Consider the following 111,373-nt stretch of genomic DNA (forward strand, 5'->3'; position numbering starts at 1 on the left):
TCCGTGGCGCTGTGTGAGGAGGAGAAGCTGGTCGCCCAGTCCTTCCAGAACAACGGCCTGACCCACAGCCGCACGCTGATGCCCATGCTGGAGCATATGCTGGACAGCTGCGCTTCTACCCTGGATGAGATCGATCTCATCGCGGTGGCGGCTGGTCCGGGCTCCTTTACCGGGCTGCGGATCGGCGTGGCGGCGGCCAAGGGACTGGCCTGGCCGGCGGAAAAGCCCTGTGCAGGGGTCTCCACCCTGGAGGCCATGGCCTGGACCATGGCCCACACCGGCGGGGAGATCTGCGCCGTGATGGACGCCCGGCGCAGCCAGGTCTACAATGCCTGCTTCCGGGGAACGGGAGAGGGACTAGAGCGCCTCACGCCCGACCGGGCCATCGGCTTGCCGGAACTGGCGGCCGAGTTAAAAAACAGGGAAAATCCGCAAATTCTGGTTGGAGACGGCGCGCTTTTATGTTATACTACGTTTAAGGAACAGGGGCTGGATGTCCATTTGGCGCCGCCCCATCTGCGCTATCAGAGCGCCTGGGGAGTTGCCCGGGCGGCACTGGAGCAGGCCCGAACCGGGGCGCTGACCGACGCGCAGGGCCTGGTCCCTGTTTACCACCGCCTCTCTCAGGCGGAACGGGAGCGGCTGGAAAGGCTCCGGGCGGAGGAAGCCGCTGAGAAAACAAGATAAAAGGGGAAGATACCATGGACATGGAAAAGGTACACATTCTGGACCACCCGCTGCTGCAGCACAAGCTCTCCATCCTGCGGGATGAGCGCACCGGCTCCAAGGAGTTCCGGGAGGTCGTTTCCGAGATCGCCACCCTTATGTGCTATGAGGCCACCCGCGACCTGCCGCTGGAGGAGGTCGAGATCAAGACCCCCATCACCACCGCCAAGTTCAAGACCCTGGCGGGCAAGAAGCTGGCCATCGTTCCCGTGCTGCGGGCCGGCCTGGGCATGGTGGACGGCATTCTGGAGTTGCTCCCCGCCGCCAAGGTGGGCCACATCGGCCTGTACCGGGATCCCGAGACCCTGGAGCCCGTGGAGTACTACTGCAAGATGCCCAACGACATTGCCGAGCGTGACATCATCATCCTCGATCCCATGCTGGCTACCGGCGGCTCTGCCTCCGCGGCCATCCAGTTCATCAAGAACTATGATGTCAAGCACATCAAGCTGATGAACATCATTGCTGCCCCCGAGGGCATCGAGCGGGTCCACAAGGATCATCCCGACGTGGAGATCTATGTGGCTGCTGTGGACGAGAAGCTCAACGAGCACGGCTACATCGTGCCCGGCCTGGGCGATGCGGGCGACCGTATCTTCGGCACCAAGTAAGAATATCACACTGGATGAAGGGACGCCCCCGGTATATGCGCGGGGCGTCCCTCTTTTTATGGCGGGATGAGAGAATATGAATGGATTGATTGCGTTTCTGCTGGTTCTGGCGGCCCTGGGACTGCTGGATCAGCTGCTGGGCGGCCGGATGGGACTGGCGGAGCCCTTTGGACGGGGTGTGGACTCCATGGGCAGGCTGGCCATCTCCCTGGTGGGGCTGTACTGTCTGGGCATCACCGCGGTGCGGGGCAATACCCAGGCGGTGGCGGCTCTCGCCGGAGTGCTTCCCTTTGACCCCTGCGTACTGGTGGGCTGCATCCTGGCCCCTGACCTGGGCGGGTGGTCCATTGCCCGGGAAATGGCGGGGAATCCGGCGGTAGGACGGTTTGCCGGTGTGATCGTCTCCTCCACACTGGGCTGTGCTCTGAGCTTTGTGCTGCCCCTCTCTCTGGCCGGGATCGGGCGGGAAGAGGTGGGAGCCATGATGCGGGGGCTGGTGCTGGGGATCGTCACCCTCCCTGCCGCCCTTCTGAGCGGAGGCATTTTGCTGGGCGTGGGATGGGGGGAGCTGGCAAGGACCTGTGCCCCTATTCTGCTGGTCTGTGCGGGGCTCTGCCTGGCCCTCTGGAAGGCCACCGGCCCCACCACCCGGGTGCTTCTGCTGCTGGGCAACGGGGTGCGGGCGCTGAGCTTTGTGCTCTTCGCGCTGGTGGTGCTGGGACTCTTTCTCCCGGCGTGGAATCTCTCGGAGCCGGGGTTGGCGGAGGAGGCCCTTGTGGTGGTGCTGAAGATCACCGCGGTGGTCTGCGGGGCCATGGTGCTCTCCCGGCTGATCCTGGCCTGGTGCCAGGGGCCCATCCGGCGCCTTGCGGGCTGGATGGGTGTGAATGAGTCCGCGGCGGTGGGCCTGATTTTGAGCCTGGCCACCAGTCTCTCCATGCTCCCTCTGTTCAGCCAGATGGACCCCAGAGGAAAGGCCATGAACGCCGCCTTTTCCGTGTCGGGCGCCTTTGCCCTGGGGGGACAGATGGCCTTTATCGCCAGCGTGGAGCCGGGAGCGGTGGTGGCGGCCTTTGTGGCCTCCAAGCTGCTGGGCGGCGTGTGCGCGCTGGGCGCAGCGGCCCTCTTCTATCCGCGGGTCAAGCCGGAGGGACAATAAGGGGTCAGATGCCTTGATAAGAAAATTTCAAAAACTAAACTGCCAAGTCTTGACAATGCCTCCGTTTCCGTGCTAGTATGGAAACAGAGTTTCCCGGAGTCGGGACATTCCATTGATTACATACAACAAACGGAAAGCGAACATGGATAAAGGAGGCTGTATTCCGATGAAAACGGATATCGAAATCGCGCAGGAAGCGAAAATGCTGCCCATCGCAGAAGTGGCCGCCAAGCTTGGAGTTGCCGAGGACATGCTGGAGCCCTATGGCCGCACCAAGGCCAAGCTGGATCTCAACCCCCTGCGAGAGATGCCTCGAAAGGCCAAGCTGGTGCTGGTGACCGCCATCAACCCCACGCCGGCGGGCGAGGGTAAGACCACCACCAGTGTGGGACTGGCCGATGCCCTCAATCAGCTGGGCAAAAAGGTCGTTCTCTGCCTGCGCGAGCCCAGCCTGGGCCCCGTGTTCGGTGTGAAGGGCGGCGCGGCCGGCGGCGGATATGCCCAGGTGGTCCCCATGGAGGAGATCAACCTCCACTTCACCGGTGACTTCCACGCCATCGGCGCGGCCAACAACCTGCTGGCCGCCATGCTGGATAACCACATTCAGCAGGGCAATGCGCTGGATATCGACGTGCGCAAGATCACCTGGAAGCGCGCGGTGGATATGAATGACCGCCAGCTGCGCAACATCATCTGCGGCCTGGGCGGCAAGCCCAACGGCGTGCCCCGTGAGGACGGATTCGACATCACGGTGGCCTCCGAGATCATGGCGGTTCTGTGCCTGGCCACCAGCCTGACCGATCTGAAGGCCCGCCTGGCCCGCATGGTCGTGGCCTATACCCGGGATGACAAGCCGGTCACCGCCCATGACCTGAAGGCCGAGGGCGCCATGGCCGCCCTCCTGAAGGACGCCATCAAGCCCAACCTGGTCCAGACCCTGGAGCACACCCCTGCGCTCATCCACGGCGGACCCTTTGCCAACATCGCCCACGGCTGTAACTCCATCATGGCCACCGACACCGGCATGAAGCTGGGCGACTATGTGGTCACCGAGGCGGGCTTCGGCGCCGACCTGGGTGCTGAGAAGTTCCTGGATATCAAGTGCCGCGCCGCGGGCTTCGCGCCCAGCGCCGTGGTGATCGTGGCCACCGTCCGCGCCCTGAAGCACCACGGCGGCGTGGCCAAGGCCGATCTGAATCAGGAGAACCTGACTGCGCTGGAGGCCGGCCTTCCCAACCTGCTCCAGCACGTGGAGAATGTGACCAAGGTCTTTGGTCTGCCCTGCGTGGTGGCCATCAATGCCTTCCCCACGGATACCGCCGCCGAGCTCAAGCTGGTGGAGGACAAGTGCAAGGAGCTGGGCGTCAACGTGGCCCTGTCCGAGGTGTGGGCCAAGGGCGGCGAGGGCGGCAAGGCCCTGGCCGAGGAAGTGGTCCGTCTGTGCGAGCAGCCCAACCAGTTCCGCTACTGCTATGAGTCGGACGCCTCCATTGAGGAGAAGCTCAACGCCATCGCCACCAAGATCTACCGGGCCGAGGGCGTGGATCTGACCCCCAACGCCAAGAAGCAGCTCAAGCAGCTGACTGAACTGGGCTACGGCAATCTGCCCATCTGCATGGCCAAGACGCAGTACTCCTTCTCGGACGATCAGACTCTCCTGGGCGCTCCCAAGGGCTTCCGCATCACGGTGCGCAACCTGAAGGTCTCGGCGGGTGCCGGCTTTATCGTCGCCCTGACCGGCGATATCATGACCATGCCCGGCCTGCCCAAGGTGCCGTCGGCGGAGAAGATCGATATCGACGAGAACGGCGTGATCTCTGGTTTGTTCTAAGGCCGGGAATGGTCATGTCCGCCGCAGGTGCGGCGCAACAAGTCCTTTGGCAAAGCCAAATGCTTGATGCCGGGCGGATTGATTCCGCCCGAGCAGATCAAAGAAAAGGGCCCCAAAGCGGCCCGCCGCTTTGGGAAGCATGCCCGGCCTGCCCAAGGTGCCGTCGGCGGAGAAGATCGATATCGACGAGAACGGCGTGATCTCCGGGCTGTTCTAAGCGTTCCATTCCGTGTTCATAAAAAATCCCTGTCCGGTGCGCAGTGCCCGGACAGGGATTTTTTGTTTTGCAATTATGAGGAAGAAGAGTTCAGGTACCGGATGATACCATCCGCCATGCCCTGAGCCAGAAGCTGCTGGTAGGCCGGGTCGGACAGGCGCATGAGCTCCTCATGGGAGGACATAAAGCCGGTCTCCACCAGAATGGCGGGCATTTTGGTCTGCCGCAGGACGGTATAGTCAGAGTTGTTCCGGATGCCGCGGTTGATAGCCCCGGTGGCCTCCGCCGTGGCGTCCTGGACGGCCTGGGCCAGTTTTTGGCCCTTGGTACTGCCTGTGGAATAGAAGGTGATGAGCCCCTGGTAATTCGTGTTGTTGGCCAAGGCGTTGCAGTGGATACTAATGAAGAGGTCGGCGTCCACCTCATTGGCCACCGCACAGCGGTCGGAGAGGGTCATGTAGACGTCACTCTCCCGGGTCATGATTACGTTGTAGCCCTCGTCCTCCAGAATGTCCCGCAGATAGAGACTGATGGGGAAGGTGAGATCCTTTTCCATGATCCCCTCGTAGTAGGCGCCGGAGGCGGAGCCGCCATGGCCGGGGTCGATCACAATGGTGGCCGTGGAGGGGTCGATGGGATCGGTGGGAATGTCCGGAGGAGGCGCCACATCCTCATAGTGAGAGGTCACCAGAACGCCGCCCACCTGCTTCTCTACGGTTATATTTTCCGAGTAGGTAAAGCCCTCCGCCAGGTCAAAGACCACGCGCACTGTGTGGGGATAGCTGTATCCCAGGTCGTCCCCGTGCTGGGCGTAGCGGACGGCGGTGATCACCTCGTTTTCCACGGTGATGCTGCCGCTGCCCGGGTCGATGACCGTGCCCAGAATATCCACGGCGACCCGGGTTCCCAGATCCACCACCCGGTATTCCGGAACATGGTTGGTGGCGATAAAGATGGACTGGGCGTTGTCATCCTGCTCGATGCGCACGATAGTGCCCCGATCCTCATGCTCCGGCGACGGTGTGGGCGTAGGGGTCGGCGTGGGAGTGGGAGTCGGTGTGGGCGTAGGCGTAGGAGTAGGAGTCGGGGTCGGCGTGGGGGTGGGGGTGGGAGTCGGAGTCGGAGTAACTGCACCGGTACGGATATCGGCAGTAAAGGTGTCGTTATCCCAGAGGACCTCCGCACCCAGGGTCTCGGAGACAAAACGGAGGGGGACCATGGTGCTCTCTTTTCCGTTGTATTTAACGGCACCGGCCGGAACGCCGCCGGGCAGATCGGTAATCGTGCCGTTGACCGTTGCCTTGGAGGAGCCCAGGGTGAGCACGATGGTCTGACTCTCATTCTGGATGATGACCTGACGGGTGTCGTTGACCCAGAGCACGTCGGCACCCAGGGCTTCCGAGACCAGACGCACCGGGACCAGAGTCCGCCCTGCGCCGCCGATGTACTGGATGAGGGCCGGGACGTCAGGCGGGGTAAGGGCCGTGCCGTCCAGCTGGAGCTGAACCAGATCGGTCTGGACAGGGGCGTCATAGCGCTTGGCGCTCTCACTGTAAAAAGAGACGCTCAACGTTCCCGCCGGTCCGGCCGCCTGGGCGGTGAGAAAGCCGGCCAGCAGACAGAGCATGGCGAGGAGACATAGGAAAGTTTTTTTCATGACGGACTCCTTTTCTGAGAATTGCAGACATAATTTTACCGGAAAGGAGCAAATCCGTCAACCGAATCCAGGAAAAATAGTTGACATAAATTTCGAAAGAACTTGTGCAAAATCGGGAAAGAAGGGGCTTGGAAGGGTTGCGCTCTCTGCCGCTTCTTGATACAATAAACTAAATCGCTAAATGAGAGCGACACCGTTTGGAGGGAAACCACATGATTCGAATCACACGTTCCGGCGTCTATTACCGTTCCGGCGCCTTCCTCTCGGAGGAGGAGGGCCGGACCGCCGGTCTGCCTGCCCCCGCCCAGGCCAGAGAGGGCACCATGGCCTACGGCATCCTCAAGGCCCACAACACCCTGGACACCATGGACCGTCTGGCCATCCGGTTCGATGCCATGGCCTCCCATGACATCACCTATGTGGGCATCATCCAGACTGCCCGGGCCTCCGGGCTGACGGAATTCCCGCTGCCCTATGTGCTCACCAACTGCCACAACTCCCTGTGCGCGGTGGGCGGCACCATCAACGAGGATGACCATGTCTTCGGCCTCTCGGCCGCCAAGAAGTACGGCGGTGAGTTTGTACCTGCCCATCAGGCAGTCATCCACTCCTATATGCGGGAGCGGTATGCCGCGCCGGGCAAGATGATCCTGGGTTCCGACTCCCACACCCGGTATGGCGCCTACGGTACCATGGCCATCGGCGAGGGCGGACCGGAGCTGGCCCGTCAGCTCCTGCGCAAGACCTATGACATCGCCTATCCCAAGGTCATCGGCATCCATCTCACCGGTGCGCCCCGGCCCGGCGTGGGTCCCCAGGATGTGGCCCTTGCTATCATCGGGGCTACCTTCCGGGAGGGCGTGGTAAAGAACGCCGTCATGGAGTTCTTTGGACCCGGCGTGGGGAGCCTGTCCATGGACTACCGCTCCGGCATCGACGTTATGACCACCGAGACTGCCTGCCTGTCCTCGGTGTGGAGCACCGACGAGACGACCCGCGCGCATCTGACTGCCCTGGGCCGGGGCGAGGAGTTCAAGGCCCAGGCCCCTGCGGACGGAGCCTGGTATGACGGCCTTCTGGAGGTGGACCTGTCCACGGTGGAGCCCATGATCGCCCTGCCCTTCCATCCCTCCAACGCCTATACCATCCGGGAGTTCAAGGCCAACGCCCGGGAGCTGCTCCGCCAGGTGGAGGCCGACGCGGCCGAACAGCTGGGGATCAAGGGCGCCGCGCCCCTCACCGACAAGCTGGTGAATGGACAGTTCCGGGTGGATCAGGGCGTCATCGCCGGCTGCTCGGGCGGTACTTATCAGAACCTGGTACGCGCCGCCCAGATCCTGAAGGGGAGCGCCATCGGACCGGATGAGTTCTGGCTCTCCTGCTACCCCGGCTCCATGCCCATCAATCTGGAGCTGACCCGGCAGGGCTATATCGCCGACCTGATGGCGGCGGGTGCCTCCATCCGCTCCTGCTTCTGCGGTCCCTGCTTCGGCGCGGGAGACGTGCCCGCCAACGGCGCCTTCTCCATCCGCCACTCCACCCGCAACTTCCCCAACCGGGAGGGCTCCAAGCCCGGCGAGGGCCAGATCTCCTATGTGGCCCTGATGGACGCCCGCTCCATTGCGGCCACCGCCCGCAACGGCGGCGTGCTCACCGGGGCGGACGAACTGCCCGACTGCCCGGCCGATCAGAAGGACGAGAGCTGGAGCTATGACGATTCGGCCTACCGTTCCCGGGTCTATTTCGGCGTGGGGAAGGCAAAGCCTGAGACCGAGCTGGTCTACGGCCCCAACATCGCCGACTGGCCCGAGCAGATCCCCCTGCCGGAGAACCTGCTCCTCACGGCGGCGGCGGCCATCTACGATCCGGTGACCACCACCGACGAGCTGATCCCCTCCGGTGAGACCTCCTCCTATCGCTCCAACCCCCTGCGGCTGAGCGAGTTTGCCCTGTCCCGGAAGGATCCCCAGTATGTGCCCCGTGCCAAGGCCATCCTGGCGGAGGAGCGCAAGCGCCGCGCCGGAGAGGCCACCGATGCCCTCATGGGACGAGACCCCAAGACCACCGGCCTGGGCTCCTTCGTCATGGCCCTCAAGCCCGGCGACGGCTCCGCCCGGGAGCAGGCGGCCTCCTGTCAGCGGGTGCTGGGTGGCTGCGCCAACCTGTGCGCGGAGTTTGCCACCAAGCGCTACCGCTCCAATGTGGTGAACTGGGGTATGCTCCCCTTCATCGCCGAGGACGTGAAGGATTGGAACATCCAGCCCGGCGATCAGCTCTATCTGCCCGGGATTCGTGCCGCGCTGGAGCGGGGCGAGGAGAGCATCCAGGCCGTCCTGATCCAGAACGGAGCGGAGCGTCCGGTGACCCTCAAACTGCCCGGCATCACCCAGGAAGAGCGGGAGATCATCCTGGCCGGATGCCTCATCAACTACTACGCCAAATAAGGTAAGCCATCGAAAAGACGGGGACCCGCGCCGCGGGTCCCCGCTTTTGACAAAAGACTTGTTTTCCAAAGGTTGAAAAGGAGAAATACGTACTATGATGACAGAGCGCGTGTATGATCTGGACAGTTATATCCGCTCGGTAGAGGCCACGGTTCTAGCCTGTGAGGAGCGGAAGGACGGATGGCGGATCGCCCTGGACCGGACCTGTTTCTTTCCGGAGGGAGGCGGACAGTTCGGCGATGTGGGAAGCCTGTACCCGGCGGAGGGAGAGCCCCTGTCCGTCACCGACACCCAGGAGGCGGAGGGCACGATCTGGCACCACACGGACCGTCCTCTGCCGGTGGGTACCCGCGTGCGGGGGGAGATCGACTGGGAGGTGCGTTTTTCCCGGATGCAGTGCCACACCGGAGAGCACATCGTCTCCGGGCTCTTCCACACCCTCTACGGACTGGAGAATGTGGGCTTTCATCTGGGAGACGAGGAGGTCACCATTGACCTGAGCGGGCCGGTGACCTGGGCGGACGTCCAGGAGGTAGAGCGCCGGGCCAACCGGGCAGTGGCGGAGAATGTCTCCGTGGTGTGCGCCTACCCCGCGCCGGAGGAGCTGGAGCACCTGGAATACCGCAGCAAGCTGGATCTAAAGGAGCACGTGCGCATCGTCACCATTTCCGGGTATGACCGGTGTGCCTGCTGCGCGCCCCATGTGGGGCGGACGGGAGAGGTGGGGCTCATCCACCTGCTCTCCATGCAGAACTGGAAGGGGGGCGTGCGCCTGCGCATGCTCTGCGGCAGCCGGGCGGTGGAGGATGTGATGCGCAAGCAGGAGAGCATCACGGCCATTTCCAATCTGCTCTCGGCCAAGCAGGAGGACGTGGCGGAGGCCGCCCGCCGGATGAGCGGGGAGCTGGAACAGACCAAACTCCGCGCTGCCCGGCTGGGGCGGGCACTGGCCTGTGCCAAGGCGGAGCTTCTGCCCCGGGAGACCGAGCGGGTACTGGTTTTTGAAGAGTTGGGCACCGACGGGCTCCGGGCGCTGGTCAACGCCGCCTTGGAGCGGGGGATCGGACTGTGTGCCGCCTTTGCCCCGGAGGAGGGACGTTTCCGCTATATTCTGGGCTCCGCGGGGCGGGATCTCCGGCCGCTGGTCCGGGAGATGAATGCCGCCCTGGAGGGACGGGGCGGCGGCTCGGCCGGGATGGTCCAGGGCAGTGTCACCGCCGGCCGGGCGGCCATCGAAGCCTGGTGGGACAAGTGTGAATAAACCGTAAAAACTGGATGTAGCGGGCGGAGAAGCCGCCTTGGGACTTGAAAGAAAACGGCTTTTCCTGTATAATGTCAAGTTGTTTATGCGAAGACTACCCTTCGCGGGAATTACTACGAGAGGACTGAACAAAATGAGCGCATCCAGAGAAAAGAAGCAGCGCCAGGATGACCCCAACCAGGGGCTCACCCAGAAGCAGATCAAGGAGCGCAAGGAAGCTGCCATCAAGAAGCGGAATACGGTGATCTATACGGTCATCGGCGTGGTGGTGGCCGTCCTGGTGGTGGCCCTGCTGGTTTGGAATTCCGGCTTCTTCCAGAGCCGTACCGTCGCTATGACCATCAACGGACGGGATTACAGCCCCGCTGAGGTCTCCTACTACTATGGGCAGACCAAGCAGAGCTACGGCTATTATCTGTCCATGATGGGCTATGACTCCACCAAGTCCGACCGGGACCAGGTGGTGGATGAGGAGAGCGGCAAGACCTTCTATGATCTCTTTATGGAGCAGGCGAAGGCTACCATGATCAAGGAGGCCGCCCTGGCCGATGCGGCCCGGGAAGAGGGCGTGACTCTGACCGAGGAGAGCCAGGAGCAGCTGGAGACCGCCCTGGAGAGCTACCGCAGCGGCGCCAGCCAGAACGGCTACCCCAGCCTGAACAGCTTCCTCAAGGCCTACTTTGGCTCTTATATGAATGAAAAGGTCCTGCGCAGCTGCCTGGAGGAGAGCCTTCTGGCCTCGCAGTACCAGACCGCTTATTCCGACAGCCTGACCTATGATGACGCCGCGCTGGAGGAGTATTACACCGAGAACGCCGCGGACCTGGACACCTTCCGCTATCACACCATCTTCTTCAGCGGCACCGCGGAGAGCACCACCGATGAAGAGGGCAACACCGTGGAGCCCACGGAAGAGGAGCAGACTGCTGCGATGGAGGCGGCCAAGGCTAAGGCCGACGCCTTCCGGAGCGAGGTGGAGAAGTCTGACTTTGCCACGGCGGCCGAGGCGGCCAAGGCGGAGGACGAGGACCTCACCTATGAGGGAGAGATGAGCCATGTGGGCAGCGCCCTGGCTGGCCCCTATCAGGAGTGGCTCAGCGACAGCAGCCGCAAGGCCGGCGACATCACGGTGGTCGAGTCCGAGGGCTCCGGCTACTATGTGGTGCAGTTTGTGGAGCGCTTCCGCAACGAGGACGACTTCGGCACCGCCAATATCCGCCACATCCTGGTGAAGGCCGAGGTGGCCGAGGGAGCGGAGGAGCCCACCGAGGAGGCCATGCAGGCCGCCGAGGATAAGGCCCAGGAGATCCTGGATCAGTTCAAGGCGGGCGATCAGAGCGCCGACTCCTTTGCCGAGCTGGCCAAGGCCAACTCCGAGGACCCTGGCTCCAAGGACAACGGCGGCCTCTATGAGGATGTGACCCGGGACACCAGCTTCTTTGCCGATTTCCTGAACTGGATCTTTGCCGATGGCCGCAAGGTGGGCGACACCGGTCTGGTGGAGAATACCCAGTCCGGACAGCAGGGCTGGCATGTGATGTATCTGGACAGCGTGGGCGATCCCCTGTGGAAGTACACCGCGGAGAACGATCTGCGGGATGCCGACGTCCAGACCTGGCTGGAGGGCCTGCAGGAGGGCTATGAGGCTGTGGACGGCTCCGGTATCCAGTATATCGGCTGATCTGCACGAGACCATTTGAATTTGACAGCCTGAGGGGGCGGGGCATTGCCCCGCCCTCGTTTTATCGGGCGGAAGGAGTGAACACAGTGGGACAGGAAGCCTTTTTGCGTACGGAGATGATGCTGGGGGAGGCCGCCATGGAGCGGCTGTGGAACAGCCATGTGGCCGTGTTCGGTCTGGGCGGCGTGGGAAGCTGGGCTGTGGAGGCCCTGGCCCGGGCCGGGATCGGCGCGCTGACCCTGGTGGACCATGACGAGGTGGGAATGACCAACCTGAACCGGCAGCTGGGGGCCCTCCACTCCACCCTGGGGATGCCCAAGGCGGAGGCACTGGCCGCCCGGGTGAGAGACATCAGCCCGGATTGTCGGGTGACACCGGTGGTGAAACGGTATGAGGGAGCCTGCCGGGAGGAGTTTTTCGGCGAGCGCTATAATTTTGTGGTGGACGCCATCGACCTGGTCTCCTGCAAGCTGGATCTGATCCAGACTGCGCTGGAACGGGGGATCCCCATGATCTCGGCACTGGGCACGGGCAACAAGCTGGACCCCAGCCAGTTCCGCATCAGCGACATCTCCAAAACAGAGGGCTGTCCCCTGGCCCGGGTGGTGCGCAAGGAACTGCGCAATCGGGGGATCCATCACCACCGGGTGGTCTGGTCTCCCGAGCTGCCCGCCGTCACGGACCAGAGCGGGGAGGCCCCGCCGCCGGGACGCCGCAGCGTGCCCGCCAGCGTATCCTGGGTGCCCTCCTGCGCGGGGCTGATGATGGCCGGCGACGTGATCATGACACTTGCGGGACGGAACCAGGCATAGAACGGAATCTGGAATAAAAGCATCCCTCCATTGGCAGACTGAGAGCAATGGAGGGATGCTTTTTGATAAATCGGAATGGAAAAAAACAGCGGCTGCCCCTGGCGGCCCTGGTTGCAGGTGGATTGGCGGGGCTGGCAAACGGCTTTTTCGGCGGGGGAGGGGGGATGATCCTGGTGCCCATGCTCCTGGGCCGCTGTCAGCTGGAGCCCCGCCGGGCCTTCGCCACATCGGTGGCGGTAATCCTGCCCCTGTGCATGCTCTCGGCCGGGATCTACTGGCTCCGGGGCGGACTGGATCTGTCCCTGGCGCTGCCCTATCTGGTGGGGGGACTGGCAGGAGGATTCTTGGGCGGAAAGCTCTTCCGGGGGGTCAATATCCTGTGGCTGCGCCGGATTTTTGGCGCGTTCCTTCTCTACGGCGGGGGGAAGGCGCTGCTGGGATGGTAGCCTGGTGGGGGGCGGTGCTGGTGGGCGGGCTGACCGGCATCCTCTCCGGGTTCGGCGTGGGCGGGGGGACTCTTCTGCTCCTCTATCTCACCGCGGTCGCCGGAATCCCCCAGCACCTGGCCCAGGGGATCAACCTGCTCTATTTTCTGCCCACGGCGTCCACCGCCCTCGTTTCCCATGTGCGCAACGGGTATGTAGACAAAAAAACAGCGGTGCCCGCCATCCTGGCCGGACTGGCGGGCACCGCACTGGCGGCCTGGGTGGCCACAGGGCTGGAGGTGGAGCTGCTCCACCGGTGCTTTGGGGGCTTCCTGCTGGTGGTAGGGGTGCGGGAGCTCTTCGCCCGGCCCCGTTAACCCTTCTCTCCGGCGCTCACGTCAAAGCGGCGGACATCCACCTGGGCCACGTGGGCCTGTTCCACCTGGTGGATGGCCTGGAAGGGAGCGCCCGCCATATGGGCGTCCAGATGGGCCTGGCTGTCCCAGTGCTCCAGCAGCACCAGCCGGTCGGGAGACTCCACGGCGGCAAAGAGCTCATACTGGAGACAGCCCGCCTCTCCGCGGACCTGTTCCAGAAGCTGATTCTGCTGAAGGGCGGCCAGGAAGGCCTCCCGGGCGCCGGGGTGGAGGGTGTAGGTCACATTGAGCACGATATGCATGAGAAAAGACTCCTTTCCAAAACATGATGTGCGGGGATGCACGCCGGAGGAGATGGGATCAGGGGCGGTTCCGGCGGAGGGTGAGATAGCCCTCCAGGATCAGCGTGGCGGCCACGGCGTCCACCGTCTTTTTGTGCTGCTTCATCTTCTTGCCGCTGGCGTGGAGGATGCTGTGGGCCTCCACGGTGGTGCGCCGCTCGTCCCAGAGCACCGGGGTGAGGCCGGTACGCTCCTCCAGCTGTCCGGCGAATGCCCGGTAGAGCTCGGCCCGGGGGCCCTCTGTGCCGTCCATATTGCGGGGGAAGCCCATGACAAGCTCCTCCACCCCGTGGGCGGCGATCAGCTTTTCGATCTCCTCCGCGACCACCTCGCTCTTTCGGCTGTGGATGACGGTGGTAAAGCCGGCCAGAAGACCGGTGGCGTCCGATATGGCGATCCCGGTGCGGGCATCGCCGTAGTCGATGGCCATAATGCGCATGGTTTCATTCCTCCTTCGTGTCTGGTTCTATTATCCGGGCAGAGAAGGAAAAAGTCAATTTTTATTTCAAAAGAAGCTTGACTTTCAGTGGAGGGTGTGCTATTCTGAAAACACCTATGAAAGAGGGCTTTTCTTTTGTGCACGTTTTTACGGTGTGACGGGCATGAAACCCTCCCCTCCAGGCGAGGACATAGGGAGGCAGACATGCCGAGTCCGCACCGTGACGATAGGCGCAGTGCGCCCACGTCGCTGGATTCGGCCAAGGGCTGTATCCGGCGTTTTTTTATGCCGGTGTACCGCTCAACTATTGAAGGAGGTGCCGAACACATGGCAAAGGCAGGTTCCCGGGTGAAGATCACCCTCCGCTGCTCCGAGTGCAAGCAGAGAAACTACAACACCAACAAGAATAAGAAGAACACTCCCGACCGTCTGGAGCTGAACAAGTACTGCCCCTTCTGCAGAAAGCATACGGTTCACAACGAGACCAAGTAATGAGAATGTATCTCTCATTAAGAAAGAAGGGTGTACGGAATGCCTGATTACGAGAAGAACGAGCAGGCCGCTGCCGCCAAGGCGGACAAGTCCAAGAAGGATGTCAAGAAGTCCAAGCCTGGCTTTTTCGCCCGCATCGGCAAGTGGTTCCGCGAGATGAAGGTCGAACTCAAGAAGGTCCAGTGGCCCACGAAAAAGCAGACGATCAACAACACCGTCGTCGTCATCGTGTGCTGTATCGTCATTGGCATCTGCATCTGGGCGTTTGACTGGCTGGCGCAGTCCGTCTTCGCCGCGCTCATGAATCTGTTCAAGGGTTAAGGAGCGGCGAGTATGGCAGATAACGCGAAGTGGTATGTCGCGCACACCTATTCTGGTTACGAGAACACCGTAGCTGCTTCCATTGAGAAGGCGGTGGAAAACCGCGGGATGCGCGATCTCATCCATGAGGTAAACATCCCCATGGAGACGGTTACCGAGATCACCGAAAACGGGCCTAAGACCGTGGACCGCAAGGTCTTCCCTGGCTATGTGCTGGTGAAGATGGTCATGACCGACGAGACCTGGCACCTGGTGCGCAACGTGCGCGGCGTGACTGGTTTTGTGGGTTCGGGCAGCAAGCCCATTCCCCTCACCGAGGAGGAGGTTGCCTCCATGGGTGTGGAGAAGAAGGAAGTCGTGGTCGGCTATGAAGTGGGCGACCGCGTCAAGATCACTGAAGGCGCGCTGGAGTCCTTCCTGGGCGCCGTGGAAGAGATCGACCTGGAGCGCAGCAAAGTGCGCGTCGTGGTCGAGATGTTCGGCCGTGAGACCCCTGTCGAGCTGGAGCTCGATCAGGTGGAGCGGGTCGACGACTAAACGGGTGAAAGACCCCGTATCCCCCGCACGTGGGAGGAATTGTATCAATTCCGTCTCAACCACATTTAAGTAGGAGGTGCTGTTTCAAATGGCACAGAAAGTTACTGGTTACGTCAAACTGCAGATTCCTGCCGGCAAGGCGACTCCCGCCCCCCCTGTGGGCCCCGCCCTCGGCCAGCATGGCGTGAATATCGCCGCTTTCACCAAGGAGTTCAACGAGCGCACCAAGAATGACGTGGGCATGATCATCCCCGTCGTCATCACCGTGTATGCCGACCGCTCCTTCACCTTCATCACCAAGACTCCTCCCGCCGCCGTGCTCATCAAGAAGGCCTGCAACATCGAGTCTGGTTCCGGTGTGCCCAACAAGACCAAGGTTGCCACCATCAGCAAGGAGGACGTCCGCAAGATCGCGGAGACCAAGATGCCCGACCTGAATGCGGCCAGCATCGAGTCCGCCATGAGCATGATCGCCGGCACCGCCCGCTCCATGGGCGTTGTCGTGGGCGACTAAGGCGAAGGAGGGAGAAGCAATGTTTAGAGGTAAGAAGTACGTCGAGAGCGCCAAGAAGATCGAGAAGGGCACTCTCTATGATGCCGCTGAGGCTATGGACCTGGTCGTGAAGACCGCCACCGCCAAGTTCGACGAGACCGTCGAGCTGCACGTCAAGCTGGGCGTTGACTCCCGCCATGCGGACCAGCAGGTCCGCGGCGCCATCGTCCTGCCCCACGGCACCGGCAAGACCCAGCGTGTGCTGGTCTTCGCCAAGGGCGACAAGGCTGAGGCCGCCAAGGAGGCCGGCGCTGATTTCGTCGGCGAGATGGACCTGGTGCAGAAGATCCAGTCCGAGAACTGGTTCGACTATGATGTGGTCGTCGCCTCTCCCGACATGATGGGCGTGGTTGGCCGCCTCGGTAAGGTCCTGGGCCCCAAGGGCCTGATGCCCTCCCCCAAGGCCGGCACCGTCACCCCCGACGTGGCCAAGGCTGTTAAGGAGATCAAGGCCGGTAAGGTCGAGTACCGTCTGGACAAGACCAACATCATCCACTGCCCCATCGGCAAGGTGTCCTTCGGCGCTGAGAAGCTGACCGAGAACTTCACCGCTCTCATGGGCGCCATCATCAAGGCTAAGCCTGCTGCCGCCAAGGGTCAGTATATCAAGAGCTGTGTCACCGCCACCACCATGGGCCCCGGTGTGAAGATCAACGGCGCCAAGCTGGTGTAAGAAGCGCGAAGGCCGCGAACAGGGGAGCCAAGGAACGGCGCAGGCGAAAAAACAGGTCGGCCGCAGGCCGGCGGCATTTTTCGCGGAGCGTGACTTGGCGACCCGATCGTGCGCGAGCCGTAGCGTGACAAGCCGGGGAGATGTGCCATCCGGCGCAGCCCCACAAAAAAGATCATTTCCGGACAGGTTATGCTTGACATAGCCTGTCCGGGGTGATATAATAATTCGCGTGTTCAAAGACAGCGGGCAGCCATAAGCCCCGCCGAGAATGCAGCAAGTGAAGAAGCTTTCTTTGTGCTGTTTTCGTGCTTTGAGCATGAGAATAGCATTTTTTATTTCATGGAGGTGAATCCCACATGCCTAACGCAAAGGTTCTGAGTGAGAAGCAGGCCATTGTCGCCGACCTGACTGAGAAGCTGAAGACCGCTGCCAGCGGTGTTCTGGTGGACTATAAGGGTATCACCGTTGCCGAGGATACCGCCCTGCGTGCCGAGTGCCGCAAGAACGAGCTGGACTACGCTGTTGTGAAGAACACCCTGGTTCGTTTCGCCATCAACAACGTGGGTCTGGAGGAGATGGATTCCGTTCTGAATGGTACCACTTCTCTGGCCCTGAGCCATGGTGACCCCATCGCTCCCATGCGTGTGATCGCGAAGTTCGCCAAGCAGTTCAACGGCGAGAAGTTCACCATCAAGGCCGGTTTCATGGACGGCAAGGTGCTGTCTCTGGACGAGATCAAGGCTCTGTCCGACCTGCCTTCCAAGGAAGTCCTGCAGGCTCAGGTTCTGGGCACCATGCTGGCTCCCATCACCAGCCTGGCCATCGTCCTCAAGGCGATCGCCGAGGAGAAGGGCGGCTTCGTCGAGGCTGCTCCCGCCGAGGAGGCTCCCGCTGCCGAGTAAGGTTGGTACGTCAGTACCCGCCTGACAGCGGTTCTGTTCCCCGCATCCCCGCACTGGGGAGACTCAAACTTATTTTTTAAATGATTGAATTTAGGAGGTATCTTATCATGGCTAGCGAGAAGATCACTGCTTTGATTGAAGAGGTTAAGGGCCTGACTGTTCTGGAGCTGTCCGAGCTGGTGCACGCTCTGGAGGAGGAGTTCGGCGTTTCCGCTGCTGCTATGGCTGCTCCCGCTGCTGGCGGCGCTGCCGGCGGCGAGGCTGCTGCTGAGAAGACCGAGTTCGACGTGGTTCTGGCCGGCTTCGACGCTGCTGCTAAGATCAAGGTCATCAAGGTTGTCCGCGAGATCACCGGCCTGGGCCTGGCTGACGCCAAGGGCCTGGTCGAGGGCGCTCCCAAGGCTCTGAAGGAGGGTGTCTCCAAGGACGAGGCCGAGGAGATGAAGAAGAAGCTCGAGGAGGCCGGCGCCAAGGTCGAGCTGAAGTAAGAGTTTCTCTTGCTGTACTGCAACGTGCGTGTCCCAATCGGGGCACGCACGTTTTTTTATGCCCTTTGACGGCAGACGGATCAAATGCTATGATGGGATAACGTTAAGAAATTGCTAAGAAATGCCCCTGGAAAACTATAAGAAGCGCCTGCTATCCTATCCTTGCCGGAAGGAGATCGGGACCGATCGGGGAAGTTCAAACGGTGGAGGAGATGTCTAGATGGAAGCGTGTGTACTGGTAGTGGATGACGACCGGGAGATTGTCCAGGCTATTGCCCTGCTGCTGGAGAAGGAGGGATACCGGGTGCTGCGGGCCTACAACGGCCTGGAGGCGCTGGAGCTGGCCTGTGAGCGCTCGGTACAGCTCATCCTGCTGGACGTGATGATGCCCAGGCTGGACGGGCTTTCCGCCCTGATGAAGATCCGGGAGAAACGGAACCTGCCCATCATCGTGCTCTCCGCCAAGAGTGAGGACAGCGACAAGATCCTGGGACTCTCCATGGGGGCCGACGACTATGTGTCCAAGCCTTACAATCCCCAAGAGCTGCTGGCCCGGGTCCGCAGTCAGCTGCGGCGGTATACCCGGCTGGGGGATGTCCATGCGGAAGAGCGGAGCGGAGAGATTGTCAACGGCCGTCTCACCTATTTGCCGGAGGCGCTGGAGCTTCGGGTGGATGGAGAACCGGTCCGACTCACCGCTACTGAGACCCGCATCGTGGATCTGTTGATGCGCAATCTGGGACGGATCTTTCCGGCTGAGGAGATCTACCGCCGGGTGTGGGACGGGGAGGAGGCCTATGCCTCGGAAAACACGGTCATGGTCCATATCCGGCACATCCGGGAGAAGATCGAACTCAATCCAAAGGAACCGGAGTATTTAAAGGTGGTGTGGGGCATTGGATACAAAATGGAAAAAAAGTAAAGGTATTTTGAGTGTGCTGTTCCTCCTGATCGGACTAACGCTCATGGCCATTTTTGGAGGTATCGGACTGTTGAGCGCCGGTAGCCTGGAACTGGGTGATGTGGCGGACAGCTTCCGCAGCGACTATCAGGATACCCGGCGCTTCCGCAGGGAGATCAGCTATGACCTGCGTGCCATGCTGGAGTTTGTGCTGACCGGGGAAGAGACATCCTGCTTCCAGGATGAGAACCTCCGCTGGGGGATTTGGCAGGATGAGAAACTGTTGGCCGGCAACCTCAACGGCATCACGGGAAATCTGACGGGACATCAGGAACCGGGCTATAATTTCTACCTGGAGTACCGGGACGGCAAGGTGCAGATCTGGAAGGACGGCGCTGAGGTGGATGTCTATGGAGACGAAGTCTACCGGGAGCAGTGGGAGCAGTGGGAGCTGCCCGGCTACCGCAATCTGGACACCGAGCTCTTTGCGGGCGGAGGTTGGACCGATAGCGGTCGGGGCTTTGACCTCTCCAGCATCACTGGGGCGGCCACACCCATGGCGACAGCGGTCCCTGGGGAGACTGGCGGGGAGGAGCCTGCCGCTGACACCGGGGAGCCGTGGGACGGCGTGACCATCCGTCTGGCTGCCGCCCAGACACCGGTGTATTTTTACCACTCTATGGGGCTCTATGATGTAGCCGATACCTTGTACACCATGCGCCTTGCGGTATGTATCGTGGGAGGCTGCTTCCTGCTGGGTGTGGCGCTGGTGGTGTGGAGCCTCCTGTGGCGGCGCTGGATGGCGCTGACCTTCCGGGCGGCTGGACGCCTTACAGGGAAGATCTGGCTGGAGGTCAAGCTGCTCCTCCTGGCGTTTCTGGTGGGACCGTTGATGGTGTCCCTCTCCTACGCCTACGAGCCCATTTTCCTGGCCTTTGCCATCGGCCTGTGCTGGATTCTGGTGTTTTACCTCAACGACTTCCTCTGCAATCGGGGCCGTCTGTGCCGGGTGAGCTTCTGCGGCTGGCTGGCGGGAAAGCTGCGGGGAGATGGGTTAGACCTGCCCCTCCAGCGTCGGGCCATGCGGAGCGGAGTGGTCCACCTGATGGCCGTGGTGATTCTGGCCCTGGGGGCCGCGGCCTTTGACTTGGGGTTATTTCTGTCGGCCTGGCGCAGCGGCTCTATCCGGATCTGGGTCCCATTCCTGATCGGGCTGGTGGGGCTGGTGCTGCTGGGGATCGTCTTTCTCCACTGGAAGGAGGAGCGGGCAATGATCGAAGACCTGGGGGCCCTCTCCGATCAGATCGAGGCGGTGCGCAGGAAACAGCAGGGGACCATGCTGGCGGCGGAGCGCCCCCTTGCCGGGCTCTCCCAGGCGGTAGCCGACATCGACAGCGGCCTTCAGCAGGCGGTGGAGGAGCGGCTGCGCAGCGAGCGGATGAAGGTAGAGCTCATCACCAACGTCTCCCACGACCTCAAGACCCCGCTGACCTCTATCCTGAGCTATGCGGCCCTTCTGGAAGAGGAGGAACTGCCTGACCATGTGCGGGACTATGTGACCATCCTCAACGACAAGGCCCAGCGCCTGAAGAACATGGTACAGGAGGTCTTTGACGTGAGCAAGGCGGCCTCCGGAAATCTGAATCTCCACTGGGAGGAGCTGGACCTGGCCAAGCTGCTGCGGCAGACCCTGGCCGACCAGGCCGAGCCCATCGCCGCAAGCGGTCTGGATCTGCGCACCCGGCTTCCGGCGGAGCCGGTCCTCATCCGGGCGGACGGCGACCGGCTCTACCGGGTCTTTCAAAACCTGATCCAGAATGTACTCCAGTACAGTCTGGAGGGCTCCCGGGCCTACCTCACCCTGGAGACCAACGGGGAGAGCGGACGGGTGTGCGTCCAGAACATCTCCCGGGAGGAGCTGTCTCGGGAGAAGGACTTCACAGAGCGCTTTGTCCGGGGGGATGAGAGTCGCAGTGACGGTGGGAGCGGGCTTGGTCTGGCCATCGCCAAGAGCTTTACCGAGGCCTGCGGCGGAACCTTCCGGCTGCGGACCGACGCCGACCTCTTCACCGTAGAGGTAGAATTCCCGTGTATTCACCCCTCCCTTCCGGAAGGGACGGAGTCAGTATAAGCCAAATGCCCTGCGGATGGGAGGATGTCCCCGTCCGCAGGGCATTTCTCTGGGAAAAGATGTGTACAAAATAGACAATCCACTTTACTTTCTGCGGGGATATGGTTATACTGATGTCTAGTAACTGCCAAACGGTGCGGCGAGGGCTCGCCGCTGAAAAGGGAAGCCGGTGAAAATCCGGCGCAGTCTTACCTCTACTGTAAGCGCGGACAAAGGCGTCAGACCCATTGGCTCTGCCGAGAAGGGACGCCGGCGGAAGAAGCGCAAGCCAGGAGACCTGCCTTTTGGCCGACGTCGCTCTTAGGTGGAGAGCGCCGCTGTTTGCCTGTGCAGATCTGCGGCCCGTCTCCTCTGGAGGCGGGCTTTTTCTGTGGGGAGGTGGAGCATGCCGAAGCTGGAATACTATATCCCGGTAGGGCGGCAGCGGCTGCGCTGCGGCTATACCACCGGCACCTGTGCCGCGGCGGCGGCACGGGGCGCGGCGCAGGCCCTGCTGACTGGTATTCGCCCGGCCGGAGTGGAGATCGACACCCCCGCCGGTGTGCGGGTACAGGTAGAGCTGCTGGACTGGTCCGCTGGAGCGGACTGGGCCATGTGTGCCGTGGAAAAGGACGGCGGGGATGACCCGGATGTGACCGATGGCATGCGGATCTATGCCAGAGTCTCCCGGCGGAGCGACGGCACGCTGCGGGTGGACGGGGGAGAAGGTGTGGGCCGGGTGACCCGACCTGGGCTGGACCAGCCCCCCGGCGCGGCGGCCATCAATTCCACCCCCCGCCGGATGATCGCCGAGCAGCTCGCGGCCGCCCTGCGGGAGGCAGGGGACCACGGCGGACTGGAGGCGGTCATCTCGGTCCCCGGGGGAGAGGCGCTGGCCCGCAAGACTTTCAACCCACGGCTGGGGATCCAGGGTGGGATCTCCATCCTAGGGACCAGCGGGATCGTCCGCCCCATGAGCGAGGCGGCTCTGGTGGACTCCATCACGCTGGAGCTGGACATGGCCCATGCCGCCGGAGTACAGCACCTGCTGGTCACGCCGGGCAACTATGGGGAGGACTACGCCCGGGACCATCTGGGGCTGGAGACGGAGGGCTGCATCTCCTGCAGCAATTACCTGGGGGCTGCCATCGACCACGCGGCAGGGCTGGGCTTTTCCAGTTTCCTGCTGGTGGGGCATCTGGGCAAGCTGGTGAAGGTGGCCGGCGGCGCCATGAACACCCACTCTCGGACGGCAGACGGCCGCCGGGAGACCATGGCCGCCCACGCCGCCCTGTGCGGCGCGCCCCGTGGGCTGGTGGAACGAGTCTTTGAAGCGGCCACCACCGACGCGGCCCTGGAGCTTCTGGAGGAGGCGGGGCTGCGGGAGGACGTGATGGCCTCTCTGACCAGGGCACTCTATGAGAACCTCCGCCATCGGGCGGGGGAGGAGATGGAAATTCAGGCGGTGGTCTTTTCCAACCGCTTTGGCCTGCTGGGGCAGACCCCGGGGGCCAGTGAACTGCTGGCGCGCCACAGGCGCGGGGAAGGAGAATCCTTATGATCCATTTTATTGGCGCCGGACCGGGCGCGGCCGACCTGATCACGGTGCGGGGGGCCCGCCTTCTGGGGGAGGCCGACGTGATCATCTACGCGGGGAGCCTGGTCAATCCGGCCCTGCTGGAGTACCGCAAAGAGGGCTGTCAGGTCTATGACAGCGCCTCCATGACCCTGGAGGAGGTTCTGGACGTCATGCGGGAGACCGAGGCGGCCGGCAAGACCACCGTCCGGCTCCACACAGGTGACCCCTCCCTCTACGGGGCCATCCGGGAGCAGATGGACGCCCTGGATGTGGATGGGATCTCCTACGATGTGACGCCGGGCGTCTCCTCCTTCTCCGGCGCGGCGGCCGCCCTTCAGGCGGAGTACACCCTGCCTGATGTCTCCCAGAGCGTCATCATCACCCGTATGGCGGGACGGACGCCGGTGCCCGAGGGAGAGGCCCTGCGCAAGATGGCCAGCCACGGCTGCACCATGGTGCTCTTCCTCTCCACGGGCCTGCTGGAGGAGGTGGAGCGGGAGCTGATGGCGGGGGGATATGCCCCCGACACCCCGGCGGCCATCGTCTACAAGGCCACCTGGCCGGAGGAGCGGGTGTTCCGCTGCACGGTCTCCACCCTGGCGGAGACCGCCCGTACCAACGGCGTCACCAAGACCGCCCTCATCACCGTGGGACGCTTCCTGGGAGAGGACTACGAGCGCTCCAAGCTCTATGACCCGACCTTTACCCACGGCTGCCGGAAGGGGACCGAGGTATGAGACTGGCCCTCACCGCCTTCACCCGCCGGGGATATGGTCTGGCCTGCTCCCTGGCCCGGGCACTGGAGGAACAGGGGGAGGAAGTGAAGCTGGCCCTCCCGGCACGGCTGGCCCAGGAACTGGGGACAGCCTCCTATGAGCGGCTGGCCGACTGGACGGGAGCGCGCTTTGCCGACTGCGAGGGGCTCCTCTTTGTGGGGGCCTGCGGCATCGCGGTCCGGGCCATCGCCCCCTGGGTGAGGGACAAGTATACCGACCCCGCCGTGGTCAGTGTGGACGAGGGAGGGGCCTGGGTGGTCCCACTCCTCTCCGGCCATGTAGGCGGAGCCAACGACCTGGCCCGCCGGGTGGCCCGGCTCACGGGCGGCACGGCAGCCATCTCCACTGCCACCGATGTGAACGGGCGTTTCGCGGTGGACAGCTGGGCAAAGTGTAAAGGTTTATACATTGACAGTAAAATGGCGGCCAAACGGGTGTCCGCTGCCCTTCTGGCGGGGGATTCCGTAGGGCTGCAAAGTGATTTTCCTATACAGGGAGAGCGGCCGGAGGGCCTCTCGTCGGGGCCGTCTGAGGTGGGGATCGTCCTGACTGCGGACGTGGAAAAGGCACCCTACCCGGTGACCCTGCGTCTTGTCCCACCGGTGCTTACTCTTGGCATCGGCTGCCGGAAGGGAACCAGCTCCGAGACCATCGCCCGGGCGGTGGAGGAGACCCTGAAGGCCTTCCGGCTCCATCCGCGCGCGGTGTTCCAGGTAAGCACCATTGATCTGAAACAGGGGGAGCCAGGGCTGCTGGAGTTCTGCCGGACCCAAGGGCTGCCCCTGTGGGTCTGGACGGCGGAGGAGCTGGCCGGGACACCGGGAGCCTTTACCCCCTCCGCCTTTGTCCGCTCGGTGACCGGGGTGGACAATGTCTGCGAGCGTGCCGCCGTGCGGGCGGGGGGAGCGCTGTTGGTTCCCAAGCAGGGGGCAGACGGGGTCACCGTTGCGGTGGCCCGGCGGCCATGGGCCGTCTCATTTGAAGAAGGAAGCGAGGAAACACCATGCGAGTGACCGTGATAGGACTGGGCCCCGGCGCCGGGGCCGATTTGACCGGGCGGGCCGTGGAGGCTCTGGAGCGCTGCGACCTGATCGTGGGCTACACCGCCTATATCGCCCTGCTGGAGGGGCAGTTCCCCGACAAGGAGCGCCGCTCCACCGGTATGCGCCGGGAGGTGGACCGCTGCCGCATGGCGGTGGAGGAGGCGGCGGCCGGCCGGGATGTGGCCCTGGTCTGCTCCGGCGACTCGGGGGTGTACGGCATGGCGGCCCTGGTGTACGAGGTATCCCGGGACTATCCGCCCATCGAGATCGAGGTGGTCCCCGGCATCACCGCCGCCTGTGGGGGAGCCGCCGTGCTGGGCGCGCCCCTGACCCACGACTTTGCGGTGGTCTCCCTCTCCGACCTGATGACTCCCTGGGAGACCATCGAAAATCGCCTGCGCCTGGCGGCCCGGGCTGACTTTGTGCTCTGCCTCTACAATCCCTCCAGCCGGAGCCGGGCTGACTATCTCCAGCGGGCCTGTGATATCCTGCTGGAGGAGAAGAGCCCGGATACCGTGTGCGGCTATGTCCGCAACATCGGCCGCGCCGGGGAGGAGGCCCATACATGCACCCTCGCCCAGCTGCGGGAGACCCAGGTGGACATGTTTACCACGGTCTTTGTGGGCAACCGGCAGACCTGCCTCATCGGCGGAAAGATGGTCACCCCCCGGGGCTACCTCCAGCGGGGGATGTGAGATGGAGGTCCTGCTCTTTGGCGGCACCACGGAGGGTCGGGAGCTGGCCCTTTGGCTGGCTCGGCGGGACTGCCGGGTGACCGTCTGCGTGGCCACCGACTACGGGGCCACTCTCCTGCCCGAGGGGGAGGGAATCGCGGTCCACACCGGACGGCTGGACGCGGCAGGGATGGAGGAGCTGATGAAAAGCCGCCCCTTCTGCTGCGTGGCCGACGCCACCCACCCCTATGCTGTACAGGTCACCGCCCAGATCCGCGCCTGCTGTGAGAAGCTTGACCTGCCCTACTGGCGGATCGTTCGGGCGGAAGAGGGGGCGGGGGACTTCCTGCACTGCGCCAGCCTGACCGACGCCGCCAAGCTGTGCCGGGAACTGCCGGGGAACATCCTGCTCACCACGGGCAGCAAGGAGCTCGCTCCCTTCGCCCAGCCGGGGCTGCGGGAGCGGTGCTATCCCCGGGTGCTGCCCAGCATGTCCTCTCTGGAGGCCTGTCAGGCAGCAGGATTTCCCCCGAAACAGATCATCGCCATGCAGGGGCCCTTTTCGGCGGAGCTCAACCGGGCCCTGATCCGGCAGTTGGACATCTCCGTGCTGGTGACCAAGGAGAGCGGTGCGGCCGGAGGATTTGAGGAGAAGTGCGCGGCGGCCCGGGAGACGGGCTGCCGGCTGATCGTGGTGGAGCGTCCCACCCGGGAGCGGGGGGAGACGCTGGCGGAATTTCAAAGGAACTGGGAGGCGCAGCGGCCATGAAAGTCTATCTGATCGGCGTGGGCATGGGAAATCCGGACACCCTCACCGGGGAGGCCCGGAGGGCCATCGAGGAGAGCCGGGTGCTCCTGGGCGCCCCCCGACTGCTGGAGCCCTGGAGCGGGGAGAAACCCGCTCATCCCCTCATCCGCCCGCGGGAGATCCTCGCCGCCCTGGAAGGGGAGAGCGACGGCCCGGCGGCCGTCCTCCTCTCCGGAGACACGGGCTTTTACAGCGGGGCAAAGGCGCTCTGGCCCCTGCTGGAGGGGTACGAGGTACATACCATCCCGGGCATCTCCTCTCTCTCTTACTTCTGCGCCCGGCTCAACACCACCTGGCAGGATGTCCACTGGGTGAGCGCCCACGGCCGTACCCACAACGCGGTGGGGGAGATCCAGAGCCACCGGCGCACCTTTGTCCTCACGGGAGGTGAGACCCGGGCCCAGGACCTGTGTGCGCAGCTGTGCAGCAGGGGCCTGGGTGATGTGCGGATCTGGGTTGGGGAGCGGCTCTCCTACCCGGAGGAGCGCATCTGTGCGGGGACGGCCCAGTCCCTGGCGGGGGAGGAGTTTGCCGATCTCGCCGTGCTGCTGGCCGAGCATCCCCACCCGGTGGAGCGGAGCGCCGCCGCGCCCGGTCTGCCCGACAGTGCCTTTCAGCGGGGAAAGGTGCCCATGACCAAGGAGGAGGTCCGCGCCCTCGTGGTCTCCAAGCTCCGTCCGGAGCGGGAGAGCGTGATCTGGGACGTGGGGGCGGGCACCGGCTCGGTGTCGGTGGAGTGCGCTCTGGCCGCCCCGGCCGGGGTGGTCTACGCGGTGGAGCGGCGGAGTGAGGGCCTGGAGCTCATCGCTCAGAACGCCGCGGCCCTGGGCGCCTCCAACGTGATCCCGGTGCCTGGGACCGCCCCCGAGGCCCTGGCGGAGCTGCCGCCCCCCGACCGGGTCTTTGTGGGGGGAAGCGGGGGTGCCCTGCGGGCCATCCTGGCCGCCGCCCTGGACAAGCGCCCCGGCCTCCGGGCGGTGGTGTCGGCCGTGACTTTGGAGACCCTCCAGGAGGCGGTGTCGGCCTTTGAGGAATTGCATTTTCAGGATGTGGACCTGGTCCAGGTGGCGGTCACCCGGACCAGGAAGGCGGGAAGCTACCACATGATGGAGGCCCAGAATCCGGTGTGGCTCATCAGCGGAACGGGGGGAGCGGAATGAATCCTCCCCGTCTGCTCTTTGCCGCCCCCGCCAGCGGGTGCGGTAAAACCACGGTGACCTGCGCCGTACTCCAGGCCCTGGTAAACCGGGGGCTGGATCCGGTGGCCTTCAAATCGGGGCCGGACTACATCGACCCCATGTTCCACGCGGAGGTGCTGGGGGTGCCCTCCCGCAACCTGGACCTCTTCCTGATGGGGGAGCAGGCGGTGCGCCGCTCTCTGCGTCAGAACTGCGCCGGCCATGGACCCGCCATCCTGGAGGGGGCCATGGGCTACTATGACGGCGCGGCCCTCTCCAGTGAACTCAGCGCCTGGGACCTGGCCCGCCGGACCGCCACACCGGCGGTGCTGGTGGTGGATGGACGGGGCGCGGCCCGCTCTCTGGCGGCGGTGGTGAAGGGCTTCTGTGCCCTGGAGGAGGAACACGGCATCCGCGGGGTACTCTTCAACCGGGTTTCCCCCATGTTCTACCCCGCTCTGAAGGACTGCGTGGAGGAGGAGACCGGCATCCCGGTCTACGGCTACCTTCCGGTCCTCCCCGACGCCTCCCTGGAGAGCCGTCATCTGGGCCTCATCACGGCCGCAGAGGTGTCCGACCTGCGGGGAAAGCTCTCCGCCCTGGCTGCCCAGGCCGAGAAGAGCATAGACCTGGACGGCCTTCTGGCCCTGGCCCGGTCTGCCCCCGACCTGCCGCCGGAAGAGGAGAATATCCCCGCCTCCCATCCGGCCCGGCCCCGCATCGCCGTGGCCCGGGACGAGGCATTTTGCTTCTACTACGCTGACGCCCTGGAGCTGTTGGAGAAACTGGGGGCCGAGCTGGTCAGCTTCTCCCCGCTGCGGGACGAGGGGCTTCCGGAGGGATGCGCCGGGCTCTATCTGGGGGGCGGCTATCCCGAGCTCTACGGAGCGGCGCTGGCCAACAATACCGCCATGCGCCGGGCAGTGCGCCTTGCAGTGAATCGCGGGATGCCCACCGTGGCCGAGTGCGGAGGCTTTCTCTACCTCCACCGGACCCTCTCCGACGCGGACGGGGTGGACCGCCCCCTGGTGGGTGTCCTGCCCGCCGCGGCCTGGAACCAGGGAAAGCTGGGGCGCTTTGGCTATATCACACTGACGGCCCGGACGGAGGGCCTGCTCTGCGGGGCGGGGGAGAGCCTGCCGGCCCACGAGTTCCACTACTGGGAGAGCGACCGGCCGGGAGCAGATTTCCACGCCCAGAAGCCCAGAAGCAAGCGGGGGTGGGACTGTGCCTGGCATACGCCCACCCTCTATGCGGGATTTCCGCACGTACATTTTTGCGGCTGTCAACAGGCGGCGGAGCGATTTGTGGCCGCCTGTGCCAGATATCATGGGGAAAATGAGGGATGAACATGGGACTGTTGGAGAAGACCGTACGAGAGATCACGCCTGCCGATGAGCGGGCCGCGCAGGCCGCCCGCCGCCGGTGGGATTCCATCGCCAAGCCGCTGCACAGCCTGGGCCTTCTGGAGGATGCGGTGGTACGCATCGCGGCCATGGGCGGAAGCCCCGACGTGGACCTGAGCCGCCGGGCCATCGTGGCCATGTGCGCCGACCACGGCGTGGTGGCCGAGGGGGTGACCCAGACAGGACAGGAGGTCACCGCCATCGTCACAGAGAATATGTCCAAGGGGGATACCAGCGTCTGCTGCATGGCCCGGGTGGCCGGCGCCGAGCTGGTTCCGGTGGACATCGGCGTGGCCCGTCCGGTGGAGGGGGCGCGCATCCTTCAGCGCAACCTCATGCGGGGGACCCGCAATATGACCCGGGAGCCGGCCATGGACCGGGAGACCTGTGTCCGGGCCATCGAGACCGGCATCCAGATCGCGCAGGAGCTCTGTGCTTCCGGCGTAAAGCTCCTGGGTACTGGAGAGATGGGGATCGGCAACACCACGGCCTCTTCCGCCGTGGTCTCGGTGCTCCTGGGCGTGGAGCCGGAGACGGTCACCGGCCGGGGCGCGGGCCTCTCCTCAGAGGGGCTGGTGCGCAAGGTGGACGCCATCCGTCGGGCCGTGGCGGTGAACCAGCCCGATCCAACCGACCCGGTGGACGTGCTCTCCAAGGTGGGAGGACTGGATCTGGCCGGTCTGGCCGGTGTTTTCCTGGGCGGCGCGGCCTGCCGGGTACCCGTGCTGGTGGACGGGTTCATCTCGGCGGCGGCTGCCCTGTGCGCCGTGCGGCTTTGCCCGGCGGCGGGGGATTACCTGCTGGCCAGCCACGTCTCAGCGGAGCCCGCCGGGGAACTGCTGCTGGAGGCCCTGGGCCTGACCCCCTTCCTGCGGGCCAGAATGTGTCTGGGGGAGGGCACCGGGACGGCGGCGGTCATGCCTCTGCTGGATATGGCCCTGGCGGTCTACCGGGAGATGGCCACATTTGATGAGATCGAGGTGGAGGCTTACCAGCCGCTGACATGATACAATCCTTTTTTCAGACCAACCTGACCGCCCTGCTTCTGGGGTTTTGCCTGGATCTGCTGCTGGGGGACCCCCACTGGGCCCCCCACCCGGTCCGGGCCGTGGGACAGCTGATCGCGGGGCTGGAGGAGCCCCTGCGCCGCGTCTTTCCCAAAACCCCGGGAGGAGAGCGGGCCGGCGGTACGGCGCTGGTGGTCCTGGTGCTCTTTTTCTCCGTGGGGGTGACCGGACTGGTGCTCGCCCTGTGCGCCAGACTCCACCCGGCCCTGGACTTCGGGGTGCGGACCCTCTTGTGCTATCAGCTGCTGGCAGCCCGGTCCCTGCGGGATGAGAGCGGGAAGGTCTACCGCGCCCTCCGGGATGGAGACCTTCCGGGAGCCCGCCGGGCGGTGAGCATGATCGTGGGCCGGGACACTGAGAACCTGGACGAGACCGGTGTGGCCAAGGCGGCGGTGGAGACGGTGGCCGAGAACGCCTCGGACGGCGTGGTGGCTCCCCTCTTCTACCTGGCCCTGGGCGGCCCGCTGGCCGGAATGGCCTACAAGGCGGTCAACACCATGGACTCCATGGTGGGCTACAAGAATGAGCGCTATCTCTACTTCGGGCGGACTGCGGCCCGGCTGGACGACGTCCTCAACTTCCTGCCCGCCCGGCTGGCGGGGGGGCTCATGTGCCTGAGCGCCTTTCTCACCGGATTTGACGGACCGGGGGCGATACGCATTTTCCGGCGGGACCGGAAGAACCACGCCTCTCCCAATTCGGCTCACACCGAGGCCGCCTGTGCCGGGGCCCTGCGGGTGCAGCTGGCCGGTCCGGCCGTGTACTTTGGCCGGAGGGTGGAGAAGCCCACCCTGGGCGACCCCATCCACCCGGTGGAGGCCCTGGACATCCTGCGGGCCAACCGGCTGATGTACGGCACGGCCTTTTTGTCCCTGCTCCTGCTGTGCGGGGTACCGCTGATGGTCCTGCGCTTTCCCTTTTAAATCCCAAAAGGAGGGAGTCATCCCATGCCCATCTATACCCATGGCGGAGACATTTACGCCCAGTCCGGACCGGTGCTGGACTTTTCCGCCAATCAGAACCCGCTGGGGATGCCCCCTGCCGTGGCGGAGGCGGCCCGGGCGGCCGTCGTGGATGCCCAGCGCTACCCGGACAGTCTGTGCCGGGAGCTGCGCCGGGCCATTTCCCGGCGGGACGGCGTCCCGGCCGAGTGGATCTGCTGCGGAAACGGCGCGGCCGATGTGATCTTCCGGCTGTGCCTGGCTCTGCGGCCCCGCCGGGCGCTGGTGACCGCCCCCACCTTCTCCGAGTACGCCCAGGCCGTGGAGGCGGCCGGGGGAGAGGTGGTCCGCTATCCTCTGGCCCGGGAGAATGGCTTTGCAGTGGATGAGGGCTTTGCCGCCGCCCTTTCGGGTGGGGTGGAGCTGGCCTTCCTGTGCAGCCCCAACAACCCTACCGGACGGAGGGTGGCCCAGCCTGTACTGGAGGCCATCCTCCGGCGGGCAGAGGAGGAGAAGGTCTGGCTGGTGGTGGATGAGTGCTTCCTCCACCTCTGCGACGGAGGGGGAGAGGGGCTGGCCGCCCGGCTCTCGGAGTTTCCGCGGCTGGTGCTCCTGCGGGCCTTCACCAAGTGCTATGCCATGCCCGGGCTGCGCCTGGGCTACTGTCTGACCGCCCATCCGGAGCTGCCCGAGCGGCTCTACCGGGTGGGGCAGCCATGGAGCGTCTCAGCCCCCGCCCAGGCCGCCGGTATCGCCGCCTGCGCCTGTCCCGGCTGGCCGGAGACGGCCATGGAGCAGGTCATCCGCCCCCAGCGCGCCCGGTTGACGGCGGCGCTGCGGGCCCTGGGCCTGACCGTGTGGGAGAGCGAGACCAACTACCTGCTCTTCTCCGCACCCGGGCGGAGCGACCTCAAGGAGCGCCTGCTGGAGCGAGGGGTGCTCATCCGCTCCTGCGCCAACTACCCCGGACTGGGGGCGTGCGACTACCGCATCGCCGTGCGGCTTCCGGAGGAAAACGACATTCTGCTCAACGCCTTGAAGGAGGTACTGGACTGATGGCAAAGTGCATCATGGTACAGGGGACCACGTCCAACGCGGGGAAGAGCTTCCTGTGCGCCGCCCTCTGCCGGATCTTCCGGCAGGACGGGCTCCGGGCAGCACCCTTCAAATCCCAGAACATGGCCCTCAACTCCTTCATCACCCGGGAGGGACTGGAGATGGGCCGGGCCCAGGTCATGCAGGCCGAGGCGGCGGGAATCGAGCCCTCCGTGCGGATGAACCCCATCCTGCTTAAGCCGGTGAGCGACGTGGGTTCCCAGCTCATCGTCAACGGCGTGCCCCGGGGCAACTGGAAGGCCCGGGACTATTTCGCCTACAAGCGGGAGCTCATCCCGGAGATCCTGGAGGCCTATGAGAGTCTGGCCCGGGAATACGACGTGATCGTCATTGAGGGGGCGGGAAGCCCTGCTGAGATCAACCTGAAGGACGGGGACATCGTGAACATGGGCCTGGCTGGCATGGTGGATGCCCCGGTCCTCCTGTGCGGCGACATCGACCGGGGCGGGGTGTTTGCCTCCCTCTACGGCACGGCGGCTCTGCTGGAACCGGAGGAGCGGGCACGGCTCAAGGGCTTTGTCATCAATAAATTCCGGGGAGACGTGGAGATCCTCCGCCCCGGCCTCTCCATGCTGGAGGAGCGCACCGGTATCCCCGTGACCGGCGTGGTGCCCATGGTGAACGTGGACCTGGACGACGAGGACTCCCTCTCCCAGCGGCTGGGGAACGGCGGCGGGGTGGGTCTCATCGACCTGGCGGTGATCCGACTGCCCAAGCTCTCCAATTTCACCGACTTCAACCCCCTGGAGCGCATTCCCGAGGTCTCCCTCCGGTATGTGTCCAGCCCCGCCCAGCTGCGGGAGCCCGACCTCATCCTGCTCCCCGGCACCAAGAACACCCTGGACGACCTGCGCTGGCTGCGCGCCAGCGGCCTGGAGAGCGCCATCCGCAAACACGCCGCCCGGGGCGGCGCGGTGATCGGCATCTGCGGCGGATACCAGATGCTGGGGGAGGAGGTCTCCGACCCCGACGGTGTGGAGGGAGGCGGAAGCCTGCCCGGCCTGGGCCTGCTGCCCGGGCGCACCGTGTTCCGGGGAGAAAAGACCCGCACCCGGGTCCAGGGCGTCTTTCACGGCCTGGAGGGGATCTTTGCGGGCATGAACGGCGTGGCGTTCGAGGGCTATGAGATCCACATGGGCGAGACTACCCGGGGCGATGCTGCCGGGAACTGCGCCCGCCTCCACACCCTGGACGGCGTGGAGAAGGCCGACGGTCTGGCCCGGGGCAATGTGTGGGGCAGCTATGTCCACGGCCTTTTCGATCAGGGCGGCTGCGCCGGAGCGCTGGTCAACTGCCTGCGCCAGGCCAGAGGGCTGGGCGAGCAGGAGGCTGTCTTGGACTGGACGGACTACAAGGAGCGCCAGTATGACATTCTGGCCGACGCCGTGCGTGCGGGGCTGGATATGGAGCGGGTCTACCGCATTCTCAACCGGGAGGAATAGGACATGAGAGAGATCCACTTGCAGCGGGTGGCCCCCGCTGAGATCGAGGCCAGGAGCATGGAGATCATCGCCTCCGAGCTGGGGGAGCGGGACATCCCGGCCCCGCAGCTGGCCGTGGTGAAGCGGTGTATCCACACCAGCGCCGACTTTGACTATGCCGACAATCTGGTCTTTTCTCCCCATGCGGTGGAGCGGGGGGTGGAGGCCCTGCGGCAGGGCTGCACCATCGTCACCGATACCCAGATGGCCCGGGCGGGCATCAACAAGCGGGTGCTGGAGAGCTTTGGAGGCCGCGTGGTGTGCTTTATGTCCGACCCGGATGTGGCCGCTGAGGCCAGGGAGCGGGGGGAGACCCGCGCCACTGTCTCCATGGAGCGGGCCGCCGGGCTGGAAGGACCCGTGGTCTTGGCCCTGGGCAACGCCCCCACCGCTCTGGTGCGGGCCTGCCAGCTGATGGAAGAGGGACGGCTCCGGCCTGAGCTGGTCATCGGTGTGCCGGTGGGCTTTGTCAACGTGGTGGAGTCCAAGGAACTGCTCCTCTCCATGGGAGGGGAGCACATCGTGGCCCGGGGCCGCAAGGGGGGGAGCAACATCGCCGCTGCCATCTGCAACGCCCTGCTCTACCTGGCCTCCGGAGACCGGAGAGAGTAATACGTGAGGTGAGATACCATGGGGAAAGCACTTCTGATGGTCTCCTTCGGGACCAGCTATCCCGAGACGCTGGAGAAGAACATCAGCCGCATCGAGGCGGCTGTGGCCGCCGCCCTGCCGGACCGGACGCTGTTCCGGGCCTTTACCAGCGGCATGATCCTGCGCAAGCTGGCGCGGCGGGACGGCGTACAGATTGACAATGTGGACCAGGCCCTGGAGCGCCTGGCCCGGGAGGGCTATGAGGACGTGCTCCTCCAGCCCACCCACATCCTCAATGGAGAGGAATATGACAAGCTCTGTGCCCAGGCACAGCCCTGGCGGGGGCGCTTTGCCCGCTTTGTGGTGGGCAAACCCCTGCTCACCACGGCGGAGGACTATCTGGCTGCAGCCGATGCGGTGATGGAATCCATCCCCGCTCCGGAGGCAGATGAGGCCCTGGTCTTTATGGGCCACGGCAGCGAGCATTTTGCCAATTCCGCCTATGCCCTGCTGGAGTATGCCCTCCACGACCGGGGCTGGGACCGGGCTTTTCTGGGTACGGTGGAGGGATACCCCACTCTGGACCAGGTCCTGCGCCGCCTGCGGGAGTGCAGCGGCGTGCGCCGGGTGCGACTCCAGCCCTTCATGGTGGTGGCGGGGGACCACGCCGCCAACGACATGGCGGGCGAGGAAGAGGACTCCTGGAAGAGCCGCCTGGAGCGGGAGGGCTATACGGTGGAGTGTGTGCTGCGGGGCCTGGGGGAATACCCGGCCTTCCGGGCCCTCTTTGCCGGCCACGCCCTGGCGGCCCAGGGGGAAGAAGAGGGAGACAAGCGCCCGGACTGAGCGCCGGGACGCTTTCTCACCGGAGCGTGCTCCGGGGATAGAAGAGACGGTCTGCGGTAACCGCCCTGCGGGGCGGTTTCAAAAGGGAAGACGGGTGAGAATCCCGCACAGTCCCGCTGCCGTGATGGAAGAGCAAACCCGCACATAAGTCACTGGCCCCTTCGGGCTGGGAAGACACGGGCGCGCCATGAGGCCAGAGTCGGAAGACCTGCCGCAGACCGCGCCGGCCCATGCCGGCAAACCATACCGCTACGGATGATAGGAGGTGTGTTTCCCGTGAAGAAGCAGTGGAACTCAAAAGCCGGTACCGGGTGAGCCCGGGCGCAGGACCGGTCCCGCTGGGGCGGGACCTTTGACCAAAGTGCAAATTGGGAAAGGATGAATGTACCATGAAACGATTGGATTCCTGTGTCCGCCTGGCCGCCGCCCTGTGTATGGCGCTGGGCGTGCTCACCGTGAGCGCCTCGGCCATGCACATCGCCGAGGGCTATCTCCCCCGGCCCTGGGCCTTTGGCTGGATGGCCGTGTGCGTGCCCTTTGTGGCCGCCGGTATGCGCTCCATTCAGAAGAGGGTGCGGGACTATCCCCGGGCCAAGGTGCTGCTGGCCATGTGCGGCGCCTTCGCCTTTGTGCTCTCGGCCCTCAAGCTCCCATCGGCCACCGGCTCCTGCTCGCACCCCACCGGTGTGGGACTGGGCGCCATCCTCTTCGGGCCCACCGCCACCACGGTGCTGGGGCTCATCGTGCTGCTGTTCCAGGCTCTTCTGCTGGCCCACGGCGGCATTACCACCCTGGGGGCCAATGTCTTTTCCATGGCCATCGTGGGGCCCTTTGTCTCGTGGGGGGTGTACCTGCTGCTCAAGAAGCTGAAGGCCCGTCCCGCCGTGGCGGTCTTCTGCGCCGCCGCTCTGGGGGACCTGGTGACCTATGTGACCACCTCGGTGCAGCTGGGCGTGGTCTACGGAAACATCGGGGAGTATCTGACCATCTTTGCCGTCACCCAGCTCCCCCTGGCCGTAGCCGAGGGTCTGCTGACAGTGGTGGTCTTCAACGTGCTGGAGAAATATGCCCGGGATGAGCTGCTGGAGCTCTCGGTGCTGTAAGGAGGGACGGAACATGAAAGTCTGGCAGAAAAATACCATCCTCATTTTGCTGGTGATCCTGTTGGCGGCGGCCCCTCTGTGGCTGTGCCGGGAGGCCGAGTTCGGCGGAGCCGACGGCATGGCCGCCGAGCTGGTGGAGGAGAGCGTGCCCGGGTTTGAACCCTGGTTTGAGCCCATCCTGGAGCCGGCCAGCGGCGAGATCGAATCCCTGCTCTTCGCCCTCCAGGCGGCGGTGGGGTCCGGCGTGGTGTGCTTTATCCTGGGCCGCATCACCGCCCGGAAACCGGACAACAAGGACGCGTGACCACATGGGGACCGATCGCTATGCCTATGCTTCCCGCCTGCGGCGGGTGGACGCCATCCCCAAGCTGTGGCTGTCGCTGATGCCCCTGCTCCTGTGCGTGTGCTGTGACAGCGCCGCCGTGGGAGTGGCCACCCTGCTTCTGATGGGGGGACTCAATGTGTGGCTGGGCGGGCAGAGGCTGAGGACGGTCCTCCGTTTTCTCAAGGTCCCGCTGGCCTTTCTGGCCGTGGGCTGTCTCACCATCCTGGTGCGTCCCCTCTCGCCGGAGGAGGGCGCACTGTGGGCGGTGGAGCTTCTGGGCCGCTTCCGCTGGGGAATCACGGCGGAATACCGGGATCTGAGTCTCATGGTGCTCTGTAAGGCCATGGGAGCGGTGTCGGCCATGTATTTTCTCTCCCTGAATACCCCCGTCACCGACGTGACCCTGGCCCTGGAGCGGCTGCGGGTGCCCAAGCTCCTGGTGGAGCTGATGGAGCTGATCTACCGCTTCATCTTTGTCCTCACGGACACCGCCGGACGCATCCGGGTGGCCCAGGAATCCCGGCTGGGCTACCAGGGCTGGCGCAGAAGCCTGGAGAGCATGGGGACGCTGGTCTCCATGCTCTTCCTCCGGGCCTGGCGGCAGGGGGAGCGCTCTTTTACCGCCCTGGAATCCCGGGGCTATAAGGGGCGTCTGGACACGCTGCCCGCCGCCGCCGTGCCGGGGAAATGGCTCTATGCCGTGCTGGCCGGAGTGAGCGCGGCGCAGCTGGGCGCGCTGGCGCTGGAAAGGAGCTTGCTGGGATGAACTACGCCATCGAGACAAGGGAACTGTGCTATACCTATGAGGACGGCACCCGGGCCCTGGACGCCATCTCCATCCGGGCTGCCCGGGGGGCGGTCACGGGGATTCTGGGTGCCAACGGCGCAGGCAAGTCCACCCTCTTTCTCAACCTGAACGGGGTGCTCACTCCCTCCGGGGGGCAGGTGCTGCTGGACGGGAAGGAGGTATCCTATGCCCGCCGGGATCTGCCCGAGCTGCGCCGGAAGGTGGGCATCGTCTTTCAGGACCCGGACGACCAGCTCTTCTCCGCCGATGTGTACCGGGACATCTCCTTCGGAGCGGTGAACCTGGGCCTGCCTCCGGAGGAGGTGCGCCGGCGGGTAGAGCTGGCCATGGAGCGCACGGGGGTGACCGCCCTGCGGGACAAGCCCACCCATGCCCTCTCCTATGGACAGAAGAAGCGGGTGGCCATCGCCGGTGTTTTAGTAATGGAACCCAGTGTGATGATTTTGGATGAGCCCACCGCGGGACTGGACCCTCAGGGAGTGAGCGAGCTGATGCGCCTGCTCACCGCCCTGCGGGACCAGCTGGAGATGACCATTCTGCTGGCCACCCACGATATGGATATCGTGCCCCTCTACTGTGACTACGCCTATGTACTCAGCGGAGGGCGCGTGGCGGGGGAGGGAACGGCGGAGGAGCTGGTCTGCCAGCCCGGACTCCTGCGGGAAAACCACCTGCGCCTGCCCCGGATGGCCCATCTGATGGAGGTCCTGGCCCGGGAGGACGGGATGGATCTGCCCCGCTCGGCCGCCACCATTGGGGCGGTCCGCCGGGCCATATTAGAGCTGCTCAACAAGGAGGAAATGAGATGAAGCGAGGAATACTGTACGGCGTGGGGGTGGGTCCCGGGGACCCGGAGCTGCTCACCCTGAAGGCGGTGCGCATTCTGCGGGAGGCCAACGTGGTGGCCATGCCCGACAAGGGCAGCGGTGAGCAGACCGCCCGCAAGATCGTGCAGGCCTATATCGAGGGGAAGGAGCTCCTCTCCTGCCCCACCCCCATGGTGCGGGACAAGGAGGTGCTGGCGCAGAGCTATGAGGCAAACGCCGACACCTTGTGCGCCCTGCTGGATCAGGGGAAGAACGTGGCCTTCATCACCCTGGGAGACCCGTCGGTCTACTCCACCTATCTCTACATCCATGAGCGGGTGGCCGAGCGGGGCTACGAGGCCCGCCTGATCCCCGGCGTGCCCTCCTTCTGCGCCGTGGCCGCCCGGCTGGGCATCAGCCTGTGCCAGGGAGAGGAGCGGCTCCTCATCGTTCCGGCTAGCCACAGCGTGGAGGACTGCGTGGATTTCCCCGCCAATCAGATCTACATGAAGGCCGGACGGCGTCTGGGCGAGCTCCTGGAGACGCTGGAGCAGCATGGACGGCTGGAGGGGGCCATGGCGGTCTCCAACTGCGGCATGGAGGAGGAGCAGGTCTGGCCCCGGGCGGCCGACATGGACCCGGAGAGCCGCTATTTCTCCGTCCTCTTCGCGCCGGGAAAGGACCGGGACTGAGATGGGCATTTACTACTGCGGCCTGAGCGACCGGCGGGCCCCCATCGCCCTGCGGGAGCGGCTCTCCTTTACCAAGGGGCGGGTGGAGGAGGTCTGCGCCCAGCTGGCCCGCCGGCCCGGCATCCGGGGCTGTGTCCTCCTCTCCACCTGCAACCGCACCGAGCTCTACTGCTCCTGGGAGGGGGAGCTGCCCCCCGGACCCCAGCTCCTCTGCGAGGCTGCGGGGGTGGAACTCTCCCTCTTTGACGGAGCCTTCCGGACGCTGTCGGGGGAGGAGGCGGGACGCCACCTCTTTGAGGTGGCTGCCGGCCTGCGCTCCCGGATCTGGGGAGAGGATCAGATCCTCTCCCAGGTGCGGGAGGCTCTGACCATCGCCCGGCGGGCGGGGAGTACGGACAGCGTGCTGGAGACCCTCTTCCGCATTGCGGTGTCGGCCGGGAAGGAGCTGCGGAGCAAGGTCCGTGTGAGCGGCGTGTCCCCCTCCTCGGCGGCCCGGGCGGTGGAGGTCCTCCAGGCGGAGACCGGGGGCTTGGCAGGCAAGCGGGCGCTCGTCATCGGCAACGGGGAGATGGGACGGCTCTCGGCCCGGCTCCTGCGGGAGGCGGGGTGCGCCGTGACCGTGACCCTGCGCACCTACCGCCATGGGGAGACGGTGGTCCCCGCTGGGTGTGCCGTGGCCCCCTATGAGGAGCGCTACCAGGCCATGGAGGGAATGGATCTCCTCCTCTCGGCCACTACCAGTCCCCACTATACGGTGGGGGCAGAGGAGTACGACGCCCTCTCCCGTCCCCCGCGTCTGCTGGTGGATCTGGCCATCCCTCGGGACATCGCCCCCCAGGTGGGGGAGCGGGCAGACGTGACCCTCTACAACATCGACACCCTGGGCTGCGGCGTGGAGCGGGTGATCCCGCCGGAGGGGGAGGCCATCCTCACCGCCGCCATGGAGCGCTTCCGCCAGTGGGAGGGCTATCGCTCCAGCCTGGGGGCCATCGAAGAGGTCAAGGCGGCGGTGCTGGAGCGGGTGCTGGCCGCCGGATGCGCGGAGCTGGAGCCGGAAGAGGCCGCCGAACTGGCCGTGAGCCGGGCGGTGGAGCTGCTGGCCGGGAATCTGAAGGGCTGTTTGAGCGCGGAGGACCTGACCCACTGCGCCCGCAAGATCCGCGCCCACACCCGGGCATAGAGAGGAGGAAGGGCCATGGAACCAAACAGAATGCTGTTTCCCCTCTTTGTGGACCTGCGGGACAAGCGGGCCGTGGTGGTGGGCGGCGGAACGGTAGCCGCCCGGCGCACCGGTGTGCTGCTGCGCTTTGGGGCCCGGGTGCGGGTGGTGGCCCCTCAGGTAAAAGAGCGGCTGGAGGGCGCGGAGTATGTGCTGCGCCCCTATGCCCCGGGGGATCTGACCGGGGCGGACCTGGCGGTGGCCGCCACCGATGACCGCCAGGTGAACGCCGCGGTGGGGGAGGAGGCCCGGAGCCTGGGCATCCCTGTCAGCGTGGCAGACGCGCCCGGAGAGTGTACCTTTTTCTTTCCCGCCATCTGTGAGTGCGGAGAACTGATCGCCGGCATGGTCTCCCGCAACGGGGACCACCGGGCCGTGGCCGGAGCGGCCCGGGCGGTGCGCCGGACATTGGAGGAGTGGAAATGAGCGTGATCCGTATCGGAAGCCGGGAGAGCCTGCTGGCCGTCCGGCAGTCCGAGCTGGTAATGGAGGCCATGCGCGCCCTCTGTCCCGGTGTGGAGCTGGAGCTGGTGACCATGAAGACCACCGGGGACAAGATCCTGGACCGGACGCTGGACCAGGTGGGCGGAAAGGGGCTATTCGTCCGGGAGCTGGACGCGGCCCTGCTGGAGGGACGGGTGGATATCACCGTCCACAGCCTCAAGGACCTGCCCATGGAGACCCATCCGGAGCTGCCGGTGGTGGCCTTTCCCCGGCGGGCCGATCCCCGGGATGTGCTGGTACTGCCCGAGGGCGCGGCGGAGCTGGATCGGACGAAGCCCATCGGCTGTGCCAGCCGGCGGCGCGCGCTCCAGCTGGAACGCCTCTTTCCCGGGTTAGAAGTCCGGCCGGTCCGGGGGAATGTACAGACCCGGCTGCGCAAACTGGACAGCGGGGAGTACGGCGCCCTGGTTCTGGCATCCGCGGGACTGTGCCGCCTGGGACTGGAGGGGCGCATCGCCCGGTATTTTTCCACGGAAGAGATGCTCCCCGCCGCCGGGCAGGGCATCCTGGCCGTCCAGACCCGGCGGGACGCCCCGGCGTGGCTGGAGGGCCTGAACGACCCGGACGCCCGGGACTGTGCCCTGGCGGAGCGGGCCTTTGTGCGGGTACTGGACGGGGGATGTTCCTCCCCGGTGGCCGCCTACGCCGTGATCGAGGGGGAGGAGCTCCTCCTTACCGGTATGGACGAGACCGGCCGGCGGCAGACCATCCGGGGGAGCCGGCAGGAGGCCGAGGCCCTGGGCAGCCGCCTGGGCGCACGGATCAAGGAGGAGAAATGCCATGGGTAAGGTGATTCTGGTCGGAGCCGGTCCCGGAGATCCGGGCCTGCTCACCGTCAAGGGGCGGGAGGCTTTGGCCCAGGCCGACGTGGTGGTCTATGACCGCTTGGTGAGCCCCGCCATTCTGGACCTCATCCCGGCGAAGGCCCGGCGGATCGACGTGGGCAAGAACGCCGGATGCCACCCCGTGCCCCAGGAGGAGATCAACCGCATCCTCCTGGAGGAGGGGAGCGGGAACCAGGTGGTGGTCCGCCTCAAGGGGGGCGATCCCTTCCTCTTCGGGCGGGGCGGGGAGGAGCTGGAGCTCCTGGCCCGGCACGGCGTCCCCTTTGAGGAGGTGCCCGGCATCACCTCGGCCATTGCCGCCCCGGCCTACGCGGGCATCCCGGTGACCCACCGGGATTTCTGCTCCTCCCTCCACATCATCACCGGCCACCGCCGGGCGGGGGAGAAGCTGGATATCGACTTCGAGGCCCTGTGCCGCACGAAGGGTACCCTGGTCTTTCTGATGGGGGTATCGGCCCTTCCGGACATCTGCGCCGGGCTTCTGGCGGCCGGAATGGACGGCGCCACCCCGGCTGCCGTGGTGGAGCGGGGAACCACCCCTGACCAGCGGCGGATCTCTGCCACCCTGGAAGAGCTGCCCGCACGGGCGGCCGCAGCAGAGGTGCGCAGCCCCGCCGTCATCGTGGTAGGGGGCGTGTGTGCCCTGGCAGAGGAATTTGACTGGTTTGACCGGCTCCCCCTGCGGGGCAAGCAGGTGGTGGTCACCCGGCCCCGGGAGCGCGCCGGGACGCTGACCGGACGGCTGCGTGCCCTGGGGGCCCAGGTGTGGGAGTACCCCTGCATCGAGACCATCCCCCTTTCGCCCTGTCCCGAGATGGAGGAGGCGCTGGGACACCTGGAGCGGTATGAGTGGCTGGCTCTCACCAGTCCAGCCGGGGCCGAGTTCCTCTGGGCGGCTCTGGAGCGGATGGGTCTGGACGCCAGAGTTCTGGCCGGGGTGCGCCTGGCTGCCATCGGGCCGGGGACGGCCCGTGCGCTGGCCGGGCATGGATTAAAGGCCGACCTGATCCCGGAGGTCTACGACGCATCCCACCTGGGCGAGGCGCTGGCCGCCCAGGCTGCGGGCAGGGTCCTCCTCCTGCGTGCCAGGGAGGGGTCCCCCGCCTTGACGCAGGCGCTGGAACGCGCTAAACTGGAATATAACGACGTGGCTATCTATGAGACCTGTTACCGCAATCCCCGGAGCCAGGCTCTGCGGGAGGCGGTGGAGGAGGGCCGGGTGGATCTGGTGACCTTTACCTCGGCCTCCACGGTGAAGGGATTTCTCGCCACGGTGGGGGAGGGGGCCGACCTCTCCCGCATCACCGGCATATGCATCGGGGAGCAGACCGCCGCCGAGGCCCGGCGCAGCGGCATCCCCGTCCGGGTGGCCCGTTCGGCCACTCTGGAGGCCCTGACCGAGTGCGCGGTGGAGTGCGCCCGGGGGTGAGCCCGTCTGACAAGCAAGAAAAACAAGGAGGCCATTTCCATGGACCTGAGCATTCGGCCCCGCCGCCTGCGGGGCAATGAGAGCATCCGGAGGCTGTGCCGGGAGACCCGTCTCTCCCCCGACAGCCTGATCTATCCCATCTTTGTGGACGAGACCCTGACGGGCACCCGCCCCATCCCTTCGCTGGAGGGACAGCTCCACTACGGGCTGGACAGCGTGGGACAGGCGGTGGAGGACTGTCTGGCTCACGGGGTGGGCCGGTGCATCCTCTTTGGCCTGCCGGAGCACAAGGACGCCACGGGCTCCTCCGCCTGGGATGAGCATGGCGTGGTGCAGGAGGCGGTGCGCCTCATCAAGCGGTCCTATCCCGATTTCTATGTCATCACCGACGTGTGCATGTGCGAGTACACCGACCACGGCCACTGCGGGGCTCTGTGCGGCCACAGCGTGGACAACGACGCCACGCTGGAGCTGCTGGCTAAGACCGCGCTCTCCCACGCCCGGGCGGGCGCCGATATGGTGGCTCCCTCCGACATGATGGACGGCCGTGTGGCGGCCATCTGGGCCAGACTGGACGAGCACGGATTCCAGAATGTGCCCATTCTGTCCTACTCGGCCAAGTACGCCTCGGCCTTTTACGGTCCCTTCCGGGCGGCGGCCGGCTCCGCCCCCTCCTTCGGGGACCGGAAGGGATACCAGATGGACCCCCATAACCGGAAAGAGGCCCTCAAGGAGTGCGCGCTGGATGTGGAGGAGGGGGCCGACCTGCTGATGGTCAAGCCCGCGCTCCCCTATCTGGATGTGATCCGGGAGTGTGCCAATGCCTTCCGCCTGCCCCTGTGTGCCTACCAGGTGTCGGGAGAGTACGCCATGATCAAGGCGGCGGCCCGGGAGGGGCTCATCGACGAGTACCGGGTCATGTGTGAGAGCGCCGTGTCCATCTTCCGGGCAGGGGCCAATATGCTCATTACCTACTATGCCAAGGAGCTGGCCGACGCCATGCGGAAGGGGGAGATCGGATGATGAACCGGCACAAAACCTCTCAGGAGCTCTTTGCGGAGGCCCTCAAGGTACTCCCCGGCGGCGTCAACTCTCCCGTGCGGGCCTTCCGTGCGGTGGACATGGCCCCCCGCTTCATTGCCCGCGCCAACGGCCCGTACATCTACGACGTGGAGGGGCGCGGCTACATCGACTATGTCTGCTCCTGGGGTCCCATGATCCTGGGGCACAACCACCCGGTCATCCGGGAGGCGGTGGAGCGGGCCGTCAAGGACGGACTCAGCTTCGGCGCTCCCACTGAGCGGGAGGTGGAGATCGCCCAGCTCATGGTGGAGCTGGTCCCCAACATCGACATGGTGCGCATGGTCAACTCAGGAACGGAGGCCGTCATGTCGGCCATCCGTCTGGCCCGCGGGGCCACCGGACGGGATAAGATCATCAAGTTTGAGGGCTGCTACCACGGGCACAGCGACTGCCTGCTGGTGGGAGCGGGTTCCTCCGCCCTGGCGGGAGGACATCCCACCTCGGCGGGCGTGCCCCAGGACGTGGTGCGCCACACCCTGACCGCCCAATTCAACGACCTGGACAGCGTGGAGCGTCTGTTGGAGGCCAATCAGGGCGAGGTGGCCTGCGTCATTGTGGAGCCCGTGGCGGCCAACATGGGCGTAGTGAACCCCGCACCCGGCTTCCTGAGCGGTCTGCGGACCCTGTGTGACAAGTATGGTGCGCTGCTGGTCTTTGACGAGGTCATCACCGGCTTCCGGCTGGCGCTGGGCGGAGCCCAGGCCTATTTCGGCGTGCGGGCCGACATCGTGACCTTTGGAAAGATCATCGGCGGCGGCATGCCGGTGGGGGCCTACTGCGCACGGCGGGAGCTGATGGAAGAGGTGGCGCCCTGCGGTCCGGTCTATCAGGCGGGCACCCTCAGCGGCAACCCGGTGGCCATGGCCGCGGGACTAGCCCAGCTGAGCTGGCTGAAGAGCCATCCGGAGATCTATTCCATGATCGAGGAGAAAGCCCTCTGGCTGGCCCGGGAGTTCCGGGTGCTGGCGGAAAAGCACGGGGTAGCCGTCTCCATCAACCAGATCGGCAGCCTGCTCTCCCCCTTCTTCACACCCAGCAGTGTGAGCACCTTTGTGGATGCCAAGGGGAGCGATGTGGGGATGTACGCCCGGTATTTCGCCGGAATGCTGGAGCGGGGCGTCTACTTGGCTCCCGCCCAGTTTGAGGCCATGTTCCTCTCGGCAGCCCACACCGAGGAGCTGTTGGAGCACACCCGCGTTGCGGCGGACGAGGTCTTTGCCGCGCTGTAACTAGGAAAACAAGAGCCCCCACAGAATAAAAATTCTGCGGGGGCTCTTTCTATCTGTTATCGGGAGGGATTGGAGGCCTCCGGCTGAATGCCGGCAGCCAGCCGCTGGGTCAGGCCGTGCTCCAGCAGATACCGGGATACCGCCGGCGGGACCAGGTGGGACCAGGGCTTCCCCTCCGCGATCAGCCGGCGGACCTCCGTTCCGCTGGTGAGGCGCTGGCTGTCGTCCCGCACCCAGAGGACCCGGGTGGGAAAGCCCAGATCGGTCAGGACCTGGCGCTTGTGGTATCCCCACTGGTCGTAGATGGTCACATAGCACACAGCCTCCCGGGGGATAAACTCGGGGATGCGCTCCGGGTGCTCAATGGGGAAGGGAACAATATCAAAGCGCTCCCGGGGAAGTCCGGCCTCGGTGAGTGCATCCCGGAGCATGGCCAGGCGCTCATAGTAGGTGAAGGGATTGGCCGAGGCGTTCATGCGGCCCAGATCCCGGAGCTCCTCCGGGGCGTGCTCCCAGGGGTCGAAGTGGGTCACGCCCACCAGAAGATGTTCGCAGCGCTGCGCCCCTGCCAGCAAGTATTCCATATGCCCCAGGTGCAGCCCCTGAAAACGGCCCATGACCACGCCCAATGTATCTCTCTGTTCCATATCCATCCGCCTGTCCAGCTCCTGTCTCTGATTTGCCGCCCGTGCAGCAGACACTATCTTAGTCGAAACCGGGCAAAAAGGGAAGAAGGGAGGAGACTTTATCGAAAAATACAATAGCAATGGAAGAAATAGGGGGAAAAACGGGTTGACATCGAGCTTCAAAAGACATATAATGACTTTATCTCCCGAGGGGAGACGCGCCGCCGTGGGCGGGCGTGAGGAAAAGGCGAGGAAAATGCCGCGGGTCATCCCGCGGCATTTGACGTTTTTCGGGAAATAGGATAGAATACATTCCAACAGATGGACCGGGCCTGGACGGATGCCCGGAGGACCACAAGGAGGACATCGGTGTGTGGCGCAGTATCTTTGATCCCCAAAACGGTTTTTTTCAGACCATTGACCTGATTTTCAATCTGGCGGCCCTGAGCCTGCTCTGGGTGGCGCTGTGTATTCCGGTGGTCACGGCGGGCCCGGCCACCACAGCCCTTTACTACACGCTGGTTAAGTGCATCCGGAAGGGGGAGCCCTATCCCTTCCGGAATTTTCTGGAGTGCCTGAAGAGCAATTTCAAGGTGAGCTTTCTGACCGGGCTGGTGTGCCTGGTGGCGGGACAGCTGGTGCTGGGGGGACTGTATGTGGTCTACCAGATGGCCCTGGCGGGCAACCGTGCGGCCATGTCCCTGCTGCTGGTCTATGCACTGGTGACGCTGGTACTGCTGGGGGTGCTGGGCTATGTATTCCCGGTGATCTCCCGATTCAGCCAGGGGGTTTGGGGGGCTCTGGGCCTGGCTCTCCGGCTGGCGCTGGGGCATCTTCCCTCGACCCTGGGACTGGGGGTAGTGCTGCTGGCGGCGGGACTGGTGTCGGTGCGGTATCTGGTGCCGCTGATGATCCTGCCCGCCCTGGCTGGACTGGCGGCCTCCCTGCTGCTGGAGCGGATCTTCCGCCCCTATACCATTCCGGAGGAGGGGCTGCCGGAAGATCCGGCGGAGCGGCCCTGGTATCTGCGCTGACTCGTTGTGCACATAGGAAAACGTCCGGCTCTCCACAGGGAGAGCCGGACGTTTTTTGTTTTGCTATGCTGTGACCGGATTAAAACTCGGGCAGGGAAGCGGCAGCCACAGACTGACCCACGCGGCGGGCCTTCTCGTCGGGCAGGGTGGGATTGATCTTGGAGGCGATGTCGGCATACTCCTCAGCCAGCACACGCTTGGCCTCGGCCAGCACGATGTCGCCGCCCTTGCCGGACATCACGCGGCCCAGCAGCAGGATGTGCTTGAAGCCGTAGAAGTGATAGTACAGGCGCAGGGCATGGCCCAGATACACGCCGATGGAGCGGTAGATGGCGGCGGCACGGTCGTCGTCCTTCTCCATGAGGCCCTGCACCACCTTGAGCTTCTCGGCGGGGGAGAGGGACTCGTCCAGCTCAATGCCGGCAGCGGGGGCCAGCTTGATGACGGAATCCTGGGAGAAGTACTTCACGCCGCAGCCGATGTCGCCGGACCACTCGTCCACCATGGCGGTGGGGGCGGCGTCCACGGGGACGAAAGCCAGCTCGTTGAGCCAGCCGGTGATGTTGCCCTTGTCATCCACGAAGCCAACAGCCTCGCTGGTGCCCATGGCGATACCCAGGACGTTGTTCTCCTCCAGGCTCATGGCGCCGGCCAGAGCGGACACGTCGCCGTCGTTGGCCACCACGATGGGCACATCGCCAAACTCCTTGGCGGCGCGGATGTAGATGTCCTTGACCTTGGCGTCAAAGTCTTCCTTGCCCACCTTCAGGAACAGGGAGGCCACCATGGTGCGGTTGTCGATGTAGATGCCGGCGGAGGACACGCCGATGGCGTCCACGCGGGGCATATGGGCAGCGGCGGACTTCATGGCGTCCACGATGCCCTGGTAGTGATAGTCGGGGTCGGAGTTGGTCTTGGGGAACCACACCACCTCTTCGGAGAAGACGGGCTCACCGTCGATGACAGCGGAGACCTTGCGGTCGCTTCCGCCGGCGTCAAAGCCGATGCGGCAGCCGTTCATGTGGCGGCCGATGGCCTCGGACTTGCTCACCTCAGCGGGAACGGCGTCGCAGTAGACCACCTCGAAGGGATGCTCATAGACGCCGGCCATGAAGTCCTCGTCAAAGGCGCGGGTGCCTTCCTTGGAGTAGGCCTTGTGAATGGCCTCATAGATGGCCTTGTCGCCCGCGATATAGACCTTGAAGCCGCCCTTGAGCCACAGCAGGGTCTTGATGATGCGGTCCACATAGTAGAGGTCGGCCTCAGCCATCTCGGGAGTACCGTGAATGAAGGTCTTGTAGACAGCGACCTGACCGGCAGAGCGCTCCACCGCGATGTCCAGGGGCTTGGAAGCGCCCTTCAGAAAGGACTCATAGAAGGGGAAGAGCGGAATGTAGTTGGGGTCCAGCTCAGGGAGATTACGAACGGAAACGTCAATGCCGAGGTGTTTCATCGGTATCCTCCTCCTTGAATGTATCATTTGGGGGTATTTTTTGTACCGCCCATCAAATTTATCCACTTATAGGCTATCAGTTTTTTTCAATCTGTCAAGGGATTTCCGAGAAAAATCGAAAAAACTTTCAAAGAAGCTATTGACTGAAAGTTACTTTCAACGGTATGATATAGGCGATAAGGAAAGGGAAGCCTGTTTCAAGCCCCCGTCCATTATGCAATTTGTATCAAAAGGAAGGCGGAACGAAGTTATGGATACTGCTATGAGAGAGCGCCTTGAGGCCCATCAGAAGTGGATCAAGGAGGAGCTGGACATCTGCGTCAACTTCTGGCTGAAAAACGGTATGGACCACGTCAACGGCGGCGTATACACCTGCCTGGACCGCAAGGGCGAGATCTATTCCACTGATAAGAGCGTCTGGATGCAGGGCCGCTGCGCCTGGATGTTCGCCTACCTGTGCCACCAGTACGGGGTGAAGGAGGAGTGGCTCCAGGCCAGCAAGAGCTGCCTGGACTTTATGGAGGCCCACTGCATCAACCGAGAGGCCGGCAACCGGATGTACTTCACCGTTACCGCGGAGGGCAAGCCCCTGCGCCAGCGCCGCTACTGCTTCTCCGAGGGCTTCTACGCCATTGCCAACGCCGAGTACTACGGCGTCACCGGCGACGCCGCCTGCCTGGAGCGCGCCCGGGCTGCCTATGAGCTGATCTACCAGCTCAACAACGGCCTCATCCAGGATCCCACCGGCATGGGTCCCAAGACTATCCCCACCACCCGTACCGGCCGCGCTCTGGCCGATCCCATGATCTACCTGAACATCACCTCCGTGCTTCGCCGGGTGGACACGGATCCGGAGCGGCAGAAGCTCTACGCCGCCCGGGCCCAGGAGTGTGTGGAGACCATCTTCCAGTACCACTACAAGCCTGAGCTCAAGTGCACCCTGGAGTCTGTGGCGCCCGACGGAACCCCCCGTCTGGATGTCACCGAGGGCCGCGTGGTCAACCCCGGCCACGACATCGAGTGCTCCTGGTTCCTGATGGAGGCGGCCAACTACGCCCACGACGCTGAGACCCACGCCACCGCCGTCAAGATCTTTGACCAGGCCTTTGAGGCTGGCTGGGACAAGGAGTACGGCGGACTGCTCTACTTCATCGACTGCCTGGGCAAGCCCACCGAGGCCTACGAGCACGATATGAAGCTCTGGTGGCCCCACGACGAGATCCTGATCGCGTCCATGATGATCTTCCGGGATACCGGGGACGTGTCCTACCTGGAGAAGTTCGAGCAGACCCTGGACTACTGCAAGAAGCACTTCTCCGACCGGGAGTATGGCGAGTGGTACGGCTATCTACGCCGTGACGGCCTTCCCACCATGCCCTCCACCAAGGGTTCCACCTTCAAGGGCCCCTTCCATCTGCCCCGTATGCTCTCCATGGTGGACAACATGCTGGGACAGATTCTGGCCCGGGACTGATTCTGCCCGCGGCAAGCGCAGGGAGGTGAGGACCCATGCCGCAGGTCAATGTGTTCGCCCGGCTGGATAATGAGTATTATCAGCTGACCGGTGCGGAAAAAAAGGTGGCCGACTATGTGGTCAGCCACGAAAAACAGACCCAGTATATGTCCATCTCAGAGCTGGCCGAGGAGTGCGGCGTGGCCGAGGCCACCATTTCCCGCTTCTGCCGCCGGATGGGGTATAAGGGGTACAGCGCCTTCAAACTGGCTGTGGCCAACTCTACGGTGATTCCGGAGCGGGTCTCTCCCATCCAGGAGATGGATCTGGAGGAGGGGGAGATCAGTCCCTGCCAGCGGCTTTACAACGCGGATGTGGCCGCCATCGCCCAGACACGCAAGCTCATTCGCCCGGAGGAGATCGCCCGGGCGGTGGACCTGATGATGGGGGCGGGGAAGGTCCTGTGCATGGGACAGGGCGGCTCCATGATCATGGCCCAGGAGGCGGCCCATCTCTTCTCCACGGTGCGGCCCAATTTCTACCCCATCTGCGACGCCCACATGCAGGCCATCTGGACGGCCCAGCTGGCGCCGGGAGATGTGGTGCTCTACTTCTCCTACTCCGGCGCCACCCGGGATCTGGTGGAGGTGCTGGCCCAGGCAAAGGGGAGAGGGGCCAGGTGCATCCTAATCAGCCGCTTTCCCAAGTCGCCCGGCTCGCAGTATGCTGATCTGGTGCTCCAGTGCGGTTCCAAGGAGGGCCCCCTCCAGCTGGGAACGGTGGCGGCGCGGATGGCTCAGCTCTATCTGCTGGACGTGCTCTTCCATGAGATGTACCAGCGGGACCCCAAGGGCGCGGAGGAGAGTCGGGAGCGCATCGCCGACGCTCTTTCGGAGAAACACCTCTGATCGAAACGGGAAGAAGTTTTGAAAAAAATTTCAGTTTGAATTGAAAAGAAAAATATTTTCAGTTAACTATTGACAAAAAGGGTTTGTGATTGTACAATCTACACAACGGGTATCTCTGGCACTCGAGAGAAATTATTCAAATCATGAGGAGGAGATCAGCAATGAATCTGAAAAAAGCAGTTGCTCTTGCACTGGCAACCGGCATGACCCTGAGCCTGGCCGCCTGTGGCGGCGGGGACGCCAAGACCAGCGGGACGCCCGCTCCCGCGGCCAGCGGCTCCGGTGCCGCTACCGGCACCGAGATCACCATGTGGACCTACCCCATCGGTAAGTGGGGCGGCACCGAGGCCAAGGTGGACGAGATCATCGCCGCCTTCAACGCCGAGTATCCTGACATCAAGGTGAACGTGGAGTTCCTGGACTACACCAACGGCGACACCCAGGTCACCTCCGCGATCACCGCCGGCAATACCCCCGACATCATCATGGAGGGTCCTGAGCGCCTGGTCTCCAACTGGGGCGCTGCCGGTAAGATGGTGGATCTGAGCGATCTGTGGACCGAGGAGGCTACCGCCGACATCGCCGCTGTGAGCGAGTCCGTGGTCAACGCCTGTAAGAGCAACGACGGTACTTACTATGAGTACCCCCTGTGCATGACCACCCACTGCATGGCCATCAACAAGGAGGTCTTTGAGGCCGCCGACGCTATGCAGTACATCAACGACGAGACCCGCACTTGGAACAGCACCGAGGACTTCCTCAAGGCCATCGCTGCTGTGAAGGCCTCCGGTCAGGTGGCCACCCCCGGTATCATCTACTGCGGCGGCCAGGGCGGCGACCAGGGTACCCGCGCGCTGGTGAACAACCTGTACGGCGGCACCTACACCAATGCCGACCACACCGAGTACACCGCCAACTCCGCTGAGAACGTCAAGGCCCTCCAGACTCTGTCTGAGCAGGTCAAGGCCGGCAACCTGACTGCCGACGCCAGCTTCCAGGCTGCCGACGAGCTGCAGGCCTTTGCCAACGGCACCGCTGCTATGACCTTCTGCTGGAACGCCTCCAACCAGGCTCAGTATGCCTCTCAGGTCTCCTTCACTCCCTACGCGGTGGCCTTCCCCACCGATCAGGAGACTCCCGCTCTGTGCGGCGGCATCTGGGGCTTCGGTATCTTCGACAACGGCGATGAGGCCAAGATCGAGGCTGCCAAGACCTTCATCAAGTTCGTCTGTGACGACGCCGAGCAGGGTCCCGAGAGCGTCCGCCTCTCCGGCTTCTTCCCCGTGCGTGCCTCTCAGGGCGACGTCTATGCCGGCACTGAGGACGAGGCCCGTATGGCTGAGTTCCAGGTCATGATGCCTTACCTGGGCGACTACTACAACGTCATCGGCGGTTGGACCGAGCAGCGCACCAACTGGTTCAACATGCTGCAGCAGATCTTCGTCAGCGGCGAGGACGTGCAGACTGCGGCCGACAACTTCGTGGAGGCCAGCAACGCCGCCATCAAGTAAGACCTCTTTACACGCAATCATGCGCCCGCTCCCTATTTGAGAGGGGGCGGGCGCATTCGCTTTGACCCGCGGAGAGCGGGGGAGAGGAAGCGTATTTTACGACAAAGGGGAACGATACGTTATGGAGCAAAAATCCGTGCCGGCTGCGGCAAAAAAGCCCAAAAAGGAACGGCGCTCTGAGTTCTCCGGCATGAGCAAGGCTCTGGTACGCCGGGAAACGATTTCCGCCTACCTCTTTCTGCTGCCCAGCCTGATTTTCTTTGTGGGGTTCGTTGTGATCCCCATGATCATCTGTGTGGTATACAGCTTTCTGGACTACGGCCTGGCGGGCTTTGAAGGGTTCGCCGGTCTGAACAACTACATCGAGATGTTCCAGGATAAGGTCTTTATCCGGGCCTTCTGGAATACGGTACTCATCGTGGTCGTAGCCGTGCCTACGGTCACCGCGTTTTCGCTGTGGGTGAGCTCCGCCATCTGCCCCATGAAGGCGGTCACCCGTTCTTTCTTCCGCTGCGTGTTCTATCTGCCCGTGGTCACTGGTACCGTGGCGGTCACCGTGGTGTGGAAGTGGATGTTCAACCCCTACACCGGTCTGCTCAATCAGATCCTGGGGACCACCGGTTTCAACTGGCTGGGCAATCCCAAGACCGCGATCTGGTGTATCATCATGATCCTGTTTACCACCTCCATCGGCCAGCCCATCGTGCTCTACGTGGCGGCCCTGGGCAACGTGGACCAGTCCCTCATCGAGGCGGCCCAGGTGGACGGCGCCACCAAGCTCCAGGTGTTCTGGAAGATCAAGTGGCCCCAGATCATGCCCACCACCCTGTACATCCTGGTCATCACCACCATCAACAGCTTCCAGTGCTTCGCGCTCATCCAGCTGCTGACTTCGGGCGGACCCAACCACGCCACCGATACCATCATGTACTATATCTTTGATATGGCGTATAAGTATCAGCGCTTCGGCTATGCCAACGCCATGGGTGTCGTTCTGGCCCTGATCATCGCGGTGTTCTCCGCCGTGCAGTTCAAGGTCACGAAGACCGACAACGGTTAAGGGGGTGAAGAGATGAACAACAGTCTTGCCATGAAACAGTCCAAGGGATATCGGGCATTCGCCTTTGTCATCCTCTTCCTCCTGGCTGTCTTCTTCATTTTCCCGCTGTACTGGATCATCACCGGTTCCTTCAAGACCGCTGCGGCCATCAATGCCCAGCAGCCCCAGTGGTTCCCGCTGGAGCCCACCCTGATGAACTACACCAAGCTCTTCAGCCAGCCGGCCTTCCGGTGGCTGGCCAACACGGTGATCATGGCCGTGGGCGCCATGGTGCTGACCTGCCTGACTGCCGCTCTGGCCGGCTATGCCCTGGCTAAGAAGCGCTTCTATGGGCGCAAGATCCTCTTCAGCCTGCTGGTGTGCGCCATGGCTCTGCCTAAGCAGGTCATCGTCATCCCCCTGCTGCAGGAGATGAACTTCCTGCACCTGCATGACACCCTCTGGGCCGTCATCCTGCCCACCGTAGGCTGGCCCTTCGGTGTGTTCCTGATGAAGCAGTTCTCCGAGACCATCCCCACCGAGATGCTGGAGGCTGCCCGGGTGGACGGCGCCGGCGAGCTGCGTACCTTCTTCAGCGTGGTATTCCCCATGATCAAGCCCGGCGTGGGTGCGCTGGCCATCTTTACCTTCGTCAACTCCTGGAACGACTACTTCCTGCAGTTGATCATGCTCAACAGCCGCACCCAGTGGACCATCTCCCTCGGTATCGCCAGACTCCAGGGCGAGATGGCCAGCGACTTCGGCCTCATCATGGCCGGTGCTGCTCTGGCGGCTATCCCCATCGTGGCAATCTTCATCGCGTTCCAGAAATACTTCACACAGGGTATTGCCATGGGCGCGGTAAAGGGTTAAGATTACTGTGTTTGGAGTCCCTTTCAGACGATGTCTGATCCGGTTATCCGCAACGTGCTGGAACTGACAGGAGGGCCCGCCCTGCAAAGCGGGGCGGGCCCTGTTTCCTGCCGGCTCACATAATTTATTGGAGTGAATCAAAATGAGCGATCTGAACAAGTACCAGGGTGTTATCCCCGCTTTCTACGCCTGCTATGACGACGAGGGCAATATCTCTCCCGAGCGTGTGCGCGGCCTGACCCGCCACCTGATCAGCAAGGGCGTCAACGGCCTGTATGTGGGCGGCTCCTCCGGTGAGTGCATCTACCAGAGCGTGGCCGAGCGCAAGGTGGTGCTGGAGAACGTCATGGCTGAGGCCAAGGGCAAGGTCGTGGTCATCGCCCACGTGGCCTGCAACAACACCGCCGACAGCCAGGAGCTGGCTGCCCATGCCGAGAGTCTGGGCGTGGACGCCATCGCCTCCATCCCGCCCATCTACTTCCACCTGCCCGAGTACGGCATCGCCCAGTACTGGAACGATATCTCCGCCGCCGCCCCCAACACTGACTTCATCATCTATAACATCCCCCAGCTGGCTGGTGTGGCTCTGACTCCCTCCCTCCTGAAGGAGATGAAGAAGAATCCCCGCGTGATCGGCGTGAAGAACTCCTCCATGCCCACCCAGGACATCCAGATGTGGCGTGACGAGGGCGTTATCGTCTTCAACGGTCCCGACGAGCAGTTCATCTCCGGCCTGGCCATGGGCGCCTGCGCCGGCATCGGCGGCACCTATGCGGTCATGCCCGAGCTCTTCCTGAAGGTGCGTGAGCACTTCCAGAAGGGCGAGATGGAGCCCGCCCGTGAGATCCAGAACGAGATCTGCCGCATCATCTATCAGATGTGCTCCGCCCACGGCAACCTCTATGCCACCATGAAGGCCATCCTGGCCAAGAAGGGCGTGGAGTGCGGCTCCGTCCGCAAGCCTCTGCCCGCTCTGGTGGAGAGCGATCTGGCCATTGTGGACGCCTGCGCGGCCCGGATCGACGCGGCGATTGCCAAATACTGCTGATGGGATGCCTGAGGGCACAACAGGAAGGAAGAGATTATCATGAGAATTTATCTGGCAGAAGATTATAAGTCCATGAGCCGTCGGGCCGCCAACATCATCTCGGCCCAGGTCATCACCAAGCCCGACAGCGTGCTGGGCCTGGCCACCGGCGGGACCCCCGTGGGTGCCTACCAGCAGCTGGTGGAGTGGTACAAGAAGGGCGACCTGAGCTTTGCGGAAGTCAAGTCGGTCAACCTGGACGAGTACTACGGCCTCTCTCCCCGTCATGAGCAGAGCTACCGTTACTTCATGCAGAGCAACCTCTTTGACCATATCGACATCAAGTACGAGAACACTCATGTGCTCAACGGCCTGGCCAAGAGCCCCACGGTGGAGTGCGCCGAGTACAATAAGCTCATCCGGGATCTGGGCGGCATCGACCTGCAGCTGCTGGGCATGGGCCACAACGGCCACATCGCCTTCAACGAGCCCGGCGACGACTTCGGTCTGGAGACCCATCTGGTCAATCTGACCGAGAGCACCATCGAGGCCAACAAGCGCTTCTTTGAGAGCAAGGACGATGTGCCCCGTCAGGCGCTGAGCATGGGCATCAAGAACATTATGCAGGCCCGCCGGATCCTGATCGTGGTCAGCGGTGCGGCCAAGGCCGACATCGTGTACAAGGCCTTCTGCGGCCCGGTCACCAAGGAAGTGCCCGCCTCCATCCTCCAGCTCCACCCCGATGTGACCCTGGTGGGCGATAAGGAAGCGCTGAGCAAACTGGTAGAGGCAGGTGTTCCCGTATGCGGCTGACCGGAGCAAAGGTATTTGACGTCCAGAACGGCTTTGTTTCCCGGGATGTGTGCATTGAGGGAGAACTGCTGGCCGACCACAGCTCCGACGGGAAGAGCGCCGACCTGTCCGGGTACTATCTGATCCCCGGTCTCACCGACGTGCATTTCCACGGCGCCAAGGGCCATGATTTCAGCGATGCGGATCCCGAGGGCCTCCAGGTCATGGCCGACTATGAGCTCTCCCGGGGTGTCACTCAGATCTGCCCCGCCGGCATGACCCTGCTGGAGGAGCAGCTCATCAAGGTCTGCAAGAACGCGGCCCAGCATCGGAAGAACAGCAAGAGCGGCGCTCTGCTGTGCGGCGTCAACCTGGAGGGGCCCTTCCTCTCCCGGGCCAAGAAGGGCGCCCAGAACGGCGATTGGCTCCATGAGCCCGATGTGGCCATGCTCCGCCGCCTGGAGGAGGCCTCCGAGGGTCTGGTGAAGCTGGTCTCGGTCGCCCCGGAGGAGCCCGGCGCGCTGGAGTTCATCAAGGAAGTCGCCGACGAGGTGACGGTCTCCATCGCCCACACCACCGCCGACTATGATACCGCCATGGCGGCCTATGCCGCCGGCGCCCGGCAGGCCACCCATCTCTTCAACGCTATGCCGCCCTTTACCCACCGGGCACCCGGCGTGGTGGGCGCGGCTTTCGACACCCCCGAGTGTATGGCTGAGCTGATCTGCGACGGCGTCCACATCCACGCCAGCGTGGTGCGGGCCGTGTTCCAGCTCTTTGGGACCAAGCGGGTCATCCTCATCAGCGACACCATGCGGGCCGCCGGTATGCCCGATGGGGACTATACCCTGGGCGGTCAGCCGGTCCAGGTCAAGGGCAAGTACGCCACGCTGGAGGACGGCACCCTGGCCGGCTCGGTCACCGACCTGATGAACTGCATGAAGACCGCCGTCTCCTTCGGGATCCCCCTGGAGGACGCGGTCCGGGCCGCCGCGGTGAACCCCGCCAAGGCCATCGGCATCTACAGCCGCGTGGGCAGCATTGAGAACGGCAAGCTGGCCAACCTGGCCGTGCTGGATGAAAATCTGGAGCTCAAGGCCGTCTTCCTCAAGGGTGAACTGGTCCACGGAACTGTATAAAAGCACAAAAATATCCTTGCAAAAGGCTTGATTCTCTGGCATAATAGAGACAGCGGCGCGGCTGCGCCACCATTCCAGCCACCCTCTCCTACTCCATTTCCATAGGGGAGGGTGAGCGGTAAAAAAGGAGGAAATCCGCCGGACCGGCGGTGCGGCAGTGTGGAGACCTGCCGTAACGTCCCTGGAGTTTTGCTCTCCATGGACGAGGGAGTGCTTGCGGAGGCATCGCTCCTACGGTCCTCAACCTATGGCAACTGTCAGCCTGAAGAATGTCAAGAAGATCTACGACAACAAGGTCACCGCGGTGCACGACTTCAACCTGGAGATTGCGGACAAGGAGTTTATCGTCCTGGTCGGCCCCTCCGGCTGCGGTAAGTCCACCACCCTGCGGATGATCGCCGGCCTGGAGGATATCTCCGAGGGCGATCTCCTCATCGGCGACAAGCGCATGAACGATGTGGAGCCCAAGGACCGCGATATCGCCATGGTCTTCCAGAGCTACGCCCTGTATCCGCACATGACCGTGTATGAGAACATGGCCTTCTCCCTGAAGCTGCGCAAGCTGCCCAAGGCTGAGATCGACAAGCGGGTGAAAGAGGCGGCCGAGATCCTGGATATCACCCAGTACCTCCAGCGCAAGCCCAAGGCCCTCTCCGGCGGCCAGCGCCAGCGCGTGGCCATCGGCCGCGCCATCGTGCGTGAGCCCCAGGTCTTCCTGATGGACGAGCCGCTGTCCAACCTGGACGCCAAGCTCCGTAACCAGATGCGTGCCGAGATCATCAAGCTCCGTCAGCGCATCAACACCACCTTTATCTACGTGACCCATGACCAGACCGAGGCCATGACTCTGGGCGACCGTATCGTCATCATGAAGGACGGCTTCATCCAGCAGATCGGCACGCCTCAGGAGGTCTTTGATCATCCCGCCAACATCTTTGTGGCCGGCTTCATCGGCATGCCTCAGATGAACTTCTTCGACGCCAAGCTGGAGAAGAATGGCGACCAGTATGTGGTCCGCTGCCAGGGCGCTGTGATCACCCCCGGTGAGAAGATCCAGGCCGGCCTGAAGGCCCGGAACGTGGCTCCCATGGACATCACGCTGGGCGTGCGTCCTGAGCACATCTCCTTCGTATCCGAGCCCTCCGAGACCAGCGTCAAGGGCGTGGTGGACGTGTCCGAGATGATGGGCTCCGAGGTGCACCTGCACGTCAATGCCAGCGGCAAGGACGTGGTGCTGCGTGTTCCCACCACCGACCTGCCCGAGGAGCATCGCGGCGGTATCAACTATGGTACCCAGGTCCACTTCACCTTCCGCAATGACCTGCTGCACCTCTTCAACCCCGAGACCGAGGCCAACCTGCTGGCTCTGGAGTAATAGAGGCGGGCGGACTGCGCGTCTTTCAAAAGTGACTGTGTGTTGAGAAATGAGGACCCTGGCCCACTGGGCCAGGGTCCTTTTTACATTTTGGTTTAATCCAGAAAGACCGTCTCAGCCGCCACACGGGTACAGCCCGCCGGGGCATAGCGCCAGTAGGCCATGCGTCCCTCTGTGATGAAATAGGGGAGGGGGGCAGGTGGCTCCGGAGGCAGATGGTCGATGATGAGAAGCTTGATCTTCATGCGGTCGGGGGCAATGGACTTGAGAAAGACCGACACCCGCTCCCCCTCCGTGAGGTCGGTCCGCGCCTCGGCCAGCCCGGAGAGGTTGGGGGTGAGCTCAATAAAGGCACCGTACTCCTTGATCCCCCGCACGATACCTGGTACCGTCATGCCCGGGTGAAAGGGGCGTACATTTTCCGCCCAGGTGCCCAGCAGCTCCTTGTGGGTGAGGTAGATGCGCTCCCGCTGGGGGTCTATGTCCAGCACCACCGCATAGATGGACTGTCCGATGGTAAAGCGCTGTCCCGGATGGGAGATGCGGGAGACTGAGATATTTTCGATGCCGATCATGGAGGTGACCCCGCAGCCCAGGTCCACGAAGGCCCCGAAGGGCTCCAGGTGGGTGACCACGGCGGGGAGTACCATGCCCGGCCGGGCCTGGGTGAGCAGCAGGTCCAGAGCCATGCGCTGGGCTCTGCGCCGGGAGAGGATGGGCCGCCCGCCCGCCTCCGGTATGGAATCCACCAGGAAGGACACCGGCCGCCCGACCCGGGAGAGGATGGCGATGTCCCGGGTGGTCCCCTCCGCGATGCCCAGGGCGGCCTCGGTCCGGGGGATGGTGGCCAGGCGGCCGTTTCCCAGGGAGACCGTCAGGTTGTGTTCGGCGTCACAGAGCAGTGCGGTCCCTTCCAGTACGGTCTTTGTTTCCATGGCACGGCGCAGTCCCTCCGGCGAGGAACAGGCGGCACGGTTCTCTGGCGTGTGCAGGCGATGGCCCTCAGGCAGGAAAAAGCGTGTCAAAACGACCAGATCCTTTCAATATCCAATAGGGGTCTATAGAGCACTATATGCGCCCCGCAACCCGGAATTGACAGAAAAGAACGGGGAATTTATAATAATACCTACGGCTGTGTGGCCGGGAGGCCACGAGAATGGGGCTTGCGTCCGCCCGCCTCATGGGATATAATAATGTAGCGAAGTAAAGTAATAAATGGAGAGGATGAACTGCCATGGATGTACGGGTGGGCGATGTGCTGGAGCTGAAGAAGCAGCACCCCTGTGGAAGCCGGGAATGGCTCGTCCTGCGGGTTGGCATGGATTTCAAGCTGCGCTGCGCCGGCTGCGGACATGAACTGATGCTCCCCCGCAGCAAGGTGGAGAAGAATATCAAAAAAATCAAGCGGAATGAGGGGCCGGAGACATGAAAGAATTTTGGAGCAGCCGCATTCGGGACATGGTCCCCTACACGCCGGGGGAGCAGCCCAAGGACCGGACGTTCATCAAGCTCAACACGAATGAAAATCCCTATCCGCCCGCGCCGCGGGCGCTGGAGGCGGCAAAACAGGCCGTGGGGGAGGGGCTGCGCCTGTACCCCGATCCGGAGGCCGGGCAGCTGCGCGCCGCACTGGCGGCCTATCACGGGGTGAAGGCGGAGCAGATTTTTGTGGGCAACGGCTCGGATGAGGTGCTGGCCTTCTGCTTCCAGGGGCTCTTCGATCCGGCGCGGGCCATTTGCTTTCCGGATATCTCGTACAGCTTTTACCCGGTCTACGCCGGACTCTTTGGAATCCCTTACCGGGAGATCCCCCTGCGGGAGGACTTCACCATCCCGGTAGAGGAATTTTTGGGGAACAACGGCGGCGTGATCCTGCCCAATCCCAACGCCCCTACCGGCATTGCTCTGCCTCTGGCGGAGGTGGAGCGGCTGGCCGCAGGCAATCCCACCGCCGCGGTGGTGGTGGACGAGGCCTACGTGGACTTCGGGACAGAGTCAGCCCTCTCCCTGCTGGGCCGGTATCCCAATCTGCTGGTGGTGCGCACCATGTCCAAATCCCGCTCTCTGGCAGGAATGCGGGTGGGATATGCGGTGGGCAGCCCCAATCTCATCGCTGCCCTCAACTGCGTGAAAAACTCCTTTAACTCCTACACCCTGGACCGGATCGCCCTAGCGGCGGCCCAGGGCTCGGTGGAGGACGAGGCGTATTTCCAGGAAAACCGCCGCCGCATCATGGACACCCGGGAAAAGACGGCCGCCGCTCTGGAGGAGCTGGGCTTCCGGGTCTGTCCCTCCCAGGCCAACTTTCTCTTTGTCTCCCATCCGGAGCGGGGAGGGAAGGAGCTGTTGGACACCCTGCGGGCACAGGGCATCCTGGTCCGCTGGTGGGGTAAGCCCCGCATTGAAGACTATCTGCGGATTACCATCGGCACCGAAGAGGAGATGGAGCAGCTGATCCAGGTCCTGCGTCAGACACTCGGCCGTGACAAAGCACAGAAATAAGGAGGAAATCCCTTGCGTTACGAAGGAAATATCTACCGTCCCCCCGGAGAGTGGCGGAGCTATCTGCTCCAGGTCACCGTGGGGTGCTCCCATAATAAGTGTACCTTTTGCAGCATGTACAAGGACAAGCAGTTCCACATCCGCCCCATGGCCGATATCTTTGAGGACATCGAGATGGCCCGGGCCTACTATAATCGGATGGGCCGGCCGGTCAAGCGGGTCTTTCTGTGCGACGGCGACGCCGTCATTATGCGGACTGAACAGCTGCTGGCCATCCTGAAAAAGCTCTATGATACCTTCCCGGAGCTGGAGCGGGTCACCGCCTACGCCGGTCCCCGCTCGGCCCTGACCAAGACCCCGGAAGAGCTGCGTGCTCTGCGGGAGGCCGGACTGTACCGGGTCTATCTGGGGGTGGAGACCGGCTCGGATGAGCTGCTTCACACCATCAAGAAGGGTGTGGGCGCGCAGGAGATGCTGGAGGCCGGCATCCGCCTGCGGGAGGCAGGCCTGGACCTGTGGGTCATGGTCCTGCTGGGACTGGCCGGTCCCGGGGAGCCCTCCCGCCGGCACATCCTGGCCACGGCGGAGATGATGAACCAGATGAAGCCCCGCCATCTCTCGGCCCTCACCTATATGCCTGAGCCGGGCACCGAGATGGGGGAGCAGGTGGAGCGGGGAGAGTTCCAGCTCATCACCGGGCCCCAGGCCCTGGAGGAGACCCGTCTCCTGCTGGAGCACCTGGACGTGGACCCGCTGCACTTTACCTGCGACCACGCTTCCAACTATCTGCCCCTCAAGGGTGGTCTGCCCGAGGACCGGCAGGCCATGCTCTCGGCCATCGATCTGGCCCTGGAGGACCAGGAGCTGCTGCGTAGCGAATACGGCCGCGGACTGTAATCGATTGAAAAACGCTTCCGGACAAAAGTCCGGAAGCGTTTTTGTCATAGTGGAACCTGGGGATCCGAGGGTGGGGTTTCTCCTGTTACGGAGGAGGCCAGGGAGAGGGCGTCGTGTCCATATTTTCGGCGGACCTGATCCACTGCCCGCTCCAGCCGCTCCAGCCGGTCCCGGCGGGGGAGGGAGTCGGCGGAGAAAAAATCCAGCTGTTCGGCGGCCTCGTCCTCCGGGATCAGGTGCTGGGCCGTGACCGTGAGGGCCCGCACCGGGGCCTCCGCCCGCCAGACACCCCGGAGCAGGGCAAAGGAGGCGTCCAGCAGCTCCCGGGTGACAAAGGTGGGGGCGTTCAGCCGGCTCTGGCGGCAGATGTCCCGGAAGGAGGGGTCCCGGATCGTGATCTGGACGGTGGTACACTTGAGACCCACCTCTCGCAGCCGCCCGGCCACACTGTCGCACAGGAGGGCCAGTCCGGAGCGGAGTTCCTCCCAGCCCACCAGATTGTGGGGGAAGGTGATGCCGTTGCCCACCGACTTGGGGGGCGGCATATCCCGCAGCGGGACCACGGGACTGTGCTCCCGGCCGCTGGCATAGGCGTGAAGGGTCACGCCCTGACGGCCCAGGACCCGCACCAGAGCCTCCCGGTCAAATTGGGCCAGATCCCCGATGGTGTGTACGCCGTACTGCTCCAGGGTCCGGGCGGCGGCCCGGCCCACAAAGATGAGATCGGTGACTGGGAGGGGCCAGAGCAGCGTGCGGAAATTTTCGGGGGAGATGACGGTGGTGGCGTCCGGCTTCCGGTAGTCGCTCCCCATTTTGGCAAAGATCTTGTTGAAGGAGACCCCTGCCGAGAGGGTGAGCCCGGTCTCCCGGCGGACTACGGAGCGGATCTCATCGGCCACCGCCTTTCCGTCGCCGCCAAAGAGGTGGAGGGAGCCCGTCATGTCCAGCCAGCTCTCGTCAATGCTGAAGGGTTCCACCAGATCGGTATAGCGCTCATAGATGGCGTTGACGGCCCGGGAAAAGTGCCGGTATTTCTCCCGGTGGGCAGGGAGGAGGATGAGCTGGGGACATTTGCGCCTGGCCTGCCAGATGGTCTCGGCGGTCCGGACCTGGAAGCGCTTGGCGGGCTCATTTTTGGCCAGGATGATTCCGTGGCGGCTCTCCGGATCGCCGCAGACGGCCACCGGTTTTTCCCGGAGCTCCGGGTGGTCCAGAAGTTCCACCGAGGCGTAGAAGCTATTGAGATCACAGTGCAGAATGACCCGGTCCATGGCGCTCCCCCCTTGTTGTTCTGGATTCTATTATAAGAGATTCCGTGTCCCATGTCAAACGAATGTTCTATAACAAAAAAAGAGATGCCGGTCCCTTTTTGGGGGGACCGGCGTCGGGATTTTAGAACTGGTTGTAGTGGGCCCGCTCCTCAAAGGACTTGCGGGGCTTGGGCTCGCCCACCTCGGCGGGAACGCCCAGGGGGAGAATGGTGCGCACCGTTTTTCCCTCGGGAACGTGGAGGAGGGAAGCGATGGCCGCACAGGCGGCGGGGGCCTTGGTCATGCCGTCCATCCAGACAGTGGCATAGCCCAGGGCGGTGGCAGCCAGGAGCATATTCTCCACGGAGGCGGCATAATCCTCCACCTCAAAGGCCATACCGCAGGGGGCCACCACGTGCTCACTCAGCACCACCAGGATGACGGGAGCCGTCTGGGTGGCGGGGGTGGAGAGGACCTCGGAGATGCGCTTGCGCAGGTCGGGATCGGTGACCACCACAAAGGACGTGGTCTGGCAATTCTGACCGGAGGGGGCCTGGATACCGGCCTCTACGATCTTGCGGACATCGGCGTCTGGCACGGGCTGGTCCAAAAAGGGCGTCCGGTGGCTGTAACGCTTGGCAACAGTTTCAAAGAATTCCATACAATCACCTCATGACAGAAGCGGCAGTGCCGCATTTGGATACATCCATTTTATACCTTTTTTCTGCAAAATGCAAATAAAAATCTCGGAGGGCCCGGTAAAACCGGACCCTCCGTCTGCTTAGCTATTGAGATACTGCTTCACCAGCTCCTGAAGAAGCTCGTCCCGATCCACCTTGCGGATCAGCGCACGGGCGTTGTTATAGTTGGTGATATAAGTGGGATCTTCCGAGAGGATGTAACCCACGATCTGATTGATGGGGTTATATCCTTTTTCCTGCAGAGAATTATAGACAGAGGTCAGAATGTCCTTGATCTCCTGATCCTTCTCATAATTGAGACTGAATCTGCGTGTATAATCCGTATGCATGACAATCACACCTCCTTATGCTTCTGTCCCCTATTTTAACTGAAAAAACGCGGAGTGTAAAGGGGCCAGACCAAAATTCACGAAACATTAAGAAGTAGTTTGTGGAATAGAAGGCGGTTTATTCTGTTCAGCGGAGCACGGCGCCCAGCTCGGTTTCCAGGGCTTTCAGGATGGCGGCCACATCGGCGTCGGCCTCCTCGGCGGTGAGGGAGCGGTCATCGGCACGGAGGACCAGGCTGAAGGCCACCGATTTCTTGCCCTCGTCTACGCCCTTGCCGCGGTAGATATCAAAGAGGGTGACCTCCTTGAGCAGACCCTTGGCGCCCCGACGGATAGAATCTTCCAGCGCGCCTACGGTAACGGCCTCGTCGCACACCACGGCGATGTCACGGGTGACGGCGGGGAACTTGGGCAGGGGCACATACTGGGGATCGGCCCCCTTGGCGGCAAAGAGAGCGGGGAAGGAGAGCTCCGCACAGTAGAGCTCGGCGTCCACCCCGTAGTTCCGGGCGGTGAGGGGATGGATCTGACCCAGCACGCCCACCTCTCGGCCGTCCACCAGGACCCGGGCACAGCGTCCGGGATGGTAGGAGGGGTTATCCGACACGGCCTCATAGGTCACATGCTCGGCCCGGATCGAGGAGAGGAGGGAATCCACCGCACCCTTGAGGGTGTAGAAGTCCATTCCGCCGCCGTAGGCGCCCAGGGAGAGGACCTTGGGCTCGTCGGCCATGCCATCCTCCCGCTGGAAGTAGACCCGGCCCAGCTCATACAGGCGGGCGGACTTGTTGCGGTAGTTGTAGTTGCGGGTCAGGATCTCCAGCATGGAGGGGAGAATGGTGGTGCGCATGATGGAGGTATCCTCGCCCAGGGGGTTGCAGATGCGCATGGAGGCACGGCGGGGATCGTCGGGCGCCCAGCGGATCTTGTCATAGTAGGTGGGGCTGATGAAGGAGTAGGTGATGATCTCGTCATAGCCCAGGCTGCGGCAGGTCTGGCCCAGAGAGCGCTCTAGCTCCTGCTCGGGAGAGTAGCCGCCCCGGGTGGTCTGACCCCGCATGAGGGTGGTGGGGATGTTGTTGTAGCCGTGGAAGCGGGCCACCTCTTCGGCCAGATCGGCCATAGCCTCCACATCGCCGCGCCAGGAGGGGACAGTGACCATGCCGTCCTCCACTCCAAAGTCCAGCTTCTTCAGGATGGAGACCATCTCCTCGCCGGAGATCTCGGTGCCCAGCAGGGCGTTGATCTTGTCGGGCTCCAGGGGGAGAACACGGGGGTGGGGCACATAGTTGAGGATGTCGATGACCCCGTCCAGCACTTCGCCGGCCCCCAGCAGCTCCACCAGCTCACAGGCACGGTCCACGGCGGGGAGGGTGTTCATGGGGTCCAGGCCCTTTTCGAACTTGGCGCTGGCCTCGGTGCGCATGCCCAGGGCCAGAGCGCCCTTGCGGATGCAGGTGCCGTCGAAATTGGCCGACTCGAAGACCACGTCCACCGTGTCGGAGACGATCTCGCTGTTCTCACCGCCCATGATGCCGGCCAGGCCCACGGCGCGATGCTCGTCGGCGATGACCAGGTGATTGGCGTTGAGCTTGCGGACCTGTCCGTCCAGAGTGGTGAGCTCCTCACCCTCGCTGGCCCGGCGGACAATGATCTTGCCGCCCTTCACATAGCGGTAGTCAAAAGCGTGCATGGGCTGGCCGTACTCCAGCATCACATAGTTGGTGATATCCACGATGTTGTTGATGGGACGCACGCCCATGGCGCGCAGCCGCTCCCGCATCCACTTGGGGGAGGGACCGATCTTCACGTTGCGGACCATCCGGGCGGTGTAGCGGGGGCACAGGTCGGGATCGGGGGTCTCCACATCCAGCAGCTCGATCAGATTGCCGGGGCCGCCGCCCTTCACCACGGGGGTGTGGAGGCGCAGGGGCGCGCCGTAAGTGGCGGCAACCTCCCGGGCCAGGCCGATGACGCTGAGGCAGTCGGGGCGGTTGGGGGTGATCTCAAACTCCACCACCGAGTCGTCCAGACCGATGATACCCTTGATATCGTCGCCCGGCTTGCACTCCTCCCGGAGGATGAAGATGCCGTCGGGGATGCAGTGGGGGAACTCCGCCTGCTGCGCGTGGAGATCCTCCAGCGTGCAGATGGAGCCGGACTTGGTGTTGTAGGCCACCAGATCCGCCTCGTGGAGGTTGGGGCAGGCCGTCGTGGTGTCGGCGGTACCCTCGCCCAGATCCAGAGAGACGCGGAAGCTGCCGTCCGGCTGGGTCTCGCACGCCTGCACCTTGGCGCAGATCACCGGGCCAAAGACCTTATGGCCGGCCTGGATGTCCGCCGAGATGGAGGGCTTGTCCGCATCCAGGGGATGGTAGTCGTTCAGGAGGGCAGCGGGGGTGATGGCGGCATAGGGGAAGTCCCGCTCCTCCAGACCCAGCTCAGACAGTCCGCAGAGCATGCCGTTGGAGACCACGCCGCGCAGCTTGCCCTTCTCGATCTTCACGCCGCCGGGCAGGGTGGACTTGTGCCGGGCCACAGGGACCAGGTCGCCCACATGGACGTTCCAGGCACCGGTGACGATCTGAACGGGCTCGGCCTCGCCCACGTCGATCTGGCAGACCCACATATGGTCGCTGTTTTCGTGGCGGGCCATGGACAGCACTTTGCCCACCATCACATTGGAGATCTCTGCGCCCAGGTTCTCGGTGGTCTCCACCTTGGAGCCGGACAGGGTCATGGCCTCTGCAAAATCATGATCGGAGGCGTCGACGGTGACAAACTCGCCGAGCCATTTACGAGATAGATTCATATCTTAAAACTCCCTTATCACATCAGGCTTTTCATCGTGGGGACGGCCTCTGACCGCCCCTGCGGCTGCGGAGGGCCGCCTTAGAACTGCTCCAGGAACCGCACGTCGTTTTCGAAGATGAGGCGCAGGTCGGCGATCTTGAAGCGGCGCATGGCGGTGCGCTCCAGCCCGATGCCGAAGGCCCAGCCGGAGTAGACCTCCGGGTCGATGCCGGCCATCTTCAGGACCTTGGGGTGGATCATACCGGCGCCCAGCATCTCGATCCAGCCCTCGCCCTTACAGGTGGGGCAGCCTACGCCGCCGCACTTGTGGCACTGCACGTCCATCTCACAGGAGGGCTCGGTGAAGGGGAAGTGGTGGGGACGGAAGCGGGTCTTGGTGCCCTTGCCGTAGAGCTGCTCCACCACCGTGTTGAGGGTGCCCTTCAGGTCGGCCATGGTAACGCCCTTGTCGATGACCATGCCCTCCACCTGGTGGAACATGGGGGAGTGGGTGGCGTCCACCTCGTCCTTGCGGTACACCCGGCCGGGGGCAATGATGCGGATGGGCAGCTCCATGGTCTCCATGGCGCGGACCTGCATGGGGGAGGTCTGAGAGCGGAGCATCACCCGGCTGTCCTGGTCAAAATAGAAGGTGTCCGACCAGTCGCGGGAGGGATGGCCCTCCTCGGCGTTGAGCTTGTCAAAGTTGTACTCGGCCAGCTCCACCTCGGGGCCGTCCAGCACGGTGAAGCCCATGCCCACAAAGATATCCTTGAGCTCGTCCAGGGCGATATACATGGGGTGGCGGTGGCCCAGATGGGGGGCCTTGCCGGGAATGGTCACATCCAGGGCCTCGGCGGCCAGACGCTGGTTGAGAGCCTCCTCCTCCAGGGCGGCCTGACGCTCCTCCAGGGCGGCGGTGAGGGCCTCACGGACCTCGTTGGCCATCTGGCCCACCACAGGACGCTCCTCCGCAGAGAGAGATCCCATCATCTTGAGCACGTTGGTGAGCTCACCCTTTTTTCCCAGGTACTTGACCCGCAGGGCATCCAGGTCCTGGGCGCTGCTGGCCTGGGCAAAGGCGGAGAGCGCCTCCTGGCGGATCTGTTCCAGCTTCTCTTTCATATCGTACGCTCCTTTAAGCATTTGTAGACTGTGAGGGGAAGGGCAGCAAAAAAGCCCTCCGCCCCAAGTTATGGGACGAAAGGCCAACCTTCCGCGGTACCACCCGCATTCCCGCGCACTGCGCGGGCACTCTGACCCCGGTAACGGAGGGAAACCGTCCCTGTCTCCAGGGCCGCTCCGGGGCGAACCAAACGGTGGGACGCCAACGTCCGCTTTCAGCCGGTGACGGACGCTCTCTGATGGGTCGAAAACCGTTATTTTCCCCTTCTTTGCATGTAAGATAATATATAGCACGTTTTTGGCTCAATTGCAAGGAGAACTTCCCGCTTTTCCGAAAAAAGGCGAAAAAATCCCGCCGCACCAGCGGTACGGCGGGATGGAAACTTACATACCCTTGTGCAGGATGGGGGAGAGGGACTTGTAGATCAGGAAGCACAGGGCGGCGTCGATGAGGCCCTTGACCAGGGTGAAGGGGGCGTTGAACACGATCAGGCACTCCAGCAGGCTGTTGACCGAGGGACGGATGGCCTGGTACATCCCCAGGATGACGTCGATGGGCATGAAGTTGGAGTAGATGGGATAGGTCACATAGTAGTTGAGGGGGATGGAAAAGAGGGCCATGATGACCGAGCCGATCAGCACGCCGATGAGCGCGCCCTTGCGGGACTTCATCCGGCGGTAGAGGAGTCCGGCGGGGATCACGAAGCTGGCGCCCAGCAGGAAGTTGCACAGCTCACCGGCACCGGCTGTGGAGGTGATCATCAGGTGGATCAGGTTCTTCACCAGGCAGACCACCGTGCCGTAGACCGGGCCAAGGGCGAAAGCGGCCAGCAGAGCGGGCAGCTCAGAAATATCCATCTTGACAAAGCTGGGGATCAGGGGGACCGAGAAGTCCAGGAACATCAGCACAAAGGCGATGGCCGAGAGCATAGCGGTCACGGTGAGGGCACGGACGCGGGTCAGGCTGCGGCGGGGAAAGACGCCGGCGGTGGTGTTCTGGGGGTTGGACATAAAAAAACACTCCTTTTTGCTAGTAACACCTGAAAGCCCATGTCTTTCAGGTATCAAACACAAAACAGGAGGTGCGTGTTTGGAAGTGGGGAACCACTTCCCAGCGGACACATCTTCTCTCATCCAGACTTCGCATCCAAAAGGATACGTCACTGTCGGTCCCGGAGTTACACCGGGTCTGCGCAAGCGCGCTCGCGGACTATACCGCCGATCGGGAATTTCACCCTGCCCTGAAGACATCACATTCAGTTGTTCTGTTTTTATTATAGCAGGACATCTTGAAAATGCAACCCCCAAAATGAGAGAAAGAAAAAGAAACTAATGTTCGATAAATAATTGACTTCCGCAGGGGGATATACTAAAATAACAGGCATGGAGATAGGAAGAAGAGACGATCCATCCGATGTCCGGCAGAAGGGAGAAGAAGAATGGACCGTGACACCACGTGTTGTTTTACCGGGCACCGGCCCGAGAAGCTGCCCTGGCGCAATCGGGAGGAGGACCCCCGCTGTCTCGCCCTCAAGGCCCGGATCGACCGGGAACTGGAGGAGGCGTATCGGGACGGATATCGCCACTTTATCTGCGGAATGGCCCAGGGAGCGGACTTCTATTTCTGCGAGGCGGCCCTTGCCCTGCGGGACCGGCGGGCAGGGGTTACGGTAGAGGCCGCCATCCCCTGCGAAGAGCAGTGCGCCCGCTGGAGCGAGGGGGCCAGAAACCGCTATTTCGACCTGGTGGGGCACTGCGACAAGGAGACCATGGTGCAGCGGCACTATGACAAGGGATGCATGCTCCGGCGCAACCGCTACATGGTGGACCGCTCCTCCCGCCTCATCGCCGTGTACGACGGGTTGCTGGGGGGGACCATGTATACCGTTTCCTACGCCATGAAGCAGGGGCTTAAAGTGGTCCTGCTGGACCCGGAGGAGCCGGAAGGATAGCAAGCCTGCCCCGGAGCGGAAAGTAGCCTCTGGGAAAGAAAGAGAAGAAAAGATAGACCCGGCGTCTTTTGGGTCCAATTGGGCTCAAAAGACGCCGGGTTTTTCACGTTTTTTCGGGAGTTCCGTTTGGGACAAGTCCCGGAGCGACCCGAAACAGATTAGAACAGGTTGCCGTTCTCATCGAACTCCAGATCATAGGGCTCGGAGAGAATCTCGATGTTGGGGTTGGCCTTGGCCTGGGGCAGCAGGCCCTCGGAGATCTCGATATACTCGATGTGGGCGGTGTTGGGAATGCGGATCATCTTCATGTTGTTCTGATCCTCCGCATCCGGGCAGCAGCACAGGGCCAGCTGGAGGGCCTCCCGGTCGTTGTCCATGATCATGGGGATCTTCATCAGGTGGAGGAAGGTGTTGGTCACGCCGGTGGGATAGGTCATCTCCAGCTTCATCTTGTTGTAGAGACGGCGGGTGGTGACCTCAGCCAGACCGATGCCCTGGGCGTTGCCGTGGGTCTCGTCGGTCAGGTCCAGGATGACCACCTTCTCGGCCTCGATGCCGCCGGAGCAGTACTTGGGCTGGACGAAACGGCCGGAGACGTTGGGATCCATGCCGTCGCCGGAGATGTTCTTGCCGATCTTGTCCACCACCAGCACGTCGCACTTGTCAAAGAGGAGGTGGGCGATGGTCTGATAGGAGATCTCCTTGAGCTTGGGCTCCTCGGTGATGATCTCCTCGGGGCTCAGGCCCTGGATGAGGTAGGTCTCGTCATAGGCGTTCTCGATGATGGCGATACCGCCCAGGATGTTGCAGTTTTTCAGGATGGTCAGGCCGTACTCCTCCACCAGCTCGTGCATGATGGCGGGGCTCTGGTGGTGGATGTTCTCGGCGCCGTGCTGCTTGCCCAGACCGATGGCCATCATCTTCATCAGGCCGCTCTCGTACTTACCGCGGAAGGAGGTGTGGGGCTTGATGCGGTTGAAGAGAAGGATACCGTCGGCGGCGGCAGCGTGCTTGTCGATGCGCACGGGCAGATGACGCACGCCGGACAGACCGATCTCCACGGTGTCCATGCAGCTGACGATGGGGCAGCCCATGTTCTCTTCGGTGATGCCGTAGTCGGCCAGGATCTGGCGCTGACCCTCGGCGGTGGCGCCGCCGTGGCTGCCCATGGCGGCCACGATGAAGGGCTCGGCGCCCTTGGACTTGACAAAGTCCACCATGGCCCGGGCCATGACGGCATAGTGGTTGATGCCGCGGCTGCCGCAGGTGATGGCGATGCGCATACCGGGCTGGATGCGGCTGGCGATGACATCCCGGGAGAGCTGCTCGGTCACGGTCTCAGCGATCTTGTCGGCGGGGATATGGCTCTCGTCATAGCGCTCGCGGATCTTGACCATCTTGGGAATGGGGACATTTTTGATGAGGTCGGTAATGGTTTCCATGGACGATTCCTCCTTAGTCATTACAATGTCTGACCGAATCCGGCGGAAAGGACCTTACAGGGACAAACCGATCTGGTCAAACTGCCGTTGATTCCGACATACGGAATGTATTTCCAATATAAAAAGACAAACCAAATTCAGACATAATACATGTTTATTATGACCCTTTCCGTGTGGATTGTCAAGAGAGAAAGGCCCCGCGCCGCCACTGGCGGCACGGGGCCCTGCGATACCGTTTACTGAGTTTCCAGGCGGATCTGTCCGTCCTGGGCGGTGGCGCGGATCTCGTAGAGAGGATGCAGATAGCTCTCGATGAGCTTGGTGGCAATGCCGTCCTCCAGATCCCGCTGGATCTGGCGGCGGAGGTTGCGGGCACCGTAGGTGAGGGAGTAGGACTTCTCCACCAGGTAATCCAGCAGGGACTCGTCCCAGGAGAAGGTGATGCCCTTCTCCCGCAGGTTGGTTTGGAGCTCGGTGAGCATGATGCTGGCAATGGCCTTGAAGTTCTCCTCGGAGAGCTTGTTGAAGTAGACGATCTCGTCCACTCGGTTGATGAACTCGGGGCGGAGGAAGGACTCCAGCGCCTTCATGACCCGCTCCCGGCCCTGCTCGTTGGCGGTGCGGCCAAAGCCCACGCTGCCGGACGACTTGGTGTCGCTGCCCGCGTTGGAGGTCATGACGATGACGGTGTTCTCAAAGTTCACGTTCCGGCCCTGGGCGTCGGTGATGTGGCCGTCGTCCAGGATCTGGAGCAGGATGTTGAGCACGTCGGGGTGGGCCTTCTCGATCTCGTCGAAGAGGACCACACAGTAGGGCTTGCGGCGTACTTTCTCAGTGAGCTGTCCGGCCTCGTCGTAGCCCACATAGCCCGGGGGAGAGCCGATGATGCGGCTGACCGCGAACTTCTCCATGAACTCGGACATATCCAGGCGGATGAGAGACTCAGGAGAGTGGAACATGTCCATAGCCAGGCGCTTGACCAGTTCGGTCTTGCCCACACCGGTGGAGCCCACGAAGAGGAAGGAGACCGGCTTGCGCTTGGAGGCGATGCCCACGCGGCCCCGGCGCACGGCGGCGGCCACAGCCTTTACCGCCTCGTCCTGGCCGATGATGTGCTCCTTGAGGCGGTCCTCCAGCTTGGCCAGACGCTCATACTCGGCCTCCTGGATCTGGCTGGCCGGGATCTTGGTCCACAGCTCGATGACCCGGGCCAGATGCTCCACCGTGAGGGGCGGGGCGCTCTGGGCTTCCAGCTTGTGGAGCTCCTCCTCCAGCTGGAGCTGGCGGCTCTTCATCTCGGCCAGGCGCTCATACTGATTGCCGTCGGTCTCGGTGGAGAGGGAGATGTGGTCCTTGTTGAGGGCGGAGAGCTCCCGCTGGAGGCGGGCGGCCTCCCGCTCGTTGTCCCGCAGGCCCGCCTCCTGGTCGGGAGCGGCCGAAAGAGCGGCGTGCTCCTCATTGAGCTTGCCCAGCTGGCGGCGGAGCTCGGCCTGCTTCTGCTCGTTGGCCTTGAGGCTGTTCTGGCGCTTGTACTCCCGGTCGTTGGACTCGCTGACCATCCGGTCCCGCTCCTTGGAGAGCTCATCCAGCTCCTTGCGGACCTGGGCCTCCCGGGCCAGGTTGGTGTTGTGAAGGTTCACGTCGGAGCAGGCCTCGTCAATGAGGTCGATGGCCTTGTCGGGGAGGAAGCGGTCGGTAATGTACCGCTCACTCATGGTCACGGCCAGGCGGCACATCTGGGGAGAGATGGAGACAAAGTGGTAGTTCTCATAGTAGGGGGCGATGCCTTCGATGATCTTCACCGCGTCGTCAATGGAGGGCTCCTCCACGATGACGGGCTGGAAGCGGCGCTCCAGCGCGGTGTCCTTCTCAATGTGCTTGCGGTACTCGGTGAGCGTGGTGGCGCCGATGACCTGGATCTCGCCCCGGGAGAGGGCGGGCTTGAGGATGTTGGCGGCGTTCATGGAGCCCTCGGCATCGCCCGCGCCCACGATGTTATGGACCTCGTCGATGACCAGGATGATGTTGCCCAGCTTCTTGATCTCCTCAATGAGTCCCTTCATGCGGCTCTCGAACTGGCCGCGGAACTGGGTGCCCGCCACCAGGGCGGTCAGATCCAGGAGATAGACCTCCTTATCCAGGAGCTTATAGGGGACCTGCCGGTTGTAGATGCGCTGGGCCAGGCCCTCGGCGATGGCGGTCTTGCCCACGCCGGGCTCACCGATCAGGCAGGGGTTGTTCTTCTGCCGGCGGTTGAGGATCTGGATGGTGCGCTGGATCTCTTCCTCCCGGCCAATGATATTGTCCAGTTTGCCCTCGGCGGCCTTCTGGGTCAGAGAGATGCAGTAGTTCTCCAAAAACTTCCGCTTGGGGGGACGCTCTCCCTTGCCCTTTTCCTCCCGGTTGGGGCGGGGGCCGTCCATGGAGGGACCGCCCGGCTCCTCCTCCGAGCGGGGATTGGAGCCCGCGCCAAAGAGCTTATTGAGGAAGGGGAAGGTGGCGGTCTTGCCGTCCTCCTCGTCGTCCTCCTCGGATTCCGACGGGATGAGACCGGCCAGACTCTCGGGGGAGCCCATGGCGGTCATCATGTCGTTGGAGAGGCTCTCCAGATCCTCGTCGGTGATCCCCATTTTCTGCATCATATCCTGAAGCGGCTGAATGCCGATTTCCTTGGCGCATTTCAGACAGAGGCCCTCTGTCTTGGCCACGCCGTTCTCCATCTTCTGGATGAAGACGACGGCCACATTTTTATGACATCTGGAACAGAGTGTCGGCTGCATGGATGATTTCAACTCCTTTTCCGGCGCGGCTGGACCGCGCGCGGGTGGGCGGACAGAATGCCGCCCTCCAGTTTATTGATTCTAGCCCGAAATTATGAACTGCGTATGAATGTAGGAGAAACAAGTCCCGCTCCGGGCATCAGCTCTTCCGCCGGCCGGTGAGGGAGAGGTATTGCAGGAGATAGCTCACGAAGGCCAGGATGGTCAGGACCAGGGCCAGGGTGATCAGGCCGGTGGCCCAGGAGGAGGGAATGCCGGGGAAGAGGACCAGTGCAGCACACACCACAAAGAACACGCCGGTGGAGACCTTTCCCAGCCAGTTGGAGGGGATCACGTCCTCTGTCTTATGGTACATGGACAGGGCTCCCACGCCCATGGCGGCCTCCTTCAGGAAGAAGACCACCACAGCCCAGAGGGGGATGATGCCCGCGGCGGTGATACAGACAATGACCGTAAAGGTCATCAGCTTGTCCGCCAGAGGGTCCAGGATGCGGCCCAGACGGGTGACCTGGTGGAAATGGCGGGCGATCCAGCCGTCGGCGATATCGGTGACAAAGGCCAGGGCGTACACTCCGGCGGCCCAGCTGCGGGCGGACGGGTCGGGCAGGAAAAAGACCGCCGCAAAGACCGGCACCATGGCCAGACGGAGCAGTGAGAGCAGATTTGGTACATTCATACGGATTTACCTCCCAATGGGTGTGAAGCGCCTCATACCGCCAGATCCGTCAGGGCAGTAAGGGGATTGTGCTCCACCAGAGCGCGCAGGAGGGTGGTCTGGGCCACCGTCTCCTCCGGAACGAAATGGCCAAGAGACTGGAGCAGCCAGGTGACCAGAAAGAGCACCAGCAGGGCCTTGACCAGCCCGATGGCGGCGCCGCCGGTCTTGTTGAGAAAGTGCAGTCCCGGCAGGCGGGCCACCAGATTGAGTGCCCGGCTCAGCCAGCCCCAGAGGGCCAGGATCAGAGTGAAGGACACCAGGAAGATGATGCGATAGGCGATGGACTGGGCCATGGCGGCCCCTGCGCTGGCGGCGGCCGAGACCGCCCCGTTCATACCCTCCTCCACGGTGTGCTGGAGGGAGTCCACCAGATTCTCATAGAGCCCCAGATCCTTGAGGACGGAGAGCACGTCGGAGAGGGGGTCCTCGCCGGCGGATACCTCCTCTGCCGGCAGGGGAGCGGAGAGCCCCTCCTCCAGCCGCTCTTCGATGAGCTGGGAGATCTTAGGCTCGAGAGCCTGGCCTACGGCGGGAGAGAGGGTGCGGGCAGCGATCCCCGCTCCGGCGAAGGCTACCAGCACGGCCAGCAGCCCGCACAGGGAGAGGACCAGACCCTTGCGCCATCCCTTCCAGATAAACAGGGCAGCGACGGCTGCCACGATCAGATCAAGCAGATAGGGCATGGAAAAAACCTCCTCAGTTGGGAACATAGAGATGGGCCGTGTCGGCGTTCATAAGCATGGTAGAGCCGTCGGAGCGCTGGATGACCCGCCGGGCGCCCTGGGTGGTCTCCAGAGACCGGTAGAGGGTGAGATCCGGGGTGTACAGATCCAGCCGTCCCGCCGAGAGCACCGCGATGTAATTGCCGGCGGCCGAGAGAGAAAAGACCTGGTCATGGAGGGAAGAGGATGCCTTGACCTGGCCGGTGTGGTCCAGCACGATGAGGTCGGCGGCGCTTCCGGCCCGGTACTTGCCCAGCAGGAGAACGGCATAGCCTTCCCCGTTCAGGGAAAAGCCCTTGAGGTACTGGCCGGAATAGTCGTAGCTCCCCTTATTCTCGCCACTGGGAGATACCAGGGTGAAGGAAGACTGTCCCAGGACCCAGATTCCGTCCGATTTCCAGGCCAGATCCAGGGGAACGTCATTGCCCAGAGAGCAGGTGTGATCGGGAGAGACGTCCTCTTCGGTCCGGGAGAGCTGGTAGAGCTCCAGCGTGCTCTCAAAGGTGCTCCCGTTCACGCCCAGGGTGACCAGAGCCACCGACTTGCCGTCCGGAGAGAGGGCCGCGTCACTCACGAAGCGGCTGGAGAGCTTGATACGCATGATGGGCTGAAAATCCTGCCCATAGACCGTCACGGTGCCCTTGTATCCGCTCTCCTGGGCGACTACCACCAGGGAACCCTCCTGGTTGAGGCGGGCCGAGAGAAGAGACTCGTCTTCCTTGAGGGAGAGGGAAAAGACCTGCTCCTTTCCGGAAAAGACAAAGAGATCCTGTCCGCCCGCGTCGTAGACCACGGCGCTGTGCTCGGTGCTGTGGATGACCGGGTGCTCCATGGAGATCGTCTGGTCCACATAGAGGGTTCCGCTGCCGGAATAGAGACGGATGGAGGCGGTGGAGCACACCAGCAGCCCGTCGTCCAGGGTGGCAAAGCTGCTGGCGCTTCCGCCGTCGTAGGAAAAGGACTCGGCCTGGCCGCTGTCGCTGCGCTCCAGAGAGCGGTAGTTGAACCAGCGGCGCACCCCGTCCAGATTCAGCTTATCCCGATTGGCCACCAGGGCCACCGCCCCGGCCATCAGGGCCAGAGTCACCAAAAAGGCCAGCAGACGCAGCAGGCGGCTGGGGCGTTTTTTGGGTGGGGTTGGCTTTGGTTGCAGCAGTTCCATAGATTGCCTCCTGTTAGGCTCAGCGGAAGGGGACGACCTGTCCCAGGGTGTCCTCCGGATACCAGAGACGGGTCATGTAGAGTCCGCCCGGCGGGACAGTGGGACCCGCCGCCGTGCGGTTGCGGGACTCCAACAGACGGGGGATATCGTCGGGGGAGAGCTTTCCCTCGGCGGCATAGACGCAGGTGCCCACCAGAGCCCGCACCATATTGTAGAGAAAACCGTTGGCGCAGACCCGGCAGGTGATGAGGTCCCCCGCCCGGGTGATGTCAAAGTAGTGGATGGTGCGCACCGTGGACTGGACCTCGGTGCCCACCGACTGGACGGCGGCAAAGTCGTGGGTACCCACAAACTGGCTGGCCGCCGCCTGCATCACCTTCTCGTCCAGGGGCTTGGGATAGAACCAGGCCCGGTCCACGAAGAAGGCGTTGCGGATGCGGGAGTTGTAGATGCGGTAGGTGTACTCCTTTTTCAGACAGGAGCCGATGGCGTTGAAGGAGTCGGGCACCTCGGCGGCCCGGACCACCACGATGTCGTCTGGCAGGCGGGTGTTCACCGCCAGGGGGAGCCGCTCACAGGGGATGGAAGAGGTGGTGTGGAAATTGGCCACATAGGTCTCGGCGTGGACCCCGGCATCGGTGCGTCCGGCGCCGGTACACTTGACTGGGTGGCAGACCACGGTGGACAGGGCCTTTTCCAGGGTTTCAGCCACGGTGGTGACCGTCTTCTGCACCTGCCAGCCGTGATAGGCGGTGCCCACATACATCAGTTGCAGCGCGATATTTCTCATAGCAGATCTCATTCACCTTGAAAGTTGATAAGGCCGGAGAATGGGATTCTCCGGCCTGGGAATATTACAGGCCGAAGTGCCGCAGGACGGACACGGCGGCCACCAGGGCGACGCCCAGGACCAGAGCGGCGCAGTCGGCGCGCTGGAAATGGAGCTGACGCATCCGGGTGCGGCCCTCTCCGCCATGGTAGCAGCGGCACTCCATGGCCACCGCCAGCTCATCGGCCCGCCGGAAGGCGGAGATGAACAGGGGCACCAGCAGAGGCACCAGGGCCTGGGCCTTCTGGATCAGATTGCCCGAGTCAAAGTCGGCGCCTCTGGCCCGCTGGGCCGACATGATTTTGTCGGTCTCCTCGATGAGGGTGGGGATGAAGCGCAGGGCAATGGACATCATCATGGCCAGCTCATGGACGGGGAAGCGCAGGTGTTTGAGGGGGGAGAGCAGCTTTTCCAGTCCGTCGGTGAGCAGGATGGGGGAGGTGGTATAGGTGAGCAGGAAGGTACAGGTGATGAGCAGGGTGATGCGCAGCACCATAAAGACGGCCGCCCAGATGCCCTCGACGGTGATCCGGAGGAAGCCCCAGCGCCACAGCTCCTGCCCGGGGGTGTAGAAGAGGTTGAGCACCGCCGTCAGGATGACGATGATGAGCACCGGACGCATCCCGCGGACGATGGATTTGAGGCCCACGTGGGAGATGGCCACGGCCCCTGCCAGTACGGCGATGACCAGGGCATAGGAGACCACCTGCTTGCACAGGAAGAGGGCCACGATGTAGAGGGTGGTCAGCAGGATCTTGGTGCGGGGGTCCATCCGGTGGAGGATGGTGTGACCGGGAAAGTACTGTCCCAGGGTGATGTCTTTCAGAGCCATATCAGACCGCCCCCTTTCTCTTGAGCGCATCCAGCAGGACCTGGCGTGCCTGGGCGATGGTGTAGACCGAGGGGTCGATGTCCACGCCCATGGAGCGCAGGCGGTGGAAGACCCGGGTCATCTGGGGCACGCCCAGACCCATGGCCTCCAGCTCCTCCCCATGGCGGAAGACCTCCCGGGGGGGACCCTCAAAGGGAATGGTCCCGTCGTTGACCACCACCAGGCGGTCCACTGTCCGGGCTACCTCCTCCATAGAGTGGGAGACCAGAATGATGGTGGCGTTGTTGGCCTCGTGGTAATCTCGGATGTTCTGGAGGATCTGCTCCACACCCACCGGGTCCAGCCCGGCGGTGGGCTCGTCCAGAATGAGGACCTTGGGCTCCATGGCGATGACGCCGGCGATGGCCACCCGGCGCTTCTGTCCTCCGGAGAGTTCAAAGGGGGAGCGCTCCAGCAGTTCATCCCGCAGACCAACGAAATGGGCGGCCTCCCGGACCCGGCGGTCGATCTCCTCCTCGGGCAGTCCCATGTTCCGGGGGCCGAAGGAGATGTCCTTGTAGATGGTCTCCTCAAAGAGCTGGTACTCGGGATACTGGAACACCAGACCCACCTGGAAGCGGGTCTGACGGGTGCGCTCCTTGGTCTCCCAGATGTCCTTTCCCTCAAAGAGGACCTGCCCGCCGGTGGGCTTGAGCAGACCGTTGAGGTGCTGGATGAGGGTGGATTTGCCCGAGCCGGTGTGGCCGATGATCCCCAGGTACTCCCCGGGGTAGGCGGCAAACTCCACGTCCAGCAGGGCAGCCCGCTCAAAGGGCGTGCCCTGGGAGTAGACGTGAGAGAGCTGATGTGTCTGAAGAATGGGTTCCAAATAACTTCATTCCTTTGCGAAAGTGGTGCATCTCCCCGAAGGGATGACGCCCGAAGAAGTGGCGGAGGCTCTCGCGCCTCAGCGGAAGAGTTGGTAGAGGGCCTGAGCGCACTCCTCGTCGCTCAGGGCGTCCAGGGGCACGTCCAGCCCGTCCTGCCGGAGCTGCCAGAGCAGCTCGGTGGTCTCGGGGACGGTGAGGCCCAGGGCCTTGAGCTCCTCCACCCGCTGAAAGACCTCCCGGGGAGCGCCGTCAGCCACCACCTGGCCCTTGGACATGACCACCAGACGGTCGGCCAGGGCGGCCTCGTCCATGTGGTGGGTGATGAGGACTACAGTGACCCCGGAGAGGCGGTTGAGCTTCTGTATGGTCTCCAGGACCTCCCGGCGGCCCACCGGGTCCAGCATGGCGGTGGGCTCGTCCAGCACGATGCAGCGGGGAGCCATGGCGATGACGCCGGCGATGGCCACTCGCTGCTTCTGTCCGCCCGAGAGAAGGTGGGGGGCGTGCTCCCGGAACTCATACATACCCACGGCCTTGAGGGCCTCGTCCACCCGGCGGCGGATCTCAGCAGGGGGGACCCCCAGGTTTTCCGGGGCGAAGGCCACGTCTTCTTCCACCACATTGGCGACAATCTGGTTGTCCGGATTCTGGAAGACCATGCCCACAGTGCGGCGGATGTCCAGCAGGAGGGACTCGTCAGCGGTGTCCATACCCGCCACATAGACCGCCCCGCCGCTGGGGAGGAGGATGGCGTTGAGGTGCTTGGCCAGGGTGGATTTGCCCGAACCGTTGTGCCCCAGGACCGCCACGAAGGAGCCCTCCTCAATGGAGAGGTTCACTCCGTTGAGCACCGAGGGGGAGGCACCCTCCGCCCCGGTGTAGGAAAAGTGCAGATCTCTGATTTCAATGATGGCGTTGCTCATAGTCGATATCCTCAAATCTCAGAAGGGTGGGTCCCTCAGCGGTCGGCCAGCCAGCGTCCGGTGGCGCCGCAGGGGAGGGCCAGCCCGGTCTCACGGACCCGCAGGCCCAGCTCCTGGCTGTCGGTGTGGCCTCCGTGTTTGGAGGAGACGATGGTCTCCAGGATGTAAGTGAGCACCGAGGGGGCAAGGCCGGTGGTGTAGGAGTTGATGATGACAAAGAGGGGGTTGTCCGAGAGGACGCCCGAGACCAGCTCCACAAAGGGATAGAGATTCTCCTCCAGCTTCCAGATCTCACCGGAGGGGCCCCGGCCATAGGAGGGAGGGTCCATGATAATGGCGTCATACCGCCGGCCCCGGCGGATCTCCCGCTCCACGAACTTGCCGCAGTCGTCAATGATCCAGCGGATGGGGGCATCCTCCAGCCCGGAGGAGCGGGCATTCTCTCTGGCCCAGCTCACCATGCCCTTGGCCGCGTCCACGTGGCAGACCGAAGCCCCCGCCGCGGCACAGGCCACGGTAGCTCCGCCGGTATAGGCAAAGAGGTTGAGCACCTGGATGGGACGGTTGGCTCGGCGGATCTGCTCCCGGGCCCAGTCCCAGTTGGCGGCCTGCTCAGGGAAGAGGCCGGTGTGCTTGAAATTCATGGGTTTAATATTAAAGGTGAGGTCCCGGTAGTCCACCGTCCAGCGTTCGGGCAGATCCTTCTTCTCCCAGGCACCCCCGCCGGTGGAGGAGCGGGCATAGCGGGCCTCGTGCTTCTTCCAGCCGGGATGTCTCCGGGGCGTATTCCAGATGGCCTGGGGGTCGGGGCGGACCAGGAGATGCTTCCCCCAGCGTTCCAGTTTTTCCCCACGGCCGCAGTCAATCAGTTCATAGTCTTTCCAGGCGTCGGAAATCCACATAGTGCATTCGCTCCATCTATCAATCTCATCCATCGCAGGGCGATGGAAATGGTACAATCAGGTTATTATATCACCTGGCCCCGGCCAGCGTCAAATAGAATAGGATTGTATTGCCCGCAAAATTGTGATAAAATACCTCTGATTCGAGCAATACCCTGAGAGAAGGAGCGTGTACGTAGATGGAGGCAGCGGACATTCAGTTCCGTACCGCCGCATTGGGCGGGTTCAGTAAGCAGGACGTACTGGACTATATCGAGAAGGCCAATCAGGACCACGCCGCCAAGGTGGAGGGACTTCAGAAAGAGCTCTCCGCCATGACGGAGGAGCGGGACAAACTCAAAGCGCGGGTGGAAGAGGCCGAGGGGCGTCTGGTGGAGCTGTCGGCCCAGGTACAGAAGCTCACCGGCGAGCTGGCCGAGCGGGGTGCCGCTCTGGAGCAGAGCCGGGGCGAGCGGGAGCTCCAGGCAGAGGAGCAAAGCGCCCTCCAGAACCAGCTCTCCGACCTGAAGGAGCGCCTGGAGAAAAGCGAGCAGGGGGCCAGAGCTTACGAGGCCATCAAGGACCGCACGGCCGGCATCGAGCTGGAGGCCCACTGCCGTGCCCAGGGGATCGAGGCGGCCGCCCGGGAGCAGGTGGAGAAGGCCCGCCAGGAGCTGGAACAGTGGATCTACAAAGTGCAGGCCGGCTATGACCGGATGCGCACGGATATTGAGGCCACCATCGCCCACACAGCCGGGGAGCTGGACCGGGTGCGCAAGAGCATGGAGGGACTCACCGCCGAGTTCGGTGACCATGACGCCGAGCTCAAGCTGCTGCTGGAGACCTATGAGGAGGCCATCGGGCCCCGGATGCCCGAGCCTCTGCCGCTGGATGAGGAGTGAGGAGAGATGGAATACCGTCTGCATACACAGGACCTGCGCAGCCACATTCCTGCGCTGAAGGCGGGAGACCGGGTGATCCTGAGCGGGACCATCTACACCGCCCGGGACGCGGCTCACAAGCGCTTTTTTGAGCTTCTGGACCGGGGAGAGGAACTGCCCTTCCCGCTGCGGGACGCGGTGATCTACTATGCCGGCCCCACCCCGGGACAGCAGGGCATGGCGGTGGGAGCCTGCGGCCCCACCACGGCCAGCCGGATGGACGCCTTTGCCCCCCGGTTGCTGGACCTGGGCCTGGGTGCCATGATCGGCAAGGGAGAGCGCAGCCAGGAGGTGGTGGACGCCATCGTCCGCAACGGGGCGTGCTATTTCGCGGCGGTGGGAGGCGCGGGGGCGCTGATCGCCCGCTGCATCAAGGCCGCCGAGGTCATCGCCTTTGATGAGCTGGGCTGTGAGTCGGTGAAGAAGATGACCGTGGAGGACTTCCCCCTGACGGTCGCCATCGACAGCACGGGCGGAAATCTCTTCCGCAGCGGCCGGGCCGAATACGCCGCGAAATAAGATCATCTGAATACGAAAAGCGGACCGGAATTGTTCCGGTCCGCTCTTTTCATATATACGTAAGTGTTTGGCTGTGCTATGGATTGTAGAGATGGCAGGCCACCCGGTGGCCGGGCTCCAGCTCCCGGGTCTGGGGCGGCTGCTCCTTGCAGATTCCCATGCAGTGGGGGCAGCGGTCGTGGAAGGCACAGCCGCTGGGGGGATCGGCCGGGCTGGGCACATCGCCCTCCAGATGGATGCGCTCCTTTTCCTCCGACGGATCCCGCTTGGGAATGGCGGAGAGAAGGGCCTTGGTGTAGGGATGGAGAGGATTGCGGTAGACATCCTCGGTGCTGCCCGTCTCCACCAGACGACCCAGATACATCACACCCACCCGGTTGCTGATGTGGCGCACCACGTTCAGATCGTGAGAGATGAAGAGATAGGAGAGCTTCAGATCCTGCTGAAGTCCCATGAGCAGGTTGAGGATCTGGGACTGGATGGACACGTCCAGTGCGGAGACCGGCTCGTCAGCCACTACGAAGCGGGGCTTGCAGATGAGGGCCCGGGCGATGGCGATGCGCTGGCGCTGTCCGCCGGAGAACTGATGGGGATAGCGCTCCAGATGCTCCGCCGTGATGCCCACAGCCTGAGCGATCCACTGGATCTGCTCCTCCCGCTCCTTGGGGGAGAGATGGAAATGGGTGAGCAGCGGCTCCTCCAACAGCTTATGTACCGTCATGCGGGGGTTGAGGGAGGCATAGGGGTCCTGGAAGATGAGCTGCATGTCCCGCCGCTTCAGCCGCAGCTGCTCCCGGCTCAGGGTACACAGGTCGGTGCCGTCAAAGAGGACCTGTCCGCCGGTGGGCTCGATGAGGCGGAGGATGCTCCGGCCGGTGGTGGACTTGCCGCAGCCAGACTCGCCCACCAGGCCGAAGGTCTCCTGCTCCCGGATCTGGAAGGAGACATCCTCCACCGCGTGGACATGGCCTACGGCCTTGCGCATCACGCCGCCCCGGATGGGAAAGTAGGTTTTCAGATGCTGGACGTCCAGCAGAATGTTTTCCTGACTCATCGTGCCGCCTCCTTCTCTGCGCCGCCGGCGTGGAGCCAGCAGCGGCACTGGTGCCCGGGGGCCACCTCGGTCAGCGGCGGAACCGCCTCCCGGCAGCGGGCCGTGCAGTGTTCGCACCGGTCGGCAAAGCGGCAGCCGGAAGAGAACTGCCCGGCGGTGGGCACGGTGCCCCGGATGGTATAGAGCTCCTTCTGCTCTCCGCCCAGAGAGGTCACCGAGCGCAGCAGTCCGCTGGTATAGGGGTGGGCTGTGTGGTGGAAGATGTCGTCCACGCTGGCCTGCTCCACTACCTGGCCGGCATAAAAGACCGCTACCTGTTCACAGGTCTCGGCGATGACGCCCAGGTCGTGGGTGATCATGATGACCGAGGTGTCATAGCTCTCCCGCAGTTCGTTCATCAGGTCCAAAATCTGGGCCTGGATGGTCACGTCCAGGGCGGTGGTGGGCTCATCGGCGATGAGGAGCCGGGGATTGTTGATGAGGGCAATGGCGATCATGACCCGCTGGAGCATACCGCCGGAGAGGTGGTGGGGATACTCCTTCAGGATCTCCTCTGCCCGGGGGATCTTGACCTTGCGGAGCATCTCCAGGGCGGCCTCCCGCATGGCGGAGCGGCTGAGATCGGTGTGGAAGCAGAGGGACTCCACAATCTGGTCTTCGATGGTATACATGGGGTCCAGGGCGGTCATGGGCTCCTGAAAGATCATGGAGATCTCCTTGCCCCGCAGCTGCTGCATCTGCTTTTTCGGAAGGGAGAGCAACTCGGTATCGGTCCCATTCTCCCGCTGGAAGCGGATGCTGCTCCCTGCACCTACGGAAAGAGGGAAGGAGAGCAGTCCCATGATGGAGGAACAGGTGATGCTCTTCCCGCAGCCGGACTCGCCCACGATGCCGAAATTCTGTTTTTTATCGATGTTGAGGTCAATTCCCTCCACCAGCTTGACCGGAGGCGTCCGCCGTCCCCGGTACAGGTCGATGGAGAGATTGCGCATTTCCAAGAGATGATCCATGTCGGCAGTCCTCCCATCAGGTTTTGAGCTTGGGGTCCAGCACGTCGCGGAGGCTGTCGCCCAGGATGTTGAAGAGCAGGATGGTCACAATGATGAAGAGTGCGGGGAAGATGGCCATCCAGGGGGCCTGCTCCATAAAGGTGCGGGCCTCGGAGAGCATGGAGCCCCAGGAGGGATCGGGGGGCTGGATGCCCAGGCCCAGGAAGCTCATGGAGGCCTCGGTGAGAATGGCGCTGGAGAGGGCCAGGGTAGCCTGTACCGTAAAGGGCGCCACCACGTTGGGGGAGATGTGCCGCACCAGGATGGCGCCCGTCCGGACGCCCACGCTCCGGGCGTTGGAGACATACTCCAGGCCCTTGGCCGAGATGACCGCCGCCCGCACGGTCCGGGCAAAGACGGGAATGTTGACGATGCCGATGGCGATCATGGTGTTGACCAGGCCCCGTCCCAGCACCGCCGAGATGAAGATGGCCAGCAGGATGGAGGGGAAGGCAAAGAGGATGTCCATCACACACATGATGACCCGGTCCACCCAGCCCTCAAAATAGCCCGCCAGCAGGCCCAGGATGTAGCCGGCCACCGCGCCGATACCCACGGCGATGATGCCCACCTCCAGAGAGACCCGGGCGCCGTAGAGGATGCGGCTGAAGATGTCCCGGCCGTAGTTGTCGGTGCCGAACCAATAGTCGGCGCTGGGGGCGGATTTGGGCATGGCCACCATCTTGTCCGGCTCAAAGGGAGTCGCCAGGGGGGCAAAGATGGCCACCAGGATGACCAGCAGGATGCCGATCATGCCGATGCGCCCCATGGGATCCTTCCACAGATCCCGGATCGTCTGTCCAAGTCGTTTCATGGTAATCCTCCTGCCGTCAGTCGTAAGAGATACGGGGGTCAATGTAGGCGTACAGCAGGTCGGTCACCACATTGACCAGTACGTACACAAAGGCGATAAAGAGCACGCAGCCCTGCACCACGGGGTAATCCCGCTGGTTGATGCCGGTCAGAGTCATCTGGCCCAGGCCGGGGAGGGAGAAGATCTGCTCCACGATGACCGCGCCTCCCAGCAGGGAGCCGATCTGCATGCCCACCAGTGTGACGATGGGGATGAGGGCGCTGCGCAGGACGTGCTTGAAGATGGCCACCCGCTCACTGGCGCCCTTGGCCCGGACGGTGCGGACAAAGTCCTGCCGCAGGACCTCCAGCACCGACGAGCGGGTCATACGCATGACGGAGCCCGAGATGGAGATGCCCAGGATCGAGGCCGGGAGGATCATGATCTGAAGGTTGCGCAGGGGGTCCTCAAAAAATCCTACATAGCCCAGAGGGGAGAAGTAACCGAAGGCCAGGGAGAGGAAGAGGATCAGCAGGATGGACAGGGCAAAGCCGGGGACCGAGACGCCCAGCAGGGCAAAGACCCGGATCAGCCGGTCGGCCATGGAGTTGCGCTTTACTGCGGCGAGGATGCCCAGAGGGATGGCCACGAACCAGGAGATAATGGCGGCCAGGATGGTGAGCTCAGCGGTCACCTGAAAGCGGGTGAGGATCTGAGGCAGGATGGGCTCCGCCGTGCGGATGGATTCCCCGAAATCGCCCCGGAGCACGCCGCCGATCCAGTCCAGGTACTGTACGATATAGGGGCGGTCCAAGCCGTATTTGGCGGCCAGCTGAGCCCGCAGCTCAGGCGTGGCCTCCACGCCCAGGATACCCGAGATCACGTCGCCGGGGATCATCTTCATGACGGCGAAGATCAGAATACTGATGCCCAGCAAGACCGGAATGAGCTGAAGGATGCGGCGAATGGTGTATTGTTTCATCGTGTCACACTCCCTTTCGAACGGTGCCTTGGATTGAGGATTGACCGCCACCCGCCCGGAAAAGGGGCGGAGAGCGGTCAGTCCTCAATCAGGAGAAGCGCGGGGGGAGCGGGGGCAATTTTGCCCCCGTCTCCCCGCGGAAGATCGATTTTACTGGGTCAGATAGGTGTCCCGGAAGTCGCTGGCGTCAGCAGCGGAGGGGGCGAAGCCCTGCACGCTGGTGCTGGAGACGAAGTACTTCATGGGGCTTGCGATGCAGATCTTGGTGGAGTCCTCCACGCAGATCTCCTGGGCCTCGTTGTAGTACTCCTCCCGCTTGGCCTCGTCGGTGGTGGCGATGCCCAGGGCGCACAGCTCGTCCACACGCTCATTGGAGAAGCCAAAGACGTTGGCGCTGGAACCGGTGCCGAAGAAGAAGGAGATGGCACGGTTGGGATCGGTGCCGGCACCGTCGCTGACCACCATCAGGTCAAAGCCGGCCTCGGGGGTGCTCATCTTGCCCCAGATGTCCACGTACTCGCCGGACTCCAGGTTGGTGATCTCCACGTCGATGTAGATCTCGGAGAGCTGCTGCTGGATGACCACGGCGGCCTGGCGGAGGGAGTCCATCAGACCGGCGGCCAGTTTCAGGCTCAGACGGTTGCTGTCGCTGTACCCGGCGGCCTCCATCAGCTCCTTGGCCTTGTCCAGGTTGAACTGGTAGAGGTCAAAGGAATCGGCGCCCAGAGACCAGTGACCCATGGCGGGGGGCATCATGGTGCTGACCTGGGCCTGGCCGTTAAAGACCACGTTGATGAGGGTCTGGCGGTCCAGGGCGTAGCTCATGGCCTGACGGACGTTCTGATCCTGGAGCGCGGGGGTGGAGAGGTTGCAGCCCATGGCGATGTAGTCGTTGGTCTGGTAACCCAGAACGCTCAGGTTGCTCTCCTTCTCGGCGGCGGTCACGTTGGTGGAGGAGAGGTTGGCGATGTTGATCTCGCCGGTGCGCAGGGCGGCCAGACGGGCGGCCTCGTCGCCGATGAGGTAGTAGGTGATGCCGCCCAGCTTGACCCGGTCGGCCTCCCAGTACTCCTCAAACTTGGGCAGCTCCACGTAGTTGTCGGGGAGCCACTCGCCCAGCATGAAGGGACCGGTGCCGCCGTCGGCGCGCATCAGGTCGCCGTTCTCCGCGATGACATCCTTGTCCACGATGGCGCCGTAGTTGCTGGTGAGGTTGCCCAGGAAGGCGGCGTTGGGCTCCTTGAGGGTGAACTTGACGGTGTAATCGTCCACCGCCTCCACGCTCTCGATGCCGCCATAGTAGCTGTCCTTGCTGCCCAGGGCGCCGATGTCGCCGGCCTCAGTCTTGCCCAGGACACGGTCAAAGGAGTAGACCACGTCGTCCGCGGTCATCTCCCGGCCGGAGTGGAACTTCACGCCCTTGCGGAGATAGAAGATGTAGGTCACGTCGTCGGGGATCTCCCAGCTCTCGGCCAGCTGACCATAGTAGGTCATGTCGGCGTTGGTAGCCACCAGAGTCTCATAGAGCTGGTTGATGATCCGGAGGGAGGCCTCCTCGGAGACGGTGTGGGGATCAAAGCCGGTGGGCTCGGAGTCCGTACCGTACTTGAGGATGCCGCCCTCCACCGGGGTGGTGGAGACCGGAGCGCTGGGGGCGGAGGATGCGGGGGGCGTATTCCCGCCGCCGCATCCGGCCAGCAGACCCGTCAGCAGGACGCCGGCCAGGGAGAGGGATAGCCACTTTTTTGCGTTCTTCACAGTAAGTACCTCTTTTCCATTCAGATTTCGTATGTCACAGGCCAGCGCCTGCGGATACCGGTCAGACGGGAACGGGGGGTGTCCGTCCCAGCAGAGCATAGTGGACTGCCCGGCGGAAATCGTTGGAGGATCCGGGCGGCTCCCCCTCCATACGGTAGAATTTGTTGGTAAGGATGACCGCGCCTATGTGATGGGTGCGGCTGATCCACAGACTGGTGCCGGTAAAACCGTTGTGTCCGCAACCATCCGGGAAGACGTCACACCGGTCAAAGCCCAGACCACGCTCTTCCACACAGGTCTCCATGGCCCGGAGGAACCAGGGGCGGTCGGTGGAGAGATAGAACTGCCCCAGAGCGGAGAGGGCGTCCGCCGTAGCGAAGATCCCGGCGTGTCCGCTGGCGCCGTTCCAGTAATAGAAGGCGTTCCCGTCGTTGCAGGTGCCCCGTACCTCCACGCCGTTGGGCCGCCAGCCGTCGAAGGAGAGGCCCCGCTGGGCGCACATGCGCTGTTCGATCTGATTTCCGTAGCAGGTGGGCACGGCCAGAGCGGGATCGATGGGACCATAGGCCATATCCGAGATACCAAGGGGAGCTTTGACATAGCGCTCCAGCGCCTGCCGGAGGGGAAGGCCGGAGACCGCCTCCACCACCAGGCCCAGGAGCATGAAGTTCAGATCGCTGTATGCCATGCCGGTCTCGGGCTCCGTGGTGGCCAGAACGTGTTCCAGCACCGTGTAGAAGTCCCGCCCATCGGCGTAGAAGGGATACCACGGTACGATACCGGAGGTGTGGGTCATGAGCTGTCCCACGGTCACCTTCTCCAACCGCCGCCGGGTGACCGGGCCGGGGGCATGGGCGGGCAGGAGGGAGAGCACAGGTGTCTCCGGGGTGAAGCGCCCCTCCTCCATGAGCGAGAGGAGCATCGTGGTACACACCAGTTTGCTGACCGAGGCCAGGTCAAACCAGGCGCTGAGCTCCACCCCGCCCACGGCCCGGCGGTACAGGATCTCTTTCTCGTTGAATACCTGGCAGACCGCGGAAGGGTAGTACCCTTCCTGCCGGTAGGTCTCCAATATGGTGTCAAGCTGTGACAGTTCCATCTGCCGCACCTCCATTGGAAAAATGATATGGTTCACGCAGGAAGAGCGCTCAGTCCTGCTGGAGGGAGCGTATGAGCTCCCTGGTCTGGGAGAGGCTCTTCCGGGTATGGTCGAAGTCGTGCTTGGCGATCCCAAGATAGAGCAGGTCCAGCAGGAGCAGGCCGGAGATCCGGGAGGTCATGGCCCCCATGCGGAACTCCCCCTCCTCGCTGGGGATGTAGAGGGGATAGTCGGCCAGGCGGGAGAGCGAGTTGTGGTTGGCCTGGGTGATGGCGATGACTCTGCATCCCCGCTCCTTGGCGGCCCGGGCGGCCAGGACAGTCTCCCGGGTCTCGCCGCTGTAGCTGATGGCAATGACGATGTCGCTCTCATCCAGCAGAGCGGCGGTGGCCAGGTTGGTGTGGGCGTCGGCGTGATAGAAAGCGGGGATACCGATGCGGGAGGATTTGTAGAGGAAATCCATCGCCAGCAGGCCGGAGGCCCCGATACCGAAGAGATGGATGCGCCGTCCGGCACAGATCTCCTCCACCGCCTGGTTGAGGACGGATACATTGACCATGCGATAGGTCAGGGAGGTGTTCTTGAGATGGATGAGCTCCGCCTTCTGGAGAATGGTGTCCAGGTCGTCGTGCTCCTGGATGACGGTCTGAAACTCGTCCAGTGCCTCGGCACCAGATTCTTTGGCCAGGTCCAGCTTTAGTTCGGTAAAGCCTTTGAAACCGAGCTTCTGGGAGAAGCGCACCACCGCCGCCGGGGAGGAGCCGCAGGCGGCGGCAAACTCCTTGGCGTTCATGCGGGTGACCTCCCCGCTGTGGGACAGAAGGTAGTCGGCAAGACGCCGTTCGGTCTCTGTCAGCGAGGCGAGGCCTTCTTTGATCAAAAGTGTGCATCCCACGGCGACAACCTCCTCTCTTTTTGTAGATATTATAGCAAAGCGTGAGAGGCAAGTCCAGAGGGTTTGAAATATAATTTCATGAATCTTGCAAAAAAGATGAAATAATATTGTGTTGACAGAGTGAGAGGGATGCGGTAGGCTAGAAGCAAACAGACAGGAGGTGTGCGCATGGACGACTATCTGGCAGGCCTGAGCACAGAGGGGATCAACGAGGAGACCCGGCGGATCGACACCTGTTCCACGGAGGAGATGGTGCGGCTCATCAACCAACAGGACGCACGGGTGGCGGCGGCAGTGGCCAAGGAGACAGACAAGATCGCCGCGGCGGTGGATCTGATTTATGAGCGGTTCCGTGCAGGAGGGAGACTCATCTATCTGGGCGCGGGGACATCGGGGCGTTTAGGAGTGCTGGACGCGTCGGAGTGCGTGCCCACCTTCGGCGTGGACCCGGACATGGTGCAGGGCTACATCGCGGGAGGCGACACCGCGCTGCGTCACCCGGTGGAGGGCTGTGAGGACCGGGAAGAGGACGGCATCCGCCTGGTGGAGGAGCTGAAGGTAGGCCCCAAAGACGCGGTGGTGGGCATCACCGCCAGCGGCAGCGCCCCCTACGTACTGGCGGCGGTCCGCCGGGCGGGAGAGCTGGGCGCCGCGGTGATCGGGCTTTGTACCAATGCAAACTCCAAGCTGGAGCGGGTCTGTCAGGTGTGCATCGCCCCTCAGGTGGGGCCCGAGGTGATCTCCGGGTCCACCCGTATGAAGTCGGGAACGGCCCAGAAAATGGTGCTCAATATGCTCACCACCTGTTCCATGATCAAGCTGGGCAAGGTCTACGGCAATCTGATGGTGGATCTGAAGGTGAGCAACCGCAAGCTGGAGGACCGGGCCAAGCGCCTGATCGTCCATGCCACCGGGACCGATCCGGATACGGCGGCGGAATATCTGACCCGGGCGGACGGCCACGCCAAGCTGGCCATCCTGATGCTGGAGAGCGGTCTGGACCGGGAGGAAGCCAAGGCGCTGCTGACGCGCTGTGAGGACCATCTGGGCCGGGCCATTTGCCAGGCCAGGGAAGAAGGAGGCGGGGCGTAATGCTCTGGAGCGGAACGGACAAACCGGTGCGCCGGATCGTGGGCATGATGTCGGGCACCTCGGTGGACGGGGTGGACGCCGCTTTGGTGGAGGTCCGGGGCACGGGCGACCGCTGTCAGGTGAAGCTGCTGGCCTTTGAGAACCGGCCCTATCCGGAGACGGTGCGGGAGGAGATCTTTACCCTCTTTCAGCCGGAGCAGGCCACGGTGGACCGGGTGGGACGGATGAATGTTTTGCTGGGAGAGCTCTATGCCCGCAGCGCCCGCTCGGTGGTGGAGGGGGCCGGACTGCGTCTGGAGGATGTGGACCTCATCGGTTCCCACGGACAGACCATTTGGCACAGCCCCCAGACCGTGTGGGAGGAGGGCTTTCCCATCCATTACACCGTGCAGATCGGAGAGGGAGCCGTGATCGCTGCCCGCACCGGTGTGCCCACGGTGTCGGACTTCCGGGTGGCGGATATGGCGGTGGGCGGACAGGGCGCGCCCCTGGTGCCCTTCACCGAGTACCTCCTCTACCGGAGGGAAGAGGAGACCATCCTCCTCCAGAACATCGGCGGGATCGGGAATATGACCGTCCTGCCCGCCGGAGCGGGACCGGAGGAAGTCTATGCCTTTGATACCGGGCCGGGTAATATGATCATTGACGCGGCGGTCTCCGCCCTGACCGGAGGGGAGCAGACCTATGACGTGGACGGGGCCATGGCGGCGGCGGGCCGGGTCAATGCGGACCTGTTGGCCTGGCTCCAGCAGGAGCCCTATTACAGCCGTCCCCTGCCCAAGACCACCGGACGGGAGGAGTTCGGCACCCAGTACACCGCTCGTGTGCTGGAGCGGGGCAGGGAGCTGGGCCTCTCGCCCCAGGACATCGTGGCCACGGTGACTGACCTGACCGCCTGGAGCATTGCCGACGCCTACGGGCGGTATGTCCAGCCCCGTTATCAGGCCTCCCGCCTGGTGGTGGGCGGCGGTGGGAGCTATAACCCCACTCTGCTGGCTTTCCTCTCCCGTCGTCTGGGGGAGTATGGTGTCGCGGTGCAGACCCAGGAGGATCTGGGATGGAGCAGCGATGCCAAGGAGGCAGTGGCCTTTGCGGTACTGGCCGACCGGTGCGCCATGGGAGAGGCCAACAGCCTGCCCGGCGTCACCGGGGCGGAGCGGGCCGCGGTCATGGGAAAAATCTCCCTTCCGCCCCGTGGATCGGAAAAGGGGGAGCATCGATGAAGCTGGAATTGCGCAAAGGGACAGAGCAGGACGTGGAGGCCTGTCTTCCGGTCTTTCTGGACAGTGCCATCTATGAGCGCTATTTCCGGGGAGACGACCGGCTGGAGCGCTCCCTGCGGGGGGCGGCCGGACGGGGAGAGCTCTATCTGGCGGTCACCGAGCAGGGAGAGATCGCCGGAGCCATGCGGGTGGTCCTGCGTGGCTTCTGTGGGCTGTATCCCTATCTGAGCCTGCTGGGCGTCAAGGCCTCCTTCCGGGGGCAGCAGGTGGGAAGCTGGCTCATGGAGCAGCTGGAGGAGATGGCCCGGGCATCTGGGGCCTCCCGCGTGACGCTGATGGTCAGCGACTTCAACACCGGCGCCCAGAAATTCTACGCCGGGCGGGGCTATTGGACGCTGGGAAGCCTTCCCGACGCGGCCAAGAAGGGCATCACCGAGCTGGTGCTGGTCAAAGAGGTATGAAAAAAGGCCGTCCGGAGCAAATTTGCTCCGGACGGCCTTTCTGTGTCCGTGACAGATTTTAGTTAGAAGGCCCGGCCGATGTCGGTGCGGAACTGCATCCCCTCAAAATGGATGTGCTCGGCCGAGGCATATGCGCCCCGGATGGCCTCGTCCAGGTCCCCGCCCACGGCGGTGACACCCAGTACGCGGCCGCCGCCGGTGACCAGCTCGCCGGAGTCGTTCCGGGCCGTGCCCGCATGGAAGACCACGGCGGTCTTGCCGGCCTCCTCCAGGCCGGTGATGGGCAGTCCCTTCCGGTAGGAGCCGGGATAACCCCCGGAGGCCAGCACCAGACAGCAGGCAGCGCCCGCTTTCCAGCGGATCTCGGTCTGATCCAGGGTGCCGTTGCGGCAGGCCAGGAGAATGTCCATCAGGTCGCTCTCCAGCAGGGAGAGGACAGACTGGCACTCGGGGTCGCCGAAGCGGGAGTTGTACTCCACCACCTTGGGGCCCTGGGGGGTGAGCATGAGGCCGAAGTAGAGCACGCCCTGGAAGGGACGGCCCTCGGCGGCCATGGCATCCACCGTGGGCTGGAAGATGGTCTCCATGCACACCTGGGCCAGATCGGGGGTGTAGCAGGCCACCGGGGCGATGGAGCCCATGCCGCCGGTGTTGGGACCCTGGTTGCCGTCAAAGGCCCGCTTGTGGTCCTGGGAGGCGGGCATGGGAACCAGGTGCTTCCCGTCGCAGAAGGCCAGCACGGTGACCTCGGGACCGGTCATGCACTCCTCGATGACCACCTTGGTGCCCGCCTCGCCGAACTTTTTGTCGGCCATCATGGCGCGGACGGCCTCCTCGGCCTCCTCCACGCTCTGGGCCACGATGACGCCTTTGCCCAGGGCCAGGCCGTCGGCCTTGACTACGATGGGGGCGCCCTGCTCCCGGACATAGGCAAGGGCGGACTCCAGCTCGGTGAAGGTCTGATAGCGGGCGGTGGGGATGTGATACTTGGCCATCAGATCCTTGGAGAAGGCCTTGCTGGCCTCGATGACGGCGGCGTTGGCCCGGGGACCGAAGGCGGGGATGCCAGCGGCCTCCAGGGCATCCACCATGCCCAGGGCCAGGGGATCATCGGGGGCGACCATGACGAAGTCCACAGCGTTTTCCCGGGCCCAGTCCACCATGCCCTCCACGTCAGTGGCCTTCACCGGGACGCACTGGGCCAGGGCAGCGATCCCGGCGTTGCCGGGGGCGCAGGAGAGTTTCGTTACCTTGGGGCTCTTGGACAGGGCCCAGACAATGGCGTGCTCGCGGCCGCCGCCGCCAACCACTAAAACATGCATAGAGATGACCTCCAAATCACAATAAAGTCAGGAGAGCAGGGCACTCAGTCCGGCCAGCAGGACCAGGTGCCCCGGATAGAACCAGTAGAAGAACCAGCGGCTCCCGTTGCCCCGCTTCCCATTGTAGCGGGAGAGGGGCACCAGAGAGAGACAGGCAAAGGCCGTCATCAGCAGGGAGTAGGGCAGATAGAAGCGCTGGAAATAGGGGAGCCGTCCTCCCATGTCCACCAGGAACCGTGCCCAACCCTCGGTGGGGAGGATGGAGAGAGTGGGCACGCCCCAGTAGGCCCAGAGGCTGCCGGCCAGATAGTAGCACAGCAGGCACAGGGCGAGCATCCGGAGCTGGCGGGCGCGGTCCTCTCCGCAGAAATAGAGGATGACCACGGTGAGGCAGCCGATCCAGCCGTAATCTCCATGGAGGGGCTGGGCCAGAAAGACGCACACACCGCCCAGCAGGATTCCCAGAACAGGATAGCCCTTTTCCTGAAAGTGCCGGTAGAGACCGATGGCCAGAGAGGCGAGGAAAAAGGTGGTGATGACGCTGCGCCCATCCTCCGGCATGACAAAATAGAGGGGGATCTGGGTGAGGGCGGCGAAGCAGAAGAGCCGCCGCAGATAAGCGGCATAGTGCCTGGTTTTCCGGCAGCCCTCCGCCACGAAGAAGGCAAAGATGGGAAAGGCCAGCCGCCCCACATACCGAAAGAGATAAAACCACAGGGAGTCGGGCGGGAAGAAGGGGGCCATGGGCTCAAAGAACATCCCCACATGGTCGATGACCATGAAGAGGGCGGCCAGATATTTGAGCTGAGTCCCGCTGAGACCGCCGCTCCGTTCCAGGGCGGACACCGCTTAGTGGTGGAACAGGCGCACGCCGGTGAAGGCCATGACCATGCCGTGCTTGTCGGCAGTGGCGATGACCTGGTCGTCCCGGATGGAGCCGCCGGGCTGGACAATGTAATGCACACCGGACTTATGGGCGCGCTCCACGTTGTCCCCGAAGGGGAAGAAGGCGTCGGAGCCCACAGTCACGTCGGAGAGCTGGGCGATCCACTCCTGCTTCTCCTGGGCGGTGAGAACCTCAGGCTTGACCTGGAAGATGGTCTGCCACACGCCCTCGGCCAGCACGTCGTCGTGCTCCTCGGAGATGTACAGGTCAATGGCATTGTCCCGGTCGGGGCGGCGAATGCCCTCCACGAACTGGAGACCCAGGACCTTGGGATGCTGGCGCAGCCACCAGATGTCTGCCTTGTTGCCGGCCAGACGGGTGCAGTGGATGCGGCTCTGCTGTCCGGCGCCCACGCCGATGGTCATGCCATTTTTCACATAGCAGACCGAGTTGGACTGGGTGTACTTGAGGGTGATGAGGGAGAGGAGCATATCGTGCTTGGCCTGCTGGGGGAGCTCTTTGTTGGCGGTAACGATGTTCTGGAGCATCTCCTCCGAGATGTCCAGATCGTTATAGCCCTGCTCAAAGGTGATGCCGAAGATGTTGCGCCGCTCGATGGGGGCGGGGGTGTAGTCGGGATCGATGGCCACCACGTTGTAGCCGCCCTTGCGCTTGGTCTTGAGGATCTCCAGAGCCTCGTCGGTATAGCCGGGGGCGATGACGCCATCGGAGACCTCGCCGGCCAGGAAGCGGGCGGTGTCAGCGTCACACACGTCGGAGAGGGCGGCCCAGTCGCCGAAGGAGCACAGACGGTCCGCGCCCCGGGCCCGGATGTAGGCGCAGGCGATGGGGGAGAGCTCTCCCTCGGGGGCGAAGTAGATCTTCCGCTCCACCTCAGTGAGGGGGAGACCCAGAGCAGCTCCGGCGGGGGAGACGTGCTTGAAGGAGGCGGCGGCGGGCAGGCCGGTGGCCTTCTTCAGGGCCTTGACCAGCTGCCAGGAGTTGAGAGCGTCCATGAAATTGATGTAGCCGGGGCGGCCGTTGAGGACCTGGAGGGGGAGCTCTCCCTCCTCCATATAGATGCGGGCGGGCTTCTGGTTGGGGTTGCAGCCGTATTTCAGTTCCAGTTCAGTCATGTGAGAGCCTCCGTTTGTTGGTATGTAGTGGTGAAATTACTGATGCTTGTTCAGAATGACGGTGTCGCTCTTTCCGCTCTCCAGGTCGGTGTAGCGGACGAAGAGGGAGACCTTGTTGTCCTCGTTGAGGCTCTCCCACAGCTCCCGGGCCAGGGTCTGGGCGTCGGGGGCGGTGATGGCGACCTGACGGGGCTCTCCCTCAAAGGAGGGCAGGGGGTCCCGGTTCTCCTGATAGGTGTGGATGAAGTGGCCCTGTCCGGCCAGGGGGTGCTCATAGCCAAAGAAGTAGCGGCGGCAGGAGGAGGGATCGCCGTCGGCGCTCTTCAGGATAGAGAGGGCATAGCTGCCGTCCTTGTGGAGCAGGCCGGAGATCCGGGGGGTGTAGTTGGGGCCATCTGGCTCAAACTCCCGGGTGCGCAGGGACTGGGCAAAGACCTTGCCCTCCAGCAGGCCGTCCCGGACGGTGTCGGTCTGATCACCGTTGGTGACCACGGTGTCGTCGCCCACCACCCGGACGGGATGGTAGATGATGAGGGAGGGATCGGTCATCTTGCTCTCGTCAAAGGCCTTGGTGCGGATGCCGTCCTCGGTGACCTCGAAGATGCGGTTGCGGCTGTTCTCGCTGCGGCCCATGATGAAATAGGCGATGACGCTGTGTCTGCCGTCGGCAGACTTGCCCAGCAGGATGCCCCGGCCGGGGTAGGGATGGGACTGGAGCAGCTCACAGAGATTCAAGGTGTTCATGAAAGATTCCTCCTGACAATGAAGTGGATGAAAAAAGAAAATGGGCGCACCAAAAACAGGTGCGCCCAGACGGTCGGCATAACAAAAGCTGTACTCCATGTGGTAAGCCCACGGTTCCGTCAGTCATACAGCTTTTTTAGGATAGCATATCCCCAGCGGCCTTGTCAAGACGCCTGTCGGAAGGGCGGGGAATTTAGGGGAGAATGTGCACGTGCCGGCCCTCCACCGCCAGCTTATCCTGGCAGAAGAGCGAAACGGCCTGGGGGAGGAGCTTCCACTCGGCCTCCTCCATGACCCGGCGCTGGAGGATCTCCGGGGTGTCGCCCTCCCGGATCTCCACCGCCTTCTGGAGCACGATGGGGCCGCCGTCGGCCTCCTCATTGACGAAGTGGACGGTAGCGCCCGTGACCTTCACGCCGTAGGAGAGGGCCATCTCATGGACGTGGAGCCCGTAGGCCCCCTTGCCGCAGAAGGAGGGGATGAGGGCCGGATGGACGTTCAGGATGGCGTTGGGGAAGGCCTCCACCATCTCTTCGGTGAGAATGTGCATAAAGCCGGCCAGCACCACCAGGTCGATGGAGAGGGCCTTGAGCTTCTCCACCAGAGCGATGGTCATGGCCTGAGGGGAGGGGTAATCCTTCCGGGCCACCACATAGCCGGGGATACCGGCTTTTTCGGCCCGCTCCAGGGCATAGGCGTCTGCCCGGGAGGAGAGGACGGCGGCCAGCACGCCGCCCCCCAGCTCTCCCCGGCCCTGGGCGTCGATGAGGGCCTGAAGATTGGTTCCGCCGCCTGAGACCAGAACGGCGATGCGTTTTTCCGCCATGGCCTTACACCAGCTCCACGCCGGCGTCGCCCCGGACCACGGAGCCCACGGCGTAGGCGCTCTCTCCGGCGGCGCGGAGGATCTCCAGAGCCTTCTCGGCCTCCCCGGCGGGGACGGCCAGGAGCATGCCCAGACCCATGTTGAAGGTGTTGTACATGTCCCGCTCGGGGATGTTGCCCTTCTTCTGGATCAGGTCGAAGATGGGCAGGCGGGGGAAGGAGGAGAGCTCGATGCGGGCGGTGAGACCCTCAGTCATCATGCGGGGGACGTTCTCATAGAAGCCGCCGCCGGTGATGTGGCTGATGGCGTGGATGTCCACACCGGCCTTCAGGAGAGCCTTGACCGCTTTGACATAGATGCGGGTGGGGGTGAGGAGAGTCTCACCCAGGCTCTTGCCGCCCAGCTCGTCCACGGGGGCGTTCAGGTCGGCGTGCTCCACGTCAAAGACCTTGCGCACCAGGGAAAAGCCGTTGGAGTGAACGCCGGTGGAGGCCAGGCCGATGAGGGCGTCGCCCTCGCTCAGGCGCTTGCCGTCGATGATCTTCTCCTCGTCCACGATACCCACCGAGAAACCGGCCACGTCATAGTCCTCGTCGGGCATGACGCCGGGATGCTCGGCGGTCTCGCCGCCCACCAGAGCGCACTCGGACTGGCGGCAGCCCTCGGTGATGCCGGCGACGATCTCGGCGATGCGCACGGGATCATTCTTGCCGCAGGCGATGTAGTCCAGGAAGAAGAGGGGGGATGCGCCGCCGCAGATGATATCGTTGACGCACATGGCCACGCAGTCGATGCCGATGGTGTCGTGCTTGTTCAGCAGCAGGGCCAGGCGGAGCTTGGTGCCCACGCCGTCGGTGCCGGAGACCAGCACAGGGCGCTTCATCCCGGCCAGGTCGGGGGCGAACATGCCGCCGAAGCCGCCCAGGGTGCCCAGCACGCCGGGGATGTAGGTGGATTCCACCATGGGCTTGATACGCTTGACCGCCTCATAGCCGGCGGTCACGTCCACGCCGGCAGCGGCGTAGGAAGCGGAATGAGAGTTTTCCATACGAACCTCCAAAAAAATAGTGGGGGAACGGCCTTACTCTTTGCCGGTCCAGCAGTAGGTACATACCTTGCAGGGCTCCAGTCCGATGGCCTTCATGAGGCCCTCCAGGGACTGATAACCCAGAGAAGTGAAGTGGAGCTTTTTGCAGATGGCCTCCAGCATGCACTGGCCGCGCTCGGTGGTGGGATCGGCATACTCGTCCAGATGGGCCTCGCCCTCCTCGCCCTCCAGCTCCTGGACGGTGCGGCGGGTGATGAGCTCCATCTCCGATTTGCTGGAGGAGAAGTTCAGGTACTTGCAGCCGTACATGATGGGGGGACAGGCCGAGCGGATGTGGACCTCTTTGGCACCCGACTCATAGAGGAAATCCACGGTCTCCCGCATCTGGGTGCCGCGGACGATGGAGTCGTCGATCATCAGCAGCTTCTTGCCCTGGATGAGCTCAGGCACGGGGATCTGCTTCATCTTGGCCACCTGGTTGCGGACCTTCTGGTTGTCAGGCATGAAGGAGCGGGGCCAGGTGGGGGTGTACTTGACGAAGGGACGGGCAAAGGGCTTGCCGCTGCGGTTGGCGTAACCGATGGCATGGGGGATGCCCGAGTCGGGAACGCCCGCCACATAATCCACGTCCTGGGCGATGCCGCGCTCCCGGTCGGCGTCGGCCATGATCTCGCCGTTGTGGTAGCGCATGACCTCCACGTTGACGCCCTCATAGTTGGAGTTGGGGTAGCCGTAATAGGTCCACAGGAAGGCGCAGATCTTCATCTCGGTGCCGGGGGCAGAGAGCTGCTCCACCCCATCGGTGGTGACCCGGACGATCTCCCGGGGGCCCAGTTCGTAATAGTCGTGATAGCCCAGCTTGTGGTAGGCGAAGGACTCGAAGGAGATGCAGCAGCCGTCCTCGTCCCGGCCCACCAGAACGGGGAGACGGCCCACCTTGTCCCGGGCAGCGATGATCTCGTTGTCGGGGGTGAGGATGAGGATGGTAGCCGAGCCGTCCACCACATCCTGGGCGTGGCGGATGCCGTCCACCAGGTTGTCCTTCTGGTTGATGAGGGCGGCGATGAGCTCGGTGGAGTTGACCTTGCCGGAGCTCATGGCCATGAACTGGGTGCCCACACCGGCGTCAAAGTACTGCTTCACCAGCTCCTCGGCGTTGTTGATGATGCCCACGGTGGTGATGGCAAAGAGGCCCAGATGGGAGCGCACCAGCAGGGGCTGGGGGTCTGTGTCGCTGATGCAGCCGATGCCGCTGTGTCCGGCAAAATCGGACAGGTCCTTCTCGAACTTGGTCCGGAAGGGAGTGTTTTTGATGTTGTGGATCTGGCGCTGGAACCCCTTGTCCCGGTCATAGATGACCATGCCGCCCCGGCTGGTGCCCAGGTGGGAGTGATAGTCCACGCCGAAAAAGATGTCAAGTACGCAGTCCCGCTTGGAGACCGCACCAAAGAAACCGCCCAAAGTCTTTCCTCCAATAGAAATGTGGGGGCGGGCCGGCGCGGGGCCGGTCCGCCAAGTCAGATGATAACGGAAACCGGGAGAGGTTTACTCTCCCATGAGGCGGCGCATGACCTCCTCATAGGCCTCCTCCGCGCCGCCCAGATCCCGGCGGAAGCGGTCCTTGTCCAGCTTCTCATGGGTCTTCTCGTCCCACAGACGGCAGGTGTCGGGGGAGATCTCGTCGGCCAGAACGATCTGGCCGTCGGCGGTCTTGCCGAACTCCAGCTTGAAGTCCACCAGATCGATGCCGATCTCCTTCATGAAGCCCTTGAGCAGGTCGTTAACCATGAAGGCGTACTTCTTGATGAGCTCGATCTCCTCCCGGGTGGCCAGCTTCAGGGCCAGGGCGTGGTAGGAGTTGAGCAGGGGATCACCCAGGTCGTCGTTCTTGTAGGAGAACTCGATGGTGGGCTCGTCAAAGACGATGCCCTCCTCCACGCCGTAGCGCTTGGCGAAAGAGCCGGCGGAGATGTTGCGGACAATGACCTCCAGGGGCACAATGGAGACCTTCTTGACCACGGTCTCCCGGTCGCTGAGCTCCTCCACAAAGTGGGTGGGGACCCCCTTGGCCTCCAGGCGGCGCATGAGGTTGTTGGTCATGCGGTTGTTGATGGCGCCCTTGCCGGTGATGGTGCCCTTCTTGAGGCCGTTGAAAGCGGTGGCGTCATCCTTGTAGGACACGATGACCAGATTGGGGTCCTCGGTGGCATAGACCTTCTTGGCCTTGCCCTCATAGAGCTGCGTTGTTTTTTCCATAGTTCACATTCCCCTTGCACACATTAGGATATTGATAGCAATTGATAGCAGAGATGATTACTGGGCGAAGAAAAGCTTGGAGAGAGTCATGGGATCCACATACTTGCCGTCCTTGTACACCCGCATGTTGCCGGAGGCCACCTCGTCGATGAGCATGACGTTGCCGTCGGCATCGTAACCGAACTCAAACTTGATGTCGTACAGGACCAGACCGCGGGCCTTGAGCTCGTCCGCCACGATCTGGGTGATCTGCTGGGTCTGGGCCTTCATGTCGTCGTACTGCTTCTCGGTCATGACGCCCAGCACCACCAGGCCGTCCTTGGTGACCAGGGGGTCGCCCTTCTCGTCGTTCTTGAAGGTGGTCTCCACATAGGCGGGCAGATCAGCGCCCTCCTCGATGTACTCGCCGTACCGGCGCAGGAAGCTGCCCACGGCCTTGTGGCGGCAGATGACCTCCAGACCATGGCCGAACACCTTGGCGGGAAGGACCTCCATGGTGGTGTTCTCCAGGTCGGCGCTGACATAGTGAGTCTTGATCCCGGCGGCGTTGATCTTCTCAAAGAAATAGATGGACATGCGCAGGTTCACGTCGCCCACACCGTCGATGGTCAGGCCCACGGAGTTTTCACCGGGATCGAACACACCGTCCTTGCCGGTGCAGTCGTCTTTGAACTTCAGCAGGTAGTTGCCGTTGTCCAGGGCAAACACGTCTTTGGTCTTTCCGGTGTAAACCAGTTTCTTTTCCATGTGGATCATCCTCCAGAACAAAGATTAGTAGATCAGTTTATCGGGCAGCGGGTACGCTTACTGGGCCAGCTCTGCCTGAAGCTTGGCTTCCTTCTCGGCAATCTGCCGGGCCATCTTGACCCGGGCCTCATCCAGCCGGGCAGCCAGATCGTCATCGCTGACAGCCAGGATCTGAGCGGCCAGGACGGCGGCATTTTTGGCGCCGTTGATGGCTACCGTGGCGACGGGGATGCCGCTGGGCATCTGGACGGTAGCCAGCAGGGCGTCCAGACCGTCCATGGCGCCCCCCTTCATGGGGATGCCGATGACGGGCAGGGTGGAGTTGCCGGCAAAGGCGCCCGCCAGATGTGCGGCCATACCGGCGGCACAGATAAGCACGCCGAAGCCGTTCTTCCGGGCATCCCGGGCAAACTCGGCCGCCTGGACGGGGGTACGGTGAGCGCTGAGGATATGGGCCTCGTAGGGGATGTGGAACTCGTCCAGCTGGGTGCAGGCGGCCTTGACCACCGGCCAGTCGCTGTCGGAGCCCATGATGATGGCAACTTTCTTCACAGGAATGACCTCCTCGTTCATCTTGGGAAGGGAGACGGAACCAAACAAAAAGTTAGGTCGGTACAAAATAAATCAGGGTATCCGTTATACGGATACCCTTCCTAATCAAACCGCTATTTTGGACGCATTGGGACCCTGAGACAGGCGCTTATGTGCAGTAATCTTCCAGTTCAGCATCCGATCCACGTCCGTTCCCCCTTATCAAAGAAAGAATACTTATACTATATCGGCTCTTCTGTCGCTTTGCAAGTGCAGAGGTGGATTTTTGTATGCTTATACAAGGGGAGCGGGGGGGAGAACGGCGCATTTTGCCATACCCGGCAGTGCAGTGTCGAAAAGGGGTTGACAGAACCGATTTGTCATACTATACTTCAAATAGTAATACTAATTGAATGTATGTATCACAAATAGTGGTGCAGAAAGAGAGGGAGATAAGATGACACGACCGATGCGGACGCCGGATGAGCCCTATGCCCAGGGGAAGGTGATGCTTCTGCGTCTCATCTCCCAGTCGGTCAAAGAGGGAACGGAGAAGCTGCCGTCCGAGGAAGAGCTGGCAAAGCTGGCCGGAGTGAGCCGGGTGGTGATCCGGGATGTGCTGAGTGAACTGGAGTCCAGGGGGTATCTCACCCGCTGGCGGGGCCGGGGCACCCTCATCAATGCGCCGATCTGCACCGCACAGCCCCGCATCGATGAGGAATTCAGCTTTCAGGAGCTCTTTGCCGCCCGGGGAATGACACCCGCGGTGCGCCTTCTGGAGGACCGCTGGATCTCTCCTGAAGAGGCGGAGCTGCCCCTTGGAGCGGAGATCGGCCAGGGGGAGGAGCGGCTTTTGATGCTGGAGCGCGTGTTCCTGGGGGACGGCGTTCCCATGATCCACAGCAAGGTCTATTTCCGGGGCAGCAACCTGGAGTTTGACTATCAGAGCTGGAAGAATTTTGCCGAGCTTACCCTGAACGAATTTCTGGAGCTCTTCTGTATCCGGCAGCCGGTGGTCACACTGGCAGAGCAGACGGTAGAGACGGCGGATGCCGCCCTGGCCTCCAAACTAGAGGTGGCAGAGGGGACCCCGCTGCTCCGGATGGACGATGTCCGATACGGTGTGGGCAGCCTGGAGCTCCTGCGCGGCACCGCCTACTTCTGCAAGGACATCCTGCCGCTGCGCCTGGTCCGCAGAAGATAAGATACAACGATTTCACAGCGCCATAGACTGCATCCATACGAAACACCCATATGTTTTCCGTTATCCCTGGAGCCGGGGGCTCCATTTTGAGATAGGAGGAAACAGATATGAAGGAATGTCTCAGAAAGCAGATTTCCCTATGGACCGCTTCCGCCCTTTTGATGGGCGGCCTGGCCGCGTGCGGCGGGGGAGGAGAGGGCGCCCCCGCCGATTCTTCCGGAACACCGGAGGGAGAAAGTGAGATCAAGATCGGCATCCTTATTCCCGGTTCCCCCACGGATGGCGGCTTCTCCCAGCAGGCGGCTGAGGCCGGCGCGCTGCTGGAGGAGCAGTTTAACTGCCATGTGGCCGTGGTCGAAGCGGCCACAGCAGACGCGATCAAGAGCGAAGGAGAGACCATGGCCGCCGAGGGCTACAAGATCGTATTCGGTCATGGGGGACAGTGCTCCACACCCCTGGCTGAGATCAGCAAAGACTACCCGGACACCTGGTTCGTCACCACCGGCGGAACCGAGATCCGGGAGAATCAGTTCCCCGCCTGCCTCTGCCTGGAGCAGAGCACCTATGTGGCCGGTGTCATCGCGGGCCTGATGACCGAGAGCAATGTGATCGGCTGTTCCGTGGGCGGCGATTTCCCCGCCTATACCAAAACGACCAACGGCTTCAAGCTGGGTGCGGAGAGTGTAAATCCTGATGTGGAGGTGCTCTTTGCGGTCCTGAGTTCTACCGATACCACTGAAGCGTATGAGACCACCACCAATCAGATCCAGATGGGGGCCGACTTTATTTACAGCAATACCAATGAGGGCCAGGGTGGTGCCATCAAGGCGGTCAGCGAGCATGAAGGGGTCCGGGCCTTTGGCTCCCTGGGCGATTTCATTCCCCTTGCGCCGGAATCTGTGGTAGGCAATACCATGGGTGACTGGTCCAAAGCCTTTATCAACGCCACCGAGGCCATCCTGAATGATGAGGTGGGCGAGCCGGAGATCATGTATCTCGATATGTCCAACGAGTCGGTTTCTTTCGAGTGGAACGAGGAGCTCAAAAAGGAGATCCCCCAGGAAGTGCTGGACAAGGTGGACGAGACCATTCAGGCCATTGCGGACGGCACCATCCACGTTCCCAATGAGTACGAGCTGGGCTGATAGAAGAGCAGAAAGGAGAAGGACGCCATGGAAATGAGCGGAAAGGTCGCGGTAATCACCGGCGGAACCTCTGGAATCGGAAGGAGCACCGCAGAAAAGCTGCTGGAGCGGGGGGCCACTGTCCTAGTCCTGGGCCGCAGCCGGGAGCGGGGCGCGGAAATGGAGCAGCTTGGGAATTGCCATTTCTACCCCTGTGATATGGCCTGCCCGGAGGAGATCGCAAAGACCTGCGATGCTATCCTGCGGGACTATCCGGAGATCGACATTCTGGTCAACAATGCGGGCATGTCCATTGACGGAACGGTAGAGACACTGTCTCTGGAGGAGTGGAACCAGATCTTTGCCGTCAATGTGACCAGCGTTTACCTGATGAGCAAGTATCTGATTCCGGCCATCCGCAAGCGGGGCGGGGGACGCATCATCAATATCGCCTCCACCGCGGGCACGGTGGGAGCCCCTGGGCTGGACGCCTATGCCTCCACCAAGGGAGCGGTCATCCAGCTCACCCGCAGCATGGCGGCGGATTATGCCGCGGAGGGGATTTTGGTCAACGCGGTTTGCCCCGGAGGGACCCTTACGCCCCTGATGTGCGGGATCGAGGCCAACGGCAGCCTGGACGACTTCGCCAGTCTCTTCCCCATCAAGCGCCTGGCCCAGCCGGAGGAGATCGCCGCCATGATCGTATTCCTGGCCAGCGACGCGGCCAGCTTTATGGCGGGGAGTACCGTGCTGGTGGACGGAGGATTTACCTGTATTTAAGGGCGGAAAAGCCGCCTGGGAAAGCGGGAGCGCGCGCACTCCATATGGAGCGGCGGGGTGCTCCCGCTCTTTACTGTCCCGGAGCGAAAAAATAGGCTTAGACAAAGGACAGGGGACGTGCTAGAATAGGGGCTGAATCACACAGCGCATGGATCGGACCGGGCTGTCTCGTCTGTCGAGAGAGGGGGCGGACAGCGGAGAAGGCCGGCCGTGCAGCCGTTTCAGCGGAGGAAGAGAGTATATGAAGATCGCAACAGCCCAACAGATGCGGGAGATGGACCGCGCGGCCATTCAGGAGCGGGGGATCGCGTCCACCTTGCTCATGGAAAATGCGGCCCGGGCAGTGGCGCGTGCCGCTGTCAGCGTGGCGGAGGCGCGGCCGGAGCGTCCGGGAAGACCCCGCCGGGCAGTTTGCTTCTGCGGCGCGGGCAACAATGGCGGGGACGGCGTGGCCGCGGCCCGCTTCCTGATGGAGGCGGGGATGGAGGTTCGGGCGGTCCTGGTGGGCCGGCGGGAGAAGATGACCTCTGACTGCCGGGAGATGGAACGCCGTCTGGAGGCCAAGGGGGGCTCTCTGGAGGATTTCACCCCCGATGCCCCGGACTTTGCCTGCTGGTGCCTGGAGGCCGACGTGATGGTGGACGCCCTGTTTGGGATCGGGCTGAATACCCCCCTGCGGGGGGATCCCCTGATGGCGGTGCAGATGATGAACACCTGCGACATCCCGGTGGTGTCCGCAGACATCGCCAGCGGCGTGGAGGCCGATACCGGACGGGTCCTGGGGGATGCTGTCCAGGCCGATGTGACGGTGACCTTCTCTCTGCCCAAGGTCGGACATTTCCTGGGAGAGGGCGGGCTGCGTACCGGACGGCTGACGGTGGCCGAGATCGGCATCCCGCTGGATCTGGTGCTGTGGACGGAGAGCAATTTTTACTCCGTGTGTGAAAATGATGTCTACCTGCCCCGCCGGGAGCGGGACGCCTACAAGGGGAATTTCGGGCGGGACTATATCCTGGGCGGATCGGTGGGCTATACCGGAGCCCCTGTCCTGGCGGCCCGGGCCGCCGTCCGCGCGGGCGCGGGCCTGGTGTCGGTGGGTGTGCCGGAGCCCATCTGGCCCGTGGTGGCCATGAAGCTGGATGAGGCCATGCCCAGCCCGCTGCCTGCGGGTAAAACGGGAATGCTCTCGCTGGAGGCCACGGAGCAGATCCTGGCCCGGATGAATTCCAGCGACGTCTGCCTGATCGGGCCCGGGCTGGGCCGGGGGAACGGCGTGGCGTCGGTGGTGCGGCATCTGCTGCGCTCGGCTCATACTGCTGTGATCCTGGATGCGGACGGCATAAATGCGCTGGAAGGGCATATAGATGTGTTGGAGGCCCGGCGGGGCGTGGTCACCATCCTGACCCCCCATGACGGGGAATTCCTCCGCCTGGGCGGAGATCTGAGCAGCGGGGACCGGCTGGCCGCCGCCCGCTCCTTTGCACAGGAGCACGGCTGCTGTCTGGTACTCAAGGGACACCGCACGATCACGGCGTTCCCCGACGGCTCGGCCTATGTCAATACCACCGGAAATCCGGGCATGGCCAAGGGCGGCAGCGGAGATGTCCTGGGCGGCATCATTCTGGCCCTGCTGGGGCAGGGGATGTCCTGCCGGGAGGCAGTGCCCATGGCCGTGTGGCTTCACGGCCGGGCGGGGGACCTGTGCGCCGAAGAGATCGGCGAATACGGCATGACTCCCGGAGATCTGATCGAACGGCTCCCCCGTGTCCTGCGGGAGTGCGAGGGAAAGATCCGGGAACTGGGACCCCAATAAAGAAGGAGGGACGGGTGTGCGCCATCGCTGGATGTGTGCACCGATGATAGCCCTGTGTCTGCTGCTGCCGTCCTGCGGCGGGGAGACAGGTAATGAGGCCGAACAGCTGGCGCTTGATATCCGGACGGAATATCTGGCCATGCAGAGCTGTGCCGCCCACGTGGAACTGACCGCAGATTATGGCCAGCGGGTGTATACCTACGGGCTGGACCTCTCCTATGCGCGGGAGGAGGAAATGACCCTCACCATCACCGAACCGGAGCATATCGCGGGGATTATGGCCCATATCCGGGAGGGGGAGACCACGCTGGAATATGAGGGTGTGCGGGTGGAGACCGGGCCCCTGAACGAGGCGGGGCTGAGTCCTATGAACGCCCTTCCGGTTTTGCTGACCGGCATACAGGAGGGCTTTTTGGCCGAGAGTGTGCTGGAGGGAGGCGGAGAAGAGCCGGAGACCCTCCACATCACCATCCGGGACCCGGAGGCAGAGGCGGGCAGCGGAACAGAGCTTCAGATCTGGTTTGACCTTGTGACCCATGCCATGCTGCGGGGAGAGATCAGCCAGGACGGCTTTACCGTGGTCCAATGTGTCCTTTCGGGATTCTCCATGACGTAAATTCAGAATAAGAAAAGGAGCTGCCGGATGGCAGCTCCTTTTTGGTATTACTGGTCCTGTTCGTCTTCACAGCAGTCGCAGTGAGGACAGGGAATCTCGGTCACATTGTCGGCCGGAGCGGCTTCTGCCGCTTCCCGGGCGGCCTCCTCGGCCTGACGCTCCAGCTCATCCAGCTCGTCCAGACGGCGGCGCAGCGCGTCCCGCTCCTGGGCGGTCATGGCCTCGAGCATCTCCTGGAACTGCTGCTCCCGGCGCTCTTTGGCGGCCTGTCTGCCCTTTTCCTGGAGCTCTTCACTGATCTGCCGTCCCTGTTCCGCGGCGATCTCGCCCTTTTCGACCAGAACTTTGCCCAGTTCACCGGCTTTTTCCGCTGCGATGGCGGCGGCGCCCACACCGGCATAGGCCACATTGGTCAGCGTATCGGTCAGTTTATCCCACATAGAGAGACACCTCCTGAATTAGATTGATCCTGGGATGTGCGATTGGTTTGGATGTCACGACGGGAGATGTTCTCCCTCCGATGCTCTATATTATACCCGAACCCGGGCAAAATGTCTTTGAGTTTCTTTAAAGGGAAGATTAAAAACGGATGAAAGAACCGGCAAAGAGTCCAGAACCCGCAGGAAACGCCAGTTCGTGGGGAAATTCCCGGAAGTTGCCCGGCTTCCCTTGTGAGAAGGTACGGTTTGTGCTATGATAATGTCTGCACGCATGAAAATCAATGGTGTCTATGGTGAACGGGAAAGAAGGCAGGTTACATGGAGAGCAGGCAGAAGCGCACCTGGGCCGAGATCGACCTGGGCGCTCTGGAGCATAATTACCGGGCGCTGCGGGGGATGCTGTCCCCTGGCTGCCGCTTTTTGGGGGTAGTCAAGGCCAACGCATACGGCCACGGCGCCATCCCGGTTGCCCGGCGTCTGGAACAGCTGGGCGCGGACTACCTGGCGGTCGCCTCGCTGGATGAGGGCGCGGAGCTCCGGGTAGCGGGGATCACGGCCCCCATCCTGGTTCTGGGGCAGACTCCGACGGAGTTCGCGGCTGATGTGGTGCGGCTGCGTCTGACCCAGACCGTATGGGATCTGGAGAGCGCCAAGGCCCTCTCTGCGGCGGCCCAGGCCGAGGGCAGAGAGGTGAAGATCCACCTCAAGGCGGATACCGGAATGTCCCGGCTGGGTCTGTGCTGCGATGCATCCCATTTGGAGCAGACGGCAGAGACCATGGCGGCTATCTGTGCCCTCCCGGGGCTGAACCATGAGGGCATCTTTACCCATTTTTCGGACGCCGATGGGAGCGAGGAGTTTACCATGCTCCAGTTTACCCGATTCCTGGACCTGATCGACAAGCTGAAGGACATGGGGATCACCTTTGCGATCCGGCACTGTGCCGCCAGCGCGGCCACCCTGCGCTTTCCGTGCACCCATCTGGATATGGTGCGGCCGGGGATCGCGCTCTATGGCCACTATCCCGCGCCGGAGTGTGAGGGACTGGACGGCGGTGCGCTGGAGCCGGTGATGACCCTCAAGACACGGGTGGCCGCCGCGGAAGAGCGGCCCGCCGGTGCCTGCGTGAGCTATGGCCGGACGGCTCGGCTGGAGGAGGATACCCGCCTGGCGGTGCTCCCCATCGGATATGCCGACGGCCTGTTCCGGGGCCTGTCCAACCGGGGCGTGGTCTCTTTGGGAGGCGAGCGGCGTCCCATTTTGGGCCGGGTATGCATGGACCTGTGCATGGTCCCCGCGGGGGAGAATGTCCACCCCGGCGATGTGGCCGAGGTCTTTGGAAAGGAACTCCCGGTGGAGGAGCATGCAGACCTGCTGGGCACCATCTCCTATGAATTGCTCTGCGCCGTCTCCCGCCGGGTGCCCCGGATCTACCTGGAGTGAGCAAGGAACCGCTGCCTGTGCCGGAGCATAAAATGACCCGGGGAGAGTATCGCCGGGCCGACGGAGGGCACACAGCTTCCGGGGGATTTCCCGGCGCCGTGTATAAATCCCGCCGTGCCGTGGGAGAATCATAGTAGCTTGGCGAAGGGGGAAAACCCCCGGTGACGCCGGCCACTATCTTCCGGCGGAGTGTGAGCTTTTGTGGACAACAGCGTGAAACGTGGAGACATTTTTTATGCCGACCTGAGTCCTGTGGTGGGCAGCGAGCAGGGGGGCGTGCGTCCGGTTCTGATCGTGCAGAACGATACGGGCAACAAGCACAGTCCCACTGTCATCGCGGCGGCCATCACCTCTCAGACGGGCAAAGCGCGCCTGCCGACCCACATCGAGTTTGCGGCCGGGAGCTACGGGCTCCCAAAAGATTCGGTGGTCCTGCTGGAGCAGATCCGGACTCTGGATAAGAAACGGCTGCGTGAGCATATGGGAAGGCTGGACAGTACACTGATGAAACAGGTGGATTCCGCCATTGCAGTCAGCTTTGGCCTCCATCCCCAGCAGCTGGTCTGACCGCTGAGGCGGCAGAGACAGAACACACGGGACGCGGGCCGGCGAAAGGCTACATAGCAATATGCAGCATTTGCCGGCCTGGCGTCCGTTTTGGAATCGTACATAGGAGGACACCCATGAAAGCAACAAAGTGGATGCCGCGCCTGTTGGCCGGAGGATTGGTGACGCTGTCCCTGATGGGAGTGGCTCTGGCTGCCGCACAGGGCAGCCAGAGCGATCCCCTGGTGACACTGAGCTATCTCAATGAGAAGGCGACTCCCTCCATTCTGTCCCAGGTGGACAGCAAACTCACCCAGCGGGAGAGCGCACTCAAGACCCAGCTGCAGCAGGTGGCGGACGGTTACGCCCAGGAGGTACAGGGTTCCGGCGGAAGCGGGGGGAACGCCTCGGTCTATCAGGTGGTGACCCTGAAGCAGGGGCAGCAGCTGGTCGCGGGCACTTCCTGCGAGATCCTGCTGCGCAGCGGCACTGCGGTCTGTGTATCCGACTCCTCGCCCGGCCTGGTGGATATGACGGCCGGGAGCACCCTGGCGCCGGGAGGAGCATTGACTGCCAATCACCTCTACCTGGCCACCATTGAGGGGCGGGGCGTGAAGGCCTCCGGAGCAGTTACCCTGATGGTGAGAGGGAATTACAGCATCGGATAAGATGAAAAAGAGGGACAGCCCCCTAGGGGCTGTCCCTCTTTCTGTGATTATCCATTTCGCAGCCATATGGGCAGACGGGTGGGCTTCATCATGGCCATAAAGCAGAAGAAGACCCCTGCGGCCAGGCAAAAATCCCCTACGCTGGCAAAGCCCCGCAGAAGGGGAATAGGAAGATAAAAAATATCGCCCAAAAAGAGAAGCTTGGTCTCCGGACCGGCCAGGGCGTACATAGGGATGGCACCGGAGGAGAGGGCCTCCAGTCCCTGGGAGGAGAGCCGGAGAGCGGCTTGGGTACTGACCGGCATACGCCAGCCGTTGGCGGCAATGACCACCAGATTACACAGCAATCCGGTGCCGGCACACAGGGCCGTGCGTGTCCGCCGACGGTTGCGCAGCAGGAACAGGCCCAGCATCAGATAGGAGAGGAGCAACAGGGCCGGCCCCCAGAAGCCGGAACCGGTCTTGGGCCATGGGACCCAGGAGACGGCAATGTGCTGTATGAAAAGGGCTGCTATTGGTAGAAGAAGCCAGTGAATTCGGGCCTCCTCCCAGCGGGAGAGCCGTCCGCCGCCCATCCAGCCGATCAGCAGGCTGAGGATCACCGCGGCGGTCAGCATGGCGGGCCCTCCTCTTCCTCTGAGTGGGGATCGAGCAGACCGGACTCGGCCATGTCGGCGGCCACACGGGCCACCTCCGGGTGAAACTGCCGCCCTGCCTCGGCACGCAGAATTTCGGCGGCTACTTTGGGAGAGCGGCCGCTGCAATAGGGCCGGTCGCTGGTGATGGCGTCATAGGCGTCGGCCGCAGCCAGGATATAGACCTCCAGAGAGAGTTCCTCACCCCGGGTGCCGTCCGGATAGCCGCCGCCGTCATAGCGCTCGTGATGATGGCGCACCATGTCCAGAATCTCCCGGTAAGAGTCGATGTTCTTCA

General features: G+C 63.3%; 112 protein-coding genes and 4 riboswitches (2 of these 116 running past the window's edge). Of the genes, 70 read left to right on the forward strand and 42 right to left on the reverse strand.

Translation table 11 applies throughout. From position 1 onward, the window contains the following. The 4 genes from tsaB to GPK94_RS08190 form a co-directional block, all read left to right on the forward strand. Positions 1 to 687 carry the 3' portion of a tRNA (adenosine(37)-N6)-threonylcarbamoyltransferase complex dimerization subunit type 1 TsaB gene (tsaB, locus tag GPK94_RS08175; protein ID WP_252192549.1) on the forward strand. It extends 39 nt beyond the left edge of the window, so only the last 687 of its 726 coding nucleotides appear in the window; its start codon lies off the left edge, out of view; it ends in the stop codon at positions 685 to 687. A gap of 20 nt (positions 688 to 707) precedes the next feature. After that, the gene (upp, locus tag GPK94_RS08180; RefSeq protein ID WP_101694001.1) at positions 708 to 1,337 is read left to right on the forward strand and encodes a uracil phosphoribosyltransferase; all 630 of its coding nucleotides are present in this window, start codon (positions 708 to 710) and stop codon (positions 1,335 to 1,337) included. 76 nt (positions 1,338 to 1,413) lie between these two features. Beyond that, a complete protein-coding gene (eutH, locus tag GPK94_RS08185; protein WP_215655496.1) occupies positions 1,414 to 2,496 on the forward strand; it encodes an ethanolamine utilization protein EutH in 1,083 nt (360 codons plus the stop codon). Positions 2,497 to 2,662: 166 nt separating this feature from the next. Further along, complete coding sequence (locus GPK94_RS08190) at positions 2,663 to 4,327, forward strand: formate--tetrahydrofolate ligase (protein ID WP_101693477.1); 1,665 nt, start codon at positions 2,663 to 2,665, stop codon at positions 4,325 to 4,327. A gap of 290 nt (positions 4,328 to 4,617) precedes the next feature. Here GPK94_RS08190 and GPK94_RS08200 read toward each other — a convergent pair whose 3' ends face one another. Then, positions 4,618 to 6,201 carry an N-acetylmuramoyl-L-alanine amidase family protein gene (locus GPK94_RS08200; protein ID WP_215655498.1) on the reverse strand — a complete coding sequence of 528 codons (1,584 nt, stop codon included), beginning with the start codon at positions 6,199 to 6,201 and terminating at the stop codon, positions 4,618 to 4,620. A 212-nt stretch (positions 6,202 to 6,413) separates the two neighbouring features. Between GPK94_RS08200 and GPK94_RS08205 the strand changes: the two genes are divergently transcribed. The 6 genes from GPK94_RS08205 to GPK94_RS08230 all read left to right on the forward strand — a co-directional run bounded on the left by GPK94_RS08205 (position 6,414) and on the right by GPK94_RS08230 (position 13,201). Beyond that, positions 6,414 to 8,645, forward strand: a complete 2,232-nt coding sequence (locus GPK94_RS08205) for a hydratase (RefSeq protein WP_186962786.1) — start codon at positions 6,414 to 6,416, stop codon at positions 8,643 to 8,645. Positions 8,646 to 8,739: 94 nt separating this feature from the next. Next, positions 8,740 to 9,906, forward strand: coding sequence for an alanyl-tRNA editing protein (locus GPK94_RS08210; RefSeq protein ID WP_215655500.1), 1,167 nt, complete (start codon positions 8,740 to 8,742; stop codon positions 9,904 to 9,906). 133 nt (positions 9,907 to 10,039) lie between these two features. Beyond that, the gene (locus GPK94_RS08215) at positions 10,040 to 11,587 is read left to right on the forward strand and encodes a peptidylprolyl isomerase (protein ID WP_195278290.1); all 1,548 of its coding nucleotides are present in this window, start codon (positions 10,040 to 10,042) and stop codon (positions 11,585 to 11,587) included. Positions 11,588 to 11,703: 116 nt separating this feature from the next. Beyond that, positions 11,704 to 12,399, forward strand: a complete 696-nt coding sequence (locus tag GPK94_RS08220) for a tRNA threonylcarbamoyladenosine dehydratase (RefSeq protein ID WP_215655744.1) — start codon at positions 11,704 to 11,706, stop codon at positions 12,397 to 12,399. Positions 12,400 to 12,461: 62 nt separating this feature from the next. After that, entirely contained in the window at positions 12,462 to 12,845 is a 384-nt protein-coding gene (locus GPK94_RS08225; protein WP_252192550.1) for a TSUP family transporter, read from the forward strand. Beyond that, positions 12,839 to 13,201, forward strand: a complete 363-nt coding sequence (locus GPK94_RS08230) for a sulfite exporter TauE/SafE family protein (RefSeq protein WP_186962782.1) — start codon at positions 12,839 to 12,841, stop codon at positions 13,199 to 13,201. The genes GPK94_RS08225 and GPK94_RS08230 overlap by 7 nt, the downstream gene beginning before the upstream one ends. On the opposite strand, the gene GPK94_RS08235 is transcribed toward GPK94_RS08230, so the two are convergent. Both GPK94_RS08235 and ruvX read right to left on the reverse strand, forming a co-directional pair. Then, positions 13,198 to 13,503 (reverse strand): putative quinol monooxygenase, encoded by a 306-nt coding sequence (locus tag GPK94_RS08235; protein WP_101693471.1) that lies wholly within the window; start codon positions 13,501 to 13,503, stop codon positions 13,198 to 13,200. The two genes, GPK94_RS08230 and GPK94_RS08235, sit on opposite strands and share 4 nt — an antisense overlap. A 58-nt stretch (positions 13,504 to 13,561) precedes the next feature. Next, positions 13,562 to 13,981 carry a Holliday junction resolvase RuvX gene (ruvX, locus tag GPK94_RS08240; protein ID WP_101693470.1) on the reverse strand — a complete coding sequence of 140 codons (420 nt, stop codon included), beginning with the start codon at positions 13,979 to 13,981 and terminating at the stop codon, positions 13,562 to 13,564. 327 nt (positions 13,982 to 14,308) lie between these two features. Between ruvX and rpmG the strand changes: the two genes are divergently transcribed. From rpmG to hemL, 33 genes are all read left to right on the forward strand, one after another. Then, the gene (rpmG, locus tag GPK94_RS08245) at positions 14,309 to 14,473 is read left to right on the forward strand and encodes a 50S ribosomal protein L33 (protein ID WP_087262704.1); all 165 of its coding nucleotides are present in this window, start codon (positions 14,309 to 14,311) and stop codon (positions 14,471 to 14,473) included. Between the two features lie 39 nt (positions 14,474 to 14,512). After that, complete coding sequence (gene secE, locus GPK94_RS08250) at positions 14,513 to 14,794, forward strand: preprotein translocase subunit SecE (protein ID WP_101693469.1); 282 nt, start codon at positions 14,513 to 14,515, stop codon at positions 14,792 to 14,794. Positions 14,795 to 14,806: 12 nt separating this feature from the next. After that, positions 14,807 to 15,331, forward strand: coding sequence for a transcription termination/antitermination protein NusG (gene nusG / locus GPK94_RS08255; RefSeq protein WP_101693468.1), 525 nt, complete (start codon positions 14,807 to 14,809; stop codon positions 15,329 to 15,331). Between the two features lie 88 nt (positions 15,332 to 15,419). Continuing rightward, on the forward strand, positions 15,420 to 15,845 hold the full coding sequence (gene rplK / locus GPK94_RS08260) for a 50S ribosomal protein L11 (RefSeq protein WP_101693467.1): 426 nt from the start codon (positions 15,420 to 15,422) through the stop codon (positions 15,843 to 15,845). A gap of 19 nt (positions 15,846 to 15,864) precedes the next feature. Then, positions 15,865 to 16,557 carry a 50S ribosomal protein L1 gene (gene rplA / locus GPK94_RS08265; RefSeq protein ID WP_101693466.1) on the forward strand — a complete coding sequence of 231 codons (693 nt, stop codon included), beginning with the start codon at positions 15,865 to 15,867 and terminating at the stop codon, positions 16,555 to 16,557. Positions 16,558 to 16,913: 356 nt separating this feature from the next. Next, positions 16,914 to 17,459: a 50S ribosomal protein L10 gene (rplJ, locus tag GPK94_RS08270; RefSeq protein ID WP_101693465.1), complete on the forward strand. Its 546-nt coding sequence runs from the start codon at positions 16,914 to 16,916 to the stop codon at positions 17,457 to 17,459. 107 nt (positions 17,460 to 17,566) lie between these two features. Beyond that, entirely contained in the window at positions 17,567 to 17,947 is a 381-nt protein-coding gene (rplL, locus tag GPK94_RS08275; RefSeq protein ID WP_101693464.1) for a 50S ribosomal protein L7/L12, read from the forward strand. A 220-nt stretch (positions 17,948 to 18,167) separates the two neighbouring features. After that, positions 18,168 to 18,869 (forward strand): response regulator transcription factor, encoded by a 702-nt coding sequence (locus GPK94_RS08280; RefSeq protein WP_101693463.1) that lies wholly within the window; start codon positions 18,168 to 18,170, stop codon positions 18,867 to 18,869. 70 nt (positions 18,870 to 18,939) lie between these two features. Continuing rightward, positions 18,940 to 20,979 carry a HAMP domain-containing sensor histidine kinase gene (locus GPK94_RS08285; RefSeq protein WP_215655504.1) on the forward strand — a complete coding sequence of 680 codons (2,040 nt, stop codon included), beginning with the start codon at positions 18,940 to 18,942 and terminating at the stop codon, positions 20,977 to 20,979. Between the two features lie 115 nt (positions 20,980 to 21,094). Next, positions 21,095 to 21,279, forward strand: a riboswitch (cobalamin riboswitch). Positions 21,280 to 21,364: 85 nt separating this feature from the next. After that, positions 21,365 to 22,519 (forward strand): cobalt-precorrin-5B (C(1))-methyltransferase CbiD, encoded by a 1,155-nt coding sequence (gene cbiD, locus GPK94_RS08290; protein ID WP_215655506.1) that lies wholly within the window; start codon positions 21,365 to 21,367, stop codon positions 22,517 to 22,519. Continuing rightward, positions 22,516 to 23,274: a precorrin-4 C(11)-methyltransferase gene (gene cobM / locus GPK94_RS08295; protein ID WP_215655509.1), complete on the forward strand. Its 759-nt coding sequence runs from the start codon at positions 22,516 to 22,518 to the stop codon at positions 23,272 to 23,274. The genes cbiD and cobM overlap by 4 nt, the downstream gene beginning before the upstream one ends. Further along, entirely contained in the window at positions 23,271 to 24,326 is a 1,056-nt protein-coding gene (locus tag GPK94_RS08300) for a cobalamin biosynthesis protein (protein WP_215655511.1), read from the forward strand. Before cobM ends, GPK94_RS08300 begins: the two co-directional genes overlap by 4 nt. After that, entirely contained in the window at positions 24,317 to 25,051 is a 735-nt protein-coding gene (gene cobJ, locus GPK94_RS08305; protein ID WP_101693458.1) for a precorrin-3B C(17)-methyltransferase, read from the forward strand. The genes GPK94_RS08300 and cobJ overlap by 10 nt, the downstream gene beginning before the upstream one ends. Position 25,052: 1 nt before the next feature. Then, the gene (cobK, locus tag GPK94_RS08310) at positions 25,053 to 25,799 is read left to right on the forward strand and encodes a precorrin-6A reductase (RefSeq protein ID WP_215655513.1); all 747 of its coding nucleotides are present in this window, start codon (positions 25,053 to 25,055) and stop codon (positions 25,797 to 25,799) included. Continuing rightward, a complete protein-coding gene (gene cbiE, locus GPK94_RS08315) occupies positions 25,796 to 26,998 on the forward strand; it encodes a precorrin-6y C5,15-methyltransferase (decarboxylating) subunit CbiE (protein WP_101693456.1) in 1,203 nt (400 codons plus the stop codon). The genes cobK and cbiE overlap by 4 nt, the downstream gene beginning before the upstream one ends. Beyond that, positions 26,995 to 28,365, forward strand: a complete 1,371-nt coding sequence (locus GPK94_RS08320) for a cobyrinate a,c-diamide synthase (RefSeq protein WP_215655515.1) — start codon at positions 26,995 to 26,997, stop codon at positions 28,363 to 28,365. The genes cbiE and GPK94_RS08320 overlap by 4 nt, the downstream gene beginning before the upstream one ends. A 2-nt stretch (positions 28,366 to 28,367) precedes the next feature. Further along, positions 28,368 to 29,429, forward strand: coding sequence for a nicotinate-nucleotide--dimethylbenzimidazole phosphoribosyltransferase (gene cobT / locus GPK94_RS08325; RefSeq protein ID WP_101693454.1), 1,062 nt, complete (start codon positions 28,368 to 28,370; stop codon positions 29,427 to 29,429). Then, positions 29,426 to 30,412, forward strand: a complete 987-nt coding sequence (gene cbiB, locus GPK94_RS08330; RefSeq protein WP_215655517.1) for an adenosylcobinamide-phosphate synthase CbiB — start codon at positions 29,426 to 29,428, stop codon at positions 30,410 to 30,412. The genes cobT and cbiB overlap by 4 nt, the downstream gene beginning before the upstream one ends. Positions 30,413 to 30,436: 24 nt before the next feature. Further along, positions 30,437 to 31,486: an aminotransferase class I/II-fold pyridoxal phosphate-dependent enzyme gene (locus GPK94_RS08335; RefSeq protein ID WP_215655519.1), complete on the forward strand. Its 1,050-nt coding sequence runs from the start codon at positions 30,437 to 30,439 to the stop codon at positions 31,484 to 31,486. Beyond that, a complete protein-coding gene (locus GPK94_RS08340) occupies positions 31,486 to 32,988 on the forward strand; it encodes a cobyric acid synthase (RefSeq protein WP_215655521.1) in 1,503 nt (500 codons plus the stop codon). The genes GPK94_RS08335 and GPK94_RS08340 overlap by 1 nt, the downstream gene beginning before the upstream one ends. A gap of 3 nt (positions 32,989 to 32,991) precedes the next feature. Continuing rightward, a complete protein-coding gene (locus GPK94_RS08345) occupies positions 32,992 to 33,639 on the forward strand; it encodes a precorrin-8X methylmutase (protein ID WP_215655523.1) in 648 nt (215 codons plus the stop codon). 18 nt (positions 33,640 to 33,657) lie between these two features. After that, the gene (locus GPK94_RS08350) at positions 33,658 to 34,464 is read left to right on the forward strand and encodes a sirohydrochlorin cobaltochelatase (protein WP_101693449.1); all 807 of its coding nucleotides are present in this window, start codon (positions 33,658 to 33,660) and stop codon (positions 34,462 to 34,464) included. 37 nt (positions 34,465 to 34,501) lie between these two features. Continuing rightward, a riboswitch (cobalamin riboswitch) is annotated at positions 34,502 to 34,695 on the forward strand. 158 nt (positions 34,696 to 34,853) lie between these two features. Then, complete coding sequence (locus GPK94_RS08355; RefSeq protein ID WP_193537572.1) at positions 34,854 to 35,567, forward strand: energy-coupling factor ABC transporter permease; 714 nt, start codon at positions 34,854 to 34,856, stop codon at positions 35,565 to 35,567. A 13-nt stretch (positions 35,568 to 35,580) separates the two neighbouring features. Continuing rightward, complete coding sequence (locus GPK94_RS08360) at positions 35,581 to 35,871, forward strand: energy-coupling factor ABC transporter substrate-binding protein (RefSeq protein ID WP_101693447.1); 291 nt, start codon at positions 35,581 to 35,583, stop codon at positions 35,869 to 35,871. Between the two features lie 4 nt (positions 35,872 to 35,875). Next, complete coding sequence (gene cbiQ / locus GPK94_RS08365) at positions 35,876 to 36,658, forward strand: cobalt ECF transporter T component CbiQ (RefSeq protein WP_215655525.1); 783 nt, start codon at positions 35,876 to 35,878, stop codon at positions 36,656 to 36,658. Next, a complete protein-coding gene (locus GPK94_RS08370; protein ID WP_186962772.1) occupies positions 36,655 to 37,509 on the forward strand; it encodes an ATP-binding cassette domain-containing protein in 855 nt (284 codons plus the stop codon). The genes cbiQ and GPK94_RS08370 overlap by 4 nt, the downstream gene beginning before the upstream one ends. Further along, positions 37,506 to 38,198 (forward strand): precorrin-2 C(20)-methyltransferase, encoded by a 693-nt coding sequence (gene cobI, locus GPK94_RS08375; protein WP_215655527.1) that lies wholly within the window; start codon positions 37,506 to 37,508, stop codon positions 38,196 to 38,198. Before GPK94_RS08370 ends, cobI begins: the two co-directional genes overlap by 4 nt. 1 nt (position 38,199) lies before the next feature. Further along, positions 38,200 to 39,378, forward strand: coding sequence for a glutamyl-tRNA reductase (hemA, locus tag GPK94_RS08380; RefSeq protein WP_243207865.1), 1,179 nt, complete (start codon positions 38,200 to 38,202; stop codon positions 39,376 to 39,378). Between the two features lie 15 nt (positions 39,379 to 39,393). Further along, positions 39,394 to 39,843, forward strand: coding sequence for an NAD(P)-dependent oxidoreductase (locus GPK94_RS16020; protein WP_252192551.1), 450 nt, complete (start codon positions 39,394 to 39,396; stop codon positions 39,841 to 39,843). Beyond that, positions 39,840 to 40,709, forward strand: coding sequence for a hydroxymethylbilane synthase (gene hemC / locus GPK94_RS08385; RefSeq protein ID WP_215655529.1), 870 nt, complete (start codon positions 39,840 to 39,842; stop codon positions 40,707 to 40,709). Before GPK94_RS16020 ends, hemC begins: the two co-directional genes overlap by 4 nt. Next, positions 40,702 to 42,195, forward strand: a complete 1,494-nt coding sequence (gene cobA, locus GPK94_RS08390; RefSeq protein WP_215655531.1) for a uroporphyrinogen-III C-methyltransferase — start codon at positions 40,702 to 40,704, stop codon at positions 42,193 to 42,195. The genes hemC and cobA overlap by 8 nt, the downstream gene beginning before the upstream one ends. A 39-nt stretch (positions 42,196 to 42,234) precedes the next feature. Next, complete coding sequence (gene hemB, locus GPK94_RS08395) at positions 42,235 to 43,218, forward strand: porphobilinogen synthase (RefSeq protein WP_215655532.1); 984 nt, start codon at positions 42,235 to 42,237, stop codon at positions 43,216 to 43,218. Further along, entirely contained in the window at positions 43,218 to 44,507 is a 1,290-nt protein-coding gene (gene hemL, locus GPK94_RS08400) for a glutamate-1-semialdehyde 2,1-aminomutase (protein WP_215655533.1), read from the forward strand. Before hemB ends, hemL begins: the two co-directional genes overlap by 1 nt. Before the next feature lie 56 nt (positions 44,508 to 44,563). Here the strand turns inward: hemL and GPK94_RS08405 are convergent, their stop codons facing one another. Beyond that, the gene (locus GPK94_RS08405; RefSeq protein ID WP_215655534.1) at positions 44,564 to 45,154 is read right to left on the reverse strand and encodes an adenylyltransferase/cytidyltransferase family protein; all 591 of its coding nucleotides are present in this window, start codon (positions 45,152 to 45,154) and stop codon (positions 44,564 to 44,566) included. 350 nt (positions 45,155 to 45,504) lie between these two features. Here GPK94_RS08405 and GPK94_RS08410 point away from each other — a divergent pair, with 350 nt between their 5' ends. Further along, the gene (locus GPK94_RS08410; protein WP_101693438.1) at positions 45,505 to 46,167 is read left to right on the forward strand and encodes a YesL family protein; all 663 of its coding nucleotides are present in this window, start codon (positions 45,505 to 45,507) and stop codon (positions 46,165 to 46,167) included. A gap of 79 nt (positions 46,168 to 46,246) precedes the next feature. Here the strand turns inward: GPK94_RS08410 and GPK94_RS08415 are convergent, their stop codons facing one another. Next, complete coding sequence (locus GPK94_RS08415) at positions 46,247 to 47,620, reverse strand: ROK family protein (protein ID WP_186962767.1); 1,374 nt, start codon at positions 47,618 to 47,620, stop codon at positions 46,247 to 46,249. Between the two features lie 250 nt (positions 47,621 to 47,870). On the opposite strand from GPK94_RS08415, the gene GPK94_RS08420 reads away from it, so the two are divergent. The 9 genes from GPK94_RS08420 to ugpC all read left to right on the forward strand — a co-directional run bounded on the left by GPK94_RS08420 (position 47,871) and on the right by ugpC (position 57,737). Next, positions 47,871 to 49,094, forward strand: a complete 1,224-nt coding sequence (locus GPK94_RS08420) for an AGE family epimerase/isomerase (RefSeq protein WP_101693436.1) — start codon at positions 47,871 to 47,873, stop codon at positions 49,092 to 49,094. Between the two features lie 35 nt (positions 49,095 to 49,129). Next, positions 49,130 to 49,981, forward strand: coding sequence for a MurR/RpiR family transcriptional regulator (locus tag GPK94_RS08425; protein ID WP_101693435.1), 852 nt, complete (start codon positions 49,130 to 49,132; stop codon positions 49,979 to 49,981). A gap of 161 nt (positions 49,982 to 50,142) precedes the next feature. Then, positions 50,143 to 51,492, forward strand: coding sequence for an extracellular solute-binding protein (locus tag GPK94_RS08430; RefSeq protein ID WP_186962766.1), 1,350 nt, complete (start codon positions 50,143 to 50,145; stop codon positions 51,490 to 51,492). Between the two features lie 121 nt (positions 51,493 to 51,613). Further along, positions 51,614 to 52,552, forward strand: coding sequence for a sugar ABC transporter permease (locus GPK94_RS08435; protein WP_101693433.1), 939 nt, complete (start codon positions 51,614 to 51,616; stop codon positions 52,550 to 52,552). 12 nt (positions 52,553 to 52,564) lie between these two features. Then, on the forward strand, positions 52,565 to 53,404 hold the full coding sequence (locus GPK94_RS08440) for a carbohydrate ABC transporter permease (protein ID WP_193537556.1): 840 nt from the start codon (positions 52,565 to 52,567) through the stop codon (positions 53,402 to 53,404). A 142-nt stretch (positions 53,405 to 53,546) separates the two neighbouring features. Continuing rightward, the gene (locus GPK94_RS08445) at positions 53,547 to 54,452 is read left to right on the forward strand and encodes a dihydrodipicolinate synthase family protein (protein WP_101693431.1); all 906 of its coding nucleotides are present in this window, start codon (positions 53,547 to 53,549) and stop codon (positions 54,450 to 54,452) included. 39 nt (positions 54,453 to 54,491) lie between these two features. Continuing rightward, positions 54,492 to 55,244 (forward strand): glucosamine-6-phosphate deaminase, encoded by a 753-nt coding sequence (gene nagB / locus GPK94_RS08450; RefSeq protein ID WP_101693430.1) that lies wholly within the window; start codon positions 54,492 to 54,494, stop codon positions 55,242 to 55,244. Then, on the forward strand, positions 55,235 to 56,362 hold the full coding sequence (gene nagA / locus GPK94_RS08455; RefSeq protein ID WP_195278274.1) for an N-acetylglucosamine-6-phosphate deacetylase: 1,128 nt from the start codon (positions 55,235 to 55,237) through the stop codon (positions 56,360 to 56,362). The genes nagB and nagA overlap by 10 nt, the downstream gene beginning before the upstream one ends. 214 nt (positions 56,363 to 56,576) lie before the next feature. Next, entirely contained in the window at positions 56,577 to 57,737 is a 1,161-nt protein-coding gene (gene ugpC, locus GPK94_RS08460; protein ID WP_256447334.1) for a sn-glycerol-3-phosphate ABC transporter ATP-binding protein UgpC, read from the forward strand. A gap of 95 nt (positions 57,738 to 57,832) precedes the next feature. Here the strand turns inward: ugpC and GPK94_RS08465 are convergent, their stop codons facing one another. Next, a complete protein-coding gene (locus GPK94_RS08465) occupies positions 57,833 to 58,762 on the reverse strand; it encodes a S1 RNA-binding domain-containing protein (protein ID WP_252192552.1) in 930 nt (309 codons plus the stop codon). A 209-nt stretch (positions 58,763 to 58,971) separates the two neighbouring features. On the opposite strand from GPK94_RS08465, the gene GPK94_RS08470 reads away from it, so the two are divergent. The 3 genes from GPK94_RS08470 to GPK94_RS08480 are packed head-to-tail and all read left to right on the forward strand — an operon-like array spanning position 58,972 to position 61,136. Further along, positions 58,972 to 59,166 (forward strand): DUF951 domain-containing protein, encoded by a 195-nt coding sequence (locus GPK94_RS08470; protein WP_215655535.1) that lies wholly within the window; start codon positions 58,972 to 58,974, stop codon positions 59,164 to 59,166. Continuing rightward, complete coding sequence (gene hisC / locus GPK94_RS08475; RefSeq protein WP_215655536.1) at positions 59,163 to 60,239, forward strand: histidinol-phosphate transaminase; 1,077 nt, start codon at positions 59,163 to 59,165, stop codon at positions 60,237 to 60,239. Before GPK94_RS08470 ends, hisC begins: the two co-directional genes overlap by 4 nt. 12 nt (positions 60,240 to 60,251) lie before the next feature. Further along, positions 60,252 to 61,136: a radical SAM protein gene (locus GPK94_RS08480; RefSeq protein WP_101693424.1), complete on the forward strand. Its 885-nt coding sequence runs from the start codon at positions 60,252 to 60,254 to the stop codon at positions 61,134 to 61,136. A gap of 44 nt (positions 61,137 to 61,180) precedes the next feature. On the opposite strand, the gene dinB is transcribed toward GPK94_RS08480, so the two are convergent. The 6 genes from dinB to GPK94_RS08510 all read right to left on the reverse strand — a co-directional run bounded on the left by dinB (position 61,181) and on the right by GPK94_RS08510 (position 68,345). Beyond that, positions 61,181 to 62,407 carry a DNA polymerase IV gene (gene dinB / locus GPK94_RS08485; protein ID WP_101693423.1) on the reverse strand — a complete coding sequence of 409 codons (1,227 nt, stop codon included), beginning with the start codon at positions 62,405 to 62,407 and terminating at the stop codon, positions 61,181 to 61,183. Positions 62,408 to 62,528: 121 nt separating this feature from the next. Further along, positions 62,529 to 63,047 (reverse strand): nitroreductase family protein, encoded by a 519-nt coding sequence (locus GPK94_RS08490; RefSeq protein ID WP_195278271.1) that lies wholly within the window; start codon positions 63,045 to 63,047, stop codon positions 62,529 to 62,531. Between the two features lie 120 nt (positions 63,048 to 63,167). After that, positions 63,168 to 63,416, reverse strand: coding sequence for an IreB family regulatory phosphoprotein (locus tag GPK94_RS08495; RefSeq protein ID WP_215655537.1), 249 nt, complete (start codon positions 63,414 to 63,416; stop codon positions 63,168 to 63,170). Between the two features lie 127 nt (positions 63,417 to 63,543). Then, positions 63,544 to 66,228, reverse strand: a complete 2,685-nt coding sequence (gene pheT, locus GPK94_RS08500; protein WP_215655538.1) for a phenylalanine--tRNA ligase subunit beta — start codon at positions 66,226 to 66,228, stop codon at positions 63,544 to 63,546. An 80-nt stretch (positions 66,229 to 66,308) separates the two neighbouring features. Next, complete coding sequence (gene pheS, locus GPK94_RS08505) at positions 66,309 to 67,334, reverse strand: phenylalanine--tRNA ligase subunit alpha (protein ID WP_215655539.1); 1,026 nt, start codon at positions 67,332 to 67,334, stop codon at positions 66,309 to 66,311. 384 nt (positions 67,335 to 67,718) lie between these two features. Continuing rightward, positions 67,719 to 68,345, reverse strand: coding sequence for an ECF transporter S component (locus GPK94_RS08510; RefSeq protein ID WP_215655540.1), 627 nt, complete (start codon positions 68,343 to 68,345; stop codon positions 67,719 to 67,721). A gap of 107 nt (positions 68,346 to 68,452) precedes the next feature. Then, positions 68,453 to 68,587: riboswitch (FMN riboswitch) on the reverse strand. Between the two features lie 186 nt (positions 68,588 to 68,773). Between GPK94_RS08510 and GPK94_RS08515 the strand changes: the two genes are divergently transcribed. Further along, positions 68,774 to 69,286 carry an SLOG family protein gene (locus tag GPK94_RS08515; protein ID WP_215655541.1) on the forward strand — a complete coding sequence of 171 codons (513 nt, stop codon included), beginning with the start codon at positions 68,774 to 68,776 and terminating at the stop codon, positions 69,284 to 69,286. A gap of 158 nt (positions 69,287 to 69,444) precedes the next feature. On the opposite strand, the gene GPK94_RS08520 is transcribed toward GPK94_RS08515, so the two are convergent. From GPK94_RS08520 to GPK94_RS08565, 10 genes are all read right to left on the reverse strand, one after another. Continuing rightward, positions 69,445 to 70,728 (reverse strand): DUF362 domain-containing protein, encoded by a 1,284-nt coding sequence (locus tag GPK94_RS08520; protein ID WP_101693416.1) that lies wholly within the window; start codon positions 70,726 to 70,728, stop codon positions 69,445 to 69,447. 236 nt (positions 70,729 to 70,964) lie between these two features. After that, positions 70,965 to 73,508, reverse strand: a complete 2,544-nt coding sequence (locus GPK94_RS08525) for an ATP-dependent Clp protease ATP-binding subunit (protein WP_215655542.1) — start codon at positions 73,506 to 73,508, stop codon at positions 70,965 to 70,967. Positions 73,509 to 73,647: 139 nt separating this feature from the next. Then, on the reverse strand, positions 73,648 to 74,184 hold the full coding sequence (gene pgsA, locus GPK94_RS08530) for a CDP-diacylglycerol--glycerol-3-phosphate 3-phosphatidyltransferase (protein WP_101693414.1): 537 nt from the start codon (positions 74,182 to 74,184) through the stop codon (positions 73,648 to 73,650). Positions 74,185 to 74,216: 32 nt separating this feature from the next. Continuing rightward, on the reverse strand, positions 74,217 to 74,909 hold the full coding sequence (locus GPK94_RS08535; protein WP_215655543.1) for a CvpA family protein: 693 nt from the start codon (positions 74,907 to 74,909) through the stop codon (positions 74,217 to 74,219). A gap of 13 nt (positions 74,910 to 74,922) precedes the next feature. After that, positions 74,923 to 76,110: a DUF5711 family protein gene (locus GPK94_RS08540; RefSeq protein WP_101693412.1), complete on the reverse strand. Its 1,188-nt coding sequence runs from the start codon at positions 76,108 to 76,110 to the stop codon at positions 74,923 to 74,925. 19 nt (positions 76,111 to 76,129) lie between these two features. Continuing rightward, positions 76,130 to 76,900: a tRNA pseudouridine(38-40) synthase TruA gene (gene truA, locus GPK94_RS08545; RefSeq protein WP_101693411.1), complete on the reverse strand. Its 771-nt coding sequence runs from the start codon at positions 76,898 to 76,900 to the stop codon at positions 76,130 to 76,132. A gap of 64 nt (positions 76,901 to 76,964) precedes the next feature. Continuing rightward, positions 76,965 to 77,771: an energy-coupling factor transporter transmembrane component T gene (locus GPK94_RS08550; protein ID WP_101693410.1), complete on the reverse strand. Its 807-nt coding sequence runs from the start codon at positions 77,769 to 77,771 to the stop codon at positions 76,965 to 76,967. 1 nt (position 77,772) lies between these two features. Then, positions 77,773 to 78,639: an energy-coupling factor transporter ATPase gene (locus GPK94_RS08555; protein ID WP_186962759.1), complete on the reverse strand. Its 867-nt coding sequence runs from the start codon at positions 78,637 to 78,639 to the stop codon at positions 77,773 to 77,775. Positions 78,640 to 78,717: 78 nt separating this feature from the next. Further along, complete coding sequence (locus GPK94_RS08560; protein WP_193537540.1) at positions 78,718 to 79,563, reverse strand: energy-coupling factor transporter ATPase; 846 nt, start codon at positions 79,561 to 79,563, stop codon at positions 78,718 to 78,720. Positions 79,564 to 79,598: 35 nt separating this feature from the next. Further along, entirely contained in the window at positions 79,599 to 80,465 is an 867-nt protein-coding gene (locus GPK94_RS08565; protein ID WP_193537538.1) for a class I SAM-dependent methyltransferase, read from the reverse strand. Positions 80,466 to 80,644: 179 nt separating this feature from the next. Between GPK94_RS08565 and GPK94_RS08570 the strand changes: the two genes are divergently transcribed. Next, entirely contained in the window at positions 80,645 to 81,346 is a 702-nt protein-coding gene (locus tag GPK94_RS08570; RefSeq protein ID WP_101693406.1) for a hypothetical protein, read from the forward strand. A gap of 6 nt (positions 81,347 to 81,352) precedes the next feature. Next, positions 81,353 to 81,904, forward strand: a complete 552-nt coding sequence (locus GPK94_RS08575; RefSeq protein WP_101693405.1) for a Fe-S-containing hydro-lyase — start codon at positions 81,353 to 81,355, stop codon at positions 81,902 to 81,904. Between the two features lie 76 nt (positions 81,905 to 81,980). On the opposite strand, the gene GPK94_RS08580 is transcribed toward GPK94_RS08575, so the two are convergent. The 7 genes from GPK94_RS08580 to GPK94_RS08610 form a co-directional block, all read right to left on the reverse strand. Then, positions 81,981 to 82,958: a dipeptide ABC transporter ATP-binding protein gene (locus GPK94_RS08580; RefSeq protein WP_101693404.1), complete on the reverse strand. Its 978-nt coding sequence runs from the start codon at positions 82,956 to 82,958 to the stop codon at positions 81,981 to 81,983. Then, complete coding sequence (locus GPK94_RS08585; protein ID WP_215655544.1) at positions 82,955 to 83,968, reverse strand: ABC transporter ATP-binding protein; 1,014 nt, start codon at positions 83,966 to 83,968, stop codon at positions 82,955 to 82,957. The genes GPK94_RS08580 and GPK94_RS08585 overlap by 4 nt, the downstream gene beginning before the upstream one ends. Positions 83,969 to 83,984: 16 nt before the next feature. Beyond that, complete coding sequence (locus GPK94_RS08590; protein WP_215655545.1) at positions 83,985 to 84,821, reverse strand: ABC transporter permease; 837 nt, start codon at positions 84,819 to 84,821, stop codon at positions 83,985 to 83,987. A 16-nt stretch (positions 84,822 to 84,837) separates the two neighbouring features. Continuing rightward, on the reverse strand, positions 84,838 to 85,782 hold the full coding sequence (locus tag GPK94_RS08595; RefSeq protein ID WP_215655546.1) for an ABC transporter permease: 945 nt from the start codon (positions 85,780 to 85,782) through the stop codon (positions 84,838 to 84,840). Positions 85,783 to 85,932: 150 nt separating this feature from the next. Continuing rightward, positions 85,933 to 87,540 (reverse strand): ABC transporter substrate-binding protein, encoded by a 1,608-nt coding sequence (locus GPK94_RS08600; RefSeq protein ID WP_195278266.1) that lies wholly within the window; start codon positions 87,538 to 87,540, stop codon positions 85,933 to 85,935. 61 nt (positions 87,541 to 87,601) lie between these two features. Then, the gene (locus tag GPK94_RS08605) at positions 87,602 to 88,639 is read right to left on the reverse strand and encodes a serine hydrolase domain-containing protein (protein ID WP_215655547.1); all 1,038 of its coding nucleotides are present in this window, start codon (positions 88,637 to 88,639) and stop codon (positions 87,602 to 87,604) included. A gap of 49 nt (positions 88,640 to 88,688) precedes the next feature. After that, the gene (locus GPK94_RS08610; RefSeq protein WP_180956879.1) at positions 88,689 to 89,534 is read right to left on the reverse strand and encodes a MurR/RpiR family transcriptional regulator; all 846 of its coding nucleotides are present in this window, start codon (positions 89,532 to 89,534) and stop codon (positions 88,689 to 88,691) included. A 168-nt stretch (positions 89,535 to 89,702) separates the two neighbouring features. On the opposite strand from GPK94_RS08610, the gene murQ reads away from it, so the two are divergent. The 3 genes from murQ to GPK94_RS08625 are packed head-to-tail and all read left to right on the forward strand — an operon-like array spanning position 89,703 to position 92,310. Next, positions 89,703 to 90,626 (forward strand): N-acetylmuramic acid 6-phosphate etherase, encoded by a 924-nt coding sequence (gene murQ, locus GPK94_RS08615; RefSeq protein WP_193537526.1) that lies wholly within the window; start codon positions 89,703 to 89,705, stop codon positions 90,624 to 90,626. Further along, complete coding sequence (locus GPK94_RS08620) at positions 90,626 to 91,849, forward strand: anhydro-N-acetylmuramic acid kinase (protein ID WP_215655548.1); 1,224 nt, start codon at positions 90,626 to 90,628, stop codon at positions 91,847 to 91,849. The genes murQ and GPK94_RS08620 overlap by 1 nt, the downstream gene beginning before the upstream one ends. Continuing rightward, positions 91,846 to 92,310, forward strand: coding sequence for a GNAT family N-acetyltransferase (locus GPK94_RS08625; protein ID WP_186962751.1), 465 nt, complete (start codon positions 91,846 to 91,848; stop codon positions 92,308 to 92,310). The genes GPK94_RS08620 and GPK94_RS08625 overlap by 4 nt, the downstream gene beginning before the upstream one ends. Positions 92,311 to 92,372: 62 nt before the next feature. Here GPK94_RS08625 and purD read toward each other — a convergent pair whose 3' ends face one another. The 10 genes from purD to purE all read right to left on the reverse strand — a co-directional run bounded on the left by purD (position 92,373) and on the right by purE (position 101,848). Next, positions 92,373 to 93,632 carry a phosphoribosylamine--glycine ligase gene (purD, locus tag GPK94_RS08630; protein ID WP_215655549.1) on the reverse strand — a complete coding sequence of 420 codons (1,260 nt, stop codon included), beginning with the start codon at positions 93,630 to 93,632 and terminating at the stop codon, positions 92,373 to 92,375. A gap of 27 nt (positions 93,633 to 93,659) precedes the next feature. Then, complete coding sequence (locus GPK94_RS08635) at positions 93,660 to 94,478, reverse strand: TraX family protein (protein WP_215655550.1); 819 nt, start codon at positions 94,476 to 94,478, stop codon at positions 93,660 to 93,662. Between the two features lie 3 nt (positions 94,479 to 94,481). Beyond that, positions 94,482 to 95,654 carry a phosphoribosylaminoimidazolecarboxamide formyltransferase gene (locus GPK94_RS08640; protein WP_193537515.1) on the reverse strand — a complete coding sequence of 391 codons (1,173 nt, stop codon included), beginning with the start codon at positions 95,652 to 95,654 and terminating at the stop codon, positions 94,482 to 94,484. A 36-nt stretch (positions 95,655 to 95,690) separates the two neighbouring features. Next, the gene (locus GPK94_RS08645) at positions 95,691 to 96,398 is read right to left on the reverse strand and encodes an IMP cyclohydrolase (RefSeq protein ID WP_101693392.1); all 708 of its coding nucleotides are present in this window, start codon (positions 96,396 to 96,398) and stop codon (positions 95,691 to 95,693) included. 56 nt (positions 96,399 to 96,454) lie between these two features. Beyond that, positions 96,455 to 96,535, reverse strand: a riboswitch (ZMP/ZTP riboswitch). A 56-nt stretch (positions 96,536 to 96,591) separates the two neighbouring features. Continuing rightward, positions 96,592 to 97,224, reverse strand: a complete 633-nt coding sequence (gene purN, locus GPK94_RS08650; protein ID WP_101693391.1) for a phosphoribosylglycinamide formyltransferase — start codon at positions 97,222 to 97,224, stop codon at positions 96,592 to 96,594. Between the two features lie 4 nt (positions 97,225 to 97,228). After that, on the reverse strand, positions 97,229 to 98,272 hold the full coding sequence (purM, locus tag GPK94_RS08655; protein ID WP_101693390.1) for a phosphoribosylformylglycinamidine cyclo-ligase: 1,044 nt from the start codon (positions 98,270 to 98,272) through the stop codon (positions 97,229 to 97,231). Between the two features lie 33 nt (positions 98,273 to 98,305). Next, positions 98,306 to 99,733 (reverse strand): amidophosphoribosyltransferase, encoded by a 1,428-nt coding sequence (locus GPK94_RS08660; protein ID WP_101693389.1) that lies wholly within the window; start codon positions 99,731 to 99,733, stop codon positions 98,306 to 98,308. Between the two features lie 84 nt (positions 99,734 to 99,817). Then, on the reverse strand, positions 99,818 to 100,528 hold the full coding sequence (purC, locus tag GPK94_RS08665; protein WP_101693388.1) for a phosphoribosylaminoimidazolesuccinocarboxamide synthase: 711 nt from the start codon (positions 100,526 to 100,528) through the stop codon (positions 99,818 to 99,820). 57 nt (positions 100,529 to 100,585) lie between these two features. Further along, positions 100,586 to 101,275, reverse strand: a complete 690-nt coding sequence (locus GPK94_RS08670) for a phosphoribosylaminoimidazolesuccinocarboxamide synthase (protein ID WP_101693387.1) — start codon at positions 101,273 to 101,275, stop codon at positions 100,586 to 100,588. Positions 101,276 to 101,332: 57 nt separating this feature from the next. Next, a complete protein-coding gene (gene purE / locus GPK94_RS08675) occupies positions 101,333 to 101,848 on the reverse strand; it encodes a 5-(carboxyamino)imidazole ribonucleotide mutase (RefSeq protein WP_101693998.1) in 516 nt (171 codons plus the stop codon). Between the two features lie 415 nt (positions 101,849 to 102,263). On the opposite strand from purE, the gene GPK94_RS08680 reads away from it, so the two are divergent. The 5 genes from GPK94_RS08680 to GPK94_RS08700 all read left to right on the forward strand — a co-directional run bounded on the left by GPK94_RS08680 (position 102,264) and on the right by GPK94_RS08700 (position 107,343). Beyond that, positions 102,264 to 103,010 (forward strand): GntR family transcriptional regulator, encoded by a 747-nt coding sequence (locus GPK94_RS08680; RefSeq protein WP_215655551.1) that lies wholly within the window; start codon positions 102,264 to 102,266, stop codon positions 103,008 to 103,010. 107 nt (positions 103,011 to 103,117) lie between these two features. After that, a complete protein-coding gene (locus tag GPK94_RS08685; protein WP_215655552.1) occupies positions 103,118 to 104,155 on the forward strand; it encodes a BMP family protein in 1,038 nt (345 codons plus the stop codon). Positions 104,156 to 104,182: 27 nt separating this feature from the next. Continuing rightward, on the forward strand, positions 104,183 to 104,914 hold the full coding sequence (locus GPK94_RS08690; protein ID WP_215655553.1) for an SDR family oxidoreductase: 732 nt from the start codon (positions 104,183 to 104,185) through the stop codon (positions 104,912 to 104,914). Positions 104,915 to 105,155: 241 nt separating this feature from the next. Continuing rightward, entirely contained in the window at positions 105,156 to 106,727 is a 1,572-nt protein-coding gene (locus GPK94_RS08695; RefSeq protein WP_215655554.1) for an NAD(P)H-hydrate dehydratase, read from the forward strand. Between the two features lie 16 nt (positions 106,728 to 106,743). Next, the gene (locus tag GPK94_RS08700; protein WP_346728005.1) at positions 106,744 to 107,343 is read left to right on the forward strand and encodes a hypothetical protein; all 600 of its coding nucleotides are present in this window, start codon (positions 106,744 to 106,746) and stop codon (positions 107,341 to 107,343) included. A gap of 47 nt (positions 107,344 to 107,390) precedes the next feature. Here the strand turns inward: GPK94_RS08700 and GPK94_RS08705 are convergent, their stop codons facing one another. Continuing rightward, positions 107,391 to 107,783: a hypothetical protein gene (locus tag GPK94_RS08705; protein WP_186962741.1), complete on the reverse strand. Its 393-nt coding sequence runs from the start codon at positions 107,781 to 107,783 to the stop codon at positions 107,391 to 107,393. A gap of 318 nt (positions 107,784 to 108,101) precedes the next feature. Between GPK94_RS08705 and alr the strand changes: the two genes are divergently transcribed. The 3 genes from alr (at position 108,102) to GPK94_RS08720 (ending at position 110,440) form a co-directional block, all read left to right on the forward strand. Beyond that, entirely contained in the window at positions 108,102 to 109,226 is a 1,125-nt protein-coding gene (gene alr / locus GPK94_RS08710) for an alanine racemase (protein ID WP_215655555.1), read from the forward strand. Between the two features lie 201 nt (positions 109,227 to 109,427). Further along, on the forward strand, positions 109,428 to 109,793 hold the full coding sequence (locus tag GPK94_RS08715; protein WP_101693379.1) for a type II toxin-antitoxin system PemK/MazF family toxin: 366 nt from the start codon (positions 109,428 to 109,430) through the stop codon (positions 109,791 to 109,793). Between the two features lie 116 nt (positions 109,794 to 109,909). Then, positions 109,910 to 110,440, forward strand: coding sequence for a hypothetical protein (locus tag GPK94_RS08720; RefSeq protein WP_215655556.1), 531 nt, complete (start codon positions 109,910 to 109,912; stop codon positions 110,438 to 110,440). A 47-nt stretch (positions 110,441 to 110,487) separates the two neighbouring features. On the opposite strand, the gene GPK94_RS08725 is transcribed toward GPK94_RS08720, so the two are convergent. Further along, positions 110,488 to 111,057: a DUF5317 family protein gene (locus GPK94_RS08725; RefSeq protein ID WP_215655557.1), complete on the reverse strand. Its 570-nt coding sequence runs from the start codon at positions 111,055 to 111,057 to the stop codon at positions 110,488 to 110,490. Beyond that, positions 111,051 to 111,373, reverse strand: partial view of an HD-GYP domain-containing protein gene (locus GPK94_RS08730; protein WP_193537499.1) — the 3' portion only. Its footprint extends 991 nt past the window's final position; only the last 323 of its 1,314 coding nucleotides appear in the window; its start codon lies off the right edge, out of view; its stop codon occupies positions 111,051 to 111,053. Before GPK94_RS08730 ends, GPK94_RS08725 begins: the two co-directional genes overlap by 7 nt.

It is taken from the genome of Pseudoflavonifractor sp. MCC625, assembly GCF_018784545.1.
GTDB lineage: Bacteria > Bacillota > Clostridia > Oscillospirales > Oscillospiraceae > Pseudoflavonifractor_A > Pseudoflavonifractor_A gallinarum.

What these genes read in the sequence shown, in the direction of transcription:
- nagB (WP_101693430.1), top strand. Translation starts at nt 54,492, where the DNA reads ATGAGAATTTATCTGGCAGAAGATTATAAGTCCATGAGCCGTCGGGCC.
- GPK94_RS08235 (WP_101693471.1), bottom strand. Translation starts at nt 13,503, where the DNA reads ATGCATATCGTGCTCAATGTGACCTACACCCTCCACCCCGGCGCCCGG.
- GPK94_RS08190 (WP_101693477.1), top strand. Translation starts at nt 2,663, where the DNA reads ATGAAAACGGATATCGAAATCGCGCAGGAAGCGAAAATGCTGCCCATC.
- GPK94_RS08680 (WP_215655551.1), top strand. Translation starts at nt 102,264, where the DNA reads ATGACACGACCGATGCGGACGCCGGATGAGCCCTATGCCCAGGGGAAG.
- hemC (WP_215655529.1), top strand. Translation starts at nt 39,840, where the DNA reads ATGAGCGTGATCCGTATCGGAAGCCGGGAGAGCCTGCTGGCCGTCCGG.
- cobT (WP_101693454.1), top strand. Translation starts at nt 28,368, where the DNA reads ATGGGACTGTTGGAGAAGACCGTACGAGAGATCACGCCTGCCGATGAG.
- GPK94_RS08520 (WP_101693416.1), bottom strand. Translation starts at nt 70,728, where the DNA reads ATGGAAACCATTACCGACCTCATCAAAAATGTCCCCATTCCCAAGATG.
- GPK94_RS08625 (WP_186962751.1), top strand. Translation starts at nt 91,846, where the DNA reads ATGAAGCTGGAATTGCGCAAAGGGACAGAGCAGGACGTGGAGGCCTGT.
- ruvX (WP_101693470.1), bottom strand. Translation starts at nt 13,981, where the DNA reads ATGCGCATTATGGCCATCGACTACGGCGATGCCCGCACCGGGATCGCC.
- GPK94_RS08200 (WP_215655498.1), bottom strand. Translation starts at nt 6,201, where the DNA reads ATGAAAAAAACTTTCCTATGTCTCCTCGCCATGCTCTGTCTGCTGGCC.
- GPK94_RS08570 (WP_101693406.1), top strand. Translation starts at nt 80,645, where the DNA reads ATGGAGGCAGCGGACATTCAGTTCCGTACCGCCGCATTGGGCGGGTTC.
- GPK94_RS08340 (WP_215655521.1), top strand. Translation starts at nt 31,486, where the DNA reads ATGGCAAAGTGCATCATGGTACAGGGGACCACGTCCAACGCGGGGAAG.
- GPK94_RS08300 (WP_215655511.1), top strand. Translation starts at nt 23,271, where the DNA reads ATGAGACTGGCCCTCACCGCCTTCACCCGCCGGGGATATGGTCTGGCC.
- secE (WP_101693469.1), top strand. Translation starts at nt 14,513, where the DNA reads ATGCCTGATTACGAGAAGAACGAGCAGGCCGCTGCCGCCAAGGCGGAC.
- GPK94_RS08705 (WP_186962741.1), bottom strand. Translation starts at nt 107,783, where the DNA reads ATGTGGGATAAACTGACCGATACGCTGACCAATGTGGCCTATGCCGGT.
- GPK94_RS08230 (WP_186962782.1), top strand. Translation starts at nt 12,839, where the DNA reads ATGGTAGCCTGGTGGGGGGCGGTGCTGGTGGGCGGGCTGACCGGCATC.
- purC (WP_101693388.1), bottom strand. Translation starts at nt 100,528, where the DNA reads ATGGAAAAAACAACGCAGCTCTATGAGGGCAAGGCCAAGAAGGTCTAT.
- cobJ (WP_101693458.1), top strand. Translation starts at nt 24,317, where the DNA reads ATGCGAGTGACCGTGATAGGACTGGGCCCCGGCGCCGGGGCCGATTTG.
- GPK94_RS08495 (WP_215655537.1), bottom strand. Translation starts at nt 63,416, where the DNA reads ATGCATACGGATTATACACGCAGATTCAGTCTCAATTATGAGAAGGAT.
- GPK94_RS08360 (WP_101693447.1), top strand. Translation starts at nt 35,581, where the DNA reads ATGAAAGTCTGGCAGAAAAATACCATCCTCATTTTGCTGGTGATCCTG.
- GPK94_RS08220 (WP_215655744.1), top strand. Translation starts at nt 11,704, where the DNA reads ATGATGCTGGGGGAGGCCGCCATGGAGCGGCTGTGGAACAGCCATGTG.
- rplJ (WP_101693465.1), top strand. Translation starts at nt 16,914, where the DNA reads ATGCCTAACGCAAAGGTTCTGAGTGAGAAGCAGGCCATTGTCGCCGAC.
- GPK94_RS08720 (WP_215655556.1), top strand. Translation starts at nt 109,910, where the DNA reads ATGAAAGCAACAAAGTGGATGCCGCGCCTGTTGGCCGGAGGATTGGTG.
- GPK94_RS08490 (WP_195278271.1), bottom strand. Translation starts at nt 63,047, where the DNA reads ATGGAATTCTTTGAAACTGTTGCCAAGCGTTACAGCCACCGGACGCCC.
- hemA (WP_243207865.1), top strand. Translation starts at nt 38,200, where the DNA reads ATGGGCATTTACTACTGCGGCCTGAGCGACCGGCGGGCCCCCATCGCC.
- purM (WP_101693390.1), bottom strand. Translation starts at nt 98,272, where the DNA reads ATGGAAAACTCTCATTCCGCTTCCTACGCCGCTGCCGGCGTGGACGTG.
- dinB (WP_101693423.1), bottom strand. Translation starts at nt 62,407, where the DNA reads ATGGACCGGGTCATTCTGCACTGTGATCTCAATAGCTTCTACGCCTCG.
- GPK94_RS08645 (WP_101693392.1), bottom strand. Translation starts at nt 96,398, where the DNA reads ATGAACACCTTGAATCTCTGTGAGCTGCTCCAGTCCCATCCCTACCCC.
- GPK94_RS08210 (WP_215655500.1), top strand. Translation starts at nt 8,740, where the DNA reads ATGATGACAGAGCGCGTGTATGATCTGGACAGTTATATCCGCTCGGTA.
- rplA (WP_101693466.1), top strand. Translation starts at nt 15,865, where the DNA reads ATGTTTAGAGGTAAGAAGTACGTCGAGAGCGCCAAGAAGATCGAGAAG.
- cobK (WP_215655513.1), top strand. Translation starts at nt 25,053, where the DNA reads ATGGAGGTCCTGCTCTTTGGCGGCACCACGGAGGGTCGGGAGCTGGCC.
- GPK94_RS08510 (WP_215655540.1), bottom strand. Translation starts at nt 68,345, where the DNA reads ATGTCCAACCCCCAGAACACCACCGCCGGCGTCTTTCCCCGCCGCAGC.
- GPK94_RS08525 (WP_215655542.1), bottom strand. Translation starts at nt 73,508, where the DNA reads ATGCAGCCGACACTCTGTTCCAGATGTCATAAAAATGTGGCCGTCGTC.
- cbiB (WP_215655517.1), top strand. Translation starts at nt 29,426, where the DNA reads ATGATACAATCCTTTTTTCAGACCAACCTGACCGCCCTGCTTCTGGGG.
- GPK94_RS08280 (WP_101693463.1), top strand. Translation starts at nt 18,168, where the DNA reads ATGGAAGCGTGTGTACTGGTAGTGGATGACGACCGGGAGATTGTCCAG.
- GPK94_RS08640 (WP_193537515.1), bottom strand. Translation starts at nt 95,654, where the DNA reads ATGACTGAACTGGAACTGAAATACGGCTGCAACCCCAACCAGAAGCCC.
- GPK94_RS08595 (WP_215655546.1), bottom strand. Translation starts at nt 85,782, where the DNA reads ATGAAACAATACACCATTCGCCGCATCCTTCAGCTCATTCCGGTCTTG.
- GPK94_RS08440 (WP_193537556.1), top strand. Translation starts at nt 52,565, where the DNA reads ATGAACAACAGTCTTGCCATGAAACAGTCCAAGGGATATCGGGCATTC.
- cbiE (WP_101693456.1), top strand. Translation starts at nt 25,796, where the DNA reads ATGAAAGTCTATCTGATCGGCGTGGGCATGGGAAATCCGGACACCCTC.
- GPK94_RS08470 (WP_215655535.1), top strand. Translation starts at nt 58,972, where the DNA reads ATGGATGTACGGGTGGGCGATGTGCTGGAGCTGAAGAAGCAGCACCCC.
- GPK94_RS08335 (WP_215655519.1), top strand. Translation starts at nt 30,437, where the DNA reads ATGCCCATCTATACCCATGGCGGAGACATTTACGCCCAGTCCGGACCG.
- eutH (WP_215655496.1), top strand. Translation starts at nt 1,414, where the DNA reads ATGAATGGATTGATTGCGTTTCTGCTGGTTCTGGCGGCCCTGGGACTG.
- rplL (WP_101693464.1), top strand. Translation starts at nt 17,567, where the DNA reads ATGGCTAGCGAGAAGATCACTGCTTTGATTGAAGAGGTTAAGGGCCTG.
- upp (WP_101694001.1), top strand. Translation starts at nt 708, where the DNA reads ATGGAAAAGGTACACATTCTGGACCACCCGCTGCTGCAGCACAAGCTC.
- GPK94_RS08405 (WP_215655534.1), bottom strand. Translation starts at nt 45,154, where the DNA reads ATGGAACAGAGAGATACATTGGGCGTGGTCATGGGCCGTTTTCAGGGG.
- GPK94_RS08415 (WP_186962767.1), bottom strand. Translation starts at nt 47,620, where the DNA reads ATGAAACACCTCGGCATTGACGTTTCCGTTCGTAATCTCCCTGAGCTG.
- GPK94_RS08580 (WP_101693404.1), bottom strand. Translation starts at nt 82,958, where the DNA reads ATGAGTCAGGAAAACATTCTGCTGGACGTCCAGCATCTGAAAACCTAC.
- hemL (WP_215655533.1), top strand. Translation starts at nt 43,218, where the DNA reads ATGAACCGGCACAAAACCTCTCAGGAGCTCTTTGCGGAGGCCCTCAAG.
- rpmG (WP_087262704.1), top strand. Translation starts at nt 14,309, where the DNA reads ATGGCAAAGGCAGGTTCCCGGGTGAAGATCACCCTCCGCTGCTCCGAG.
- GPK94_RS08590 (WP_215655545.1), bottom strand. Translation starts at nt 84,821, where the DNA reads ATGAAACGACTTGGACAGACGATCCGGGATCTGTGGAAGGATCCCATG.
- GPK94_RS08420 (WP_101693436.1), top strand. Translation starts at nt 47,871, where the DNA reads ATGGATACTGCTATGAGAGAGCGCCTTGAGGCCCATCAGAAGTGGATC.
- cobI (WP_215655527.1), top strand. Translation starts at nt 37,506, where the DNA reads ATGAAGCGAGGAATACTGTACGGCGTGGGGGTGGGTCCCGGGGACCCG.
- GPK94_RS08560 (WP_193537540.1), bottom strand. Translation starts at nt 79,563, where the DNA reads ATGAGCAACGCCATCATTGAAATCAGAGATCTGCACTTTTCCTACACC.
- GPK94_RS08725 (WP_215655557.1), bottom strand. Translation starts at nt 111,057, where the DNA reads ATGCTGACCGCCGCGGTGATCCTCAGCCTGCTGATCGGCTGGATGGGC.
- GPK94_RS08515 (WP_215655541.1), top strand. Translation starts at nt 68,774, where the DNA reads ATGGACCGTGACACCACGTGTTGTTTTACCGGGCACCGGCCCGAGAAG.
- pgsA (WP_101693414.1), bottom strand. Translation starts at nt 74,184, where the DNA reads ATGAATGTACCAAATCTGCTCTCACTGCTCCGTCTGGCCATGGTGCCG.
- pheT (WP_215655538.1), bottom strand. Translation starts at nt 66,228, where the DNA reads ATGAATCTATCTCGTAAATGGCTCGGCGAGTTTGTCACCGTCGACGCC.
- truA (WP_101693411.1), bottom strand. Translation starts at nt 76,900, where the DNA reads ATGAGAAATATCGCGCTGCAACTGATGTATGTGGGCACCGCCTATCAC.
- GPK94_RS08575 (WP_101693405.1), top strand. Translation starts at nt 81,353, where the DNA reads ATGGAATACCGTCTGCATACACAGGACCTGCGCAGCCACATTCCTGCG.
- purE (WP_101693998.1), bottom strand. Translation starts at nt 101,848, where the DNA reads ATGAACGAGGAGGTCATTCCTGTGAAGAAAGTTGCCATCATCATGGGC.
- GPK94_RS08670 (WP_101693387.1), bottom strand. Translation starts at nt 101,275, where the DNA reads ATGGAAAAGAAACTGGTTTACACCGGAAAGACCAAAGACGTGTTTGCC.
- murQ (WP_193537526.1), top strand. Translation starts at nt 89,703, where the DNA reads ATGGACGACTATCTGGCAGGCCTGAGCACAGAGGGGATCAACGAGGAG.
- pheS (WP_215655539.1), bottom strand. Translation starts at nt 67,334, where the DNA reads ATGAAAGAGAAGCTGGAACAGATCCGCCAGGAGGCGCTCTCCGCCTTT.
- GPK94_RS08425 (WP_101693435.1), top strand. Translation starts at nt 49,130, where the DNA reads ATGCCGCAGGTCAATGTGTTCGCCCGGCTGGATAATGAGTATTATCAG.
- hemB (WP_215655532.1), top strand. Translation starts at nt 42,235, where the DNA reads ATGGACCTGAGCATTCGGCCCCGCCGCCTGCGGGGCAATGAGAGCATC.
- GPK94_RS08350 (WP_101693449.1), top strand. Translation starts at nt 33,658, where the DNA reads ATGGGGAAAGCACTTCTGATGGTCTCCTTCGGGACCAGCTATCCCGAG.
- cbiD (WP_215655506.1), top strand. Translation starts at nt 21,365, where the DNA reads ATGCCGAAGCTGGAATACTATATCCCGGTAGGGCGGCAGCGGCTGCGC.
- GPK94_RS08550 (WP_101693410.1), bottom strand. Translation starts at nt 77,771, where the DNA reads ATGGCTCTGAAAGACATCACCCTGGGACAGTACTTTCCCGGTCACACC.
- GPK94_RS08370 (WP_186962772.1), top strand. Translation starts at nt 36,655, where the DNA reads ATGAACTACGCCATCGAGACAAGGGAACTGTGCTATACCTATGAGGAC.
- purN (WP_101693391.1), bottom strand. Translation starts at nt 97,224, where the DNA reads ATGGCGGAAAAACGCATCGCCGTTCTGGTCTCAGGCGGCGGAACCAAT.
- GPK94_RS08345 (WP_215655523.1), top strand. Translation starts at nt 32,992, where the DNA reads ATGAGAGAGATCCACTTGCAGCGGGTGGCCCCCGCTGAGATCGAGGCC.
- GPK94_RS08435 (WP_101693433.1), top strand. Translation starts at nt 51,614, where the DNA reads ATGGAGCAAAAATCCGTGCCGGCTGCGGCAAAAAAGCCCAAAAAGGAA.
- GPK94_RS08355 (WP_193537572.1), top strand. Translation starts at nt 34,854, where the DNA reads ATGAAACGATTGGATTCCTGTGTCCGCCTGGCCGCCGCCCTGTGTATG.
- cobA (WP_215655531.1), top strand. Translation starts at nt 40,702, where the DNA reads ATGGGTAAGGTGATTCTGGTCGGAGCCGGTCCCGGAGATCCGGGCCTG.
- GPK94_RS16020 (WP_252192551.1), top strand. Translation starts at nt 39,394, where the DNA reads ATGGAACCAAACAGAATGCTGTTTCCCCTCTTTGTGGACCTGCGGGAC.
- GPK94_RS08535 (WP_215655543.1), bottom strand. Translation starts at nt 74,909, where the DNA reads ATGCCCTATCTGCTTGATCTGATCGTGGCAGCCGTCGCTGCCCTGTTT.
- GPK94_RS08585 (WP_215655544.1), bottom strand. Translation starts at nt 83,968, where the DNA reads ATGGATCATCTCTTGGAAATGCGCAATCTCTCCATCGACCTGTACCGG.
- purD (WP_215655549.1), bottom strand. Translation starts at nt 93,632, where the DNA reads ATGCATGTTTTAGTGGTTGGCGGCGGCGGCCGCGAGCACGCCATTGTC.
- GPK94_RS08695 (WP_215655554.1), top strand. Translation starts at nt 105,156, where the DNA reads ATGAAGATCGCAACAGCCCAACAGATGCGGGAGATGGACCGCGCGGCC.
- GPK94_RS08620 (WP_215655548.1), top strand. Translation starts at nt 90,626, where the DNA reads ATGCTCTGGAGCGGAACGGACAAACCGGTGCGCCGGATCGTGGGCATG.
- nagA (WP_195278274.1), top strand. Translation starts at nt 55,235, where the DNA reads ATGCGGCTGACCGGAGCAAAGGTATTTGACGTCCAGAACGGCTTTGTT.
- GPK94_RS08445 (WP_101693431.1), top strand. Translation starts at nt 53,547, where the DNA reads ATGAGCGATCTGAACAAGTACCAGGGTGTTATCCCCGCTTTCTACGCC.
- rplK (WP_101693467.1), top strand. Translation starts at nt 15,420, where the DNA reads ATGGCACAGAAAGTTACTGGTTACGTCAAACTGCAGATTCCTGCCGGC.
- nusG (WP_101693468.1), top strand. Translation starts at nt 14,807, where the DNA reads ATGGCAGATAACGCGAAGTGGTATGTCGCGCACACCTATTCTGGTTAC.
- GPK94_RS08565 (WP_193537538.1), bottom strand. Translation starts at nt 80,465, where the DNA reads ATGTGGATTTCCGACGCCTGGAAAGACTATGAACTGATTGACTGCGGC.
- GPK94_RS08320 (WP_215655515.1), top strand. Translation starts at nt 26,995, where the DNA reads ATGAATCCTCCCCGTCTGCTCTTTGCCGCCCCCGCCAGCGGGTGCGGT.
- GPK94_RS08215 (WP_195278290.1), top strand. Translation starts at nt 10,040, where the DNA reads ATGAGCGCATCCAGAGAAAAGAAGCAGCGCCAGGATGACCCCAACCAG.
- alr (WP_215655555.1), top strand. Translation starts at nt 108,102, where the DNA reads ATGGAGAGCAGGCAGAAGCGCACCTGGGCCGAGATCGACCTGGGCGCT.
- cobM (WP_215655509.1), top strand. Translation starts at nt 22,516, where the DNA reads ATGATCCATTTTATTGGCGCCGGACCGGGCGCGGCCGACCTGATCACG.
- GPK94_RS08205 (WP_186962786.1), top strand. Translation starts at nt 6,414, where the DNA reads ATGATTCGAATCACACGTTCCGGCGTCTATTACCGTTCCGGCGCCTTC.
- hisC (WP_215655536.1), top strand. Translation starts at nt 59,163, where the DNA reads ATGAAAGAATTTTGGAGCAGCCGCATTCGGGACATGGTCCCCTACACG.
- cbiQ (WP_215655525.1), top strand. Translation starts at nt 35,876, where the DNA reads ATGGGGACCGATCGCTATGCCTATGCTTCCCGCCTGCGGCGGGTGGAC.
- GPK94_RS08605 (WP_215655547.1), bottom strand. Translation starts at nt 88,639, where the DNA reads ATGGAACTGTCACAGCTTGACACCATATTGGAGACCTACCGGCAGGAA.
- GPK94_RS08685 (WP_215655552.1), top strand. Translation starts at nt 103,118, where the DNA reads ATGAAGGAATGTCTCAGAAAGCAGATTTCCCTATGGACCGCTTCCGCC.
- GPK94_RS08540 (WP_101693412.1), bottom strand. Translation starts at nt 76,110, where the DNA reads ATGGAACTGCTGCAACCAAAGCCAACCCCACCCAAAAAACGCCCCAGC.
- GPK94_RS08690 (WP_215655553.1), top strand. Translation starts at nt 104,183, where the DNA reads ATGGAAATGAGCGGAAAGGTCGCGGTAATCACCGGCGGAACCTCTGGA.
- GPK94_RS08430 (WP_186962766.1), top strand. Translation starts at nt 50,143, where the DNA reads ATGAATCTGAAAAAAGCAGTTGCTCTTGCACTGGCAACCGGCATGACC.